Source organism: Erwinia persicina, assembly GCF_019844095.1.
GTDB lineage: Bacteria > Pseudomonadota > Gammaproteobacteria > Enterobacterales > Enterobacteriaceae > Erwinia > Erwinia persicina.
In genome coordinates, this window is sequence record NZ_CP082141.1 from 3,791,821 (window position 1) to 3,907,163 (window position 115,343).

General features: G+C 55.6%; 99 protein-coding genes, 1 riboswitch and 1 other annotated feature (2 of these 101 only partly in view). Of the genes, 47 read left to right on the forward strand and 52 right to left on the reverse strand.

Annotated features, from left to right (window positions below; genetic code table 11):
• The 5 genes from K6L24_RS17590 to hofC all read left to right on the forward strand — a co-directional run.
• Positions 1-169: the 3' portion of a DUF4865 family protein gene (locus tag K6L24_RS17590; RefSeq protein WP_062747253.1), read on the forward strand. It extends 377 nt beyond the left edge of the window; 169 of the gene's 546 nt are visible here — the last part of the coding sequence; its start codon lies beyond the left edge, outside the window; it ends in the stop codon at positions 167-169.
• Between the two features lie 80 nt (positions 170-249).
• Positions 250-1,140, forward strand: coding sequence for a carboxylating nicotinate-nucleotide diphosphorylase (gene nadC / locus K6L24_RS17595; RefSeq protein ID WP_222681687.1), 891 nt, complete (start codon positions 250-252; stop codon positions 1,138-1,140).
• Positions 1,141-1,382: 242 nt separating this feature from the next.
• On the forward strand, positions 1,383-1,829 hold the full coding sequence (ppdD, locus tag K6L24_RS17600) for a prepilin peptidase-dependent pilin (protein WP_062747258.1): 447 nt from the start codon (positions 1,383-1,385) through the stop codon (positions 1,827-1,829).
• A complete protein-coding gene (gene gspE, locus K6L24_RS17605) occupies positions 1,826-3,226 on the forward strand; it encodes a type II secretion system protein GspE (protein WP_062747261.1) in 1,401 nt (466 codons plus the stop codon). Before ppdD ends, gspE begins: the two co-directional genes overlap by 4 nt.
• Entirely contained in the window at positions 3,219-4,418 is a 1,200-nt protein-coding gene (gene hofC / locus K6L24_RS17610) for a protein transport protein HofC (RefSeq protein ID WP_118664629.1), read from the forward strand. The genes gspE and hofC overlap by 8 nt, the downstream gene beginning before the upstream one ends.
• A gap of 34 nt (positions 4,419-4,452) precedes the next feature.
• Here the strand turns inward: hofC and K6L24_RS17615 are convergent, their stop codons facing one another.
• The gene (locus K6L24_RS17615) at positions 4,453-5,493 is read right to left on the reverse strand and encodes a GMP reductase (protein ID WP_222681688.1); all 1,041 of its coding nucleotides are present in this window, start codon (positions 5,491-5,493) and stop codon (positions 4,453-4,455) included.
• A 248-nt stretch (positions 5,494-5,741) separates the two neighbouring features.
• On the opposite strand from K6L24_RS17615, the gene coaE reads away from it, so the two are divergent.
• From coaE to yacG, 3 genes are read left to right on the forward strand one after another with little or no spacing between them, the layout of a single operon-like run.
• Positions 5,742-6,353: a dephospho-CoA kinase gene (gene coaE / locus K6L24_RS17620; RefSeq protein WP_062747268.1), complete on the forward strand. Its 612-nt coding sequence runs from the start codon at positions 5,742-5,744 to the stop codon at positions 6,351-6,353.
• A 4-nt stretch (positions 6,354-6,357) separates the two neighbouring features.
• Positions 6,358-7,101: a cell division protein ZapD gene (zapD, locus tag K6L24_RS17625; RefSeq protein WP_062747271.1), complete on the forward strand. Its 744-nt coding sequence runs from the start codon at positions 6,358-6,360 to the stop codon at positions 7,099-7,101.
• Positions 7,102-7,111: 10 nt separating this feature from the next.
• The gene (yacG, locus tag K6L24_RS17630) at positions 7,112-7,315 is read left to right on the forward strand and encodes a DNA gyrase inhibitor YacG (RefSeq protein WP_062747273.1); all 204 of its coding nucleotides are present in this window, start codon (positions 7,112-7,114) and stop codon (positions 7,313-7,315) included.
• Between the two features lie 12 nt (positions 7,316-7,327).
• On the opposite strand, the gene mutT is transcribed toward yacG, so the two are convergent.
• Positions 7,328-7,717 (reverse strand): 8-oxo-dGTP diphosphatase MutT, encoded by a 390-nt coding sequence (gene mutT, locus K6L24_RS17635; RefSeq protein WP_137269060.1) that lies wholly within the window; start codon positions 7,715-7,717, stop codon positions 7,328-7,330.
• A 204-nt stretch (positions 7,718-7,921) separates the two neighbouring features.
• On the opposite strand from mutT, the gene K6L24_RS17640 reads away from it, so the two are divergent.
• Positions 7,922-8,704, forward strand: a complete 783-nt coding sequence (locus K6L24_RS17640) for a prepilin peptidase (RefSeq protein WP_137269059.1) — start codon at positions 7,922-7,924, stop codon at positions 8,702-8,704.
• 48 nt (positions 8,705-8,752) lie between these two features.
• Here K6L24_RS17640 and secA read toward each other — a convergent pair whose 3' ends face one another.
• Together secA and secM are read right to left on the reverse strand one after the other, a co-directional pair.
• Positions 8,753-11,458: a preprotein translocase subunit SecA gene (secA, locus tag K6L24_RS17645; RefSeq protein ID WP_062747277.1), complete on the reverse strand. Its 2,706-nt coding sequence runs from the start codon at positions 11,456-11,458 to the stop codon at positions 8,753-8,755.
• 72 nt (positions 11,459-11,530) lie between these two features.
• Positions 11,531-12,037, reverse strand: a complete 507-nt coding sequence (gene secM, locus K6L24_RS17650) for a secA translation cis-regulator SecM (RefSeq protein ID WP_062747280.1) — start codon at positions 12,035-12,037, stop codon at positions 11,531-11,533.
• Positions 12,038-12,058: 21 nt separating this feature from the next.
• Between secM and K6L24_RS17655 the strand changes: the two genes are divergently transcribed.
• A complete protein-coding gene (locus tag K6L24_RS17655) occupies positions 12,059-12,574 on the forward strand; it encodes a DUF721 domain-containing protein (RefSeq protein ID WP_062747282.1) in 516 nt (171 codons plus the stop codon).
• Positions 12,575-12,582: 8 nt separating this feature from the next.
• Here the strand turns inward: K6L24_RS17655 and lpxC are convergent, their stop codons facing one another.
• From lpxC to ilvI, 19 genes are all read right to left on the reverse strand, one after another.
• A complete protein-coding gene (lpxC, locus tag K6L24_RS17660; RefSeq protein ID WP_062747283.1) occupies positions 12,583-13,500 on the reverse strand; it encodes a UDP-3-O-acyl-N-acetylglucosamine deacetylase in 918 nt (305 codons plus the stop codon).
• Between the two features lie 103 nt (positions 13,501-13,603).
• Entirely contained in the window at positions 13,604-14,758 is a 1,155-nt protein-coding gene (ftsZ, locus tag K6L24_RS17665) for a cell division protein FtsZ (RefSeq protein WP_062747285.1), read from the reverse strand.
• A 99-nt stretch (positions 14,759-14,857) separates the two neighbouring features.
• Positions 14,858-16,114, reverse strand: coding sequence for a cell division protein FtsA (ftsA, locus tag K6L24_RS17670; RefSeq protein WP_048914885.1), 1,257 nt, complete (start codon positions 16,112-16,114; stop codon positions 14,858-14,860).
• Entirely contained in the window at positions 16,111-16,956 is an 846-nt protein-coding gene (gene ftsQ / locus K6L24_RS17675; RefSeq protein WP_062747287.1) for a cell division protein FtsQ, read from the reverse strand. The genes ftsA and ftsQ overlap by 4 nt, the downstream gene beginning before the upstream one ends.
• Position 16,957: 1 nt before the next feature.
• The gene (locus K6L24_RS17680; protein WP_062747289.1) at positions 16,958-17,878 is read right to left on the reverse strand and encodes a D-alanine--D-alanine ligase; all 921 of its coding nucleotides are present in this window, start codon (positions 17,876-17,878) and stop codon (positions 16,958-16,960) included.
• Positions 17,871-19,346: a UDP-N-acetylmuramate--L-alanine ligase gene (gene murC / locus K6L24_RS17685; protein WP_118664632.1), complete on the reverse strand. Its 1,476-nt coding sequence runs from the start codon at positions 19,344-19,346 to the stop codon at positions 17,871-17,873. The genes K6L24_RS17680 and murC overlap by 8 nt, the downstream gene beginning before the upstream one ends.
• Positions 19,347-19,423: 77 nt before the next feature.
• The gene (murG, locus tag K6L24_RS17690) at positions 19,424-20,488 is read right to left on the reverse strand and encodes an undecaprenyldiphospho-muramoylpentapeptide beta-N-acetylglucosaminyltransferase (protein ID WP_222681689.1); all 1,065 of its coding nucleotides are present in this window, start codon (positions 20,486-20,488) and stop codon (positions 19,424-19,426) included.
• Positions 20,489-20,491: 3 nt separating this feature from the next.
• The gene (gene ftsW, locus K6L24_RS17695) at positions 20,492-21,700 is read right to left on the reverse strand and encodes a cell division protein FtsW (protein ID WP_062747293.1); all 1,209 of its coding nucleotides are present in this window, start codon (positions 21,698-21,700) and stop codon (positions 20,492-20,494) included.
• Positions 21,700-23,016, reverse strand: a complete 1,317-nt coding sequence (gene murD, locus K6L24_RS17700; RefSeq protein ID WP_062747295.1) for a UDP-N-acetylmuramoyl-L-alanine--D-glutamate ligase — start codon at positions 23,014-23,016, stop codon at positions 21,700-21,702. Before murD ends, ftsW begins: the two co-directional genes overlap by 1 nt.
• A 2-nt stretch (positions 23,017-23,018) precedes the next feature.
• Complete coding sequence (mraY, locus tag K6L24_RS17705) at positions 23,019-24,101, reverse strand: phospho-N-acetylmuramoyl-pentapeptide-transferase (protein WP_062747297.1); 1,083 nt, start codon at positions 24,099-24,101, stop codon at positions 23,019-23,021.
• The gene (gene murF / locus K6L24_RS17710) at positions 24,095-25,456 is read right to left on the reverse strand and encodes a UDP-N-acetylmuramoyl-tripeptide--D-alanyl-D-alanine ligase (RefSeq protein ID WP_187509297.1); all 1,362 of its coding nucleotides are present in this window, start codon (positions 25,454-25,456) and stop codon (positions 24,095-24,097) included. Before murF ends, mraY begins: the two co-directional genes overlap by 7 nt.
• Positions 25,453-26,940, reverse strand: a complete 1,488-nt coding sequence (gene murE, locus K6L24_RS17715) for a UDP-N-acetylmuramoyl-L-alanyl-D-glutamate--2,6-diaminopimelate ligase (protein WP_137269056.1) — start codon at positions 26,938-26,940, stop codon at positions 25,453-25,455. The genes murF and murE overlap by 4 nt, the downstream gene beginning before the upstream one ends.
• Positions 26,927-28,699 (reverse strand): peptidoglycan glycosyltransferase FtsI, encoded by a 1,773-nt coding sequence (locus K6L24_RS17720; protein ID WP_118664636.1) that lies wholly within the window; start codon positions 28,697-28,699, stop codon positions 26,927-26,929. Before K6L24_RS17720 ends, murE begins: the two co-directional genes overlap by 14 nt.
• A gap of 15 nt (positions 28,700-28,714) precedes the next feature.
• Positions 28,715-29,035 (reverse strand): cell division protein FtsL, encoded by a 321-nt coding sequence (gene ftsL / locus K6L24_RS17725; protein ID WP_062747519.1) that lies wholly within the window; start codon positions 29,033-29,035, stop codon positions 28,715-28,717.
• Entirely contained in the window at positions 29,032-29,973 is a 942-nt protein-coding gene (gene rsmH / locus K6L24_RS17730; protein WP_062747517.1) for a 16S rRNA (cytosine(1402)-N(4))-methyltransferase RsmH, read from the reverse strand. Before rsmH ends, ftsL begins: the two co-directional genes overlap by 4 nt.
• A 2-nt stretch (positions 29,974-29,975) precedes the next feature.
• A complete protein-coding gene (gene mraZ / locus K6L24_RS17735) occupies positions 29,976-30,434 on the reverse strand; it encodes a division/cell wall cluster transcriptional repressor MraZ (RefSeq protein ID WP_062747515.1) in 459 nt (152 codons plus the stop codon).
• Positions 30,435-30,949: 515 nt separating this feature from the next.
• Positions 30,950-31,960 (reverse strand): catabolite repressor/activator, encoded by a 1,011-nt coding sequence (cra, locus tag K6L24_RS17740; protein WP_062747513.1) that lies wholly within the window; start codon positions 31,958-31,960, stop codon positions 30,950-30,952.
• Between the two features lie 162 nt (positions 31,961-32,122).
• Positions 32,123-32,614: an acetolactate synthase small subunit gene (ilvN, locus tag K6L24_RS17745; RefSeq protein WP_062747511.1), complete on the reverse strand. Its 492-nt coding sequence runs from the start codon at positions 32,612-32,614 to the stop codon at positions 32,123-32,125.
• Positions 32,615-32,616: 2 nt separating this feature from the next.
• Positions 32,617-34,341, reverse strand: coding sequence for an acetolactate synthase 3 large subunit (gene ilvI, locus K6L24_RS17750; RefSeq protein WP_118664637.1), 1,725 nt, complete (start codon positions 34,339-34,341; stop codon positions 32,617-32,619).
• Between the two features lie 478 nt (positions 34,342-34,819).
• Between ilvI and leuL the strand changes: the two genes are divergently transcribed.
• The 5 genes from leuL to leuD all read left to right on the forward strand — a co-directional run bounded on the left by leuL (position 34,820) and on the right by leuD (position 39,672).
• Positions 34,820-34,903: a leu operon leader peptide gene (gene leuL / locus K6L24_RS22500; protein WP_118665871.1), complete on the forward strand. Its 84-nt coding sequence runs from the start codon at positions 34,820-34,822 to the stop codon at positions 34,901-34,903.
• 94 nt (positions 34,904-34,997) lie between these two features.
• Positions 34,998-36,566: a 2-isopropylmalate synthase gene (leuA, locus tag K6L24_RS17760; protein WP_118664639.1), complete on the forward strand. Its 1,569-nt coding sequence runs from the start codon at positions 34,998-35,000 to the stop codon at positions 36,564-36,566.
• Entirely contained in the window at positions 36,567-37,655 is a 1,089-nt protein-coding gene (leuB, locus tag K6L24_RS17765) for a 3-isopropylmalate dehydrogenase (protein WP_062747504.1), read from the forward strand. It begins immediately after the preceding gene.
• 4 nt (positions 37,656-37,659) lie between these two features.
• Positions 37,660-39,057 (forward strand): 3-isopropylmalate dehydratase large subunit, encoded by a 1,398-nt coding sequence (leuC, locus tag K6L24_RS17770; RefSeq protein ID WP_062747502.1) that lies wholly within the window; start codon positions 37,660-37,662, stop codon positions 39,055-39,057.
• Between the two features lie 9 nt (positions 39,058-39,066).
• Positions 39,067-39,672, forward strand: coding sequence for a 3-isopropylmalate dehydratase small subunit (leuD, locus tag K6L24_RS17775; RefSeq protein WP_118664640.1), 606 nt, complete (start codon positions 39,067-39,069; stop codon positions 39,670-39,672).
• An 85-nt stretch (positions 39,673-39,757) separates the two neighbouring features.
• On the opposite strand, the gene K6L24_RS17780 is transcribed toward leuD, so the two are convergent.
• Positions 39,758-40,939 (reverse strand): MFS transporter, encoded by a 1,182-nt coding sequence (locus K6L24_RS17780; protein WP_062747498.1) that lies wholly within the window; start codon positions 40,937-40,939, stop codon positions 39,758-39,760.
• Between the two features lie 258 nt (positions 40,940-41,197).
• Here K6L24_RS17780 and sgrR point away from each other — a divergent pair, with 258 nt between their 5' ends.
• The 4 genes from sgrR (at position 41,198) to thiQ (ending at position 46,346) form a co-directional block, all read left to right on the forward strand.
• Entirely contained in the window at positions 41,198-42,859 is a 1,662-nt protein-coding gene (gene sgrR / locus K6L24_RS17785; protein WP_062747496.1) for an HTH-type transcriptional regulator SgrR, read from the forward strand.
• Between the two features lie 35 nt (positions 42,860-42,894).
• Positions 42,895-43,035: riboswitch (TPP riboswitch) on the forward strand.
• A gap of 38 nt (positions 43,036-43,073) precedes the next feature.
• Positions 43,074-44,060, forward strand: a complete 987-nt coding sequence (gene thiB, locus K6L24_RS17790) for a thiamine ABC transporter substrate binding subunit (protein ID WP_187509305.1) — start codon at positions 43,074-43,076, stop codon at positions 44,058-44,060.
• On the forward strand, positions 44,036-45,646 hold the full coding sequence (gene thiP, locus K6L24_RS17795) for a thiamine/thiamine pyrophosphate ABC transporter permease ThiP (protein ID WP_222681690.1): 1,611 nt from the start codon (positions 44,036-44,038) through the stop codon (positions 45,644-45,646). Before thiB ends, thiP begins: the two co-directional genes overlap by 25 nt.
• On the forward strand, positions 45,630-46,346 hold the full coding sequence (thiQ, locus tag K6L24_RS17800) for a thiamine ABC transporter ATP-binding protein ThiQ (protein WP_118664644.1): 717 nt from the start codon (positions 45,630-45,632) through the stop codon (positions 46,344-46,346). The genes thiP and thiQ overlap by 17 nt, the downstream gene beginning before the upstream one ends.
• On the opposite strand, the gene K6L24_RS17805 is transcribed toward thiQ, so the two are convergent.
• Positions 46,323-47,084, reverse strand: a complete 762-nt coding sequence (locus K6L24_RS17805; RefSeq protein WP_222681691.1) for a DedA family protein — start codon at positions 47,082-47,084, stop codon at positions 46,323-46,325. The two genes, thiQ and K6L24_RS17805, sit on opposite strands and share 24 nt — an antisense overlap.
• A gap of 274 nt (positions 47,085-47,358) precedes the next feature.
• On the opposite strand from K6L24_RS17805, the gene polB reads away from it, so the two are divergent.
• From polB to rluA, 3 genes are all read left to right on the forward strand, one after another.
• Positions 47,359-49,722 (forward strand): DNA polymerase II, encoded by a 2,364-nt coding sequence (gene polB, locus K6L24_RS17810; protein WP_191927758.1) that lies wholly within the window; start codon positions 47,359-47,361, stop codon positions 49,720-49,722.
• Between the two features lie 168 nt (positions 49,723-49,890).
• Positions 49,891-52,797, forward strand: coding sequence for an RNA polymerase-associated protein RapA (gene rapA, locus K6L24_RS17815; RefSeq protein ID WP_118664647.1), 2,907 nt, complete (start codon positions 49,891-49,893; stop codon positions 52,795-52,797).
• Positions 52,798-53,457, forward strand: a complete 660-nt coding sequence (gene rluA / locus K6L24_RS17820) for a bifunctional tRNA pseudouridine(32) synthase/23S rRNA pseudouridine(746) synthase RluA (RefSeq protein ID WP_118664648.1) — start codon at positions 52,798-52,800, stop codon at positions 53,455-53,457.
• Positions 53,458-53,502: 45 nt separating this feature from the next.
• Here the strand turns inward: rluA and djlA are convergent, their stop codons facing one another.
• On the reverse strand, positions 53,503-54,324 hold the full coding sequence (gene djlA / locus K6L24_RS17825) for a co-chaperone DjlA (protein ID WP_062747480.1): 822 nt from the start codon (positions 54,322-54,324) through the stop codon (positions 53,503-53,505).
• A 268-nt stretch (positions 54,325-54,592) separates the two neighbouring features.
• Between djlA and lptD the strand changes: the two genes are divergently transcribed.
• The 6 genes from lptD to apaH are packed head-to-tail and all read left to right on the forward strand — an operon-like array spanning position 54,593 to position 61,330.
• Positions 54,593-56,971 (forward strand): LPS assembly protein LptD, encoded by a 2,379-nt coding sequence (gene lptD, locus K6L24_RS17830; protein WP_118664650.1) that lies wholly within the window; start codon positions 54,593-54,595, stop codon positions 56,969-56,971.
• Positions 56,972-57,025: 54 nt separating this feature from the next.
• Positions 57,026-58,321, forward strand: a complete 1,296-nt coding sequence (gene surA, locus K6L24_RS17835) for a peptidylprolyl isomerase SurA (RefSeq protein WP_062747475.1) — start codon at positions 57,026-57,028, stop codon at positions 58,319-58,321.
• A complete protein-coding gene (pdxA, locus tag K6L24_RS17840) occupies positions 58,311-59,303 on the forward strand; it encodes a 4-hydroxythreonine-4-phosphate dehydrogenase PdxA (protein WP_062747473.1) in 993 nt (330 codons plus the stop codon). Before surA ends, pdxA begins: the two co-directional genes overlap by 11 nt.
• Positions 59,296-60,117, forward strand: coding sequence for a 16S rRNA (adenine(1518)-N(6)/adenine(1519)-N(6))-dimethyltransferase RsmA (rsmA, locus tag K6L24_RS17845; protein WP_062747471.1), 822 nt, complete (start codon positions 59,296-59,298; stop codon positions 60,115-60,117). The genes pdxA and rsmA overlap by 8 nt, the downstream gene beginning before the upstream one ends.
• A gap of 2 nt (positions 60,118-60,119) precedes the next feature.
• Positions 60,120-60,497 carry a Co2+/Mg2+ efflux protein ApaG gene (gene apaG / locus K6L24_RS17850; protein WP_062747469.1) on the forward strand — a complete coding sequence of 126 codons (378 nt, stop codon included), beginning with the start codon at positions 60,120-60,122 and terminating at the stop codon, positions 60,495-60,497.
• A gap of 14 nt (positions 60,498-60,511) precedes the next feature.
• Positions 60,512-61,330, forward strand: a complete 819-nt coding sequence (gene apaH / locus K6L24_RS17855) for a bis(5'-nucleosyl)-tetraphosphatase (symmetrical) ApaH (protein ID WP_062747467.1) — start codon at positions 60,512-60,514, stop codon at positions 61,328-61,330.
• A 47-nt stretch (positions 61,331-61,377) separates the two neighbouring features.
• On the opposite strand, the gene folA is transcribed toward apaH, so the two are convergent.
• On the reverse strand, positions 61,378-61,860 hold the full coding sequence (folA, locus tag K6L24_RS17860; protein ID WP_191927756.1) for a type 3 dihydrofolate reductase: 483 nt from the start codon (positions 61,858-61,860) through the stop codon (positions 61,378-61,380).
• A gap of 189 nt (positions 61,861-62,049) precedes the next feature.
• On the opposite strand from folA, the gene K6L24_RS17865 reads away from it, so the two are divergent.
• Entirely contained in the window at positions 62,050-62,664 is a 615-nt protein-coding gene (locus K6L24_RS17865) for a LysE family translocator (RefSeq protein WP_062747465.1), read from the forward strand.
• Positions 62,665-62,743: 79 nt separating this feature from the next.
• On the opposite strand, the gene K6L24_RS17870 is transcribed toward K6L24_RS17865, so the two are convergent.
• From K6L24_RS17870 to ribF, 9 genes are all read right to left on the reverse strand, one after another.
• A complete protein-coding gene (locus K6L24_RS17870; RefSeq protein ID WP_222681692.1) occupies positions 62,744-63,487 on the reverse strand; it encodes an acid phosphatase in 744 nt (247 codons plus the stop codon).
• A 224-nt stretch (positions 63,488-63,711) separates the two neighbouring features.
• Complete coding sequence (carB, locus tag K6L24_RS17875; protein WP_118664654.1) at positions 63,712-66,936, reverse strand: carbamoyl-phosphate synthase large subunit; 3,225 nt, start codon at positions 66,934-66,936, stop codon at positions 63,712-63,714.
• Positions 66,937-66,954: 18 nt separating this feature from the next.
• Positions 66,955-68,091 carry a glutamine-hydrolyzing carbamoyl-phosphate synthase small subunit gene (gene carA / locus K6L24_RS17880; RefSeq protein WP_062747459.1) on the reverse strand — a complete coding sequence of 379 codons (1,137 nt, stop codon included), beginning with the start codon at positions 68,089-68,091 and terminating at the stop codon, positions 66,955-66,957.
• A 470-nt stretch (positions 68,092-68,561) separates the two neighbouring features.
• Complete coding sequence (gene dapB, locus K6L24_RS17885) at positions 68,562-69,383, reverse strand: 4-hydroxy-tetrahydrodipicolinate reductase (RefSeq protein WP_062747455.1); 822 nt, start codon at positions 69,381-69,383, stop codon at positions 68,562-68,564.
• Positions 69,384-69,684: 301 nt separating this feature from the next.
• Entirely contained in the window at positions 69,685-70,638 is a 954-nt protein-coding gene (ispH, locus tag K6L24_RS17890; RefSeq protein ID WP_062747453.1) for a 4-hydroxy-3-methylbut-2-enyl diphosphate reductase, read from the reverse strand.
• Positions 70,619-71,089 carry an FKBP-type peptidyl-prolyl cis-trans isomerase gene (fkpB, locus tag K6L24_RS17895; RefSeq protein WP_062747451.1) on the reverse strand — a complete coding sequence of 157 codons (471 nt, stop codon included), beginning with the start codon at positions 71,087-71,089 and terminating at the stop codon, positions 70,619-70,621. The genes ispH and fkpB overlap by 20 nt, the downstream gene beginning before the upstream one ends.
• 3 nt (positions 71,090-71,092) lie before the next feature.
• Positions 71,093-71,602 carry a signal peptidase II gene (lspA, locus tag K6L24_RS17900; RefSeq protein WP_062747449.1) on the reverse strand — a complete coding sequence of 170 codons (510 nt, stop codon included), beginning with the start codon at positions 71,600-71,602 and terminating at the stop codon, positions 71,093-71,095.
• Entirely contained in the window at positions 71,599-74,415 is a 2,817-nt protein-coding gene (ileS, locus tag K6L24_RS17905) for an isoleucine--tRNA ligase (protein ID WP_062747447.1), read from the reverse strand. Before ileS ends, lspA begins: the two co-directional genes overlap by 4 nt.
• 36 nt (positions 74,416-74,451) lie before the next feature.
• The gene (ribF, locus tag K6L24_RS17910) at positions 74,452-75,390 is read right to left on the reverse strand and encodes a bifunctional riboflavin kinase/FAD synthetase (protein ID WP_062747445.1); all 939 of its coding nucleotides are present in this window, start codon (positions 75,388-75,390) and stop codon (positions 74,452-74,454) included.
• Positions 75,391-75,706: 316 nt separating this feature from the next.
• Between ribF and rpsT the strand changes: the two genes are divergently transcribed.
• Positions 75,707-75,970 carry a 30S ribosomal protein S20 gene (gene rpsT, locus K6L24_RS17915; protein ID WP_048914793.1) on the forward strand — a complete coding sequence of 88 codons (264 nt, stop codon included), beginning with the start codon at positions 75,707-75,709 and terminating at the stop codon, positions 75,968-75,970.
• A 155-nt stretch (positions 75,971-76,125) separates the two neighbouring features.
• On the opposite strand, the gene nhaR is transcribed toward rpsT, so the two are convergent.
• From nhaR to mog, 6 genes are all read right to left on the reverse strand, one after another.
• Positions 76,126-77,019: a transcriptional activator NhaR gene (gene nhaR / locus K6L24_RS17920; RefSeq protein ID WP_118664662.1), complete on the reverse strand. Its 894-nt coding sequence runs from the start codon at positions 77,017-77,019 to the stop codon at positions 76,126-76,128.
• A gap of 16 nt (positions 77,020-77,035) precedes the next feature.
• Entirely contained in the window at positions 77,036-78,211 is a 1,176-nt protein-coding gene (nhaA, locus tag K6L24_RS17925) for a Na+/H+ antiporter NhaA (protein ID WP_062747441.1), read from the reverse strand.
• A 169-nt stretch (positions 78,212-78,380) separates the two neighbouring features.
• Positions 78,381-79,520 (reverse strand): molecular chaperone DnaJ, encoded by a 1,140-nt coding sequence (dnaJ, locus tag K6L24_RS17930; RefSeq protein WP_062747439.1) that lies wholly within the window; start codon positions 79,518-79,520, stop codon positions 78,381-78,383.
• Between the two features lie 107 nt (positions 79,521-79,627).
• Positions 79,628-81,541 (reverse strand): molecular chaperone DnaK, encoded by a 1,914-nt coding sequence (gene dnaK, locus K6L24_RS17935; protein ID WP_062747437.1) that lies wholly within the window; start codon positions 81,539-81,541, stop codon positions 79,628-79,630.
• A 240-nt stretch (positions 81,542-81,781) separates the two neighbouring features.
• A complete protein-coding gene (locus K6L24_RS17940; protein ID WP_062747525.1) occupies positions 81,782-83,086 on the reverse strand; it encodes an MFS transporter in 1,305 nt (434 codons plus the stop codon).
• Between the two features lie 128 nt (positions 83,087-83,214).
• Complete coding sequence (gene mog, locus K6L24_RS17945; protein ID WP_118664664.1) at positions 83,215-83,802, reverse strand: molybdopterin adenylyltransferase; 588 nt, start codon at positions 83,800-83,802, stop codon at positions 83,215-83,217.
• A 414-nt stretch (positions 83,803-84,216) separates the two neighbouring features.
• On the opposite strand from mog, the gene K6L24_RS17950 reads away from it, so the two are divergent.
• Genes K6L24_RS17950 through K6L24_RS17965 form a run of 4 tightly spaced genes read left to right on the forward strand, consistent with a single transcriptional unit; the run spans position 84,217 to position 89,100 of the window.
• A complete protein-coding gene (locus tag K6L24_RS17950; RefSeq protein ID WP_062747433.1) occupies positions 84,217-84,816 on the forward strand; it encodes a fimbrial protein in 600 nt (199 codons plus the stop codon).
• A gap of 33 nt (positions 84,817-84,849) precedes the next feature.
• Entirely contained in the window at positions 84,850-85,539 is a 690-nt protein-coding gene (locus tag K6L24_RS17955; protein ID WP_222681693.1) for a fimbrial biogenesis chaperone, read from the forward strand.
• A 2-nt stretch (positions 85,540-85,541) separates the two neighbouring features.
• A complete protein-coding gene (locus tag K6L24_RS17960) occupies positions 85,542-87,989 on the forward strand; it encodes a fimbria/pilus outer membrane usher protein (RefSeq protein WP_062747431.1) in 2,448 nt (815 codons plus the stop codon).
• Positions 87,990-88,005: 16 nt separating this feature from the next.
• Positions 88,006-89,100 (forward strand): fimbrial protein, encoded by a 1,095-nt coding sequence (locus K6L24_RS17965; RefSeq protein ID WP_222681694.1) that lies wholly within the window; start codon positions 88,006-88,008, stop codon positions 89,098-89,100.
• A gap of 64 nt (positions 89,101-89,164) precedes the next feature.
• On the opposite strand, the gene tal is transcribed toward K6L24_RS17965, so the two are convergent.
• Positions 89,165-90,118, reverse strand: a complete 954-nt coding sequence (tal, locus tag K6L24_RS17970; protein WP_062747427.1) for a transaldolase — start codon at positions 90,116-90,118, stop codon at positions 89,165-89,167.
• A gap of 260 nt (positions 90,119-90,378) precedes the next feature.
• Here tal and yaaA point away from each other — a divergent pair, with 260 nt between their 5' ends.
• From yaaA to K6L24_RS17985, 3 genes are all read left to right on the forward strand, one after another.
• Positions 90,379-91,155 carry a peroxide stress protein YaaA gene (yaaA, locus tag K6L24_RS17975; RefSeq protein ID WP_062747424.1) on the forward strand — a complete coding sequence of 259 codons (777 nt, stop codon included), beginning with the start codon at positions 90,379-90,381 and terminating at the stop codon, positions 91,153-91,155.
• A 370-nt stretch (positions 91,156-91,525) separates the two neighbouring features.
• Positions 91,526-92,485: a fimbrial protein gene (locus K6L24_RS17980; RefSeq protein ID WP_084344214.1), complete on the forward strand. Its 960-nt coding sequence runs from the start codon at positions 91,526-91,528 to the stop codon at positions 92,483-92,485.
• A gap of 13 nt (positions 92,486-92,498) precedes the next feature.
• Positions 92,499-92,981 (forward strand): fimbrial protein, encoded by a 483-nt coding sequence (locus K6L24_RS17985; protein WP_062747422.1) that lies wholly within the window; start codon positions 92,499-92,501, stop codon positions 92,979-92,981.
• Between the two features lie 56 nt (positions 92,982-93,037).
• On the opposite strand, the gene thrC is transcribed toward K6L24_RS17985, so the two are convergent.
• From thrC to thrL, 4 genes are all read right to left on the reverse strand, one after another.
• Positions 93,038-94,324 (reverse strand): threonine synthase, encoded by a 1,287-nt coding sequence (gene thrC / locus K6L24_RS17990; RefSeq protein ID WP_062747420.1) that lies wholly within the window; start codon positions 94,322-94,324, stop codon positions 93,038-93,040.
• Positions 94,325-94,327: 3 nt separating this feature from the next.
• Entirely contained in the window at positions 94,328-95,257 is a 930-nt protein-coding gene (gene thrB / locus K6L24_RS17995; RefSeq protein ID WP_137269050.1) for a homoserine kinase, read from the reverse strand.
• Positions 95,258-95,259: 2 nt separating this feature from the next.
• The gene (gene thrA, locus K6L24_RS18000) at positions 95,260-97,722 is read right to left on the reverse strand and encodes a bifunctional aspartate kinase/homoserine dehydrogenase I (RefSeq protein WP_137269049.1); all 2,463 of its coding nucleotides are present in this window, start codon (positions 97,720-97,722) and stop codon (positions 95,260-95,262) included.
• Between the two features lie 25 nt (positions 97,723-97,747).
• Positions 97,748-97,869: a sequence feature (Thr leader region), on the reverse strand.
• Entirely contained in the window at positions 97,805-97,876 is a 72-nt protein-coding gene (gene thrL / locus K6L24_RS18005) for a thr operon leader peptide (RefSeq protein ID WP_072277474.1), read from the reverse strand. It overlaps the preceding feature by 65 nt.
• On the opposite strand from thrL, the gene K6L24_RS18010 reads away from it, so the two are divergent.
• Positions 97,845-98,048, forward strand: a complete 204-nt coding sequence (locus K6L24_RS18010) for a hypothetical protein (protein WP_062747414.1) — start codon at positions 97,845-97,847, stop codon at positions 98,046-98,048. The genes thrL and K6L24_RS18010 overlap by 32 nt on opposite strands.
• A 22-nt stretch (positions 98,049-98,070) precedes the next feature.
• Here K6L24_RS18010 and K6L24_RS18015 read toward each other — a convergent pair whose 3' ends face one another.
• A complete protein-coding gene (locus K6L24_RS18015; protein WP_118664680.1) occupies positions 98,071-98,766 on the reverse strand; it encodes a tRNA/rRNA methyltransferase in 696 nt (231 codons plus the stop codon).
• Positions 98,767-99,378: 612 nt separating this feature from the next.
• Between K6L24_RS18015 and arcA the strand changes: the two genes are divergently transcribed.
• Positions 99,379-100,095 carry a two-component system response regulator ArcA gene (gene arcA / locus K6L24_RS18020; RefSeq protein WP_062747410.1) on the forward strand — a complete coding sequence of 239 codons (717 nt, stop codon included), beginning with the start codon at positions 99,379-99,381 and terminating at the stop codon, positions 100,093-100,095.
• A gap of 46 nt (positions 100,096-100,141) precedes the next feature.
• On the opposite strand, the gene creA is transcribed toward arcA, so the two are convergent.
• Positions 100,142-100,618 carry a protein CreA gene (gene creA / locus K6L24_RS18025; protein ID WP_118664682.1) on the reverse strand — a complete coding sequence of 159 codons (477 nt, stop codon included), beginning with the start codon at positions 100,616-100,618 and terminating at the stop codon, positions 100,142-100,144.
• A 208-nt stretch (positions 100,619-100,826) separates the two neighbouring features.
• Here creA and robA point away from each other — a divergent pair, with 208 nt between their 5' ends.
• Complete coding sequence (gene robA, locus K6L24_RS18030) at positions 100,827-101,708, forward strand: MDR efflux pump AcrAB transcriptional activator RobA (protein WP_118664684.1); 882 nt, start codon at positions 100,827-100,829, stop codon at positions 101,706-101,708.
• 38 nt (positions 101,709-101,746) lie between these two features.
• Here robA and gpmB read toward each other — a convergent pair whose 3' ends face one another.
• Complete coding sequence (gene gpmB / locus K6L24_RS18035; RefSeq protein WP_062747404.1) at positions 101,747-102,394, reverse strand: 2,3-diphosphoglycerate-dependent phosphoglycerate mutase GpmB; 648 nt, start codon at positions 102,392-102,394, stop codon at positions 101,747-101,749.
• A gap of 50 nt (positions 102,395-102,444) precedes the next feature.
• Here gpmB and yjjX point away from each other — a divergent pair, with 50 nt between their 5' ends.
• Positions 102,445-102,987: an inosine/xanthosine triphosphatase gene (gene yjjX / locus K6L24_RS18040; protein ID WP_062747402.1), complete on the forward strand. Its 543-nt coding sequence runs from the start codon at positions 102,445-102,447 to the stop codon at positions 102,985-102,987.
• Here yjjX and trpR read toward each other — a convergent pair.
• Both trpR and sltY read right to left on the reverse strand, forming a co-directional pair.
• The gene (trpR, locus tag K6L24_RS18045; RefSeq protein ID WP_062747399.1) at positions 102,973-103,305 is read right to left on the reverse strand and encodes a trp operon repressor; all 333 of its coding nucleotides are present in this window, start codon (positions 103,303-103,305) and stop codon (positions 102,973-102,975) included. The two genes, yjjX and trpR, sit on opposite strands and share 15 nt — an antisense overlap.
• A gap of 157 nt (positions 103,306-103,462) precedes the next feature.
• Positions 103,463-105,385 (reverse strand): murein transglycosylase, encoded by a 1,923-nt coding sequence (gene sltY / locus K6L24_RS18050; protein ID WP_062747397.1) that lies wholly within the window; start codon positions 105,383-105,385, stop codon positions 103,463-103,465.
• Between the two features lie 316 nt (positions 105,386-105,701).
• On the opposite strand from sltY, the gene atzF reads away from it, so the two are divergent.
• The 6 genes from atzF to urtC all read left to right on the forward strand — a co-directional run.
• A complete protein-coding gene (gene atzF, locus K6L24_RS18055) occupies positions 105,702-107,501 on the forward strand; it encodes an allophanate hydrolase (protein ID WP_062747395.1) in 1,800 nt (599 codons plus the stop codon).
• On the forward strand, positions 107,494-111,111 hold the full coding sequence (gene uca / locus K6L24_RS18060; protein WP_222681695.1) for an urea carboxylase: 3,618 nt from the start codon (positions 107,494-107,496) through the stop codon (positions 111,109-111,111). Before atzF ends, uca begins: the two co-directional genes overlap by 8 nt.
• A gap of 2 nt (positions 111,112-111,113) precedes the next feature.
• Entirely contained in the window at positions 111,114-111,833 is a 720-nt protein-coding gene (locus tag K6L24_RS18065; protein WP_062747391.1) for a GntR family transcriptional regulator, read from the forward strand.
• Positions 111,833-113,101 carry an urea ABC transporter substrate-binding protein gene (gene urtA, locus K6L24_RS18070; protein ID WP_062747389.1) on the forward strand — a complete coding sequence of 423 codons (1,269 nt, stop codon included), beginning with the start codon at positions 111,833-111,835 and terminating at the stop codon, positions 113,099-113,101. Before K6L24_RS18065 ends, urtA begins: the two co-directional genes overlap by 1 nt.
• A 62-nt stretch (positions 113,102-113,163) precedes the next feature.
• Positions 113,164-114,723, forward strand: a complete 1,560-nt coding sequence (gene urtB / locus K6L24_RS18075) for an urea ABC transporter permease subunit UrtB (RefSeq protein WP_392389196.1) — start codon at positions 113,164-113,166, stop codon at positions 114,721-114,723.
• Positions 114,723-115,343: the 5' portion of an urea ABC transporter permease subunit UrtC gene (gene urtC, locus K6L24_RS18080; RefSeq protein ID WP_191927748.1), read on the forward strand. It continues 456 nt past the right edge of the window; only the first 621 of its 1,077 coding nucleotides appear in the window; it begins with the start codon at positions 114,723-114,725; the stop codon falls past the right edge of the window. The genes urtB and urtC overlap by 1 nt, the downstream gene beginning before the upstream one ends.

Consider the following 115,343-nt stretch of genomic DNA (forward strand, 5'->3'; position numbering starts at 1 on the left):
CACGCCAGCGATCGTAGAACACGCTGCTCCTGTCAGTCAGATCCTTGCATGGGATGTACAAACCTGGCGGCATTTAACCTTTCAGATAAGCCCACTGCCGTTTAGTGATGTGAATAGCGCCGAATGCTACCGGGTCGGGCACATCTCGCTGCCGCTACACATCGCGTAATCCGGCGGCGGCCGCTGGCATGGGCGGTATAAACACGCTAGCATGTCAGCCTCTGTTATCCGACCTTTCGGAGTTTGATCATGACATCCCGCCGTTACGATCCGGACAGCCGTCGCGCTGAATTAATGGGCCGTATTGAAGACGATATTCCGCCTGGCGTCGCCCAGGCACTGCGTGAAGACCTGGGGGGTGAAATTGACCTCTGCCAGGACATCACCGCCAGTCTGCTGTCTGCCGATACTGTCTCTCACGCCGTGGTGATTACGCGTGAACCGGGTATTTTCTGCGGTAAGCGCTGGGTGGAGGAAGTGTTTATTCAACTGGGGGACAAAGTGCAGATTGTCTGGCACGTTGATGACGGTGATACGATCGCCGCCGATCAGACGCTGTTTGAGGTTAACGGCCCTGCCCCGGTGATCCTCACCGCTGAACGTACCGCACTGAACTTTGTCCAGACGCTCTCTGGCGTGGCAACGGAAGTCAGCCGCTATGTCGCCCTGCTGGAAGGCACCCGCACGCAGCTGCTGGATACGCGTAAAACCCTGCCAGGGCTGCGTACGGCGCTGAAATATGCGGTGCTGTGCGGCGGCGGGGCTAACCACCGCCTGGGCCTTTCGGATGCGTTTCTGATCAAAGAAAACCATATCATCGCCTGCGGTTCTATCGCCAAAGCCGTCGAAAAGGCCTTCTGGCTCCGTCCTGACGTGCCGGTAGAGGTGGAAGTCGAGTCGCTGGATGAACTGGAGCAGGCGCTGCAGGCCGGAGCAGACATCGTGATGCTGGATAACTTCACTGTCGGGCAGATGCGTGAAGCGGTGAAAATCAGCAACGGCCGGGCGTTGCTGGAAGTCTCGGGAAATGTCACCGATCAAACGCTGCGAACCTTTGCCGAAACCGGCGTGGACTACATTTCTGTGGGAGCCCTGACCAAACATGTGCATGCCCTCGATCTGTCGATGCGCTTTCGCTAAAGGTAACGGCGCCTGACAGGCACCGTACCCGCCAACCCCACCGTTTTACCCCAGGCCAGCCAACCGCGCTGGCCTTTTTTCTGCCCGTAATAGGATTTTGCGACGTCGCTTCCAGCGCCTGTCAGCCCAGGTGCAACTTACCAAAACACTTTACGGCGCACCTCTGAACTCCGCTGTTTGCCGCTGGTCACCTATTTCCCGTTGAATTAGGGTGCCAGCCTCATCACACAAGGAGGTTTGTCATGATTCACCAGCGGGGCTTTACCCTGATCGAACTGATGATTGTTATCGCTATTATCGCCATTCTCAGCGCCATTGGGCTGCCTGCTTATCAGGGCTATCTGCAAAAAGCGGCACTCACCGATATGCTCCAGACGGCCATGCCGTTTAAAACCGCGGTGGAACTGTGCGCGATAGAACGTGGGGGCAGTGGAAATTGCAGTGCCGGGAGTAACGGGGTGCCTGCTGAACGTACTTCACGTTATGTTTCCGCGCTGACGACCAATGCAGGGGTGATAACGCTTACCGGCCAGGAAAGCCTGCAGGGTTTGAGCGTCAAACTCACACCGCAGTGGGATAACAACGATGGGCAGATAAGCTGGCAACGCAGTTGTACCAGTGGAAACGAAAGTCTGAAGAAAGCCTGTCAGGACGTATTCCGTTTTGATGAGGAGGAACAGATACCATGACCGCAGAGACTCAGCGTGCGCTAGAGGCCATCTGCCAGCAGCACGGCGCCATTATCATCGACTACAGCACACAGCGGCTGCGTATTGCCACGGCGGAGACGCCCCCCCATGAGATGATGGCAGCTCTGCGCTTTGCCACCCACAGCGCCATTGATGTTGAATGCTGGCCACAGGCACGCATAGAGCAGTTTACCCGAAGCAAGGACCACTCTGCGCAGGGATCAACGGAAAGCCAGCAAGAACCCGCGGGATCGGCGGTAGACAAAATTGATATGCTGCTCGCCCAGGCGCTGCAGAAACGCGCCTCGGATATTCATATTGAACCTCAGGAATATGGTCTGCGCGTTCGCCTGCGCGTTGACGGCGTTCTGCAGAGCCTGCCTGCGGCAGGCCAGGACAATAGCGCTCCGCTGATCGCCCGGTTAAAGATCCTCGCGGGGCTGGATATTGCTGAGCGCAGGGTGCCACAGGATGGGCAGTTCTCACTGTTGCTCAACGGTACCAGCGAATCCTTTCGACTGTCGACGCTGCCGACACGTTTTGGTGAGAAAGCGGTTATACGGCTACTGCAGAGTGATACCCGGGCTATTGCACTGGAAAACCTCGGAATGCCAGCCCATCATTTGAAACGTTATCGGGAGGCATTATCCAGACCACAGGGCATGGTCCTGGTAACCGGGCCCACCGGGAGCGGTAAGACATTCACACTCTACAGTGGCCTGAGCTGGCTGAATGCCGCCACACGTAATTTATGCAGCGTCGAGGATCCAATCGAGATCCCGCTGGCAGGGATCAATCAGACTCAGATTCATCCCCGGGCAGGCCTGGATTTTCACCGCGTCCTGCGCGCGCTGCTGCGCCAGGACCCGGATGTCATCATGATCGGAGAAATCCGTGACGGAGAAACCGCTGAGATTGCGGTTAAGGCAGCCCAGACCGGACATCTGGTGCTCTCCACCCTGCATACTAACTCCACGACCGAAACGCTGATCCGCCTGGCACAGATGGGCGTTCCGGGCTACCTGCTGGCCTCGGCGTTGAAACTGGTTATTGCTCAACGACTGGTGCGACGGCTGTGCCCCCACTGTCGTCAGCCCGCCGAGGCGACGGCCCATTTTCCCCCGGCGGTCTGGCCCGGAACCGTGCAAAACTGGCGCGCGGTGGGCTGTGAACACTGTTTTTCTGGTTTTTATGGGCGTCTGCCTTTATTTGAATTGCTGCCGATCGGTGCACGACTACAGAATGCCCTGGCGAGATCGGCTCATCCGGAAGAACTGGCAGACATTGCCCGACAACAGGGACTCAATTCCCTGTTTGTTGAAGGGCTACACTGCGTCAATCGTGGTGATACTACCCTGGAAGAGCTGACCCGGGTGGCAGGAGGCAGCAATGAATGAGCGCTCTCTTTATCGCTGGCAGGCGGTCGACGATGAAGGGGGACTTCATCAGGGTCATAGTTTTGCCACCAGCCCGCGGCAAATTTCCAGTGAGCTGGCGATCGCCGGTCAGCTACCGCTGAAGATCTCTCGCGCCCGCCGCTATGCTCCCCGACACTGGAAATGGGCGCAAAAAACAGCCTTTGTGCGTCAGTTATCCACTTTACTGAAGGCGGGAATAGCCCTGTCAGGATGCTTACAGTTACTGGCAGAGGATCATCCTGAACCTGGCTGGCAGGCGCTGCTTTCAGGCCTCCAGCAGAGCATTTCTGCTGGAGAGCCTTTTTCGGCAGCGTTAGGAAAATGGCCTGACGTCTTTCCGCCGCTTTATCCGGCGCTAATTCATATTGGTGAACTGACCGGTGAACTGGATGAATGCTGCCTGCAGCTGGCAAATCAGCAGGAACGACAGCAACAGTTACAGATGAAAGTGAAAAAAGCCCTGCGCTATCCCCTGTTTATTCTCGCGGTGGCAGTGCTGGTCAGCCTCGGGATGCTGGTCTTTGTGCTGCCAGAGTTTGTCGCTATCTACGATACGTTCAACGCCCCCCTGCCCGCCTTTACCACTGCTGTTATCGCTTTTTCACAATTTCTGCAGCAGCAGGCACTGGTGATGATCGTCAGTGTTGCCGTTGCCGCACTCATCTGGAGGCACCGTCGCAGGACGTCTCTGCGCTGGCAGCGCGTTGAGCAGCGTTTACTGCTTCGTTTGCCCCTGGTCTCGACGCTTTGTCAGGGCAGCCTGTTAAGCCAGATTTTTACCACTCTGTCTCTGACCCAGCGGGCGGGTCTGACGCTACTTCAGAGCCTGCAGGCTGTGGAAAAGACGCTGTCACCCCTGATCTGGCGCGAGGCTATAGGTGAATTACAGCGCCACATTGAGGCCGGAAATCCCCTGCATCAGGCACTGAAATCGCATGCGTTGTTTACGCCTCTCTGTTACCAGTTAGTGAAGGTCGGTGAAGAGTCAGGTTCGCTGGATACGCTGCTATTCAGGCTGGCAAACTGGCATGAACAACGCACCCACCAACTGGCAGACACGCTCGCGGCGGCGCTGGAACCGTTGATGATGGTAGTGATTGGGGGGATTGTCGGTACGCTGGTGGTGGCAATGTATCTGCCCGTATTTCGCCTGGGTGATGCGCTGGGGTAAACCTACCCCGCCCGAGAGGGCGAGGTAGGCCAGTTTAGCGGTTAAAAACGCGGTTTTCCTGCTCGTTAACGCGGATAAACGTCGTGCGCTTGGTCAGCTCTTTCAGCCTTTCGGCACCAACATAGGTACAGGCTGAACGCAGGCCACCCAAAATATCCAGGGCGGTGATTTCGACCGGCCCGCGCACCGGCAGCTTAACGGTTTTTCCTTCCGCAGCACGGTACTGTGCCACGCCACCAACATGACGCTTCATCGCTGACTCTGAGCTCATGCCATAGAACAGCATAAACTTTTCGCCCTCTTCTTCGACGACCGTCCCCTCACATTCATCGTGAGCGGCCAGCATCCCGCCGAGCATGACAAAATCAGCGCCGCCGCCGAAGGCCTTCGCAACATCGCCGGGTACCGAGCAGCCGCCGTCGCTGACGATCTGGCCGCCAAGGCCGTGTGCCGCATCGGCACATTCAATTACGGCAGAGAGCTGCGGGTAGCCCACACCGGTTTTCACCCGGGTAGTGCAGACCGAACCCGGCCCGATGCCCACTTTGACAATATCGGCCCCGGAGAGGATCAGTTCCTCAACCATTTCCCCGGTCACCACGTTACCGGCACAAATAGTTTTACCCGGGCAGGCTTCGCGGGCACGCCGCAGGAAGGCGACAAAGTGCTCGGAGTAACCGTTCGCTACGTCGATGCAGATAAAATGCAGCGCCGGGGACAGTGCCAGAATCTGCTGCAGCTTGAGGAAGTCTGCCTCAGAGGTTCCGGTAGATACCATCACATGCTGAAGCACCTCCGGTGTGGAGCGCTCAACGAACGCCCGCCACTGCTCAACGCTGTAATGTTTATGTACTGCAGTGAGAATATCGAACGAGGCCAGCGCCTGCGCCATGCTGAAGGTACCGACGGTATCCATATTGGCTGCAATAATGGGTACACCAGACCAGGCGATGCCTGAATGTTTGAAGGTAAACTGACGCTCCAGCTCAACCTGAGAACGGCTTTGCAGCGTGGAACGCTTTGGCCGGATTAGAACATCTTTGAAGCCCAACTTAATATCTTCTTCGATACGCATAACAAATTTCCTGGTTGATGGCGTTGATGCAGTGACGCACCTGACGAGCTACGCTTGTTGTCACAAGCTGAGTGCCAGCTCCAGTGACGCTATCATACGCGCTAAAAACGCGCCGACAAGACTGCGAAATTGACTTTAATTACGTTACAATCTGATAAATTTATCTGTGAATTTGTCTTGTGACCTGTATCGCAAAACGGTGTATACGGCGTAAAAACATTTCATCAAGGCACTGAGAGTTGAGTCCTATGCGCTATATCGTGGCGCTGACCGGTGGTATCGGCAGCGGGAAAAGCACCATTGCAAATGCCTTTGCCGGGCTGGGTGTGGATGTTGTCGATGCCGATGTCATCGCTCGCCAGGTCGTTGAAAAGGGACAACCTGTTCTGGATGTCATCCATGCCCGCTACGGCGATGAGGTTCTGCATCCGGATGGCGCGTTAAACCGGGCCGTCTTACGCCAGAAAATCTTCAGTTCACCGCAGGAAAAGCGCTGGATTGATAATTTGTTACACCCGCTTATCCACGCTGCAACCCAACAACAGTTAGCATTAAGTCGTTCAGCGTGGTGTTTGTGGGTCGTTCCCCTGCTGGTAGAAAATAACTTACAGCATCTTGCAGACCGGGTTCTGGTCGTGGATGTTGACCGGGAAACGCAGCTGAACCGCACCATGCGTCGTGACAATATCAGTCGCGAACAGGCGGAAAATATTCTTGCGGCGCAGGCGACGCGCGAAGCGCGCCTGGCAGTAGCAGATGACATTATTGATAACGGCGGATCGCCTGAAACGGTGATCGCGCACGTTGCCGCACTCCATCAGCGTTATCTGGCGCTGGCGGCGGCAGCCTATCGGGATTAACTGTATGAGCACAACCGTTCTCTTTGAGCACCCTCTGAATGAAAAAATGCGCACCTGGCTGCGTATTGAATTTTTACTTAAACAGCTGACGGCCAGTCAGAAAATTGTCGACCACCTTGGTGCCCTGACCTTTTTTCGCAATGCCGCTGAACTGCTGGATGTCTTTGAACGTGGTGAGCTGCGCACGGAGATATTAAAAGAGCTGGAACGCCAGCAGCAAAAACTGCTGGGATGGGCAGACGTTCCCGGCGTTGATATGTCACGCATTAATATGCTGCGAGGCGAACTCAAGCAGTGTGGCGCTGCGTTAATGGCCGCCCCCAGGACCGGCCAGGCTCTGCGGGAAGAGCGTCTGATCGGGCTGGTCCGCCAGCGTCTGAGCATCCCGGGGGGATGCTGCAGTTTCGATCTGCCGACGCTGCATATCTGGTTGCATATTGACCAGTCGCTGCGTGATCAGCAGGTCACCACATGGATAAATTCGTTAGCCCCGATACAGGATGCACTGACGATGATTCTCGATCTGATTCGGCAGTCAGGGATCTTCCGCAACCACACCAGCCTGAATGGCTTCTTCCAGGATAATGCGGAAGGTGCAGATCTGTTGCGGATGCAGCTCCGACTGGATGATGCGCTCTACCCACAAATTTCCGGCCATAAGAGCCGTTATGCCATCCGTTTTCTGCCGCTCGACAGCGAGCGCGGTGAGGTACCTGCCCGCTTCGACTTCGAGCTGGCCTGTTGTTAAGGGAAGAGTTATGAATGATGTCACCGTAGTGAACTGCCCGACCTGCCGCAAGCAGGTTATCTGGGATGAACTGAGCGCCTGGAGGCCCTTCTGCAGCAAGCGCTGCCAGCTAATCGACCTTGGTGAGTGGGCCGCTGAGGAGAAACGCATCCCCAGCAGCGGCGACCAGACCGACAGCGATGAATGGAGCGAGCAGCCTTTCGATCGCGAGTAAGCGGGCTAACGCTTAAGCGCTGGCTTTCAGACGGGCAACGATATCGACGTTGGCAGGGGGAAACTCTTCAGCCTGCAACTCCTGCTGAGGAACCCAGCGCTGAGGTTGCCCTTCACGCCCGTACGGTTCTCCCTTCCAGTCGTCGACGATAAAAAAATGCAGCGTGACGCGCAGATCGTCATAGGTGTGATCCACCGTATCATAGGGGGTCGCGCTGACGACTTCGATGCCAGTTTCCTCCAGCAACTCACGCTTCAACGCCTGCACGGGTGTTTCGTCTGCTTCTATCTTGCCCCCCGGGAACTCCCAGCGGTTCGCCATGTACGAACTTGCTGAACGCTGCGCTAAAAAAATGTCGCCATCCCTGCGAATAATACCCACTGCGACTTGCAGATGTTTCATCATATCCTCACTTCACTGATGTATTTTTCCGCCACTATTCCAGCCTTGTCCCTGGATGACAAGGTGTTATCAACGCAAGTTCGGAAAGATCGAGCCTCACCGCATCGCTGAAATGTAACGTGATGCAAATGCCATCTCCCCAGCGCCTCTTTCTGCCTGCCGCGCTATAGTCGCCGAATTAGGGATAACGGAAGGTGACAGAGAATGGATGCTGTATCGGAATGGATTTACCGGGCATTGCTGGGACTCGTCGGGGTCTGCGTGGGAAGTCTGCTCAACGTCATTATTTACCGCGTGCCACTGATTTTACAGGGAAATGCCCCGCGCCGCGTCAGCCTGTGGTTTCCCGGTTCGTTCTGTCCCCGGTGTGAAAAAGCACTGATGCCGGGCGACAACATTCCGCTGGTGAGCTGGATAATATTGCGGGGGCGCTGCCGCTGGTGCCGGGAGCCCATATCGCGGCAATATCCTGCCACGGAAGCCATGACGATGCTGCTGACGCTGCTGACAGCTTCTCTCCTGCCTGCAGGACCGTTGCTGGTGGCGGCAGTACTGCTGGGCTGGTGGCTGCTGGCTCTGGCGCTTATCGACGGTATGCACTTCCTGCTGCCAGACTGTCTCACGCTCTCGCTGCTGTGGCTGGGTCTGCTCTGTCATCTCGGCGGAATAGTGCCTTCGGTGACCCTGGCGCAGGGCGTGGCCGGTGCCGCAACAGGCTACAGCGTCTTCAGGGGGCTGGCGTGGATCTACAAATCACTGTCCGGCGAAGAGGGGCTGGGCAGAGGCGATGCGAAGCTGCTGGCGGCGGGTGGAGTATGGCTGGGCTGGCAGGCACTCCCCGCTGTGCTGTTGCTGGCGTCACTGGGAGGATTGATGACGTTTACAGTGGCGCGGCTGTGGCTCAGGCGACCGCTCTCAGCTCCGGTCCCTTTTGGTCCGGCATTGAGCATCGCCATCTGGTTATTGTTTATCTGGCAAAACCGATAAAAAAAGGGCCGGAGGATTTCCGGCCCTGATGCAGATGTCGGTGGCTGATTACGCCAGGCGACCGTGGCACTGCTTGTATTTTTTACCTGAACCACATGGGCAGAGATCGTTGCGGCCCACTTTACGCTCGCCGGTTTGCGAGGAAAGAGACGCTGCGGCTTCCGTTTCTGCATCGACGTGGCTCAGCTGCTGCTGCTGTGCCAGGTGTTCTGCTTCCAGACGACGCTGTTCTTCCATCTGTTCAATTTCTTCCGGCATCCGCACCTGCACCTTGCTCAGGGTGCTGATCACTTCATACTTCAGTGACTCCAGCATGGCGGCAAACATGGCAAAGGACTCGCGTTTGTACTCCTGCTTAGGATCCTTCTGTGCATAGCCGCGCAGATGAATGCCCTGACGCAGATAATCCATTGCGGCCAGGTGCTCTTTCCACAGAGAGTCCAGCGTCTGCAGCATGACGCCTTTCTCGAAGTTGCGCATCATTTCCACACCAACAACTTCTTCTTTGCGCTGATACTGCTGTTTGGCCTCATCCATGATGCGGTCACGCAGCGTCTCTTCATGCAGATCGGGCTCTTTATCCAGCCACTCTTTAATCGGCAGGTTGAGGTCGAAATCGTTGCTCAGGCGTTCCTGCAGCCCTTCAACATCCCACATTTCTTCCAGTGACTGCGGTGGAATGTAACTGTCGATAGTCGTTTTGAAAACGTCATCGCGAATACTGGAGATGGTTTCTGACACATCAGACACGTCCAGCAATTCATTACGCTGTGAATAAATCGCGCGGCGCTGATCGCTGGCTACGTCATCATACTCCAGCAACTGCTTACGAATATCGAAATTACGGCTTTCTACTTTACGCTGCGCGTTGGCAATGGCTTTAGTCACCCACGGGTGCTCTATCGCTTCGCCCGGCTTCATACCCAGCTTACGCATCATATTAGTGACACGATCCGAGGCAAAAATACGCATCAGCGCATCTTCCATCGACAGGTAGAAACGGGATGAACCGTTATCACCCTGACGACCCGAACGGCCGCGCAGCTGATTATCGATACGACGAGATTCATGACGCTCAGTACCGATGATATGCAAACCACCGGAAGCCAGTACGGCATCGTGGCGGATCTTCCACGCGCTTTTGATCGCTTCGATCTGTTCAGCGGTCGGATTTTCAATCGCAGCAATCTCTGACTGCCAGCTGCCGCCCAGCACGATATCCGTACCACGACCAGCCATGTTGGTGGCGATAGTCACGGCAGAAGGCTGGCCCGCCTGCGAGACGATATCAGCCTCGCGGGCATGGAACTTGGCGTTCAGAACTTCGTGCCTGATGCCTGCCTTAGTCAGCTCTTCGGATACCACTTCTGATTTTTCAATCGAAATGGTACCGACCAGAACGGGCTGGCCGTTAGCGGTACGCTCACGGATGTCTTCGATGATCGCACCGATCTTCTCCATTTCCGTCATATAGACCAGATCGGGCAGATCCTTACGCACCATCGGACGGTTGGTCGGAACTACGATAGTGTCCAGCTTGTAGATTGAGCTGAACTCGAATGCCTCGGTATCGGCGGTACCGGTCATCCCGGCCAGTTTGTTATACAGACGGAAATAGTTCTGGAAAGTGATCGAGGCCAGCGTCTGGTTCTCGTTCTGGATTTCCACGCCCTCTTTCGCTTCTACGGCCTGGTGCAGACCATCAGACCAGCGGCGGCCCTGCATGGTACGCCCGGTATGTTCGTCAACGATAATCACTTCACCGTCTTTCACAATGTAGTCCACATCACGCGTAAACAGCACATGCGCGCGCAGCGCCGCCGTCACGTGGTGCATCATCATAATGTTGCCCGGCGAGTAGAGGGACTCACCTTCCGCCATAATGCCTTCGCTGACCATCAGTTCTTCAACGGCAACCAGGCCGCGTTCGGTCAGGTGAACCTGGCGCGATTTCTCATCCACCGAGAAGTGGCCTTCGCCCTGGAAGCTGTCGGAATCTTCTTTTTCCTGACGGATCAGGTTCGGGATGATTTTGTTGACCTGGATATACAGCTCAGAGCTGTCTTCTGCCGGGCCAGAGATGATCAGTGGCGTACGGGCTTCATCGATCAAAATGGAGTCAACTTCATCCACCAGCGCATAGTTCAGTTTGCGCTGTACACGATCTTCCGGGCTGAACGCCATGTTGTCGCGCAGGTAGTCAAAGCCGTATTCATTATTGGTGCCGTAGGTGATATCAGCAGCATACGCGGCGCGCTTTGCCGGTGCTGGCATGCCCGGCAGGTTGATACCGATGCTCAGACCAAGGAACTCAAACAGCGCGCGGTTATTTTCCGCATCACGCTGGGCCAGATAGTCGTTGACGGTCACCACGTGTACGCCCTGGCCACTCAACGCATTGAGGTAAGCCGGCAGGGTTGCCGTCAGGGTTTTACCTTCACCGGTACGCATTTCCGCGATGCAGCGATCGTTCAGCACCATACCACCAAGCAGCTGCACGTCGAAGTGACGCATGCCGAATACGCGTTTGCTGGCCTCACGCACCGTGGCAAATGCCTCCGGGATCAGGCTTTCCAGCTCTTCGCCTTTCTCCAGGCGTGCGCGGAACTCAACGGTTTTCGCTTTCAGCTCATCGTCAGACAGCTTCTCGAAATCCGGCTCCATCTTGTTGATCGTTTCAACAGTCTTACGCATGCGGCGCAGTGTGCGGTCGTTACTACTACCAAAAACTTTGGTTAATATTTTAGTTAACATAATAAATAATTTCTCTCTGCCACCGCCTTGAACGATGGACGCTTAATGTTCGATTTTAAACAGACGCTATTGTTATGAATTAAGAGATGAGAACGGTCCGGCACGAATACCCTGAACCTGAGCCAGCCACAGGCCGGTTTGATGATGGGGAGCAGCTTCAACCTGACGTTGCGCCGTATAGCGAATAATGACCGGCGGTTTCGCCTCGTGAGTCAGCAGGGCATTCAGCGTGTCCAGTAAGGCCAGCTTGTGCGCCTGAAGCGGCTGTTCAGCAACAGCGGCAGGTGAAGCAGAGGGCGTCAGCGTGAAGGACAGGTGACGGATGACCGTACGGATGGCATGCTGGTGCCAGTAATCTACGCTAAATGATGGACGCCGGGCGGTATCAATAAGGGCCAGGCTGTCGAAGCGCGCGGCGGTGCCAATATCCAGGCTTCGTGAAGAGGTTTCTGCTAAGGTAGTGCGATCGTGCGCTGACGCATGAGGCAGGCCAAGGCTCGCCGCGACCATCCCCAACAGGAGATGCGGCCAGAAATAGCGTCTGCCAAATTGTCGCCAACGATTAAGAATACCGATCACTGTGTTCCGCCGGAGCTTGTTATGCGAGATAGTCGCCCACAATCACTTGAAAGTTTTTTCGATATGGCTCAGGAGCAGAGCGTACTGCAAAACGTGCAGCAGCGTGCTATTGCCCTGAATAAACTGAATCGTGCAGTACAGGGCATTATTCCTGCTCAACTGCATCCCTGGTGCCGTGTGGCAAACTTCCGTCAGGGGATTCTGGTCATCGAAACGGCTAATGCCAGCTGGTTGATGCGCTTACGCTATGAACAATCCAGCCTGCTGTCAGCTTTACGTGCGCAAATATTACCATCATTGACGTCAATCGACATCAGGATAAATCCTTCGCTGGCTGCAAAAGGGCAGGAATCTGTGCAAGAAAACAGCACTCGAGCAAAAGACGCAGAGAAACCGCCGTTAAGACAGATCAGTGAGCAAAGTGCAGAGATTTTGCGGAGTGTCGCGAGCCAGAGCCCGGAAAAACTGAAGAAGATATTAGAACGACTGGCCTCACTGGCCGGAGAGAGTACCAGCTCAACCAGTCGTAATAAGTAGATCCAGGCTTACGCCAGAACCAGATTGGGTGCCTTGAATTTCACCGGGAGTGCAGCTTCGTCTTCAAACGTTGCCCATTCCCAGGCTTCCTGCTTCGCAAGAACAGCCTGCAACAGCTTATTGTTCAATGCATGACCCGATTTGAATGCGGTAAACGCACCAATAATGTTGTGGCCACACATATACAGGTCACCGATAGCATCCAGCATTTTGTGACGAACGAATTCATCTTCAAAGCGCAGACCATCTTCGTTCAGCACGCGGTAGTCGTCCACCACGATTGCACAATCGAAGCTGCCACCCAGGCACAGGCCACGGGACTGCAACGCTTCGATGTCGCGCATAAAGCCAAACGTACGGGCACGACTGATCTGTCGAGCAAAGGCTTCGGCAGAGAAGTCCATGCTATAACGCTGAGAGCTTGAGTCGATTGCCGGATGGTTAAAATCAATGGTGAAGTCCAAAGTAAAACCATTATGCGGCGAAAGCTCTGCCCATTTGTCACCATCTTCAACCCGGACAGGCTGTTTGATACGCACAAATTTCTTGGCGCTGTTCAGCTCTTCAATGCCGGCATCCATCAGCAGATAGATAAAGGGTGCGGCGCTGCCATCCATAATCGGAATTTCAGGCGCGTTCACTTCCACCACAATATTATCGATGCCAAGACCCGCAAGGGCAGCATTCAGGTGTTCAACTGTCGAAATACGTACGTCATGCTCATTAACCAGGCAAGTACAGAGCATGGTATCACGCACGGATTTGGCATCAGCCGGGAAATCAACCGGTGGATTCAAGTCAGTGCGACGATAGATGACCCCGGTATTAGCCGGCGCAGGGCGTAACGTCAGCGTGACTTTTTTGCCGGTGTGTAAACCGACGCCAGTCGTCTGAACAATACGTTTTAAAGTCCGTTGTTTGATCATCGCATTATCTCGCAAAAATTAGCCATCCGACCATCAGTTTACTCCACTGAAGGGCGAACAGTTTAACACAAAGAGCGCAGAATCCCAATTTCTCGGGTTATTCTTAGTCTGCCTGCTTACGCAGGAAGGCTGGAATATCCAGATAGTCAGGCTCTTTGTTCGTTTGTGCACCCGGATCATTCACCACTTTCGCAGCAGGTTTTTGCTCCTGCGGCAGCGGTGCCATACCGTGCTGCTGATAACGATTATCCATCAACGGCTGTGTTGTTTGCTTACTGGTCACCAGGGTGATCTCAGGACGCTTATCCATACCGATACCGGTTGCCACGACGGTGACGCGCAGTTCGTCATTCATTTCCGGATCCAGCGACGTACCGATAACCACGGTGGCGTTATCCGAAGCGAAAGCACGGATAGTGTTACCCACGGTTTCAAACTCATCCAGACGCAGATCGAAGCCAGCAGTGATGTTAACCAGTACGCCACGCGCGCCAGACAGGTCAATATCTTCCAGCAGCGGGCTTGAGATGGCCATTTCAGCCGCTTCTTCGGCACGGTCTTCGCCACAAGCCACACCGGAGCCCATCATCGCATAACCCATTTCGGACATTACGGTGCGCACGTCAGCAAAGTCGACGTTCATCAGGCCCGGACGGGTGATCAGTTCAGCGATACCCTGTACTGCACCTTTCAACACATCGTTCGCTGCACCGAAGGCGTCCAGCAGTGAAATACCGCGACCCAGCACTTTCAGCAGCTTGTCATTTGGGATGGTGATCAGTGAATCAACGTGCTTAGACAGCTCGGCGATACCCTGCTCGGCAAATGCCATGCGCTTCTTGCCTTCAAAGTTGAAAGGCTTTGTCACCACGGCAACGGTCAGGATACCCAGTTCTTTGGCCACTTCAGCCACGACGGGTGCTGCACCCGTTCCGGTTCCACCGCCCATACCTGCGGCGATAAATACCATGTCTGCACCTTCCAGTGCCTGACGCAGGGCTTCACGATCTTCTTCAGCAGAGTTTCGGCCCACTTCCGGGTTCGCACCCGCGCCGAGGCCTTTAGTAATGCCATTACCGATCTGAATGGTCTGGCCCACTGCTGTTTTACGCAGTGCCTGAGCGTCAGTGTTTACCGCGAAGAACTCAACGCCTTCGATACGCTCACGCACCATGTGCTCAACGGCATTGCCACCGCCGCCACCGACGCCGATGACTTTAATCACCGCGTCATTGGTTAATTCCATAGGTTCAAACATAATTTCTCTCCGTTATGTGCCTGTTCGCCTGGAGATCACTAATAACGATACCCGCAACATAAACTTGCTCAGGTATAGCATGATCCCCTTTGGTAAAAATTAAAACTCTTTTCTCAGCCAGCTGTTGATTTTCTTGAACCAATTACCCACTGAGGCTCTTTTTTCTACTTCTGCCTCACCGTTAAGGTGAGATTCTTTTCCGTAGTGCAATAAACCTACCGCTGTGGAGTAGTAAGGTTCCTGCGCGTAATCCGTTAATCCAGTAATATTCAGCGGCTGTCCGATACGTACCTGCGTGTGAAATACACGCTGGGCGCAAGCCGCCAATCCTTCAATTTGTGCCGCGCCGCCGGTCAGTACGATACCCGCCGCGAGATGATGTTTAACGCCCTGCTGGCGAAGCTGTTCCTGCAACTGCAGAATTTCGTCATTCACCAGATTAAGCAGTTCGGTATAACGGGGCTCAATGACTTCAGCCAGCGTCTGACGTTGCAGGCTGCGAGGCGGACGACCGCCTACACTCGGTACTTCAACGTTTTCGTCTTTACCGACAATCGATCCCAGCGCACAGCCATGACGCACTTTAATCGCTTCAGCATCTGTCGGCGGTGTGCCGAAAGCATAGGCGATATCGCTAGTAACCACGTTGCCCGCATACGGAATCACTTTGGTATGGCGCAGCGCGCCGCCGGTGTAGACAGCGATATCCATCGTGCCGCCCCCGACGTCAACCACACACACGCCCAGCTCACGTTCATCTTCAGTCAGTACCGCAAAGCTGGATGCCAGCCCGGCGAAAATAAGCTGATCCACTTTCAGGCCACAACGCTCAACCGCTTTAACGATGTTTTTCGCCATATCGTTGTGACAGGTAATCAGGTGTACTTTCGCCTGCATACGTACACCGGATAAACCGACCGGATTTTTGATCCCTTCCTGATAGTCGATCGCATATTCTTGCGGAATAACATGGAGGATGCGGTGTTCATCACGAACACGGACGGATTTAGCGGTATGTACCACGTTCTCCACATCTTCCTGTGTCACTTCTTCTTCGGAAATAGGAACCATCCCTATTTCGTTCTGACAGCTGATATGTTTGCCCGATAATGCAAGGTAAACCGAGGAAATCTGACAGTCAGCCATCAGTTCGGCCTGATCGATAGCGCGCTGTACGCATTTCACTACCGATTCCAGGTCGTTAACACCGCCTTTATCCATCCCGCGGGACGGACAGCTGCCCACCCCGATAATATTAACCATGCCATCAGGCAGAACTTCCCCTACCAGGGCGGCGACCTTCGCGGTGCCTATCTCGAGTCCAACTACCAGTTTTCTGTCCGTCGACTTGATCATTGTTGTTTAGCCTGTGCCTGAGTCTGTTGCTGTTGCTGATTACTGTCAGCGGCCGCTATGGGGGCCGGTGCCCATCCTACCCCTGCGCCAGAGTCGTAGCGCAGATCGACGTAGGTGATGACCTTGTTGTCCGTCTGTGCCTGCTGTTGCAGGGTGGGGTATAATTCGATGAAGCGCTGCAGCCGCTTCATATCTTCGTTACGCCCCAGTTCAAGCCGGATGTCATTATCTAACACCAGTTGCCACGAACGCCGTGCGGTCATGGACGCCGCTTTCAGTTTCAATTTGCTGGCCGCCAGTACGTTACTCATCTGGTGAAAGCCGGTTAACACTTCGGACTCGCTGCCCTCCGGGCCATACAGCATCGGCATCACTTCTTTGCCGAGGTGACTGGCCGGGACGCTGAACGATTTCCCTTCAGCATCAACCATGTGCACATCATTCCAGCGTGCAACCGGGACATACTCCACCAGATGGATCTTTAATTCGTCTGGCCACTGCTTGCGTACACTTACCTGCTGGATCCACGGCAGGCGCTCAATCTGCTGCTGAATAATGTCGACGTCCTGCGACATAAAGGTACCGGGTTCGCCGAGCGATAAAATCGCCTGACGGATGTCATCGTTAGTGGTGTAGTGCGTCTGTCCCGTCACCACCAGCTTTGACAGCGGCAGACGGGAAGCATCGTTCATCCATTTCAGCACCACTAACCCTCCGGCCAGCATCACGCCGATCACCATCAGCAGGAAAACAATGCCTGCCAGACGCGAGCCGTTACTTCGACCGGTACGCGCTTTTTCCTGCGCTTCACGGTTACGGACATTCAAAGCAGCCTGAGACATATCAGTCGGCCAGTTCCAGAATGCGTGCCACCAGCTGAGAGAAGTTCATCCCTGCCTGCCTGGCCGCCATTGGCACCAGACTGTGGCTGGTCATCCCCGGAGACGTATTGACCTCCAGCAGATAAAAGCGCCCGTCCTCTCCCATCATCACATCCACACGACCCCAGCCGCTGCAACCCAGCGCACGCCATGCGGCGATCACCAGTTCGCTTAATTCTGCTTCCTGTCCGGCACTCAATCCTGATGGACAGAAGTACTGGGTATCATCAGAAATATATTTGGCTTCATAGTCATAAAACTCACTGGCGGTCTGAATGCGAATAGACGGCAGAATATCGTCGCCAATCACGCCAACGGTATACTCTGGCCCGCTAAGAAACGCTTCCACCAGCACTTCATCGTCGTGGCGAAACGCTTCGTCCAGCGCCGCCGGGAACTGATAAGCCTCATTCACCCGTGAGATGCCCACGCTGGAGCCTTCACGACTCGGCTTAACGAACAGCGGCAGGCCCAGCGCATCAATACTGGCCAGCACGTCAGGCGTCAGACCGTCATCCATCTGCTGGCGCGTCAGCGCCACAAAAGGTGACACCGGTAAGCCACAGCCCTGCCACAGATATTTGCTGCGCAGTTTGTCCATGGTGATCGCCGAAGCCATCACGCCGCTGCCGGTGTAAGGGATCGCCAGATAGTCCAGAACGCCCTGCAGCGTGCCATCTTCACCGCCACGGCCGTGAAGGGCGATAAAGGCTTTCGCAAAGCCCTCTTCTTTCAAACGCATCACCGGGAAATCACGCGTGTCGACCGGATGTGCATCAATGCCCGCTTCCTGCAGGCCTTTCAGTACCGCAGCACCCGACAACAGTGATACGTCACGTTCTGCGGAGGTTCCACCCAGCAATACCGCTACTTTCTCAGCCATGATGTTCCTCTTTATTCGTCTGCAGTTGTAACTTTTGGTCCGCCAGAGTACGGGCTATACGGCCGACGTTGCCCGCCCCCTGCACCAGAATCAGGTCGTTGCCAGAAAGTTTTGGCAACAGCATTTCCAGAACCGCATCATGGTCAGAGACCAGGATAGGGTCAACCTTGCCCCGGCCACGAATGGTCCGGCACAGAGAGCGGCTGTCTGCGCCCGGGATCGGTGACTCACCGGCGGCATACACGTCCAGCATCAGCAACACATCGACCTGTGACAGCACGTTAGCGAAATCGTCGTACAGATCGCGGGTGCGGGTGTAGCGATGCGGCTGGAAAATCATCACCAGATTTTTTTCCGGCCAGCCTGCCCGGGCAGCTTTAATGGTGACGTCAACTTCCGTCGGATGGTGGCCGTAATCATCCACCAGCATCGCAGTACCACCCTGACCATTCACCTCAGCCAGCGGGTACTCACCCAGGAAGTCGAAACGACGCCCGGTGCCCTGGAAACTCAAAAGCGCACTGAGAATATCTTCATCATCAATATTCTCTTCGGTCGCCACCGCCACCGCTGCCGCTGCATTCAGCGCATTATGACGGCCGGGTGCATTGAGCGTGACGTGCATTAGCGGTTTATCATGACGCACCAAAGTAAAGTGACCCTGTGCGCCACGCTGCTCATAGTTCTCTACGCGCACATCGGCATCTTCACTGAACCCGTACGTGGTGATCTGACGACCTACGCGCGGGATAAGATCGCGGATCACCGCATCATCCACACAAAGCACAGCGCGACCGTAAAACGGCAAATTGTGCAGGAAATTGATAAATGTCTGCTTCAGATTTTCGAAGTCGCCCTGGTAGGTATCCATATGATCGGCTTCGATATTCGTCACAATGGCAACCATGGGTTGCAGATGCAGGAACGACGCATCGCTCTCATCGGCTTCTGCAATCAGGTAGCGACTGCTGCCCAGGCGTGCATGGGTCCCCGCCGCCTTGACCAGACCGCCATTCACAAACGTCGGATCCAGACCGCCTTCAGCATAAATGCTCGATACCATCGCCGTGGTCGTCGTTTTACCGTGTGTACCGGCAACGGCAATGCCGTGACGGAAACGCATCAGTTCAGCCAGCATCTCTGCGCGGCGGATCACCGGAATACGTGCTTCACGCGCAGCAACCACTTCCGGGTTATCCTGGGAGACCGCGGTGGAAACCACCACCACACTGGCATTACTCACGTTTTCCGGGCGATGGTTAAAGTAAATGGTCGCCCCCAGCTGCGCGAGATGCTGTGTCACCGCGTTCGGTGCCAGATCAGAACCGCTGATTTCATACCCTTCATTCGCTAACACTTCGGCAATACCGCCCATGCCGGCACCACCGATGCCAACAAAGTGAATGTGCCGGACGCGACGCATCTCGGGCACGATAGAACGCAGTTTTGCCAGTTGCTGTGTATTCATCTCTTACCTGTGTTGCTGTGGTTCAGGCATCCCTGAACCCGACAGTTCTGGATCAGGCTCACCTGATCCCTGGAAAATCATTTTGCCGCTTTACTGACTTCGGCCGCGACACGCTCTGTTGCATCTGGGATCGCCACCGCGCGGGCTTTTTCTGCCATCTGCAATAGCGTTGTACGGTCCCAGCGGGTCAGCATCGCAGCGACACCTTCCGCGGTGAACTGCGGCTGCTCAAAAATTTTGGCCGCCCCGGCCTGTTCCAGTGGCAGGGCATTCCAGTACTGCTGGCGGTCTTTGTGCTGGAATGGCACGAAGATCGCGGGGAGTCCTGCTGCCGCCACCTCACTGACCGTCAGCGCACCGGAGCGGCAAACCACGACATCTGCCCAGGCATAGGCGCTGGCCATGTCATCGATAAATTCCGACACCCGATGCTGCGTCTGGTTCACACGGGCATAGTGCTGATTAACCGCTTCCAGCGCGCCCTTACCCACCTGGTGCCACAGGCTGACGCCCTCGCCCAGTAACTCTGCCACCTGCGGCATCGTCTGGTTCAGCACGCGAGCCCCCTGGCTGCCACCAATCACCAGAACCCGCGTGGGGCCGTCTCTTCCCGCTAACCGCACTGCCGGTAACGGCAGGGCCAGTACATCGGTACGTACCGGGTTACCCACGACGTCGGCGTTGGGAAATGCACCAGGAAACGCCTGCATCACTTTAGTGGCGATCTTCGCCAGCCATTTGTTCGTTAAGCCAGCAATACCGTTCTGTTCATGCAGCACCACCGGGATCCCGCAACTCCAGGCGGCCAGGCCGCCCGGGCCGGAAACATAGCCGCCCATTCCCAGTACGACGTCCGGCTTCCAGGCTTTCATAATGGCCCGTGCCTGGCGCCAGGCATTGAAAATACGCAGCGGTGAGGCCACCAGCGCTTTCATCCCTTTGCCACGCAGCCCGCTGATCTGGATAAAATCAATGTCGATGCCGTGTTTCGGGACTAAATCCGCTTCCATCCGGTCAGCGGTCCCCAGCCAACGAACCTGCCAGCCCTGCGCCATCAGATGGTGTGCGACCGCCAGGCCTGGGAAGACATGTCCCCCCGTTCCGCCGGCCATCACCATCAGTCGCTTACCCGTCATCGACATCAACTACCCTCTGCTAAACGCCTGCGCTTTCGCCAGACGCGTTTCATAATCTATACGTAACAAAAATACGATGGCGGTCGACATGATAATCAGGCTCGACCCCCCGTAACTGATCAGCGGCAGTGTCAGACCTTTGGTCGGTAACATGCCCGCTGCGGCGCCGACGTTCACCAGCGCCTGAAAGCTAAACCAGACACCGATTGAGCAGGCGAGAAAGCCCGAAAAGCGCTGATCGAGCTCTAATGCACGACGTCCGATGGACATCGCGCGAAAAGCGACGAAGAATACCATTAACAGCGCTAAAACCACACCGATATAACCCAGTTCTTCACCGATAATCGAGAAGATAAAATCGGTGTGTGCTTCCGGTAAATATTCCAGTTTTTGCACGGAATTTCCCAATCCCTGCCCCCAGAACTCGCCTCGGCCAAAGGCCATTAACGATTGGGTTAACTGGTAACCGCTGCCGAACGGATCTTCCCACGGATTCCAGAAAGAAGTGACACGTCGCATACGATAAGGTTCAGCGACAATCAGCAAACAGACGGCAAAAATACCGGAGCCGATAATCGCCAGAAACTGCCACAGCTTGGCCCCGGCAAGAAACAGCATGGCCAGCGTGGTGACAAACAGCACCACCACCGTACCCAGATCGGGCTGGGCTAGCAGTAATACCGCCAGAACCACCATCACCCCCATCGGCTTACAGAAGCCCCAGAAGTTATTACGCACTTCCTCGACCTTGCGCACCAGATAGCTGGCGAGATAGCAAAACAGCGACAGCTTGGATAACTCTGCTGGCTGAATACGCAGCGGCCCGAGGGCGATCCAGCGTGATGCCCCGTTAACCGAGCTGCCCACCACCAGCACGATAAGCAGCATCACTATCGTTCCCATCAGCATGATGTTGCTGTAGCGCTGCCAGAAATCCATAGGCACACGCAGGGTCACCAGCGCCATCCCCACCGCCAGCAGGATGTAAAACGCATCACGCTTGGCAAAATAGAACGGGTCATCATTCAGACGCTGCCCCACCGGCATCGAGGCCGAGGTCACCATCACAAACCCGAGAATGGCCAGACCGAAGGTCAGCCACAGCAGAGTGCGGTCATAGAGGACGATCGAGCTCGTATCACTCTCTCGCGACCCCATCACCCAGGATTTCAGCCGCTCGGACAGGCCGCCGGCAAGGCTCAGACCAGGGAAACGCATCAGTCAGCCTCCCGCGCCAGTTGAGCAAACAGATCGCCACGCTGCTCAAAGTTTTTGAACTGATCGAGGCTGGCGCAGGCAGGCGACAGCAGCACCAGGTCACCAGGCTGAACCTGGGCAGCTATCTGCTGCACGGCTTCTGCCATGGTTTCGGTCTGAACAGCAATCTCCGGACGTAATGCTGCCAGCGCCTCGCGGTCGCGGCCAAAACAGTAGGTACGGATACGCTCGCCCTGCAGATAGCGAGCCAGGGAGCTGAAATCAGCCGACTTACCGTCCCCGCCCAGCAACAGCCAGAGCGTACCCTTTACCTGTAAGCCATTAAGCGCGGCTTCCGTGCTGCCAACGTTGGTGGCTTTCGAATCATTAATCCAGCGCACGCCGTTATGCTCGTGAACCAGCTGGAAACGATGCGGCAAACCGCCAAATGTTGTCAGCGCTTTCAGGCTGCTTGCACGCGGCAGGCCAACGGCATCGGCCAGTGCCAGCGCCGCCAGCGCATTGGTATAGTTGTGCTGGCCAACGAGATTCATCTCAGCGGTGTTCAGGACTTTCTCACCCTTGACCCGCAGCCAGGTACTGCCCTGCTGGTGGTTAAGGTGATAGTCACCCACATCGGCCCCAAAGCTGACGCAGCGTTTATCGGCACCGCGCACCGGCATGGTCATCGCATCATCGGCGTTCACCACGCAGACCACCGCGTTTTCATACACGCGCAACTTGGCTGCCCGGTACTGCTGCATCCCCAGCGGATAGCGATCCATATGATCTTCGGTGACATTCAGGATGGTTGCCGCTGCGGCCTGCAGGCTGTGCGTGGTTTCCAGCTGAAAGCTGGAGAGTTCGAGTACGTAAAGCTGCGCGGGATTATCCAGCAACATCAACGCCGGCAGGCCAATATTGCCTCCCACGCCCACCTGCCAGCCGGCGGCCTTAGCCATTTCGCCCACCAGCGTGGTAACGGTGCTTTTACCATTGGAACCGGTGATGGCGACGATGGGTGCCTGGGCTTCACGGCAGAACAGTTCGATATCGCCCACGATCTCCACGCCCGCATCTGCCGCTGCCATCAGCGAAGGATGTGCCAGCGCCATGCCGGGGCTGGCAACAATCAGGTCGGCGTTCTGCAGCCAGTCGTCATTTAACGATCCCAGCCAGCGCTCAACATTTTCCGGCAGCTTCTCCAGCCCCGGCGGCACGACACGGGTATCCATCACGCGCGGCGTCACGCCACGGGTGACAAAGAAATCAACACAAGAGAGGCCGGTCAGCCCCAACCCGATAATGACCACTTTTTTACCCTGATAGTCAGCCATAGTTAACGCACCTTCAGTGTTGCCAGGCCAATCAGCACCAGCATCAGTGAAATAATCCAGAAGCGCACAATGACGCGCGGTTCTGGCCAGCCTTTAAGCTCATAGTGGTGGTGGATGGGCGCCATGCGGAAAATACGCTGGCCCCGCAATTTGAACGAACCTACCTGCAGGATCACCGACAGGGTTTCGACCACGAATACCCCACCCATGATCACCAGCAGAAACTCCTGACGCAGCAGCACGGCAATGGTACCCAGTGCGCCACCCAGCGCCAGTGAGCCGACATCGCCCATAAAGACCTGCGCCGGGTAGGTGTTAAACCACAGGAATCCCAGACCGGCCCCGACGATAGCCGTACAGACAATCACCAGCTCACCGGCATGGCGCAGATAGGGGATATGCAGATACTCAGCAAACTTAACGTTACCTGTCGCCCAGGCGACCAGGGCAAAGCCTGCAGCAACAAACACGGTCGGCATAATCGCCAGCCCGTCCAGGCCATCGGTCAGGTTAACGGCATTACTGGTGCCCACAATCACAAAGTACGCCAGCAGCAGATAAAGCAGACCCAGCTGCGGCATCACATCTTTAAAGAACGGTACCACCAGCTCGGTTGCCGGCGTGTCTTTGCCAATCATGTACATTGCAAAGGCTGCCGCCAGGGCAATCACGGACTGCCAGAAGTATTTCCAGCGGGCAATCAGTCCTTTGGTATCTTTACGCACCACTTTGCGGTAATCATCCACAAAGCCGACGGCACCATAGCCCAGCAGCACGAACAGCACGCACCAGACATAAGGATTAGAAGGATAGGCCCACAGCAGCACCGAAATAGTGATGGAGGTGAGGATCATAATCCCCCCCATCGTCGGCGTGCCGCGCTTGCTGAAATGCGATTCCGGGCCGTCGTTACGCACGACCTGGCCAAAGGACATTTCCTGCAGGCGGGCGATCATACGCGGCCCCATCCACAGGGAGATAAACAGCGCGGTCAGCAGGCTGACAATGGCGCGAAACGTCAGATACGAAAAGACGTTAAAGCCGGAATAAAATGCGACCAGATGTTCGGCCAGCCAGACTAACATGCGCCTTTCTCCTGTAAGGTGTGCACTACCTGCTCCATCGCGGCACTGCGCGAACCTTTAACCAAAACGGTAATCTGTGGATGTTCTGACAGCAATGCCAGCGCGCGGGCGCTGAGTGCCGCCTTGTCGTGGAAATGCTCACCGACGCCGCTGGCATCAGAGATGCTCTGGCTGAGTGAGCCCACGCTTAATACCTTGTCAACGCCAGCGGCGTGGATAGCCGCGCCCACCTGACGGTGGCACTCGACAGCTTCATCGCCTAACTCGCCCATATCACCGACGATCATCACGCGGTAACCCGGCATTTCGGCCAGCACCTGCGCGGCCGCCGTCATCGAGCCGACGTTGGCGTTGTAACTGTCGTCCAGCAGTAACTTCTCTGCGCCGAGCGCGACCGGGAACAGACGCCCCGGTACGGCTTTAAGCTGGCTCAAGCCTTCCTGTATCGCACTTAATGGTGCACCGACGGACAGTGCCAGCGCGCTGGCGGCAAGGGCATTAGCGATGTTATGCCGCCCCGGTAGCGGCAGCGTGATGGCCACATTCCCCTGTGGTGAATGCAGCATAAAATGCGTCCCCTGGGGGGAGAATGTGACGTCTGAGGCGTAAAAATCACTGTCTGACTGCTGCTCTGGTGAAAAGCGCCAGACGGTTTTCCCGTGCAGCACAGGCTGCCAGTGCGGCCAGTCATTGCTGTCGCTGTTAATAATGGCGGTACCGTGCAGCGGCAGACCGTTAAAAATTTCCCCTTTGGCTTTCGCCACGCCAGCCAGCGAGCCAAAGCCTTCCAGATGGGCCGCCGCGAGGTTATTCACCAGCGCCGTTTCTGGTCGGGTCAGTTCGGTGGTGTAAGCGATTTCGCCCTGATGATTAGCCCCGAGTTCGATCACCGCATACCGGTGCTCTTTCGTCAGGCGCAACAGCGTTAAAGGCACACCGATATCGTTATTGAGGTTACCGGCGGTATACAAGGTCTCGCCACATTGACGCAGGATAGCGGCGGTCATCTCTTTGACTGAGGTCTTGCCCGAAGAACCAGTCAGGGCGACCACGCGTGCGCCAGACTGCTGACGCACCCAGCCTGCCAGTTGTCCCAGTGCAATACGGGTGTCGGCCACCACCACCTGCGGCACGGCCACGGGTAAGTGCTTACTTACTAACAGCGCAAGCGAGCCGGCCGTCAGCGCATCAGCCACAAAGTCATGCGCATCGAAACGCTCACCTTTCAGGGCAATAAACAGGCAGCCGGCGGTGACTTTGCGGGTGTCGGTGGTCACAGCGTCTATCGCTCGATCACCGCCGTACAGCGTACCGCCGGTGATGTCTGCCAGCTGGCTAAGGGTGAATGTGATCATGCCAGCACCCCCAACAGACGTGCGACGGTGACCCGGTCGGAGTAGTCGAAGCGCTGATTGCCGATGATCTGGTAATCTTCATGGCCTTTGCCTGCTACCAGCACGATGTCGCCTTCCTGTGCCTGCATAACGGCGTTAGTGACCGCTTGCGCACGTCCCATCACTACGCGGGCACGGCCTGCATCAAGAAATCCGCTGAGGATATCGGCCACAATCGCGGCCGGATCTTCACTTCGCGGGTTGTCGTCGGTGATCACCACAACGTCAGCAAACTGTTCAGCAATCGCCCCCATCAGCGGGCGTTTACCTTTGTCACGGTCTCCGCCGCAGCCAAACACACACCACAGCTGACCTTTACAGTGCAGGCGTGCGGCCGCCAGCGCTTTTTCCAGCGCATCCGGCGTATGTGCATAATCGACCACCACGGTGGGCTTACCCGGGGCAGTAAAGACCTCCATGCGTCCGGTGACCGGCAGCAGCTGGCTGGCCGTAGCCGTTACGGCAGCCAGCGGATAGTCCAGAGAAAGCAGGGTTGCCAGCGCGACCAGCAGGTTACTGACGTTGAAGGCCCCCATCAGACGACTGTCGATCTCACCTGGCCCCCAGCTGGAGTCAAAGCGAACCGAAGCCCCCCCATCGTGATACTGCACTTCAGTGGCTTTCAGCCAGCGCCCGTGGCAGGCGGGGTTAATGTTGTTTTCCATGCTGACGGCCACGGCGTCTGGCAGATTTTCCAGCCAGCGGCGTCCCACTTCGTCATCAGCATTAATAATGGCCTGACCCACCTGATGCTCTGAGAACAGCAGCCATTTCGCGGCTTCATAACGCGCCATATCACCGTGGTAATCAAGGTGATCGCGGCTGAGGTTGGTAAAGGCAGCCGCGGCAAATGGCAGGGCTGCCACACGGTGCTGTACCAGACCGTGAGAGGAGACTTCCATGGCTGTCAGCGTCGCGCCCTTGCTGACCAGCGAGGCCAGCAGGTGCTGTACATCGACCGCAGAACCGGTGGTATTTTCTGCGGGAGCCAGATGGCCGTACACGCCGTTACCGACCGTGCCCATGACTGCACCGGTTTCACCCAGCAACTGGGCCCACTGCGCCAGCAGTTGGGTGATGGTGGTTTTTCCGTTGGTTCCGGTCACGCCAATCAGCTTAAGTTTTTCGCCCGGCTGCTGATAAAAACGTCCGGCCAGCGCAGATAAGCGCTGAGAAAGCTGGGCAAGGTAAATCACCGGTACACCGTGCATCTGCACAATCTGCCCGTCTTCCGCCTCACCTTCCGCTTCGGCAATCACTGCCGCCACGCCCTGAGCAATCGCCTGGGGAATAAAACGGCGCCCGTCGGCCGCATGGCCTTTAATGGCCACAAACAGGTCGCCCGACGCCGCAAGGCGGCTGTCCAGGGTCATGTCACGCAGCGGAAGCTCCGGTGCGCCAGGCACCCACGGTGCCAACAGGTCGCGCAGATTACGATCGGTCACTCGGTCCCTCATTCTTGTTAGTTACCATCTCGTTCTTGTCACTGACGGGAGTCGGTAACGCATCCGGTTCAACGTTCATGGTGCGCAGTACGCCGCCCATGATGGCGCCAAATACCGGCGCGGAAACCGCACCACCATAATATTTGCCTGCCTGAGGATCGTTAATGACCACCACCAGTGCAAAACGAGGGTTGCTTGCCGGTGCGACGCCCGCCGTGTAAGCAATGTATTTATTGACGTATTTACCATCCGGTCCGACTTTCTTGGCCGTACCCGTTTTAATAGCAATGCGGTATCCCTTGATCGCGGCTTTCACGCCACCGCCGCCCGGGAGCGCTACGCTTTCCATCATGTGCAGAACGGTGCGCACCTGCGCCTCAGGGAAAATGCGCTGACCCGCCACTGGCGGGTCAACTTTGGTAATCGACAGCGGACGGTAAATGCCGTAGCTGCCCATCGTTGCGTAGACTCGCGCTAGCTGTAACGGCGTTACCATTAGCCCGTAGCCGAAAGAGAAGGTGGCCCTCTCTATGTCAGACCACCGTTGTTTTTGAGGATATAAGCCACTGCTTTCTCCGACCAACCCCAAATTGGTCGCTTTGCCTAACCCAAAACGAGAGTAAGTATCTACTAACGCGCTGGACGGCATCGCTAACGCCAGTCTGGAAACACCGACGTTTGACGACTTCTGAAGCACCCCGGTCAGGGTCAATTCGCTGTAGCGGGCCACATCTTTAATTTCATGGCCGTTAATCCGGTAAGGCACGGTGTTCAGTACGCTGCCTTCGCGCACCACGCCACGCTGCAGGGCAGCCATCACCACCATCGGTTTGACGGTAGATCCTGGTTCAAAAATATCGGTGATTGCGCGGTTACGCATTACGTCTTTCGTGGTACCCGCCAGGTTATTCGGGTTATAGGCCGGGCTGTTCGCCATCGCCAGCACCTCACCGGTGTTCACATCCACCAGCACCGCCGTGCCCGATTCCGCCTTGTTGAAAGCAACGGCATTATTCAGCTCGCGGTAGACCTGCGCCTGCAGACGCTCGTCGATGCTCAACGCCAGGTTGTGTGCCGCCTGGCTGTCTACCGAGGAGATATCCTCAATCACCCGTCCAAAGCGGTCTTTACGCACCGTCCGTTCGCCCGGCTGGCCGGTCAGCCATTTATCGAAGCTTTTTTCTACACCTTCGATACCCTGGCCGTCGATATTGGTGAAACCAATCAGATGTGATGTGACCTGCCCGGCAGGATAGTAGCGACGTGATTCTTCCCGCAGAAAAATACCCGGCAGTTTAAGTTTTTTGATGTAATCGCCAATGGCAGGATTCACCTGCCGGGCCAAATAAACGAAGCGGCCTTTCGGATTGGCATTTACGCGTGCTGCCAGCTGGTCGAGGGGAATAGAGAGCGCGTCGGAAAGGGCCTTCCAGCGGCTGTCGAGGGTGATCCCCCCTTTATCGTGCAGCTCTTTGGGATCGGCCCAGATCGCATTCACTGGCACGCTGACGGCCAGAGGACGGCCTGCACGATCGCTAATCATCCCACGCGAAGTGGGGATCGCCTGAACGCGCAGTGAACGCATATCGCCCTCACGCACCAGCCGATCGGGGTTGATCACCTGCAGATAGGCCACCCGCATCAGCAGCCCGACCAGCGCCAGAAAGATACAGCCGCACAGCAACGCAAAACGCCAGCTAACAAAGCTGGCCTGATCTTCCTGGCGTTTCGACTTCTGCGTCTTACTTGCGGCTCTCATTGAGTCCGTGTGTCCTTATCGCTGTACCACAATATTTTCCTGCGAAGGATCAACATGCTGCATCTGTAGTTTCTCCGTTGCTATCCGTTCCACCCGGCTATGATCGCCCAGTGCATTTTCTTCCAGAATCAGGTTGCGCCACTCAATATCCAGCGCGTCACGCTCCAGCACCAACTGCTCGCGCTGCGCAGTGAGCAAACGTGTTTTGTGCGCGGTGGTCACAACCAGCACCGCTGAAACCAGCGAGGCAATCAGCAGGATCAATGGGATCTTGCCGTGCCGCAGTATATCGCCACCGATCACACCTGGCAGGCTGTGACGCTCATTACCGATCATGCTTCGGTGCGCTCCGCAATACGCAGCACAGAGCTACGGGCGCGCGGGTTGTCCGCCACTTCACTCTCACCGGGCATCATTTTGCCCAGCGCTTTCAGGCGGCGACCACCCAGACTGTTAAGTTGCGCTTCGGTCATGGGTATACCATGGGGGATCTGCGGCCCACGGCTCTGTTCGCGCATAAAGCGTTTTACGATGCGGTCTTCCAGCGAGTGGAAACTGATCACCGAAAGACGCCCGCCGGCTGACAACGCGCTCAGTGAGCCCTTCAGCGCCTTTTCAATCTCGTCCAGCTCACTGTTCACCCAGATACGGATGGCCTGGAAACTGCGTGTCGCCGGGTGTTTAAATTTATCTTTCACCGGCGTGGCGACATAAATAACGTCGGCCAGTTCTTTCGTCCGCGTCATCGGCTGTTCACGGTTGCGCTCCACGATGGCGCGGGCGATACGTTTAGCAAACCGCTCCTCACCGAAGGTCTTCAGCACAAAAACAATGTCAGCCTCTTCCGCTTTCAGCAGCCACTCTGCCGCCGACTGACCGCGCGTGGGATCCATGCGCATATCCAGCGGTCCGTCGCGCATGAAGGAGAAGCCGCGCTCGGCGTCATCCAGCTGCGGAGAAGAGACGCCCAGATCCAGCAGGATCCCGTCAATCTTGCCACTCAGCCCACGCTCTTCTACGTATTCTGCCAGCGCAGAAAAGGGGCCATGGATAATGGTGAAGCGGGGATCGTCAATCTCAGCGGCTGCGGCAATCGCCTGCGGATCGCGGTCGATGGCGTACAAACGGCCCTTCTCGCCCAGTTGGGAAAGGATCAGGCGTGAGTGTCCACCGCGCCCAAAGGTGCCATCAATATAGATGCCGTCAGGGTGAATATTGAGGCCGTTTACCGCCTCGTCCAACAGCACTGTGGTGTGTTTAAAATTATCCTGCATAGCTATAACGACAAATCCTGCAACCGGTCAGATAGAGGTTCCTGAGAGGTGTGCTCTGCGTCAATATCTTCCTTGACTTGTTGATACCAGGTCTGTTCATCCCACAGCTCAAACTTGTTGAACTGCCCAACCAGCATCACTTCTTTGGTGAGGTTCGCATGCTGACGAAGCGTGTTCGCCAGCAGTAAGCGACCTGCATTATCCATCTGGCATTCACTGGCGTGCCCCAGCAGCAGGCGTTGTACACGGCGCTCTGCGGGGTTCATGCTGGATAAACGAGACAGCTTTTGTTCAATGATTTCCCATTCGGGTAAGGTGTAAAGCAGCAGGCATGTCTGGTGGAGGTCAATGGTACAAACCATTTGCCCTTGTGATTCCCCGATCAGCGTTTCGCGGTAGCGCGTTGGCACGGCAAGCCGGCCCTTGCTGTCGAGATTGACTAACGTTGCTCCACGGAACATGCCAGCCTCACCCCCCAGATCCCCAAAATCACCACTTAACTCCACAAATTCCCACCAAAAGAGTGTACGGAGCAGAGGAAATCATTGTCAAGCCGCATACATAGCCGATTGGCATTATTTCTTCGGGGGAGAAAACACGGGGAAGTTAAAAAAAACTATCTGGAGATAAATCTTAGAAATAAACTGATGAATAACGTCAGGAAATTCTTGCGCCCCTCTCAATCGCTCAAAAAAATACCACTTTATCTCCGCACAAAATAAGCTACCCGCTTTGCGACGTGGGCGGCATTTTAGGTTATTTCTTAAAACATTCCCAGCACAACCCTTTTGAGGCCCGGTCTGGCGCAAGGTTGGGCGTTTCAGAGTGTTTATAAACTTCAGTTTTTATAATCAGATGCTGACATTACGCGGCGGTTTTTACTTTTATTTACCTGAGGTAACACCAGAGTAACGCTTAAATTATGCCCTTAAGGTATAAAAGATATGAAAAAGGCAGCTTTCGCTGCCCTGGTAACTTAGTTAGTTTTACGATTTAATCGCCCGCGCCGATATAGATTTCGGCGGATGCGCGTCAGACCCGGTTTCGGTTTGCGCGGTTCGTCAAGGCTGGCGAGTACCAGTTCCAGCACCCGTTCTGCAACGTCGCGGTGCCTCTGGCCCACCGCCAGAACCGGACACTCTAGGAAATCGAGCAGCTCATGATCGCCAAAAGTGGCAATGGCCAGATCCTGCGGAAGCCGGCCCTCACGGCGGAGCGTTACGTCCATCACCCCCTGCAGCAGTCCGAATGAGGTGGTAAACAGCGCTTCTGGCATGTCATGGGTTTCGAGGTACTTTTCAAAAAGCGTGGCGGCGGCACTACGTTCAAAACTATTAGCATAAATAAAGTCTATTGGACGATCGTCCCCTTTCCAGGCATCACGGAAGCCCAGCTCACGCAGGAAACTCACGGACAGCTCCGGCAGTGCGCCCAGGAACAGCACGGATTTGGCAGGAAGCTTACGCAGTTCGGCCGCCAGCGCCTCAGCATCATCCTGGTCTGCCCCCACCACGCTGGTGAAATGTTCCCGATCCAGTGCGCGATCCAGCGCAATTATCGGTAACGGATCGTTGATCCAGCGCTGATAGAAAGGATGCTCCGGCGGCAATGAGGTCGAGACGATAATCGCATCAACCTGTCGTTGCAGCAGATGCTCCACGCAGCGCATTTCATTGTCCGGCTGGTCTTCCGAGCAGGCAATCAGCAGTTGATAACCGCGCTGGCGTGCCTGGCGTTCCAGATAGTTTGCAATCCTTGTGTAGCTGGTATTCTCCAGATCGGGAATAACCAGTCCTATCGAACGCGTACGCCCGGCGCGTAACCCTGCCGCGACCGCGTTCGGATGGTAATTATGCTCACGCACCACCGCCATGACTTTCTCGACGGTTTTATCGCTGACACGATACTGCTTGGCCTTGCCGTTAATGACATAGCTGGCCGTCGTGCGCGAAACACCCGCGAGGCGCGCAATTTCATCCAGTTTCACAATAACCCCACACTTCGCTATGGATTAGTATTTGTAACATCTAACCGCAGAATACCTACGCGAGCAACCGCTTTTCATCGGCGGCGGGGGCTTTATGACAAAAATAAAAAAACCCGGCATTACGCCGGGTTAACTGACAATCTTTATTATCACGCCGTGGCATCAGCGCATGATGCGTTCGCCGCGGGCAACGCCGACGATCCCGGATCGGGCGACCTCAACAATTTCCGCCACTTCGCGCACGGCACTGAGGAACGCATCCAGCTTATCGCTGGTGCCGGCCAGCTGAACCGTATAAAGCGACGGTGTGACATCCACAATCTGCCCGCGGAAGATCTCAGCGCAGCGCTTCACCTCTTCACGGCCGTAGCCGCTGGCCTGAATCTTCACCAGCATGATTTCGCGCTCAACAAATGCGCCCTGGCCCAGTTCGCTGACGCGCAGAACATCCACCAGCTTGTGCAGCTGCTTTTCGATCTGCTCAATCACCTTCTCGTCGCCCACTGTCTGAATGGTCATCCGCGACAGCGTAGGATCGTCCGTCGGGGCCACGGTGAGGCTCTCAATGTTATAGCCACGCTGGGAGAACAGGCCTACCACGCGGGACAATGCGCCGGATTCGTTTTCCAGCAGAACCGATAATACACGACGCATAATTAAGTCCTCTCCGTTTTGCTCAACCACATCTCGTCCATACCGCCACCGCGAATATGCATCGGGTAAACGTGCTCCGTGCCGTCAACGTTAACGTCGACAAAGACCAGGCGCTCTTTCGCCAGGTGCGCCAGTGCTTCCGTCAGCTTCGCTTCCAGCTCATCCGGGCGGCTTATCGAAATACCCACATGACCATAGGCTTCCGCCAGGCGCACAAAATCAGGCAGTGACTCCATATAGGACTGGGAGTGACGGCCGGAATAGATCATGTCCTGCCACTGCTTCACCATGCCCAGGAAACGGTTGTTCAGATTGAGCACCAGCACCGGAATGCCGTACTGCAACGCAGTGGACAGCTCCTGAATATTCATCTGAATACTGCCATCGCCCGTGACACACACCACGGTTTCCTGCGGTAAGGCCAGTTTAACGCCCAGCGCGGCCGGCAAACCGAAGCCCATCGTGCCCAGACCACCGGAGTTGATCCAGCGGCGGGGCTTATCAAACTGATAATAGAGTGCAGCAAACATCTGGTGCTGACCCACGTCAGAGGTCACATAGGCATCGCCATGGGTCAGACGACAGATGGTTTCAATCACCGCCTGAGGTTTGATCTTATCGCTGGTGCGATCGAATTCGAGGCACTGGCGTGAACGCCACTGATCGATATTCTGCCACCAGTCGCGCACGCTGTCGTAATCCTGCTTCACATCGCTCTGCGCCAGCAGTTCCAGCATCTGCTGCAATACCTGCTTCGCATCGCCGACGATCGGCACATCGGCTGAAACGGTTTTAGAGATCGACGTCGGGTCAATATCGATATGCAGTATGGTGGCGTTCGGGCAATATTTTGCCAGGTTGTTGGTGGTGCGGTCATCGAAGCGTACGCCAACGGCAAAGATGACGTCAGAATGGTGCATCGTCATATTGGCTTCATAGGTACCGTGCATCCCCAGCATGCCCACGCACTGACGATGGGTTCCCGGGAATGCGCCCAGGCCCATCAGTGAGGTGGTGACCGGAATATTCAGCGTTTCAGCCAGCTGGCGCAGCTCCTCATGGCAGGCAGCGTTAATCACCCCGCCCCCGGCGTAGATCACCGGCTTTTTCCCAGCCAGTAGCGTTTGCAATGCGCGTTTAATCTGCCCTTTATGGCCCTGTGTCGTCGGATTGTATGAGCGCATACTGACTTCATCTGGCCAGACGTACGGCAGTTTATTCGCCGGACTCATCATATCTTTTGGCAGGTCTACGACCACCGGCCCGGGACGTCCGCTGGCGGCCAGCCAGAAGGCTTTTTTCATAATGGTGGGGATATCTTCAACCCGCTTCACCATAAAGCTGTGCTTCACGACCGGGCGGGAAATCCCCACCATGTCACACTCCTGGAAAGCGTCATAACCGATCAGGGAAGACATCACCTGGCCGGACAGCACCACCATCGGAATAGAGTCCATATAGGCGGTAGCAATGCCGGTAATCGCATTGGTCGCACCGGGTCCGGACGTGACCAGCACGACGCCGACATCACCGGTTGCACGGGCATAGCCATCTGCCATATGAACCGCGCCCTGTTCGTGACGAACCAGGATATGATCCACGCCGCCAACCGTTTGCAGAGCGTCATAGATATCAAGGACCGCTCCGCCGGGATAGCCGAATACATGTTTTACGCCCTGATCGATTAACGATCGGACTACCATCTCGGCTCCTGACAACATCTCCATTTTTGCCTCCAGGCTTTAAGGTGCTGATTTATCGGCCATCACGCGGACAGTAAAGGACTGCGGGCGGCAGATAAGGTCAAAACCTGTTTTTATTATGCTCAGACAGTGGAAGTCATTTCCAACATCCAGGTACAGGGCGAAGCCCCAGTTTTTCGAGGTTATGGCAAATACCATAACCGTAGAAAAGTTGGCAGGCAAACGGCAAACCCTACGACACGTGCGGAAAGGGATAATTAAGGCTCTGCCGCCCTCCCCCTGCCATCGACGTTTACACTGTAATTCTGCGCTTCGTAAAGCGGAATATACTGTGGTGATGAAATATACATTGTGATCGTTTTGTTATTAAAACCCTGCGGCCTTTAAAGCCCGGCGGCACAAATAATGCCCACACTCCGGGGAGCGTTATTGAAGGTTGACAGCTCCGGTCTTAATCAGGTATCAATAAAGTCACTTGCAGAATTTAATGAGGTTTGAGTCCATGATTCGTTCCAACCGCCTACTCGGTCTACTACTAAACGCATCCCCTTTGCGCGGTAGACTTGTGGGCGGAATCAATCACTGATTCAGGCCTGTAAAACCTAAGAAACCCGCGCCGATGCGCGGGTTTTTTTATGCTCGCAGCACCCGGCGACGTAAACCCGATAAGGAACTATCCCATGAGCGACCACGTCATTATTTTCGATACCACACTGCGCGATGGCGAACAGGCATTACAGGCCAGCCTGAGTGTGAAGGAAAAACTGCAGATTGCCCTGGCGCTGGAGCGTATGGGCGTTGACGTGATGGAGGTCGGTTTTCCGGTTTCGTCCCCGGGGGATTTTGAATCGGTACAGACCATCGCCCGTCAGATCAAAAACAGCCGGGTATGTGGCCTGGCACGCTGTGTAGAAAAAGATATCGACGCCGCCTATGAAGCGCTGCGCGTGGCAGATGCCTACCGTATTCATACCTTCCTCGCCACGTCCCCAATGCATATCGCCACCAAACTGCGCAGCACCCTGCCAGAGGTGATCGAGCGCGCGGTTAAAATGGTGAAGCGCGCACGTAACTACACCGATGACGTCGAATTTTCCTGCGAAGACGGCGGCCGCACGCCGATTGACGATCTGTGCAGGGTGGTGGAAGCCGCAATTAATGCCGGTGCCACAACCATTAACATCCCTGACACCGTCGGCTACACCCTGCCTTATGAATATGCCAATATTTTCAGCGCACTGCGTGAGCGCGTACCGAATATTGATAAAGCCATCCTGTCCGTACATACCCATGATGATTTGGGGATGGCGGTCGGCAATGCGCTGGCAGCGGTGAATGCCGGTGCCCGTCAGATTGAAGGGGCGATGAACGGCCTGGGCGAGCGCGCGGGTAACTGCGCGCTGGAAGAGGTGATCATGGCAATTAAAACCCGCGGTCAGCTGATGAACGTTCAGACGAGGATTAATCATCAGGAGATCTACCGTACCTGCCAGACCGTCAGCAAAATCTGCAATATGCCTATCCCGGCGCACAAAGCGATTATCGGCTCCAACGCCTTCGCTCACTCTTCCGGTATCCATCAGGATGGCGTACTGAAAAATCGTGAAAACTACGAAATCCTGACGCCAGAATCCATTGGCCTGAAACAGGTTCAGCTGAATCTGACCTCCCGTTCGGGGCGCGCAGCCGTCAAGCACCGCATGGAGGAGATGGGCTACACCGACGCCGAGTACAACATGGATACGCTGTACGATGCATTCAAAGCGCTGGCCGATAAGAAAGGTCAGGTATTCGACTATGACCTGGAAGCCCTGGCGTTTATCAATAAACAGTCTGAAGAGCCGGAATACTTCACACTGGATACCTTCAACGTGCAGTCCGGTTCAACGGTGATTGCCACTGCCACGGTACAGCTGGGCTGCGGCGAACAACAGAAAACCGAAGCGGCCACCGGTAACGGTCCGGTGGATGCCGTTTACCAGGCCATCAACCGTATCACCGACTTTGATGCCGAGCTGATTAACTATCAACTGACCGCGAAAGGCCACGGCAAAGACGCGCTGGGTCAGGTGGATATTGTGGTGCAGTACAACGGCCGTAAATTCCACGGCGTTGGCCTGGCGACCGATATTGTCGAATCCTCCGCTAACGCAATGGTGAACGCGCTGAATACCATCTGGCGCGCACGTCAGGTGGAGCAGGAATTGCAGCGTAAGTCTCAGAATAAAGATCAGAAGGAAGCCGTATAAATGTCCCGTACTTACCATATTGCTGTATTACCCGGTGACGGCATCGGCCCGGAAGTGATGGCCCAGGCCAGTAAAGTGCTGGAAGCCATTCGCCAGCGTTTCAGTCTGCGCATCTCCACCAGCGAATACGATGTCGGTGGTATTGCCATCGACCGTCACGGCGTTCCGCTGCCTGATGCGACGGTAAAAGGCTGTGAGCAGGCTGACGCCATTCTGTTCGGTTCGGTCGGTGGCCCAAAATGGGAGCATCTGCCCCCGACAGAACAGCCGGAGCGCGGCGCTCTGCTGCCCCTGCGTAAACATTTTCAACTGTTCAGCAATCTGCGACCAGCCAGCCTGTATAAGGGGCTGGAAGATTTCTGCCCGCTGCGCCGCGATATTGCCGATCAGGGCTTTGATATTCTGGTGGTGCGCGAACTGACTGGCGGGATCTATTTCGGTCAGCCGAAAGGCCGCGAAGGCAGCGGCATGCACGAACGCGCCTTCGACACCGAGGTCTATCACCGCTTCGAGATCGAACGCATTGCCCGTATCGCCTTTGAATCGGCACGCAAGCGCCGCAGTAAAGTCACCTCCATTGATAAAGCCAACGTGCTGCAGTCCTCGATTCTCTGGCGCCAGATCGTCAATGAAGTGGCGCAGGATTACCCGGACGTTGAGCTGAGCCATATGTATATCGATAACGCCACCATGCAGCTAATCAAGGCCCCGTCGCAGTTCGACGTGATGCTCTGCTCGAATCTGTTCGGGGATATTCTGTCCGATGAATGTGCCATGATCACCGGCTCCATGGGAATGCTGCCCTCCGCCAGCCTGAACGAAAAAGGTTTTGGGCTGTTTGAACCGGCGGGCGGCTCTGCGCCGGATATCGCCGGGAAAAATATCGCCAATCCGGTGGCTCAGATCCTGTCGCTGGCCCTGCTGCTGCGCTACAGCCTGAATGAAACCGAGGCGGCAGAGGCTATTGAACATGCCATTAATCGTGCACTGGCTGAAGGTTACCGCACCGGTGACCTGGCGGGCAGCGGCACGTCAATCGGCACCGATGAAATGGGCAGCACCATTGCCCGGTTTATTCGCGAAGCATAAAAATATGAAAACACTGTACGAGAAGCTGTTTGATGCGCATGTCGTGCACGAAGCACCCGGTGAAACGCCGCTGATCTATATCGACAGGCACCTTGTTCATGAGGTGACGTCGGCGCAGGCCTTTGACGGCCTGCGTGCACACGGTCGCACGGTGCGTCAGCCGTCTAAGACCTTTGCCACCATGGATCACAACGTCTCGACCCAGTCGCGTGACATCAACGCCAGCGGTGAGATGGCGCGGATTCAGATGTCTGCGCTGATAAAAAACTGTGAGGCCTTTGGCGTACAGCTGTTTGACCTCAGCCATCAGTTCCAGGGCATTGTGCATGTGATGGGGCCGGAACAGGGCCTGTCACTGCCTGGCATGACCATTGTCTGCGGCGACTCGCATACCTCTACGCACGGCGCGTTGGGTGCGCTGGCCTTTGGTATCGGCACGTCAGAAGTGGAGCATGTGCTGGCGACGCAGACGCTAAAACAGGCCAGGGCGAAAACCATGAAGGTCGAAGTCCGCGGTCAGACTGCGCCGGGTATCACGGCAAAAGATATTGCCCTGGCGATTATCGGTAAAACCGGCAGTGGCGGGGGGAACGGCCACGTCGTGGAGTTCTGCGGGGAAGCCGTCGCCGCGTTGAGCATGGAAGGCCGCATGACGCTGTGTAATATGGCGATCGAACTGGGTGCCAAAGCCGGACTGATTGCTCCGGACGACACCACCTTCCACTACGTGAACGGCCGTCGTTTTGCCCCCAGAGGCGCGGCCTGGCAGCAGGCTGTCGACTACTGGCGCACGCTGAAAACCGACGACGGTGCGCATTTCGATAAAGTGGTGACGCTGGACGCGGCTGAGATCGCGCCGCAGGTGACCTGGGGAACCAATCCGGGGCAGGTCATTGCCGTCAGTGACCCGATCCCCGATCCCGCCTCCTTCAGCGATCCGGTAGAACGCGCCTCGGCGGAAAAAGCCCTGGCTTATATGGATCTGAAACCCGGGGTTCGCCTGACTGAGGTGCCGATAGATAAAGTGTTTATCGGCTCCTGTACCAACTCACGCATCGAGGATTTACGCGCAGCGGCGGCGGTGGTGAAAGGACATAAAATTGCACCGGGTGTGCAGGGCTACGTGGTGCCCGGCTCCGGCCCGGTAAAAGCGCAGGCCGAAGAAGAAGGTCTGGATAAAATCTTTATTGATGCCGGGTTTGAATGGCGTCTGCCTGGCTGCTCTATGTGTCTGGCCATGAATAACGATCGCCTCAGCCCGGGCGAACGCTGTGCGTCCACCAGCAACCGCAACTTTGAAGGCCGTCAGGGACGCGGCGGGCGAACGCATCTGGTCAGCCCGGCGATGGCCGCCGCTGCTGCGGTCGCCGGCCACTTTGCTGATATCCGTGAGCTGATTTAAGGAACTTTTATGGCGAAGAAATTTACTCAACACAGTGGTGTTGTGGTGCCGCTGGACGCCGCTAACGTTGATACCGACGCGATCATCCCTAAGCAGTTCCTGCAGATGGTGACGCGCACCGGTTTTGGCCGCAATCTGTTTTTTGACTGGCGCTACACCGATGCTGAAGGGCAGATCCCAGACCCGGCGTTTGTGCTGAATAAACCCGAGTTCAGCGGTGCCAGTATTATGCTTACCCGGGAAAACTTTGGTTGTGGATCGTCACGCGAGCATGCGCCCTGGGCGCTGACCGACTATGGTATTCAGGCGATTATTGGCTCCGGCTTCGCCGATATTTTTGCCAATAACGCATTCAACAACCAGCTTCTGCTGGTGACACTGAGTGAAGAGGAAATTGATGAGATGTTCCGGCGGGTCGCCGACCAGCCGGGGATCCGGTTTACTGTCGATCTGGAAAAACAGCAGGTGCGGGTCGGTGAGAAAGTGTATCCCTTTGAGATCGACAGTTTTCGCCGCCACTGCCTGATTAACGGGCTGGATGCCATCGGTATGACGCTACAGCACGACGCAGATATCACGGCCTACGAGCAAAAACAGCACGCGTTTCTGCGTTAATTTGGCGGGGGCGTAACAGCCGTTTAGCCCCTGACGCTGTTCAGGGGCTGATAGGGTGTTCCGTCGCCGCATGTCGAAGGCCCTGCTATATCACCCTTTTTTCCCGTACCCGCCATGATAATGCCAGCGCCATCAGTGCCAGCCCTAATGCGGCCCAGTAAACAGCGTGATGGCCGAAGGTTTCCGCCAGCGCCCCCTGAATAATCCCGGCCAGGATCACGCCGGTCGAAATACTGTTAGTAAACAGCGTGGTCGCCGCTCCCGGCCGTGAGGGCATTAAGTCCTGAAACCAGATCATACCTATTCCGGCAATAATGCCGATGTACACCGCGTTAAACAGCTGCAGCACCATCAGCGCCGTCCGGCTCTGAAACAGCACCAGGCCAAGGTAAAACAGTGCCCCACAGCCAATCGCCACCAGCATCATATTGCGTTTACCCAGCCGCTTAACATAATGGCCCGCCAGCAGCATCACCGGAATTTCCAGACCGGCCGCAGTGCCCATCAGCAACCCGGCCAGCGTATCCGGCATCCCCAGTACGCTGCTGATATACAACGGCATATCAATGATGTACATGGTGTTACAGGTCCACATCAGCACCGATCCGATAAACAGCATGCGCACATCGCGGCTCTTCCAGCCACTAATCGCCGTAATCGGCACGCCCGCGGATACCGCAGCGCGCGGCACCGAGGGCAGGGTAAACCAGACCAGCGCGACGCAGACCATAAACAGCAGCCCTGCCAGCAGAAACATGGCGGTAAAGCCGTAATTCAGCGCGATAGCAAAGGAGAGCGGCGGCCCAATTACCCAGGCAAGGGAAAGCTGGGCACGCATGACGGAGCTGAACATCACCGCTTCACGGGCAGAGCTGTCAGCGTATTCCCGCGCCAGCGCGAAAATCTGCGGCATCGCCACGCTGGCGATAGCAGAGAGAAAAACACCAGCGGTGACCAGCGTCAGATAATGACGGTTAAAGGCAAAAAGGAGTGCGTTGCCTGTCGCCATTACGCAGCAGAACAGGATCAGCATCCGCCGATCGCCCCGGGTGTCGGATCGCTTTGCCAGCAGCAGGCTGACCACAATCCCCGCGACCGCATTGACGGTGTAAAACAGCCCCACCCAGAACGGCCGGACTGCGACTTCGCGGCTGAGAAACAGACTCAGCGTCGGGGCCTGCAGCGCGCCGGCGATGCCGACCATAAAAGAAACCGCCATAAATGCCAGATACACCGGATGAATACGACGGCTAAAGAGCGATGACATGAATAAGGCCTCAGTGACGGGACAATGCGGATAGCTCCCCAGAGCTTAGAAGAAAACCCACGAAAAAAGCCAGCTATGCCGAAGCCAGCTGGCTGGTGAAAAGCACCATACTCAGAATACCCTTAATAGCAGGGAAATGAATAACGATGATCAAGTGCCATTCAGATATGAATGCCTCCCACTCTTTCATCTGCAGCCATTATCACCGTAATATAAGGCAGGAAAAACAGACAGCTTTTAACACAGGGTTCCTCTTTTATGTCCTCACCCCGTTTACAGCAGCAATTTATCCGGCTCTGGCAGTGCTGTGATGGTCAGCCTCAGGAGACCACCCTCAGCGACCTGGCGGTACAGCTCAGTTGCTCACGCCGCCATATGCGCAACCTGCTGAATGCCATGCAGGAACAGGGGTGGCTGGAGTGGCAGGCCGAGGCCGGGCGCGGCAAGCGATCGCGTCTGACCTTCCGCTATACCGGGCTGGCGCTGCAGCAGCAGCGGGCTGAGGATCTGCTGGAGCAGGATCGCATCGATCAGCTGGTGCAGCTAGTCGGCGATAAAAACCGCGTGCGCCAGATGCTGCTCTCCCATCTGGGCCGCAGTTTCCGTCAGGGAAAACACATTCTTCGCGTGCTCTACTATCGTCCCCTGCTCAATCTGCTGCCCGGAACGCCGCTGCGCCGCTCTGAAACGCACCTTGCCCGGCAGATTTTCAACGGGCTGGCGCGGATAAATGAGGAAAACGGGGAAATCGAGCCGGATATCGCCCATCACTGGCAGCAGATTGCCCCGGACCACTGGCGCTTCTTTTTGCGTCCGGCGATCCACTTTCATCACGGCCGTGAGCTGGACGTCGACGATGTTATCGCCAGCCTGGAACGCCTGAAAACGCAGCCACTTTACAGCCACCTAAACCGGATTGAGTGCCACACGCCCTGGACCCTGGATATTTATCTGCACCAGCCCGATAACTGGCTACCGTGGCTGCTGGGCAGCGTCAGCGCGATGATCCTGCCAAAAGAGTGGCCGCATATGCGCAACTTTGCCCGCCAGCCGGTCGGCACCGGGGCCTACGCGGTGGAACGCAATCAGCACAGCCAGCTGCGTATCTCCGCCTTTGATGACTACTTCGGCTACCGGGCGCTGATAGATGAGGTCAATATCTGGGTTCTGCCGGAGATAAGCGATGAGCTGGTCTACTCCGGGGTCAAACTGCAGAGTGAGAATACGGATGAGAAGTCGGAAGAGAGTCGTCTGGAAGAGGGCTGCTATTTTCTGATGTTCGACCAGCGCTCTGAGCAGGGGCGCAATGAACAGCTGCGCCGCTGGATCAGCACCATTTTTAACCCGATTGCCCTGCTTAACCACAGCGGCATCGCCTATCAGCGCTACTGGTTCCCGGCTTATGGCCTGCTGCCGCGCTGGCATCACCGACGCTCAATGGCGACCGCAGAAAAACCCGCAGGCCTGACGTCACTGACCATTACCTGGTACAGCGATCATATTGAGCATCAGGGGATCGCCAACGCGCTGGGGCCGATCCTTGCCGCGCACGGCGTCACGCTCATTACGCAGGAAATTGACTACGAAAGCTGGTATCGCGGTGAGGCGGAAAGTGACATCTGGCTGGGTAGCGCCAACTTCACGCTACCGCTGGAGTTTTCCCTGTTTTCGCTGCTGTATGAGATCCCACTGATGCACCACTGTGTGCCCACCGACTGGGAAAATGATGCGCGGCAGTGGCGTGAACAGACCCTGCCACTGGCAGACTGGAGCAAACAGCTGATAGACAGTAACTACCTGCATCCCCTGTTCCATCACTGGCTGCTGCTGCACGGCCAGCGAAGCATGCGCGGCGTACGCATGAATACCCTCGGCTGGTTTGACTTTAAATCAGCCTGGTTTGCGCCGCCCGAATCATGACGCTTTCGTAACAAAGACGAAACCACTAGAATAAGCCGTTCTCAACGGGGTGCGAACACCCTGCTGTGATATTGCCCGATGCCGGGTCAATGTCTGCGCAGCACGTTTTCGCTGAGAAAAACCCGTCGAACCTGATCCGGATCATACCGGCGTAGGGATTTGAGAGTGTCACTGACTCAGATCCTTTGCGCATTTTCCCTTAAAGGAACGCAAAGTGTTGAAAAAATTACTCCCTCTGCTGGCGCTGTTTTCCCTGCCTGCCCTCGCGGCGAAAGATACCCTGACGGTTTACACCTACGACTCCTTCTCTGCCGAATGGGGGCCTGGGCCGGCGATTAAAAAAGCCTTCGAAGCACAGTGCAACTGTGAGCTGAAATTCGTCGCGCTGGAAGACGGTGTCTCGCTGCTCAACCGCCTGCGTATGGAAGGGAAAAACAGCAAAGCCGACGTGGTGCTGGGGCTGGATAACAATCTGCTGGATGCGGCCGAAAAAACCGGCCTGTTTGCGCCGTCAAAGGTAGACACCCGAGATGCTACCGTGCCGGGCGGCTGGACGAACACAACTTTCGTCCCCTATGACTACGGCTGGTTTGCTTTCGTTTATGACAAGACCCGGCTGCAGAACCCGCCGAAAAGCCTGAAGGAACTGGTCGAGAGCGACCGTCCTCTGAAGGTGATTTATGAAGATCCGCGCACCAGCACCCCGGGGCTTGGCCTGCTGCTGTGGATGCAGAAAGTTTACGGCGATAAGAGCCCGGAAGCGTGGCAGCAGCTGGCGAAGAAGACCGTTACGGTGACAAAAGGATGGAGCGAGGCCTACGGTCTGTTCCTGAAAGGGGAAAGTGATATGGTGCTCAGCTACACGACCTCGCCCGCTTATCATCTGATTGAAGAGAAGAAAGATCAGTACGCCGCGGCAAACTTTAGTGAAGGCCACTATCTTCAGGTTGAGGTGGCCGGGCAGTTAAAAGCCAGTAAGCAACCTGAACTGGCACACACATTTATGCAATTCGTGATGACACAACCCTTCCAGAAAACCATTGCAACCGGCAACTGGATGTATCCGGCTACCCGAACCGCGCTGCCAGAAGGGTTCAATACCCTGACCGTGCCGGCCACCTCGTTGCAGTTCAGCCCGCAGGATGTTGCTACCCAACGCAGCCAATGGATTAGTGCATGGCAACGCGCCGTCAGCCGCTAATTCCTGGCTGGTTAGTCCCGGGCCTGCTGGCCGGGCTGCTGCTGGTCAGCGTGGCCCTGCTGGCGTTTTCCGCCCTGTGGCAAAACGCGCCCGCCACGGACTGGCGCGGACTGTGGCAGGACAGCTACCTGTGGCACGTGCTGCGCTTCTCCTTCTGGCAGGCGCTGCTATCGGCATTGCTGTCGGTTCTTCCGGCTATTCCCGTGGCGCGTGCACTTTACCGCCGTCGCTTTCCCGGGCGCGGCACGCTGCTGCGGCTGTGTGCTATGACGCTGGTGCTGCCGGTACTGGTCGCCGTGTTTGGTATTCTCAGTGTGTATGGCCGCAGCGGCTGGCTGGCACAGCTTTGCGCCCTGCTCGGCATTGGTTATTCATTCACCCCCTATGGCCTGCAGGGGATCCTGCTGGCCCATGTGTTCTTTAATCTGCCGCTGGCTACGCGCCTGCTGCTCCAGGCCTTACAGCAGATCCCCGGTGAACAGCGACAGATCGCCGCGCAACTGGGACTGAGTGGCTGGGCGCATTTTCGCCTTGTCGAATGGCCGTGGCTGCGGCGGCAGCTCCTGCCCGCCGGGGCGCTGATCTTTATGCTGTGTTTTGCCAGCTTTGCGACGGTACTGTCCCTCGGGGGCGGCCCGCGCGCGACCACCATTGAGCTGGCGATCTTCCAGGCACTGAGTTTTGATTACGATCCCGGGCGAGCCGCCCTGCTGGCGCTGATACAGATGGTGTGCTGCCTCGGTCTGGTGATGTTAAGCCAGCGGCTGAGTAAGGTGCTGCCCACGGGAAGTGACAGCCTCGGGGGCTGGCGCAACCCGCAGGACAGCGGCCCTGCCCGCCTGCTTGACGGGCTACTGATCGCCAGCATGGTGTTGCTGATCCTGCCACCGCTGCTGGCGGTGGTGGCCGACGGACTGAATCAGGGGTTAAGCGGCGTCCTGCACCAGCCTGCACTGTGGCAGGCGATGTTCACCTCGCTACGCATTGCGCTGGGCGCTGGGATCCTCAGCGTGGTGCTGACGCTGATGCTGCTGTGGAGCAGCCGTGAACTGCGCCTGCGCCAGCGGCCGCTGTGGGGCCAGACGCTGGAACTCAGCGGGATGCTCATCCTGGCGATGCCGGGAATTGTGCTGGCCACCGGTTTTTTCCTGTTACTCAACCAGACCATCGGGCTGCCGGATTCTGCAGAAGGGATTGTCATCGTCACGAATGCACTGATGGCAGTGCCGTATGCGATGAAAGTGCTGGAAAACCCACTGCGTGATGTCGCAGCACGTTATAACCCGCTGTGCCTGTCGCTGGATATTCGTGGCTGGAACCGCCTGCGGCTGATTGAGCTGCGCGCCCTGAAACGCCCGCTGGCCCAGGCGCTCGCCTTTGCCTGTGTGCTGTCGATTGGCGATTTTGGCGTAGTGGCACTGTTTGGCAATGAGCACTTCCGCACCCTGCCGTTTTATCTTTATCAGCAGATCGGCTCCTATCGCAGCAGCGACGGGGCGGTTACCGCCCTGTTACTTTTGCTGCTCTGCTTTCTGCTGTTCACCCTGATTGAAAAACTGCCGGGGAACCATGCTAAATCTGACTAATCTGACCTGGCTGTATCATCATCTGCCGATGCGCTTTACCTTCAGCGCGCAGGCGGGGGAGCGACTGGCCATCCTGGGCCCCAGCGGGGCAGGAAAAAGTACCCTGCTGAGCCTGATCGCCGGTTTTCTGCCGGTCAACGGCGGCGAATTGATACTGTATGGCAGCGATCACCGCAATAGCGCTCCCGCGCAGCGTCCGGTATCCATGCTGTTTCAGGAAAATAACCTCTTCCCCCATCTGACCGTGGCGCAGAATATCGGACTGGGGTTACATCCCGGGCTGAAACTGAACCACCAGCAAAAGCACGCGTTACAGAACATTGCGCAGCGCGTCGGGCTGACGGAACATTTACACCGTCTGCCGCACCAGCTTTCCGGCGGCCAGCGTCAGCGTGCCGCTCTCGCCCGCTGCCTGGTCCGTCAGCAGCCGATACTGCTGCTGGATGAACCCTTTTCTGCACTGGATCCGGCCCTGCGTAAAGAGATGCTCGGCCTGGTGGATGAGGTTTGTACCGAGCGGAATATTACCCTGCTGATGGTGTCGCACAGCATTGAAGACGCCGCCGCGATTGCCCCGCGTAGCCTGCTGATTGTCGACGGACGGGTTTACTGGGATGGCAGCACCGCGCAGTTGCAGCGCGGTGCCGTACCGGAAGCGACAGTGCTGGGGATAACCTTAGAAGAACACGTCCCACAGTAGGTGGCGGAAAACCGGCATCATTGGGTGGAACTGCAGGGCCGTGAAGCTGGCCACTGCCAGGATCATCACCAGCGGAGCCAGCCAGCGCAGACGCGTTCGCGGCAAATACTCTGTCGCCCAGTCGTTCTGTTTTTTGGCGCGCAGCCAGCGCCAGCAGAGCCAGCAGCCCAGCCAGACCAGGATCGCCACGCCCAGTAACAGCCACTTAAACATCGCACTGTTGGCGTCTTTCGGCACGTCGATTGCGACACCGGCAAGAATGCCCGGCAGTAAATAGAGCGGTGGCCAGAGAAGGCAGCCAATGATATTAGGAGGAATAAATTTCCGTATCGGCAGCTCCAGCATTCCCGCCACCAGCGGGATCAGCGGGCGGGTCGGCCCGACAAAACGGCCCACAATAATGGTGAACATGCTGTGTGCGTGCAGCGCATGTTCCGTTTTATCCATCAGCTTCTGGTGTTTTTTTATAAACGACCAGCGGTGCAGCGGCCCTTTAAACTGCCAGCCAATCAGGTAGGAAACCCAGTCTCCCAGCAGGCAGCCCAGCGTACCGACGGCCCAGACGGGATACAGGCCAATCTGCCCGCTGCCAATCAGGGCACCAAAGGATGCCATCAACACCGTACCCGGTAACAGCAATCCGACCAGCGCCAGTGATTCAAAGAAAGTGATCAGCCCGACGGCCAGCAGAGACCAGGCCAGCGACTGGGTGATTAAATGTTGTAGCCAGGCTTCCATAATGTTCCAAACTGATTAACAGAATCCCGGATTGTCCAGAGGCTTCAGTCAAGCGTCAAGGCCTGTTTTGTATGGGAACGTAGCATAAGAGAACCCCCGCATGAACACTGTATAAATAAACATGCTATTATTGAGCTTCTGGCAGCCTGTCACCACCATCATTCGAGTGGTATCAGGGCGGCAAATGAAGGTGCTCCCTCCACTGACTGAAGTCAGTAATGGGGGCCAGTCAGTGCCGCCAACGCAGAGCAGCCTGAAATCTTAAGGAGAAAAGGTGAACGACGCACGTGCAGGATTTCTGTTAACTCGCCACTGGCGGGACACCCCCGCAGGCAGTGAAATCACGCTATGGCTGGCAACCGATACGGGACCTCAGCAGGTGGTACTGCCTCCGCAGGAGTCGGTGGCATTTATCCCTGCCGAACAGCAGGCTGCCGCCGCCGCACTGCTGACCGGCGAGCGTCACTGGCGCTTTGCTCCCCTTGAGATGAAAGATTTTCGCCAGCGGCCGGTGGTAGGACTGTACTGCCGTCAGCAGCGCCAGCTCCAGCGGCTGGAAAAACTGCTGCGGGAAAAGGGCATCACCCTGTATGAAGCCGACGTGCGCCCGCCGGATCGTTTTCTGATGGAGCGCTTCATTACCGCACCGGTCTGGTTCAGCGGTCAGCCCGCCGGAGATCGTCTGGTCAATACCCGGCTGAAACCCCATCCGGACTATCGTCCCCCGCTGAAATGGGTCTCGCTGGATATTGAAACCACCCGTCACGGTGAGCTGTACTGCATCGGGCTGGAGGGCTGCGGCCAGCGAGATGTCTATATGCTCGGCCCGGAAAACGGCGATGCCAGCACGCTCGATTTTCATCTGGAGTACGTTGCCAGCCGGCCGCTGCTGCTGGAAAAACTCAATGCCTGGTTTGCACGCCACGATCCCGACGTGCTGATCGGCTGGAACGTCGTACAGTTTGATCTGCGTGTCCTGCAAAAACACGCCGACCGTTACGGCATTCCCCTGAATCTGGGACGCGGGCACAGCCCGGCACTCGAGTGGCGTGAACACGGTTTCAAGCCCGGGATCTTCTTTGCCCAGGCCAGCGGCCGGCTGATTATTGATGGTATCGATGCCCTGAAATCCGCGTTCTGGAACTTCGAGTCTTTCAGCCTGGAAGCGGTATCGCGCGAACTGCTGGGAGAGGGCAAAGCCATCAATAATCCCTGGCAGCGCATGGAAGAAATTAACCAGCGTTTTGCGGAAGATAAGCCTGCGCTGGCCCATTACAACCTGAAGGACTGTGAGCTGGTTACCCGAATTTTCCAGCACACCGAGCTGATGCCCTTCCTGCTGGAGCGCGCCTCAGTGAATGGTCTGGCGGTTGACCGGCACGGGGGTTCCGTTGCTGCATTTAGCCATCTTTATCTGCCGCGCATGCACCGTGCGGGATTTGTCGCGCCGAACCTGGGGGATGTGGCGCCGGAAGCCAGCCCGGGCGGATACGTGATGGACTCGCGCCCCGGCCTGTATGACTCGGTGCTGGTACTGGATTATAAAAGCCTGTACCCCTCGATCATCCGCACTTTCCTGATTGATCCGGTGGGACTGGTCGAAGGGATGGCACATCCGGATGAGTCCGACTCTGTCCCCGGCTACCGTGGGGCGCGGTTCTCCCGCACCACCCACTGTTTGCCCGCCATTGTGAACCAGATCTGGCAGGGCCGTGAAGAAGCTAAAAAACAGGGCAACAAGCCCCTTTCGCAGGCGCTGAAAATCATTATGAATGCCTTCTACGGCGTACTGGGTACCAGCGCCTGCCGGTTTTTCGATCCCCGCCTGGCGTCGTCAATAACGATGCGTGGCCACGATATTATGCGTCAGACCCGTGAACTGATTGAAGCCGAAGGCTATGACGTTATCTATGGCGATACGGACTCGACCTTTGTCTGGCTGAAGTCGGCCCACGATGAAACACAGGCCGCGGACATTGGCCACCGTCTGGTGAACCGGGTCAATCAGTGGTGGCAGGAGCATCTGCGCACAACGTTCAATCTGGACAGCGCGCTGGAACTGGAGTACGAAACCCACTTCTGCCGCTTTCTGATGCCCACCATACGCGGCGCTGAACAGGGCAGCAAAAAACGCTACGCGGGCCTGATCCGTAACGGGGATAATCAGCGTATGGTGTTTAAGGGGCTGGAAACCGTCCGTACTGACTGGACGCCACTGGCACAGAAATTTCAGCAGGAGCTCTATCTGCGCATCTTTACCGGACAGCCTTATCAGGATTATATCCTTGAAACCGTGCGCCAGCTGATGGAGGGCGAGCTGGACGATCAGCTGACTTACAGCAAGCGCCTGCGTCGCCCGCTGGGCGAGTATCAGCGCAACGTGCCTCCGCACGTGCGTGCCGCGCGTATTGCGGATGAACAGAATGAGAAGCTGGGCCGGCCGCTGCTGTATCAGAAAGGGGGGAAGATCCGCTATGTAATGGCGACGTCAGGCCCCGAGCCGCTGGAAGCCCGCCTCACGCCGCTGGACTACGATCACTACCTCACACGGCAGTTGGAGCCGGTAGCCGATGGCATCCTGCCCTTTATGCAGGATGACTTTGCTACACTGGTCACTGGACAGCTGGGGCTTTTTTGACAGGTGACGAACGGGCAGCCTTCCAGTACCATAGCGCCCTTCCTGAGTATCAACACCCTCATACTTGAAGCTGCTGTGCAGACTGTGTGCATTCATCGCCGGGCACTCTTTACCGGGCAGCAGTGCTATTGCCGAAAATAAACTAGACGAGAATCGAGCCGAATATTTATGCCTTTTACACTTGGTCAGCGCTGGATAAGCGATACGGAAAGCGAACTGGGATTGGGAACTGTGGTTGCCGTAGATACACGTATGGTTACCCTGCTCTTTCCTGCCACGGGCGAAAACCGTCTCTACGCCAGAAGTGATTCACCGATCACCCGCGTGGTGTTCAATCCCGGTGACACCATCACCAGCCACGAAGGCTGGCAGATGGAGGTTGACGAGGTAATTACCGACAATGGCGTGGTCAGTTATGTCGGCACCCGGCTTGATAGCGAAGAAGCAAACGTCGTTCTGCGTGAAGTGATGCTGGACAGCAAACTGGTGTTTGGCAAACCGCAGGATCGCCTGTTTGCCGGGCAGTTGGACCGTATGGACCGTTTTGCCCTGCGCTTTCGCGCGCGAAAGTACCAGAGTGAGCAGTATCGCCTGGCCACCAGCGGCCTGCGCGGAATGCGTACCAACCTGATCCCCCATCAGTTGCATATCGCTCACGATGTTGGCCGCCGCCACGCGCCGCGCGTACTGCTGGCCGATGAGGTGGGCTTAGGGAAAACCATCGAAGCCGGGATGATCATTCACCAGCAGCTGCTGGCAGGCCGTGCTGAACGTATTCTGATTGTGGTGCCGGAAACCCTGCAACACCAGTGGCTGGTTGAGATGCTGCGCCGCTTCAACCTGCGCTTCGCGCTGTTTGATGATGACCGCTATGCCGAAGCGCAGCACGACAGCGATAACCCGTTTGAAACGGAACAGATGATTATCTGTTCGCTGGACTTTGTCCGCCGCAACAAGCAGCGCCTGGAAAAACTGGCGGATGCCGAGTGGGACCTGATGGTGGTCGATGAAGCCCATCACCTGGTGTGGTCAGAAGAGGCACCAAGCCGCGAGTACCAGGTTATTGAACAGTTAGCCGAGCAGATCCCGGGGATCCTGCTGCTGACCGCCACGCCAGAGCAGCTGGGCATGGAGAGCCATTTCGCCCGTCTGCGTCTGCTTGACCCCAATCGTTTCCATGATTTCGCCCAGTTTGTTGAAGAGCAGAAGCACTTCCGTCCGATTGCCGATGCGGTAGCCATGCTGCTGGCGGACAAAACCATCAGCAACGATGAACTGAACCTGCTTAACGACCTGATGGGTGAACAGGATATTGAGCCGCTGCTGCAAACAGCAAACAGCGATCGTGAAGGCAAGCTGGAAGCCCGTCAGGAGCTGATCAGCATGCTGATGGACCGTCACGGCACCAGCCGCGTCCTGTTCCGTAACACCCGTAACGGGGTAAAAGGGTTCCCGAAACGCGAACTGCATCAGATTCGCCTGCCGTTACCTACACAGTATCAGACAGCGATCAAAGTTTCCGGCATCATGAGCGCCCGTAAATCTGCCGATGAACGCGCCCGCGATATGCTTTACCCGGAGCAGATTTATCAGGAATTTGAAGGCGACAGCGGTACCTGGTGGAACTTTGACCCGCGCGTTGAATGGCTGATGGGCTTCCTGACCAGTAACCGGGATAAGAAGGTGCTGGTGATCTGCGCCAAAGCCGCAACGGCACTGCAGCTTGAGCAGGTGCTGCGCGAGCGCGAAGGCATCCGTGCCGCCGTGTTCCATGAAGGCCTGTCAATCATCGAACGTGACCGGGCAGCCGCGTGGTTTGCCTCCGAAGAAGACGGCGCTCAGGTTCTGCTGTGCTCAGAAATCGGTTCAGAAGGCCGTAACTTCCAGTTTGCCAGCCAGATGGTAATGTTCGATCTGCCTTTCAACCCGGATCTGCTGGAACAGCGAATTGGCCGTCTTGACCGTATCGGCCAGGCGCACGATATCCAGATCCACGTTCCTTATCTGGAAAAGACCGCGCAGTCCGTGTTGGTGAAGTGGTATCACGAAGGGCTGGATGCGTTTGAGCACACCTGTCCGACCGGTCGTACCGTTTACGACAGCGTCTATGCGCCGCTGATCGAGTATCTGGCTGCTCCGGAAAATACCGAAGGACTGGATGACTTTATCCAGGCGTGCCGCAAGCAGCACGATGCGTTGAAAGTACAGTTGGAACAGGGACGCGACCGTCTGCTGGAACTGAACTCTAACGGCGGCGAAAAAGCGCAGGCGCTGGCAGATAAGATCGCCGAACAGGATAACGACATTGAGCTGGTCAATTTCGCCCTTAACCTGTTTGATATTGTCGGCATTAACCAGGAAGATCGCAGTGATAACCTGATTATCCTCACCCCTGGCGACCATATGCTGGTGCCCGACTTCCCGGGCCTGCCGGAAGATGGCTGTACCATTACCTTTGACCGTAACCAGGCACTGTCGCGTGAAGATGCGCAATACGTAAGCTGGGAACACCCCATCATCCGAAATGGTCTGGATCTGATCCTCTCCGGGGATACCGGCAGCTGCGCGATTTCGCTGCTGAAGAACAAGGCGCTGCCCGTCGGCACCCTGCTGGTTGAGCTGATCTACGTCGTGGAGGCTCAGGCACCGAAGCATCTGCAGCTGACCCGCTTCCTGCCGCCCACCCCGGTGCGCATGCTGGTTGACCGTAAGGGCACCAACCTTGCAGCCAAAGTCGAGTTTGAAAGTTTCAACCGTCAGCTGAACGCGGTAAACCGCCACACCGGCAGCAAACTGGTGAATGCGGTGCAGCAGGACGTACACGAGATCATCAAGCTGTCAGAAGAGCAGGCCGCCGTCGAAGCACGCAAGCTGATTGATGCGGCAAGGAGCGAGGCCAATGAGAAACTGAGTGCGGAACTGTCGCGTCTGCTGGCTCTGAGCGCCGTCAATCCCAATATCCGTCAGGATGAAATTGAGGCACTGGAAAGTAATCGTGAACAGGTGCTGGCCAACCTTGACGATGCAGGCTGGCGTCTTGATGCGCTGCGTCTGATTGTTGTGACGCACCAGTAAATGATGATGGCACCCTATCATCCGCCGCTGGAGCCGTGGCTGCATATCCTCTATCAGGATGAGCACATCATGGTGATCAATAAACCCAGCGGGCTGCTGTCCGTACCGGGTCGTCTGGATGAGCACAAGGACAGCGTCATGACGCGCGTCCAGCGTGACTTCCCGACGGCAGAATCGGTTCACCGGCTGGACATGGCCACCAGCGGCGTTATCGTGGTGGCGCTGACCAAAGCTGCCGAGCGGGAGCTGAAGCGTCAGTTCCGCGAGCGTGAACCACAGAAAACTTATGTGGCACGCGTCTGGGGACATCCGCAGCCGGAGAAAGGGGTGGTGGATTTACCGCTAATCTGTGACTGGCCGAACCGGCCTAAGCAGAAAGTCTGTTTTGACACCGGGAAATCGGCACAGACAGAGTATCAGGTGCTGGATTACGCCAGTGATAACAGCGCCCGCGTACAGCTGAAGCCGATTACCGGCCGTTCTCATCAGCTGCGCGTGCATATGCTGGCGCTGGGGCATCCGATACTGGGAGATAACTTCTATGCGCACGATGAAGCCAGAATGATGGCCCCCCGTCTGCAACTGCATGCAGAGAGTCTGAGCATTACTCATCCGCAGTACGGCACACCAATGACATTCCGTCAGCCAGCGGAATTTTAATCCGGCACGGGGCGAACCTTTTTTCGGTTCGCCCTCTTTCACCGATTATTTAAATCCTTTCTCGCGTTTGATCAGGTCGTATGCCCCCTGAATTTCCTGCGCTTTCTGCTTCGCCATCTCCATCATCTCCGGTGGTAAACCTTTCGCTACCAGTTTATCCGGATGATGTTCGCTCATCAGCTTACGATAGGCACGCTTAATGGTGGTGGCATCATCGCTACTCCTGACCCCCAGTACGCTGCAGGCATCGTCCAACGTAGGCCCGCGCTGGGCGCCGGCAAATCCACCCTGTGAAGATCCGCCCTGATACGCCCCGCCGCCAAATTGCTGGCCGCTTTCCATCATGCGCAGGAACTGGTCAAACTGCGCCCGGGAAATACCCAGCTCCTCAGCGATGACATACAACACCTGGCGTTCATTGGGATGCAGCGAACCGTCGGCAAAGGCGGCCTGAATCTGAATTTCCAGGAACATTCGGATCAGGTCAAAGCGGCCAAAGCAGGCGCTGCGCAGTTCACGCAGCTTATCGCGCAGGGGATAGTCGCCCTGCTTACCTTCACGAAAGGCCTGCTGTGCTGCCGCCCGTCCGGCCGCATCAAGCTGCATACGATCCATTAACAGCGACGCCATCTGAATATCGGCGTCCGTGACCCGGCCTTTCGATTTCGTCAGATGCCCCATCACCTGGAATGTGGTGCGGAAAAACAGCGCCTGGCGGGTCTGCTGATTCGCAAAATATCCCTGACGGGCAGGTGAGCGCGCTTTATCAATCAGATGTCCGGCCAGCAGGCCAAAAACCACGCCCCAGAAGCCCGCGCCGGACAATAAACCCAGCACAAGACCCAAAACTTTTCCCCAATAGCGCATATACTCCTCAATTCGCCATGCTGAAGGCTAAAAATTGCATTATCATACCTGTCATTTCTCTCACAGCCTATTGGTACGCGGCCAGACAATCAGAAGTATACCCGAATGATTTCAAGAAGCAGAAGGCAGTTCCGGGCTAAACCCGCACACCGACTAAAAACAGGTGACCCGGGAGAGGAGCGCTGTCAAACTCAACATATGCTTGAAAGATTAAGGGTATGACTAGCGCAATGCAGTTGAGTACGTTAGTCTCTGACCGTTTGTCGGCATGATGCCAGTGATTACGGAATTCTCGATACCGCGTATGAATAAAAGACTACCTACATTGCTGGCCACGTTAATTGGTACAGCTCTTTACAGCCAGCAAGGGTTGGCCGATGACCTCGCATCACAGTGTATGCTTGGGGTGCCCAGTTACGACCGTCCTCTGGTGCAGGGAAAGGCGACGAATCAGTTGCCCGTCACCATCGATGCCGATACCGCCAAAGGCAACTATCCTGATGACGCCGTCTTTACGGGTAATGTTGATATCCGTCAGGGTAACAGCCGCCTGCAGTCCGATGAAGTTCAGCTGCATCAAAAAATGCTTAACGGGCAAACGACGCCGACGCGAACCGTCGATGCCCTGGGTAATGTGCACTATGATGACAACCAGGTCATCCTGAAAGGTCCGAAAGCCTGGTCCAATCTGAATACCAAAGATACCAACGTCTGGAACGGTAACTATCAGATGGTGGGTCGCCAGGGGCGCGGTGTCGCGGACCAGATGAAGTTGCGTGATAATAACCGCTACACGATCCTGGAAAATGGCACGTTCACGTCCTGCCTGCCGGGACAAAACAGCTGGAGCGTGGTGGGTTCTGAAGTGATCCACGACCGCGATGAACAGCTGGCTGAAATCTGGAATGCCCGCTTTAAAATCGGTCCGGTGCCGGTATTTTACAGCCCTTACCTGCAGTTGCCGGTCGGCGACAAGCGCCGCTCCGGGTTCCTGATCCCGAATGCGAAATACGGCAGTAATACCGGCTTCGAATTTATGCTGCCGTATTACTGGAACATTGCGCCACAGGCCGATGCCACGCTGACACCACACTACATCAGCCGCCGTGGTATGCAGTGGCAGAATGAGTTCCGCTACCTGACCGTTGCCGGCCAGGGCCTGATGCAGTTCGACTACCTCGGTTCAGACAGTTTGTATAACCGAGAGCATCCGGACGATAAAGATTCCAACCGCTGGCTGTTCTACTGGCGCCATACCGGCGTTTACGATCAGCACTGGCGCTTCAATGCTGACTACACCAAAGTCAGCGATCCGTACTATTTTAACGATCTCGACTCCACGTACGGTTCCACCACCGATGGTTACGTCACGCAGAAGTTCAGTATTGGCTACGCTGATACCAACTGGGATGCCACGCTGTCGACTAAACAGTTCCAGATTTTCTCGACCAATGCGACCCGTGACGTCTATCGCGCCGAACCTCAGCTCGATATTAATTATTACCAGAATGATGTCGGCCCGTTTGATACTCATCTGTATGCCCAGGCGGTAAAATTCACCAACGTCAATGAGAAGCTGCCGGACGCCACGCGTCTGCACCTTGAGCCGACGATTGATTTACCGATGTCAAACGGCTGGGGAAGCCTGAACACCGAAGCCAAACTGCTGGCCACGCATTATCAGCAGGACAATATTGAGTACTACAACTCTCTGTCGGGCAACAGTGACAATCAGTTAAAAGACTCGGTCAACCGCGTGATGCCGCAGTTCAAAGTTGATGGCAAGATGGTATTTGACCGCGACATGGACTGGGCAAAAGGGTACACCCAGACGCTGGAACCGCGCGTACAGTACCTCTACACGCCGTATCGCGACCAGAGTGATATCCGTGCCTATGACTCTACGCTGCTGCAAAGTGACTACACGGGCCTGTTCCGTGACCGCACTTACAGCGGTCTGGATCGCATCGCCTCCGCAAACCAGGTCAGCACCGGTGTCACCTCGCGAATTTTTGATGATCAACTGGTTGAACGTTTTAACGCTTCCATTGGTCAAATCTACTCGTTCACCCCGGCTCGTACCGGGTTAAACACCACGAGCGACGATGACAGGGGGAGCCTGGTATGGGCTGGCGACAGTTACTGGAAGATCAGTGACCGGTGGGCAGCGCGCGGCGGACTGCAATATGACACTAACCTGAATGATATTTCGCAGGGTAATGCCGTACTGGAATACCGCCGGGATGCAGACCGGATGATCCAGCTGAACTACCGCTACACCAGCAAGGAGTATGTGCAGCAAACGCTGACCAGCTTAAATAACCCGCTTTGGCAGCAGGAGATTTCGCAGATCGGTGCTACTGCCAGCTGGCCAATTGCTGATGCATGGTCTGTCGTTGGGGCCTGGTATTATGATACCAAAGCCAACCAGGCTGCCGATCAGCTGATTGGCGTGCAGTACAGCTCCTGTTGCTATGCGCTCCGCCTTGGCTACGAACGTAAGATCAACGGTTGGGAAAACGACAACAGTAAGTACGACAATAAAATCTCGTTCAACATTGAACTGCGTGGCCTCAGCCCAAGCTATGGGTTAGGTACCGGTCAGATGCTGCGTCAGGGCATCCTGCCCTATCAACGCGCTTTCTGATGTTGTGATGTTTGGTAGGCAAACCCGCAGTGCGGATAGAAGAATGGAAAAAGTATGAAGAACTGGAGAATGCTGATCCTCGGTGCAGCCCTGACAGCCAACACGGCGTTCGCAGCCCCGCAAGTTGTTGATAAAGTTGCTGCTGTAGTGAATAACGGCGTAGTGTTGGAAAGTGATGTGGATGGCATGATGCAGTCCGTAAAAGGCCAGTCGCAGCAGGCAGGTCAGCAGCTACCGGATGACAAAACCCTGCGTCACCAGATCCTTGAACGTCTGGTGATGGATAATATTTTGCTGCAAATGGCAAAACAGGCCGGTATTCAGGTGTCCGATGCCCAGTTGGACCAGGCGATCGGTAACATTGCCGCTCAGAATAAAATGAGTGTCGATCAGTTGCGCAGCCGTCTGGCGTACGATGGTATGAACTATGCCACCTACCGTGAGCAGATCCGTAAGGAGATGCTCACCTCAGAAGTGCGCAACAACGAAGTTCGCCGCCGCGTCACCATCCTGCCCCAGGAAGTGGATCAGCTCGCTACGCAGCTGGCGTCACAGAATGATGCCGGTACAGAGCTGAACCTGAGCCACATTCTGCTGCCACTGCCAGAGAACCCGACTCAGCAGCAGGTGGATGACCAGGAAAGCCTGGCCAGACAGCTGGCTGGCGAAGCGAAGTCCGGCGCTGATTTCGGCAAGCTGGCAATCACCTACTCTGCCGACCCACAGGCGCTGAAAGGCGGCAACATGGGCTGGGGCCGTATTCAGGAGCTGCCATCCCTGTTTGCTCAGGCGCTGGTGACGGCGAAGAAAGGTGACATCATTGGTCCGATCCGTTCGGGTGTGGGTTTCCATATCCTGAAAGTGAACGATATGCGCGGTGATAACCAGAGCATCTCGGTAACTGAAGTTCATGCACGCCATATCCTGCTCAAGCCCTCGCCGATCATGACTGACGATCAGGCACGCCAGAAGCTGCAGGAAGTGGCCGCAGAGATCAAAAGCGGCAAGCTGACCTTCGCTGATGCGGCGAAACAGCTGTCGCAGGATCCAGGTTCAGCGAACCAGGGCGGCGATCTCGGCTGGAGCTCACCGGAGGTGTTCGACCCGGCTTTCCGTGATGCCCTGCTGCGCCTGCAGAAAGGCCAGATGAGCGGTCCGGTGCACTCCTCCTTCGGCTGGCATCTGATACAGCTGATGGATACCCGTAAAGTCGATAAGACCGATGCAGCGAAGAAAGAGCGTGCTTACCGCCTGCTGTTCAACCGTAAGTTCTCCGAAGAAGCGCAGACCTGGATGCAGGAACAGCGCGCGGCTGCCTACGTGAAGATTCTGGATCCGAATGCGCAGTAGCCAACGCGTGGTGATTACTCCCGGCGAACCCGCCGGGATTGGTCCCGACTTAATCGTTCAACTGGCCCGGCAAGACTGGCCGGTTGAGCTGGTTGTCTGTGCCGACCCTGAGCTGCTGCGCACCCGCGCGGCAGCTTTGCATTTACCCCTGACTCTGCGCCTCTATCAGCCGGACCGTCCCGCAGTGCCACAGCAGGCCGGCACCCTTACCGTGCTGCCGGTACCGCTGGCGCAGCCTGCCGTACCGGGTGAGCTCTGCGTCGAGAATGGTCAATACGTGCTGGCCACGCTTGCCCGCGCCTGCGACGGCTGCCTGAGCGGCGAGTTTGCCGCACTGATCACCGGACCGGTCCACAAGGGCGTGATTAACGATGCGGGTATTCCTTTCAGCGGGCATACTGAATTCTTCGCTGAACGTGCCGGGTGTGAACGCGTGGTCATGATGCTGGCAACGGAGGAGCTGCGCGTGGCGCTGGCCACCACCCATCTGCCGCTGAAAGAGGTTGCGGACAGCATCACACGTGACAGCCTGCATGAGGTGATCACCATCCTGAATGCGGATCTGCAACGCCAGTTTGGTCTGCCTGCGCCGCATATTTTTGTCTGCGGTCTGAATCCGCATGCGGGTGAAGGCGGCCATATGGGTCGTGAAGAGATAGACGTCATTATCCCGGCGCTGGAAGAACTCCGGCAGCGCGGAATACGGCTGACCGGGCCGCTGCCTGCTGATACGTTGTTCCAGCCGAAATATCTGCAACATGCCGATGCGGTGCTGGCGATGTATCACGATCAGGGACTTCCGGTGCTAAAATATCAGGGCTTTGGTCGGGCGGTGAATATCACCCTCGGTCTGCCATTTATCCGCACGTCTGTTGACCATGGCACAGCTCTTGAGCTGGCCGGAAGCGGTCAGGCTGATGCGGGCAGCTTTAAGACGGCGCTTAACCTCGCCATTACCATGATTAAGAGCAGTAATGAATAGTCGCGTTCACCAGGGCCACTTTGCCCGCAAACGTTTTGGACAGAACTTCCTTAACGATCCGTACATTATCGAAAGTATTGTTAATGCCATCCACCCACAGAAGGGTGAAGTGGTGGTTGAGATCGGCCCCGGCCTTGCTGCGCTTACCGAGCCGGTAGGGGAACGTCTGGATGCCATGACGGTCATTGAAATTGACCGTGACCTGGCCGCGCGTTTGCAGACTCACCCTTTTCTTGGCCCTAAGCTGACCATTTTCCAGCAGGATGCCATGGCCTTTGACTTCGCCGCCTATGCGCAGGAAAAAGGGCAAAAGCTGCGCGTGTTTGGTAATCTGCCCTATAACATTTCCACCCCCCTGATGTTCCACCTGTTCAGCTATACCGGTGCCATCCAGGACATGCACTTTATGCTGCAAAAAGAGGTGGTGAATCGCCTGGTTGCCGGTCCTGGCAGCAAAGCCTATGGCCGTCTGACCGTCATGGCGCAATATTACTGCCAGGTGATCCCGGTGCTGGAAGTGCCACCAGAATCCTTTACCCCGGCACCGAAAGTCGATTCCGCCGTGGTGCGTCTGATGCCTTATGCGCAGATCCCTCACCCGGTTGACGATATTCGTGCCCTGAGTCGCATCACCACAGAAGCTTTCGGCAAACGTCGTAAGACGCTGCGTAACAGCCTGGGTCATCTGTTCTCTGCCGACGCGCTGGCAGAAATGGAGATTGATCCGACGCTACGTGCGGAGAATATCAGCGTTGCACAATATTGCCGTCTGGCGAACTGGTTGACTGCGCATCCTCAGCCGCAGGAGAACTGAGTATGAACAATACGCCCAAAGTCTGTGTTCAGGTGCAAAGTGCTTACGTCGCGTCACAGTCTGCACCTGATGAAGAACGTTACGTGTTTGCTTACACCATCACTGTTCGTAATCTGGGGCGTATCCCGGTTCAGCTCATCGGCCGTTACTGGTTAATAACCAACGGTAACGGCCGTGAAACCGAAGTTCAGGGTGAAGGCGTGGTGGGCGAACAGCCCCACATCGAACCCGGCGGCGAGTTTCAGTACACCAGCGGAGCGATACTCGAAACCCCAATGGGCACCATGCAGGGCCACTATCAGATGCTCGATGCCGATGGTGAGTCCTTCGTCGTTGATATCCCGGTCTTCCGTCTGGCCATTGCCACCCATATTCATTAAACCGGCCTTTTTGCATGAGCACTTATTTAATCGGTGATGTTCACGGTTGCTACGACGAGTTGCGTTCGCTGCTTGATCAGGCGCAGTTTGACCCGGCGTCCGATCAGCTCTGGCTGACCGGAGACCTGGTGGCTCGTGGGCCTGCGTCACTGGAAGTTCTGCGTTTTGTGCGTTATCTGGGCGACTGCGTCAGACTGGTGCTGGGCAACCATGACCTGCATCTGCTGGCGGTGTATGCCGGTATCAGCCGCAATAAACCCAAAGATCGTATCACGCCGCTACTGGAAGCCCCTGACGCTGATCTGCTGATCAACTGGCTTCGTCGTCAGCCGTTGCTTCAGGTTGATGAAGAAAAAAAGCTGGTCATGGCCCATGCCGGGATAACCCCGCAGTGGGACATTGAAACGGCACAAAGCTGCGCACGTGAAGTGGAAGCCGTACTGAGCAGTGATACTTATCCGCTGTTTCTCGATGCCATGTACGGAGATATGCCTAACAACTGGTCCCCCGAGCTGACGGGGCTGGCCCGCTTACGCTTCAGCACCAATGCCCTGACGCGGATGCGTTTTTGCTTCCCGAACGGCCAACTGGACATGATTGCGAAAGAGGCTCCGGACAGTGCTCCTCCGCCGTTAAAACCGTGGTTCAACATTCCCGGAGTCGTACCGCGCGATTATACCATCGTGTTTGGTCACTGGGCTTCGCTGGAAGGAAAAGGTACACCAGAAGGGATTATTGCCCTGGATACCGGCTGCTGCTGGGGAGGTACGCTGACCATGCTGCGCTGGGAAGATAAGCGTGTATTTACTCAGGTGTCGAACCGCGAACGATAACAGAGCCCAGGTCGGGCGGACCGGTACAGCGTGTCCGCCCCGGCCAGTTAACGGCGATCTAAAATCTCGAAGCAGAAGCTGTGGGAGTTCTTCTCATCCGCATCATGGAATTCGCTGAACACGGACTGCCATTCATCCGGTTCATAGTCCGGGAAATGGGTGTCCCCTTCCACTTCTGCATCAATATGCGTCAGATACAGGCGGTCTGCGCGCGGCAGTAATTGTTCATAAATACGCCCACCGCCGATCACCATCAGTTCCTCAACATCCCCTGCCGTTTTCAGCGCCTCCTCAATCGAGGTTACCCAGGTCACCCCGGCTGCATCGCCTTTCTGGCTGCTGATAACAATGTTCAGACGCCCTGGCAGCGGACGGCCAATTGATTCCCAGGTGCGACGGCCCATGACCACTGGCTTGTTGAGGGTGTGCTTCTTAAACCACGCCAGGTCGGCAGGCAAGTGCCAGGGCATGGCGTTTTCCATCCCAATAACGCGGTCAGCCGCAAGGGCTGCAATCAGGCTAATCATCATATCAAACTCAGCAGGGGGTAAAATTGGCGCCATGATACGTAAAGGCGAAACTTTCGTCGATAGGTAAGCGGAGGATATTCGGTAAAGGTTTTTCAGTGTATCGGTTACATCACCTTCCGCCTATTTTTCGCCGCACAAAACAAGGAGACATGGTAGAATCTGCCGCTCAATCCGCTAAAGACCGCCACTATGTTAGAAACCAGCTTATTCGTCGCCACGATTGTGGTGCTGGGCATGCTCTCCCCCGGCCCTGACTTTTTTCTGATTATCAAAAACGCCGCACGTTACCGTCGCAGCGCCGCGCTGATGAGCGCATTAGGCGTAAACTGTGCCGTTGCCACCCATATGGCTTACTGCGTGGCCGGGCTGGCCGTGGTCATCACCACAACGCCGTGGCTGTTTATGCTGCTGAAATATGCCGGTGCCGCCTATCTGATTTATATCGGCATACAGGCGCTGCTGTCGCGCGGTGGCAGCAAGATGGACCTCAGTAACGTGACGCCCGAGCAAACCTCACTGAAAAAGGCCTTTTTGCAGGGTTATTTGTGTAACCTGCTGAATCCTAAAGCGACGTTATTTTTCCTGTCGATCTTCACACAGGTTCTGAGTGTTGACTCGAGCCTTCACGAGAAGCTGCTGTATGCGGGCATCATCCTCGGCCTGTCCATGCTGTGGTGGCCGCTGCTGGTGATGTTGATCCAGAGTGGCCCGGTGCGTCGCGGGCTGGCAAAAGCCCAGCGTATCGTTGATAAGCTGCTCGGCGGCGTACTGATCGCCCTGGGGATTAAGGTGGCGTTGTCCTGATGGGGGGTGGAGGGCGCTGATAAAGGCGCCCCCGCCTGTCTTTCAGCGCGGGCGGAACAGACCGCCCGCAAAAGGTGTCTTAATGAGCACTGCCCTTCAGGCGTTTAAATTCATCTTTGGCTTTTTGCAGCTGAGTCACGAAGGTGGGTTCCGCGTGCAGACGCGCCACAATCGCCGATGCGACGACGCGGGCGGCGGTGACGTCACTCTGCCAGTGATATCCACAGATGACACGACTTTGCCCCATCTCATAGCCCCGCTGTAAAATCTGCCCCTGCCGTTCGGTATTAATTTCAGACAGCACCAGCGCCGTTGCCCAGCCGATAGTGGTATGCCCGGAAGGGTAAGAACCGTTGATAGAGAGCTTGCCTTCATCGTCGGAGCGACAGGTCGCTTCGTGATAGAACGCAAACGGACGGATGCGCATGTAATGCTCTTTGGCGCTGCGCGTCGCCAGATCGCCCGCATCTTCGCGCATTTTCTTCACCAGACGGTACTGCTCAGGGGTTTTCTCTGGCGAGATCGTCATGCCGTACGCTTCTGAGAACGCTTCGGCTACGCCATCGCCTTCGACATTAGCATCTTTCCACGCCTGCTTCCCTCGCGGCGTATTGCGCAGCATCTTACCTGCATCGTACTGGGTTTTATCGTTCAGGAACTCAATGCTGTCCATGGCGGGAGGGGGAGGCAACAGCGCCAGGCTGTCAATCGACTGCGACTCTTTCAGGAAGTAAACGTCAGGTTTGGTTGTCACATCTTTTGCCGCATACGCAAACTGCGACATCACTGCACCGATCAGCGTGGCCAGTACAATTTTTTTCATCATCATTTCCCTATAATTGTGGGTATTAAACGGGCTGTTCATTCAGCCCAGAATATAAAAAAATCGAGCCTGGACAATACTATAGGATGCAGGCGATGCTGCAATGGCGGAGATCACAAAACCCGTAATCCCTGTAACAAACCTGAGACAAAAAAAAGGCCAATCGTCAGATCGGCCTTACAGCAGCAGGACGGGCCAGAGTCAGCCCCATTTCACTGGCGAGATTATGCGTTAATCTGCGCGTGCATCTCCTGTACGGAAATGACCTGATCCGTCGCGCTGGAGTGCAGGGAAGTCGTGGTGGCGAATGCACCGTTCAGCGTGGTGTCGTAGTGCACTTTATACTGCAGCGCACTGCGGCGGATCAGCTTGGAGTCCTCAATCGCCTGACGCCCTGCGGTGGTGTTAACGATGTACACGTACTCCCCGTTTTTCACCCGATCCTGAATGTGCGGTCGGCCTTCGTGCACTTTGTTGACCTGACGCACCGCAATCCCGGCGGCCTTCAGCACGTCGGCAGTGCCGGCGGTAGCATCCAGTTCAAAGCCGAAGTCCTGCAGACGCTGCGCCAGTTCAACGATGCGTTTTTTATCACCTTCGCGCACTGACAGCAGCGCACGGCCACTTTTCTTCATGTTGCTCTGTGCGCCCAGCATCGCCTTGCAGAACGCTTCAGCAAAGGTCCGGCCTACACCCATCACTTCGCCCGTTGAACGCATCTCCGGGCCAAGGATCGGGTCAACGCCCTGGAACTTGTTAAACGGCAGCACCACTTCTTTCACCGAGTAGTACGGCGGGATGATCTCTCTGGTCACGCCCTGGGCAGCCAGCGTTTTACCGGCCATCACGCGTGCAGCCACCTTCGCCAGCGGCATGCCGGTCGCTTTGGAGACAAACGGTACGGTACGGGCGGCACGCGGGTTCACCTCAATCAGGTAAACTTCATTATCCTTCACCGCAAACTGCACGTTCATCAGGCCGCGTACGCCCAGCTCAAACGCCAGCTTTTTCACCTGCTCACGCATGACGTCCTGAATGTCCTGACTCAGCGTGTAGGCTGGCAGGGAACACGCCGAGTCACCGGAGTGCACACCGGCCTGCTCAATGTGTTCCATGATACCGCCGATCAGCACCTGCTCACCGTCGCAGATCGCATCCACGTCGACTTCAACCGCGTCGTCAAGGAAGCGATCCAGCAGCACCGGGGCGTCGTTAGAAACCGAGACCGCGGTGTTGAAGTAGCGCTTCAGGTCAATTTCGTCGTACACGATTTCCATCGCCCGGCCACCCAGTACGTAAGACGGGCGCACCACCAGCGGATAGCCAATCAGCGCCGCTTTTTCTACGGCCATATCGATGGCGGTGACGGTGGCGTTGGCCGGCTGCTTCAGGCCCAGGCGCTCAACGGCCTGCTGGAAACGTTCGCGGTCTTCAGCACGGTCAATGGCGTCCGGGCTGGTACCGATAACCGGTACACCGGCGGCTTCCAGCGCGCGCGCCAGCTTCAGTGGGGTCTGGCCACCGTACTGCACGATAACGCCTTTTGGCTTTTCGATGCGCACAATTTCCAGCACGTCTTCCAGGGTCACGGGTTCGAAGTACAGACGATCAGAGGTGTCGTAGTCGGTCGATACGGTTTCCGGGTTACAGTTGACCATGATGGTCTCGAAGCCGTCTTCACGCAGCGCCAGCGAAGCATGAACGCAGCAGTAGTCAAACTCGATGCCCTGGCCGATACGGTTTGGACCGCCGCCCAGCACCATGATTTTATCACGGTCCTGATTCGGGTTCGCTTCACACTCTTCTTCATAGGTGGAGTACATGTAGGCGGTATTGGTCGAGAATTCCGCCGCACAGGTATCAACACGCTTATACACCGGATGCAGGTTATGCTGCTCGCGTAGCGCACGGATTTCCGCTTCAGACACGCCAGCCACATCCGCCAGGCGCGCATCGGCAAAGCCTTTGCGCTTCAGCGTGCGCAGGAAGTCATAGCTCAGGCCGTTAATACCCTGTTCTGCTACCTGACTTTCCAGCGTCACCAGCTCTTCAATCTGCACCAGGAACCAGCGGTCAACGTTGGTCAGCGCAAAAACATCGTCCACGCTCATCCCGGCGCGGAAGGCATCAGCGATATACCAGATACGGTCGCAACCGGCATCTTTCAGCTCGCGGCGAATAGTGGTCAGCGCTTCCGGGTCATTCAGGTCAACTTTCGGGTCGAAACCATGAGCACCGACTTCAAGGCCACGCAGCGCTTTCTGCATCGATTCCTGCAGGGTGCGGCCAATCGCCATCACTTCACCCACAGATTTCATCTGCGTGGTCAGACGATCATTAGCCCCGGCGAACTTTTCAAAGTTGAAGCGTGGAATTTTCGTCACAACGTAGTCGATAGACGGCTCAAACGAGGCCGGGGTCAGGCCACCGGTAATGTCGTTAGTCAGCTCATCCAGCGTAAAGCCCACCGCCAGCTTGGCGGCAATTTTGGCAATCGGGAAGCCGGTGGCTTTAGACGCCAGCGCAGAAGAACGCGACACGCGTGGGTTCATCTCGATAACGATCAGACGGCCATTCTCCGGGTTAACGGAGAACTGTACGTTAGACCCGCCGGTTTCCACGCCGATTTCACGCAGCACCGCAAGCGAAGCGTTACGCATGATCTGGTACTCTTTATCGGTCAGCGTCTGGGCTGGCGCAACGGTAATGGAATCACCCGTGTGGATGCCCATGGCATCAAAGTTTTCGATGGAGCAGACGATGATGCAGTTGTCGTTTTTATCACGCACCACTTCCATCTCATACTCTTTCCAGCCAATCAGCGACTCATCAATCAGCAGCTCATTAGTCGGTGACAGATCGAGGCCGCGCTCACAGATCTCTTCGAACTCCTCGCGATTGTAGGCAATACCGCCACCGGTGCCGCCCATTGTAAAGGAAGGTCGGATGATGCACGGGAAGCCGACGTCAGCAGCCACGGCCAGCGCTTCTTCCATGGTGTGGGCGATCCCTGAACGCGCCGTATCGAGGCCGATTTTTTTCATTGCCACGTCGAAACGACGGCGGTCTTCGGCTTTATCAATCGCGTCAGCGGTAGCACCAATCATGGTTACGCCAAACTCTTCCAGCACGCCCTGGCGCTCTAATTCTAACGCACAGTTCAGCGCCGTCTGGCCGCCCATGGTCGGCAATACTGCATCCGGGCGCTCTTTTTCGATGATCTTCCGCACCACTTCCCAGTGAATCGGCTCAATATAGGTTGCATCGGCCATGTCCGGGTCGGTCATGATGGTGGCCGGGTTAGAGTTCACCAGAATAACGCGGTAACCCTCTTCACGCAGCGCCTTACAGGCCTGGGCACCGGAGTAGTCGAATTCGCAGGCCTGGCCGATGACAATCGGGCCAGCGCCCAGGATCAGGATACTTTTTATGTCTGTACGTTTTGGCATTCTCTTTCTCTCCCGATCTTATTTCGCGGCTTTAATCAGTTCGATAAAGTGATCGAACAACGGGGCAGCATCGTGCGGACCCGGGCTGGCTTCCGGATGGCCCTGGAAGCTGAAGGCAGCTTTATCGGTGCGGTGAATACCCTGAACCGTATGATCAAAGAGCGAGGTATGGGTCACGCGCAGGTTTGCCGGCAGGTTGCTGTCATCCACCGCAAAACCATGGTTCTGGGCGGTGATCATCACGGTGTTGTTGTCGTGATCTTTCACCGGGTGGTTACCGCCGTGGTGGCCGAGCTTCATCTTCACCGTTTTTGCACCGCTGGCCAGAGCCAGTAGCTGATGGCCCAGACAGATACCAAACACCGGAATATCGGTTTCCAGCAGGCGTTTGATCGCAGTAATGGCATAATCGCATGGCTCCGGGTCGCCGGGACCATTCGAGAGGAAAACACCATCCGGGTTCAGCTTCAGAACGTCCTCAGCAGAGGTCTGCGCAGGAACGACCGTCAGGCGGCAGCCGCGATCCACCAGCATGCGCAGAATATTGCGCTTCACGCCGTAGTCGTAAGCCACCACGTGGAAGGGCAGATCGGCCGCCGCTGCAGGTGCCGGCAGTTCGCCTTCCAGCGTCCAGCTACCCTGCTGCCAGCTGTAAGGCTGGGCCACGGTCACTTCTTTCGCCAGGTCCATACCCTTCAGACCCGGGAACGCTTTTGCTTTGGCCAGCGCCTCTGCCGCATCCGGCGCGTCTCCGGCGATAATGCAGCCATTCTGAGCCCCTTTTTCACGCAGCAGACGAGTCAGCTTGCGTGTATCGATATCGGCAATAGCGACAATGTTGTGGCGCGTCAGATAGTCCGACAGGCCTTCTTCATTGCGGTAGTTGCTGGCAATCAACGGCAGGTCGCGGATAACTAAACCCTGTGCGTGTACCTGAGTGGATTCTGCGTCAGCGGCGTTGGTGCCGACATTGCCGATATGGGGATAAGTAAGAGTGACGATCTGGCGGGAATAGGAAGGATCAGTGAGGATTTCTTGATAACCGGTCATTGACGTGTTGAAAACAACTTCTCCCACTGCCGATCCGGTAGCCCCGATGGCCCGACCGTGGAATTGGGTTCCGTCTTCCAGAACCAATAGCGCTGACTTAATCAAAACATCCTCCAGGGGAATAAACAGTCACAATATCTGCATATTAATTCAGGAATGACCCCAAAATCAATGCAAAAACTGCCTGACTGCTCAGTTTTTGGCAAATTGCGCGCATTCTAATGATCGCCCCCGCTGTTGTCTACCCTGCGAGGCACTTTTTCTGTCATTTTTAACTAACTGAGGATAAAACAGGAACATTTACCCTAAAACCACCACATATCCTGGTGATAAAATCGGTTGCCTGCCTCGGTGTAAATTATTTCATGGCGGTTAATGGTAAAAACCAGACCAAGTGGTCAAAAACAGACAGGAAGAGAGGAAATAAATGCGAAAAAGAAGATATTAAATCAGTTAAGATGCACGGAAAACTTAAAAGCCGTATTTTTACAAAAAACAAAAAGGGCAATAAAATTATTGCCCTTCCAATCAAATAGTTATGATTGAAATAACCACATCACGATGGTACACAACACTTATAAATCATCAAGATTAAGCACATTTCGCATGTCATAAAGACCAACTTTATGCGCCTTCAACCATACTGCCGCACGAACCGCACCATTCGCAAAGGTCATACGGCTTGAAGCCTTATGGGTTATCTCTACTCGCTCACCCACATCTGCAAACATCGCCGTATGCTCACCGACGATGTCACCGGCACGCACAGTGGCAAAACCAATGGTCTGTGCCTCGCGTTCACCAGTGTGGCCTTCACGGGCATAGACCGCATGCTCATTCAGGTTCCAGTTCATGGCGTCTGCTATCGCCTCCCCCATCGCCAGCGCCGTGCCTGAGGGCGCATCCACTTTGTGACGATGGTGCGCTTCAATAATTTCGATATCCGCATAGTCACCCATCACTTTGGCTGCTTTCTCCAGCAGCTTCAGCACCAGGTTAACGCCAACGCTAAAGTTAGCGGCAAATACGATAGCGGTATCCGCTGAGGCGGCTTTGATGGCCGCCTTACCCGCCTCATCAAACCCCGTCGTTCCAATCACCATCGCTTTTTTATGCTGGCGGCAAAAGTCCAGATAATGCAGTGAAGCCTCAGGACGGGTAAAGTCGACCAGTACATCAAAGTCATTCACGACCGCATCAAGGTTATCGGTGATGTTCACGCCCAGCACGCCACAACCGGCCAGCTCGCCCGCATCAGCGCCTACGAGGGAAGATGCTGAACGCACCAGCGCGGCTCCCAGACACGCCCCTTCAGCCTGTACCGTCGCCTGGATTAACTGGCGTCCCATGCGCCCGGAGGCACCCACAATGGCGATACGGATTGCTGCATTACTCATATTTATTCATTCCTGACAGATTTCTATGCATGCACAACGCATCCAGATTAACCAGCGGTTAACTTCTGCGCCACAACTAAAAACGGATAATAAGAATTTTACGCCAGCGCGTGAGGATTATCAGTAAAACAGATTTCGTCAGGATTGGGGAAAGGAAATGATTAAGCATGGCAGGCGTAACGTGGCGTCATCGGCGCAGCGAGTTTGAACAAGGACAGCGCACAACACCCGGAGCGTACACGTAGTACGTGAGGAGTGTGAGCACTGCCCAGCTTCAAAATAGCAAGTAAGATAGCCGCCCTCAGGTGATCTGCTTTACCTCTACGCGCAGTTCTTTCGGCACTTCAAACACGATATTCTCTTCACGCCCAATCAGTTCGATGGCATCAACACCGCCGAGTTCATTGAGACGCTGGATGACCTGCTGCACCAGAATATCGGGTGCGGAGGCACCAGCGGTCACCCCGACACAGCCCACACCTCTGACCCACTCTTCCTGAATATCCTCAGCCGAGTCAATCAGGCGTGCCAGCTTACCGGCACGCTGTGCCAGCTCTGCCAGACGGTTTGAGTTCGAGGAGTTTTTCGAACCAACCACCAGCACCACATCAGCATCCCGGGCCAGCGTACGCACGGCCTCCTGGCGGTTGGTAGTGGCATAGCAGATATCATCTTTACGCGGACCGATAATCTTCGGGAAGCGGGCGCGAAGTGCGTCAATCACTTCACAGGTATCATCAACGGACAGTGTGGTTTGCGTCATAAAGCTCAGGTTGTTTTCGTCTTTTACCTGTAGCTTCCAGACATCTGCGGGCGCTTCAACCAGGTACATGCCCCCTTTCGGGTTATTGTACTGGCCCATCGTGCCCTCTACCTCCGGATGGCCGGCATGGCCAATCAGGATCGCTTCTGTCCCTTTGCGGCTGGCACGCGCGACTTCCATATGCACTTTGGTGACCAGCGGGCAGGTCGCATCAAAGAGCATTGTCAGGTCACGCGCTTTCGCTTCTGCACGCACGGCCTGAGAAACGCCGTGAGCCGAGAAGATCAGGATCGACCCGTCCGGCACTTCAGCAATTTCCTCAATGAAAATCGCCCCACGCTCACGCAGGCTGTTCACCACGTAGCGGTTATGCACCACTTCATGCCGCACGTAGATAGGGGCGCCATACATCTCCAGCGCACGCTCGACAATACTGATAGCGCGATCAACGCCCGCGCAGAAGCCGCGCGGGTTAGCCAGCAGGATCTGCATTGCTCGTCTCCCGTACCGGATCAATCTCCAGCACTTCTACGTCAAAGTGAATAGTCTGTCCGGCCAGTGGATGATTGAAATCCACGGTGATCGAATCCCCGGAAATCTCCCGGATCACGCCCGGCATTTCGTTACCATCCATGCCGCTGAACAGCATGATGGCACCTATTTCCGGCTCCCCGGCCTCGACAAAGTCGCGGCGCGAGAAGTACTGAACCAGATCGGGACTGATGCCGCCAAAGGCATCGGCTGCTTCCAGCGCAAAGGCACATTTATCGCCTGTTTTCAGCCCAATCAAATGGCTTTCCAGCCCCTCTGACAGGCTGCCATCGCCCAGACAAAACAGCGCGGGTTTCCCGTTGCTGCGCGTCGATTCCGCCGTGGAACCGTCCGCCAGCTTTAAGGTGAAATGTACCAGCACTTCGCTGTTACGCTGTACAGAATCGGTCATGCCCTACCCTTTATTCTTAGCCTGTTTACCGGCCGGGCTCAGGAACCCTTCCAGCACGATCAGCGCGGCACCAATACAGATACCACAGTCGGCAATATTAAACGTGGCGAAGTGCCAGTCACCGACATAGAAGTCGATGAAATCCACCACAAAGCCATGATATGACCGGTCAAACAGGTTACCTACTGCGCCACCCACAATCAGCGCATAGGCAATGTTATTCAGTTTACTGGTGGCTGGAGTACGGTACATCATCACCAGCAGCACCACGACGATAGCAATGGCAATGCCGGCAAAGAACCAGCGCTGCCAGCCCCCTTTATCGGCGAGGAAGCTGAACGCCGCGCCGTAGTTGTGAGCATAGAAGAAGTTAAAGTATGGCATCACCGGCATCGATTCGTGCAGCATCAGATTATCCATAATCCACTGCTTACTGGCGAAATCGATGCCAATGACCAACACCACCAGCCACAGCCAGCGTAATCCGGTTGAGAGAACAGGTTTAGTCATCATGCAAACTTACGCTGTTCGCCGCTGCCCGCGACGTTAGTGACACAACGGCCGCACACGTCAGCGTGTTCAGCATTCTGGCCGATATCGTTAGTGTAATGCCAGCAGCGCGGGCACTTCTCGCCTTCCGCTTTGCTCAGGGCAATTTTCAGACCTTTTACCCCTTCGCTTTGCTGTGCATCAGCGGTGGCCTGCGCATAATCCGCAACCTGCGCCCCGGAAGTCAGCAACACAAAGCGCAGCTCCTCACCCAGGCTGGTCAGCTTCGCGGCCAGGTCTGCGTCAGCATACAGCGTCACGCTGGCTTCCAGAGACCCGCCAATCCGCTTATCAGCGCGGGCCTGCTCGATCACCTTGTTGACTTCACCGCGTACTTTCAGCAGTTCTGCCCAGTAACTGTCGTTCATCGGCTGGTTGTCTTCCAGGCTGAACAGCCCGTCAAACCACTCTTCGGTAAAGACATACTGGCTGCGTTTACCCGGCAGGTAACCCCAGATTTCATCGGCAGTGAAGGACATAATCGGTGCCATCCAGCGCACCAGCGCTTCCACGATATACCACAGCGCCGTCTGACAGCTGCGACGCGCCAGGCCATCGGCCTTCGCGGTGTACTGACGATCCTTGATGATATCCAGGTAGAAGGAGCCCATCTCAACCGAACAGAACTGCATCAGACGCTGCACGACTTCATGGAAGTCATAAGCTTCATACGAGGCTACGATATCATTCTGTGCCGCCAGCGCACGGCCAACGGCCCAGCGATCCACCACCACCATCTCTTCCGGTTTCACCCTATCGGTTTCCGGATTAAAACCGGCAAGGTTTGCCAGCAGGAAACGTGCGGTGTTACGGATGCGGCGATAGCTGTCGGCAGAGCGTTTAAGGATTTCGTCGGATACGGCGATCTCACCGGAGTAGTCCGTAGAGGCGACCCACAGGCGCAGAATATCGGCGCCCAGTTTGTTCATCACATCCTGCGGGCTGACAGTATTGCCCAGTGACTTGGACATCTTACGGCCCTGACCATCGACGGTGAAGCCGTGCGTCAGTACCTGACGGTAAGGCGCTTTGCCTTTCATCGCGGTCGAGATCATCAGTGAGGACATAAACCAGCCGCGGTGCTGATCCGATCCTTCCAGATACAGGTCAGGGGCATTGCCGTCAAATTCAGGGCGGGCATCGACGACCGAGTAGCTGGTTGAACCGGAGTCAAACCAGACGTCCAGGGTATCCGGGACTTTAACGTAGTTGTCAGCATCGGCGCCCATCAGGTCGCGGGCATCAAGATCCCACCATGCCTGAATGCCGTCCTGCTCAACCCGCTTCGCCACTTTCTCCATCAGCTCCAGCGAATCCGGGTGCAGCTGTTCGGTGTCTTTATGGACGAACAGCGCCATCGGCACGCCCCAGGTACGCTGACGGGAAATACACCAGTCAGGACGGTTCGCGACCATCGATTCAATACGTGCCTGACCCCAGTCCGGGATCCACTGCACGCCCTTGATCTCTTTCAGCGACTGCGCACGCAGGCCCTTCTGATCCATGCTGATAAACCACTGTGGCGTAGCGCGGAAGATGATGGGCGTTTTATGACGCCAGCAGTGTGGATAGCTGTGGAACAGTTTCTCAACGTGCAGCAGAGCACCCTTTTCACGCAGCAGTTCAACGATCATATCGTTGGCTTTAAAGACGTTCACACCATCCAGCGTCGGGTAGGTTCCCGGCAGGTAGCAGCCATCCGGGCCGACCGGGTTAGCCACTTCGATACCGTATTTCTGACCGATAACATAGTCGTCCGGGCCATGGCCTGGTGCGGTATGGACCGCACCGGTACCGGCTTCCAGCGTGACATGCTCACCCAGCACAACCGGAGAGGTATGGTCGAGGAACGGATGCTGGAAGCCCATCAGCTCCAGGTCTGCCCCTTTCGCTTCGCCCAGCACGGTCCAGGCGGCAACACCAACGCGCTGCATCACGCTCTCAACCATCTCTTTGGCGAGGATCAGAGCACGGCCTTCAATCTGTACCAGCTGGTAGTCGAATTCAGGATGCAGTGAGATAGCGCGGTTAGCCGGCATGGTCCACGGCGTGGTAGTCCAGATCACCAGCGAGATCGGGCCGTCAACATTCGTTGCCGCAAATTTGGCCTGTACCCCCTCTTTATCAGTCGCATTGAACATGACATCGATAGACGGAGAGGTTTTATCGTAGTACTCCACTTCCGCCTCAGCCAGGGCAGAACGGCAGTCCAGGCACCAGTGTACCGGCTTGGCCCCTTTGTGCAGGTGCCCGTTACCGATGATTTTACCCAGCGCACGGATAATATTGGCTTCGGTCTGGAAGTTCATTGTCAGATACGGACGATCCCAGTCACCCAACACACCCAGACGGATAAAGTCGGCTTTCTGCCCTTCCACCTGCTCGGCTGCGTATTTGCGGCAGGCAGCACGGAACTCAGCGGCGCTGACTTTCTCTCCCGGCTTACCGATCATCTGCTCAACTTTATGCTCGATAGGCAGACCGTGGCAGTCCCAACCCGGTACATAAGGCGAGTCATAGCCCGCCATGCCTTTCGACTTAACGATAATGTCTTTCAGAATCTTGTTAACGGAGTGACCAATATGAATGCTGCCGTTGGCGTAAGGAGGGCCATCGTGCAGGATAAAGGTTTTTTTCCCTTTCTTGGCTTCGCGAATGATGCCGTACAGCTTGTCATCATACCAACGTTGCAGCATACCCGGTTCGCGTTTGGCCAGATCGCCACGCATCGGGAACCCCGTTTCCGGCAAATTCAGGGTAGATTTATAGTCACTCATCAGATTCTCGGTTCCGTATGTCGGTTCTGTTTACACTTAAACCGATGCGTTCAGCCCAAAAAAGCGTCGGGCAGTCACCACATCGTTAGCAATTTGTTCTTTCAGCGCATCGAGCGAAGCAAAACGCTGCTCGTTACGTATTTTGTCTCGCAACACCACTTCAATATGGCGGCCGTACAGATTCATCGTCACGTCCAGCAGGTGCACTTCCAGTTGCTGACGTACCCCAGAAACAGTCGGTCGTGTCCCGATATTGGCAACAGCAGGAAGCGGATGCTCAACTAATCCCAGCACCTCAACGGCGTAGACCCCTTTTACCGGGGAAACCGTACGCTTAAGCGGCAGGTTAGCGGTAGGAAAACCAATAGTGCGGCCCAGCGCATCACCATGCACTACGCGGCCGGAAATACTGAAGGGACGACCCAGCAACGCATTGGCCAGCGGCAGGTCATCCTCTGCCAGCGCCTGGCGCACTGCCGTACTGCTTATGCGTTTACCATCATCACAAAAAGTCTGGGTGCTGATGACATCAAAACCATATTCGACGCCAGCATTCTGTAATAACAGGAAATCTCCCTGGCGACCAGCGCCAAAGCGGAAATCATCACCTACCGCCAGGAACTGCACGCCAAGTTTATCCACCAACAGGTCAGCGACAAAACTTTGTGCGGTATAGGCAGCGAATCGGCGATCGAAACGCACACAGAGGACGGCATCAACACCGGCCTGTGCAAGGTAGCGCACCTTTTCCCGCAGACGTGTCAGCCGTGCAGGGGCTTTATCTGCTGCAAACAGCTCCAGCGGCTGGGGCTCAAACAGCATGACCATCACCGGCAAACCACGCTGGCGCCCTTCTTTGCACAGTTGTGCCAGCAGCGCCTGGTGGCCACGATGTACACCATCGAAGTTGCCAATGGTCAGTACGCAGCCTCGATGCTGCTCTCTCAGGTTATGTATGCCGCGGATAAACTTCATGGCTGGCTCAAATTGGTGGAAACCGACGGATTATACCTTGTACAGCCCTGAAGGTTAACCCACGAATACGGGCTTTCATGCTTTCTTCTTACCATTTCGTTCTGTATGGTGCTGATCCGGCGGGGGATGTTATTTTTCTTGTGAATAAGCTGTATTCGCCAGGCCGAAGCTGATAGAATCTTGCGCCATCGAAACGTAATCAAGTGCCACTGTTTGACCGGCGCTTATTTGCACAAATCCATTGACAACCGAAGGCGAAAAGGGCATATTCCTCGGCCTTTGAATTGTCCTCATAGAACTATTTGGGAGTTGGACCTTGGCTAATATCAAATCAGCTAAGAAACGCGCCGTAACGTCTGAGAAGCGTCGTAAGCACAACGCTAGCCGTCGTTCAATGTTGCGTACTTTTATCAAGAAAGTTTACGCGGCTATCGCTACTGGCGATAAAGCGGCTGCGCAGAATGCATTTAATGATATGCAACCAATTGTGGACCGTCAGGCAGCTAAAGGCCTGATCCACAAGAACAAAGCTGCACGTCATAAAGCAAATCTGGCTGCACAGATCAGCAAACTGGCTTAATGTCAGTCTGTTAATCGAGCTTTGATAAAGAAACCGCCTTCTGGCGGTTTTTTTATTGGTGTGTTTTGTACCGCTTGTGGTGCGTACGTCACGCTGGGTTAAAAAAAGCCCTTGCCTGACCCTGGCTCACGGCTGACGATGCGGGAGTAAACAGGCTACACGCCTGAAAATAAATCGCTAAAATCGCTATTACAAATACGCTGTACCGCCGGGTGCTGGATCATTCTTTCGGCAAAAATCACGTGATACTCTTCCATCACCGCATCAATTCTTCCCAGTTCAACAATCCCTTCACGATAAAAATGCTCCCGACCGTAGAGGGTTGGCGCGACAAAAATTGCCTGGTTGGCGGCTCCGAATGCCTTCATCAGCGCCGCATCATCGAATTCACCTAAAATATCCACCGTCAGATCCTGAGATTGCAGCCAGTTCAGTACTTTCCTCCCCAGCATGGAACGGCGGCCGGGGATCAGTAATTTATGCTGGCTCAGGCACGCAGGGAACGGCGCGACCGGCTGCGGCGCATAGCACCAGAAACTGACCGCGCACTCCCCCAGCTTCACTGAAAACAGCCCCTCCTGCAGCGAGGAGCCGACGGAACAGTCAGAGAGGATCATATCCAGCTTATGCTGACTTAACTGTTCCAGCAGCATTTCATGGGTAGATTCAAAGCAGCGCAGATGGATAGGTTCTCCGGCCACCACCGCCGTTTCCAGCACCCTGCTGACCAGCAGCTTGGAGAGCGCATCTGCCACCCCCACATCGAACAGCAGGCTCGCCTCCTTGCGATAGTTAACAATATCCAGCATCTCCTGGCTGAGCGTAAACATGCGGTCGGCATAACGAAAGACCAGTTGACCGAGTTCGGAGGGAACCAGACCACGTCCATGACGTTTGAAGAGTTTTCCCTGCAAACGCTCCTCCAGGTTTTTCAACTGGCCGGTAATAGTTTGCGGCATGAGATTTAATACCTCGGCCGCCCCCACCACCGAACCAGATTTACACACCTGCCAGAAATAATAGAGGTGGTTATAGTTCATCTGCGCCATCGCGGGTCCAGTGCCGTTAGTGCTGCGGCTGCGGACGCAGCTTAAGACGCAGTAGGGTATAACCCAGTACCGCAGACAATACGGAGCCGCTCAAAATACCCAGCTTGGCGAGCGTCACCATCTCTTCGTGTGCGGCATCAAAGGCCAGGGAGGCAATAAAGATCGACATGGTAAAGCCAATGCCACACAGAACGCCCACCGCAGCAATATCAACCATCTTGGTATTTTCAGGCAGCACGGCGATTTTCAACTTCACAGACAACCAGCAAATCAGTGTGATGCCTAAAGGTTTCCCCACCAGCAGCCCGAGAATAATCCCCAGTGGCACCATGGAGAACAGTCCTTCGACCGACACGCCGGTCAGGGAGACCCCGGCGTTGGCAAAAGCAAACAGCGGCAGGATCAGCCAGCTCACCCATGAATGCAGACCGTTGGCCAGTTCAATCGCCGGAGAGTGCCCCTCCTGTTTTTTCAGGGGAATAAACAGCCCGACAATGACCCCGGCCAGCGTGGCGTGAACGCCAGACTTCAGCACCGCCACCCACAACACCATCCCGACCAGCAGATAGACCGACGTTTTACGCACGCCGCACAGGTTAAGTATCGCCAGCACCACGATAGAGGCCGCAGCCACAGCGAGCGACGTCAGAGACAGATCGTTGGTATAGAAGAAGGCGATAATCACAATCGCCCCCAGGTCATCAATCACGGCCAGCGCCATTAAAAACATTTTTAGCGCCGGGGGCACGCGGCTGCCCAGCAGCGCCAGAATACCCAGCGCGAAGGCGATATCGGTCGCCGCCGGGATTGCCCAGCCGTGGATCGCCAGCGGGTCGCTGTGGTTTAACGCAGCGTAGATTAATCCCGGTGCGACCATACCGCCGAGGGCGGCAATCAGCGGGAACATCGCACGCTCCCGCCCTTTCAGCGAGCCCATCATCAGCTCGCGTTTTACTTCCAGACCGATCATCAGGAAGAACAGCGCCATCAGCGCATCATTAATCCACAGCAGCAGATCTTTATTGATCTCCAGTGCGCCGAAGCGGAACTGCACCGGCATCGCCAGAATGGCCTGGTAGTCCTGTTGTGTACTGGCATTATTGGCGAGAAACATGGCAACGGCAGCGGCAACAATCAGTACCACACCGCCCGTGGCGTCGTTTTTTAACAGTTTTTTGAGGAAAAGGTTCATACAGGCTCCGCTGAATATCCCAAAGATAAGAGGATCTATAACTTAGCGGATAGCATACGCGGTTAAACCGCTCGAAAAAAACAGTTTATACAGGCAAAAAGGATCGATATTTACGAGGTATCAATAAGAAGGGCCGATCGGTTCATCGATCGGCCCTCAGGCTGGATAATTAGCGGGTTAAATCATCAAAGAATTTTTTTACGCCATCAAAGAAGCTTTTAGAACGCGGGCTGTTTTTCTCACCGGATGGACCGCCAAAGCTTTCCTCCAGTTCACGTAGCAGCGATTTCTGCTTCTCATTCAGGCTGACCGGGGTTTCGACCACTACGCGGCACAGCAGGTCACCCTGTGCACCACCGCGTACGGATTTCACACCCTTGCCCCGCATGCGGAACAGCTTACCGGTCTGCGTTTCCGCCGGAACCTTCAGCTTCACGCGGCCATCCAGCGTAGGGACTTCGATTTCTCCCCCCAGTGCCGCCATCACAAAGTTAATAGGCACTTCGCAGTACAGGTTATTCTCTTCACGTTCAAAGATATTGTGCTTACGCACCTGCACCTGGACATACAGATCGCCCGCTGGCGCGCCCTGCTCACCCGCTTCCCCTTCGCCAGTCAGACGAATGCGGTCACCGGTATCCACGCCCGCCGGAATTTTCACCGATAGCGTCTTCGAACGTTCTACCCGGCCATGACCATGACAGGCATTGCACGGATCTTTAATGACCGAGCCGCGACCATGACAGGTCGGACACGCCTGCTGCACAGTAAAGAAGCCCTGACGCATCTGAACCTGGCCCGCACCATGGCAGGTTGAACAGGTTTGCGGCTTGGTACCCGCTTTCGCGCCACTGCCGTGGCAGACATCACACTCTTCCAGCGTTGGAATGCGGATCTCTTTGGTCACGCCGCGTACCGCTTCTTCCAGCGACAGCTCCATGTTGTAGCGTAAATCAGCGCCACGAGCGGCACGCTGCTGACGGCGGCCTCCGCCAAAGATATCGCCGAATACGTCGCCAAAGATATCACTGAAGTCAGCACCGCCACCGCCACCGAAGCCACCGTGACCGCCGCCCATACCACCCTGCTCAAAAGCAGCATGGCCATACTGATCGTAGGCCGCACGTTTCTGCGCATCGGTCAGAATTTCGTAGGCCTCTTTGACCTCTTTAAACTGCTCTTCGGCACCTTCACCCTGGTTACGATCGGGGTGAAACTTCATTGCCAGGCGTTTATAGGCCTTTTTGATCTCACGCTCATCCGCAGATTTGGATACGCCTAAAACCTCGTAATAGTCTCTTTTCGCCATTGTTGTTGATCCTGCCCTTAACATGCGTGCACGGGCGTAGGATTTCTCCGACGCCCGTGCTGGTGATCAATGGCGCATCACACGCCACCTTGCCCGCTCAAGGGCGATTATTTTTTGTTGTCTTTCACTTCTTCAAATTCAGCGTCGACAACATCATCATCTTTCTTCGCACCGTCAGTAGCCTCTGCTGCACCGCCAGCGGCCTGCTGCTGCTGTGCGAACTCCATCAGCTTACCAGACACTTCCATCAGAGCCTGGATCTTGGCTTCGATTTCCGCTTTGTCTTCGCCTTTCAGCGCCGTGTTCAGATCGGTCAGTGCGGCTTCGATAGGCGCTTTGTCATCGGCTGGCAGTTTATCGCCCGCTTCATCCAGCTGCTTACGCGTGCTGTGTGACAGCTGATCGCCCTGGTTACGTGTCTGCACCAGCTCTTCGAACTTACGGTCAGACTCAGCGTTAGCTTCTGCATCACGCACCATTTTTTCGATCTCTTCGTCGTTCAGACCGGAAGATGCTTTGATGGTGATCTTCTGCTCTTTACCGCTGTTTTTGTCTTTCGCAGACACGTGCAGAATACCGTCAGCATCGATGTCGAAGGTCACTTCGATCTGAGGTAAACCGCGTGGTGCATTCTGGATACCGTCCAGGTTGAACTGACCCAGTGATTTGTTATCCGCAGCACGTTTACGCTCACCCTGCACAACATGGATGGTCACCGCAGACTGGTTGTCTTCTGCAGTTGAGAACACTTGGCTGTGTTTGGTCGGGATCGTGGTGTTCTTGGCAATCAGCGGAGTCATCACGCCGCCCATGGTTTCGATACCCAGTGACAGCGGGGTAACGTCCAGCAGCAGAACGTCTTTAACTTCACCGGCCAGCACGCCCCCCTGAACCGCAGCACCTACCGCTACCGCTTCATCCGGGTTCACGTCTTTACGTGGCTCTTTACCGAAGAACTCAGCTACTTTCGCCTGCACCATTGGCATACGAGTCTGACCGCCGACCAGGATCACGTCGTTAATGTCTGAAACAGACAGACCCGCATCCTGCAATGCGACTTTCAGTGGGTCGATAGAGCGAGCCACCAGGTCTTCAACCAGTGATTCCAGTTTCGCACGGGTCACTTTAATGTTCAGGTGCTTAGGCCCGGTTGCATCTGCAGTGATGTACGGCAGGTTAACGTCGGTCTGCTGCGCAGAAGACAGCTCGATCTTCGCTTTTTCTGCCGCTTCTTTCAGACGCTGCATGGCCAGCGGATCGTTGTGCAGATCGATGCCCTGATCTTTCTTAAACTCAGCCACCAGATAGTTAATCATGCGGCTATCGAAGTCTTCACCACCCAGGTGGGTATCACCGTTGGTAGCCAGAACTTCAAAGGTTTTTTCGCCATCTACTTCATCGATTTCGATGATAGAGATATCGAAAGTACCACCACCCAGGTCATAAACCGCGATAGTACGGTTACCCTGACCTTTATCCAGACCGTATGCCAGTGCGGCTGCGGTTGGTTCGTTGATGATACGTTTTACTTCCAGACCGGCGATACGACCGGCATCTTTCGTTGCCTGACGCTGCGCATCGTTGAAGTAAGCCGGTACAGTGATAACCGCTTCAGTAACGGGTTCACCCAGATAATCTTCTGCTGTTTTCTTCATTTTTTTCAGCACTTCGGCTGAAATCTGTGGCGGAGCCACGCGCTGGCCTTTCACGTCCAGCCATGCGTCACCGTTGTCAGCGCCAACGATTTTGAACGGCATGATTTTCAGGTCACGCTGAACTTCTTCATCCTGGAAGCGACGGCCAATCAGGCGCTTAATCGCAAACAGGGTATTCTGCGGGTTGGTTACGGCCTGACGTTTAGCAGGCTGACCTACCAGCGTTTCACCGTCCTGGGTGTAAGCAATAATGGAAGGTGTGGTACGATCCCCTTCCGCATTTTCCAGTACACGCGCTTTGCCGCCATCCATGATAGCTACACAAGAGTTAGTTGTACCCAGGTCAATACCAATAATTTTACCCATCTAAACATCTCCCACTTAAATTCAATTCAAATCAGCCTATGAACCATTAATGTGGGCATTTTTTACAGTTTCAACTGCTCGCCCTACGCTTTTTTTCCAGGTCCGTAGCCTCGGATGCCAACTAAGATGGGGCCGGGCAACGCGGCATCAAGGGGCAGAGGAAAAAAAATTTTCACTTTGCCTTTCTAACGAGAACGGGCCAGCCTGAGCTGACCCGTTATAACGACAGGTAAAAGCACACTAATGCAGGCTCACCTGCTTCAACAGCGCCTGCTGCCCTGCACGCCCGCGCAGCCAGAGTCCTACCAGCACCCCTATCCCCGCCAGCGCCAGAACATAATAAGCTGGCGCCATCGGCGTCAGCTTCAGCATCAACGTCAGGGCAATCGGCGTTAACCCGCCGAAAATGGCATAGGCAATATTATAAGAGAAGGAGATGCCGGTGAAACGCACTTCCGCCGGGAACGCACTGACCATAACAAACGGCACCACCCCCACAACACCAACGCAAAGCCCTGCCAGCGCATAGGCGGCAAACAGATATTGTGGTTCCTGTGCAGCAATATGAAAGAAGGCCCAGCTGGAAAACGCCATCAGCAGACTACCCACAATCAGAGTCGTTGACGCGCCGATGCGGTCGACTAATGCACCAGCAATGATGCAGCCAAAAATCAGCATCACCGTCGCCAGGCTGTTGGCCTGCAGCGTCACGGCAGCGGGCAGACCATGCAATTTTTGTAACAGCGCAGGGGCCATTAACAGCACCACCACAATGCAGGCCGACAGCAACCAGGTCAGTAGCATGGAAACGACCACAGCATGCGTGTGCCGTAACAGGACGGTTTTTAACGGCAACTCTACCGACAGCGCCTTGCGCTGCTTCATCTCGATAAATACCGGCGTTTCATGCAGCCAGCGGCGCAGGTACATAGCCAGCAGGCCAAAACCGCCCCCTAGCAGGAAAGGAATGCGCCAGCCTGTTTCGGCGATACTTTGCGTACTCATGGTGGTGGTAATCAGCGTGGCAACCAGCGATCCCAGCAGGATGCCAAAGGTCAGTCCGGCCGTCAGCGTTCCACAGGCAAAACCAATCCGCTTTTCCGGAACATGCTCGGCAACAAAGACCCAGGCACCGGGCACTTCACCACCAATGGCTGCTCCCTGCAGCACACGCAGCAGTAAAAGCAGCAGCGGTGCCGCCAGTCCGATGGAGGCAAAAGTCGGGAGCAGCCCCATGGCCAGGGTTGGTAACGCCATCAGTAAGATGCTCAGACTGAACATTTTTTTGCGGCCGAGGCTGTCACCAAAGTGCGCCATAATAAGGCCGCCTAAGGGACGGGCAAGATAACCGGCAGCAAATATCCCAAATGTCTGAAGCTGACGCAGCCATTCGGGAATGTCCGCAGGAAAAAACAGTTCGCCGATCACGCTGGCAAAAAAGATGAAAATAATAAAGTCGTAAAACTCCAGCGCGCCACCCAGCGCGGCCAGAGTTAACGTCCTGTAGTCCTGTCGGTTGAGATGACGAGCATGATTGAGAGGCATCATTTTTTACGAAAGTCCAGAGCCAGAGAAAAAACGTATAATCAGAATATGTAAAGCAGGAATGACTATACCGTCAATTATCCGCAACAGCAGCGTGCGCTGGATCATATGCGTGAAAAAATCATTTTTTAGCTGTTTGTTTCGCGACGGGCGCTTTTGGGGCGAAATGCTGCTACCACCTGCGGATCAGTCTCGATATACGGCCCTTCCAGCAGTTGAATGCAGTAAGGGACACTGGCGAAAATCCCCGGTACCTGCGTGAGGCCTTCACTGTCCTTCAGGCCCTCCAGCGTTTCCTGAATCGACTTCGGCTGACCGGGCAGATTGATCACCAGGGACTGCTTACGGATCACCGCCATCTGGCGCGATAAAATCGCCGTCGGCACAAAGTTCAGGCTGATCTGACGCATCTGTTCACCAAAGCCAGGCATCTCACGATCGGCAATCGCCAAAGTGGCATCGGGGGTCACATCCCGCCGCGCCGGGCCCGTTCCGCCCGTGGTGAGGACAAGGTGACAGAACAGTTCATCGACCAGCTCACAAATCGCCTGCTCAATCATCGGCTGCTCATCAGGGACCAGCCGTTTTTCGATCCCGAAGGGCGAAGTCAGCGCCCGGGATAGCCAGCTCTCCAGAGCAGGCAGCCCCTGGTCCTGGTAAAGACCATTGGCAGCCCGATCGGAGACAGAAATCAAGCCTATACGTAATGTATTCATTTAGTTATCGCCATTCATACCCGGCATAACAATACAGCCGGTGGGGGTAAGAGTGTCTTCACAAGAATACACTGAAGTAGGGAAACCTGGCAAAGTAGCAGGCAGCGATTTTGCAAAAAAAGGCATCGGAAATAAAAAGAAAAGGAAAACTCAACATGCACACAATTAAAAAAAGATCGCCTGTGTTTTTCTAATTCAAAAAATTCAGCCCTGCGAGTTATCGCTTTTTTTGCCCCTATAAGAATAGTAAAAAGCACTAAAATCCGCGCCACTCTATCAGATACAAGGATGTGCCATTATTAAATAACTGACCGGTGAAAACGTAAAACTTAATACATCCTCAACCTCGACCCAGAAATCGAGGCGGGAAACCCTGTAAAAAATCATCATGTCATTTAAGAAACAGAGGTAAAAATGAAAAAGATCATTTTGAGTACGATATTACCCGTAGCGTTATTCAGCTCGATGAGTCACGCAACAACCAATGTTTCAGGGGGAACCATTAATTTCTCAGGTGCGGTAACGGATGCAACCTGTACTATTAATGGCAATAGCTCGGCCAATCTTTCCGTCGCGCTGAATCCGATCAGTGCCGAACAGGCAGGAACGGCAGAAGGTTTAATTGACGTAGGTAAAAAGGCCTTCTCGCTGGATTTTTCCAATTGCTCATCGGCTAAAATTGGTAAAGTGGCTGACGTAGGTACACCGACAGCCACCCCTGGCCTCCAGATGCAGTTCTCCTCTCCGAATACCATTTCCAATGACGGGAAATACCTGATCAACCAGGAGACTGACCCTGAGGGTAATCCACGCAATGTCGGTATCGCTATTGTTTTACAGAATACCGAAACACGGCCCATTATTCTTAACCAGATGCTGGATACCAAACTGGCCGGGACATCAGCAACCCCGGACACCATTAACTTCTATGCTAAATATTATAAAGTGGGTACACAACCGGCCGAAGCTGGTGTGGTCAGAACGATGGTGACCTATAACATCACCTACCTGTAATTTTTAATAAAAAGATTATTGAGTGATTGTTCTATGAGTCGTATTTTACTGTTACTTTTTTTGTTCCCTTTTTTATGCCACGCCAATGTGATTATCAGCGCGACGCGTGAGATTTATCCTTCCGACAGCAAAGAAGTCTCTGTTCAATTGCTCAATAATGGTTCTGATCCGTCACTGGTTCAGGCGTGGATTGATGATGGTGACCCTGACTCAACCCCGGAAACAGCGAGAGTACCGTTTCTGTTGATGCCGCCTGTGGCAAAAGTCGCTGCACACAGTGGGCAGCAACTTAAGATACGCTATATGGGTAGCACGCTACCTACCGATCGTGAATCTGTTTTCTATCTTAATGTGCTGGATATCCCTCCTGTACCCGAAAACCTTAAGGGAAAAAGCGTGATGCAACTGGCGATTCGATCCCGTATTAAACTCTTTTTCCGTCCGGCCGGGTTAAAAATATCGCCAAAAAAAATGATCGATAACGTCACGCTCACACAGCAGAATGACAGCATTATATTGCATAACGCGACGCCTTATTTTTTAACGCTATCGGGTATATCGCTTAATAAGACAGGGAATATTTTGAAAAGTGGTCTGATGGTTACCCCCTTTTCTCAACAGTCATTGAAAACCAGCAAGACAATCATCAGCGGAACACCTGTTACTCTTGTCTATATCAATGATTATGGTGCCAGTGTTGAATTGCAGAAAAAAATCCAGTAACGATGCCTAATTTTAAAATAAATCGCATAACACTGCATCTGGCGTTAATATTCTCTTTACTCCTGAAACAGCAGACCACTTATGCCGTCACATTTAATACTGACTTCCTGGTGGGAAAATCCAGCCATGCCGATTTATCTCGCTTCTATCAAAACAGCGATCTGGCTGCCGGTAATTATGATATCGATGTTTATATTAATGGTGACTGGAAAGGGAAATATAATGCGAATATCGTTAGCAGCACGACCGACATCCGAATAAAATCACAAGAATTTACACGAATGGGATTAAGAAAAGTCCTTGAAGATCCCAAGAATGGAAAAAGTGAATTCCTTAATGTCTACTCCCTTGATAAAGGAATCAAGAGCAGCTTCGACAGCGGTCAGCTGAGACTGGATTTAAGTGTGCCGCAGCAGGAGATGGACACAAAGTGGCAGGGTTATATTGACCCTAAGTTTTGGAGCCAGGGTATACCCGGCCTGACACTCTCCTATCAGGCAAACTATTATCACTCTACTTCTAACAATCACCAACATGAGGATAATGGTTATATCTCATTAAACAGTGGATTAAATCTGTTTAACTGGCAACTTCGTGACAACAGTTCATATAATTACTCCCGAACGGGAATATCAAAATGGCAAAACAATACCCGTTATGTACAGCGAAACATCAGCAATATAAATTCTCAGCTACGTGTTGGTGACAGCTACACCACGTCAGATCTCTTTGATTCCTACCGTTTTCGCGGTATCAGCATGGGGACAGATACCCGCATGTTTCCTGACTCCATGCAGGGGTTTGCGCCCATCGTTCATGGGGTGGCACAAACCAATGCGCTGGTGAAAATCATTCAGAATGGCGTGGTGATCTATCAGCAAAATGTCTCGCCAGGCCCCTTCGCGATTAACGACATTTTGCCCACGGGATCAGGGGGCGACCTGAACGTTGAAGTCGACGAGGCCGACGGCCACATTCAGCGGTTTACCGTTCCCTACTCGTCGGTTCCCGGTATGTTGAAACCCGGCGTTAACGTCTATAACCTGGCGATGGGTAAAGTGCAGATCCCAGGCGTCACTGTCCATCCTGATTTCATTCAGGGTACCTGGCGAAGGGGGATGTCGAACCTGTTTACCGCCTATGCTGGCGGGATCTGGAGTAGCCATTACAGTTCAATTTTGCTCGGTACAGGACTTAACCTGCCCCTGGGAGCCCTGTCCTTTGACATCACGCAGGCACGACAGACGTCATACCGCCAGGTAGAGAGCAGCAGCGGGCAGAGTTTCCGTCTCGCCTACAGCAAGTTCATCACCGATACGGGGACCAACTTTGCGCTGGCCGCCTACCGCTATTCAACCAGTGGCTTCCTGACGATGGAGGATTCGGTGCAGAGAGAAAGTGACGGCACCAGTCAAAACAACAACGTCACGCTTAACCAAAAAAACAGCTTTAACTTTAACGTGAATCAAAACCTGGGAGGGGCAGCGGGATCACTGTTCCTATCCGGTACAATAAGAAACTACTGGGGAGGAAAGCAGAGCAGCAAAGAGTACCAGGTAGGTTATTCAAATACGCTGTGTAATGTGGCCTTTAATACTTCCGTCAGCCGTACCCGGGATAACAATAACCATGAAGAGATGCGTTACTACGTGGGCTTATCCATCCCCTTCACCGTCTTCGACTCACCCATGTATTTGTCGACCAACTCATCCTTCACGCAAAACCACTATGACAACAGTGATGTCGGGTTAAGCGGCAGTGCCGGTAAAGCTAATCAGTGGAATTACAACATTGATATGGCGAACAGCCAGGGTGGCAAGACCACCACCAATGCCAATGTCGGTTATCGCGCTACGGCCACGACCATGAACGCCTCATGGAGTGAATCTTCGTCCTTTAATCAGGAAGGGGTGGGCCTGACAGGAAGCCTGGTGGCCTATCAGGGTGGCGTACTGTTTGCCAATCAGGTTGGCAGCACCTTTGCCATTATTGATGCTCCTGGCGTGGTCAACGCCGCGGTCAATAGTGATGCAACTATTGTCACCAATAGTAGCGGGAAAGCCCTGGTGCCTTATATGTCGCCTTACCGCAAAAATGCGATGACACTGGATACGACTAACCTTGACGACAATGTACAGCTGCTGGGCAACCGTAAAGATGTCGTCCCGTATGCCGGTTCAATCAGCTATGTGAAATTTGAAACCGACCAGCGGAAGAGTTTTATTTTTTATGCAGTTGATCAGGCAAACGCGCCGTTACCGTTTGGCGCTATGGTCACAAACAGTCAGGGTAATGAGCTGGGCTATGTCGGGCAGGGCAGCGTGATCTTTGTGCATAGCGAGCAGCTGCCGGATAAGGTCATCGTTCATTTCTCCAGTGAAGATGCACGCATTTGTACCATTACCCATCCGAAAACCAGTCTGTCAAACGATGTCAATCACTGCCAGTAAACAGGGAAGCGTTAATATGAAACGGCCTATCCATCCCCCCTTTCTCAATCCGCCAGGAAGCGTGCTAATCGCCTTTATTTTCCTGTTTTTTCTCCCCTCCCCGGCAAGGGCGAACTGTTTACAGAACTCCGCGTTTGACGCGCCAACGCTCTATTACGATGCCACTACATCATTGAACCTGACAGGCTATGCATCGGTATCCGGGCGAACAGATTATCCGGGAACCTTCAAATGTAGTAGTCCTGCCTGGGGAATTATTGGGGGGAAGAACAGCGTAGATAATTCCAGTCCGTATGCCAAAAATACACTGTATCTGAAGTTTCCGGGAAACGCGTATGTCAGCGTGTCGGTTACCGATCTCGCCCCGGAGGAGACCCATCCCAAAGTGGGTACCAACAATGCGACAACCATCGATGCCAGCTTTACGGTTAATCTGAAACTGCTTAAAACCACCCCTACACAAAATGTGATGACGGTGAATGGCGACACGGCCTTCATTAACCCTATTGTGTTAGCACAGGACAGTACTGGCCTGACGATTATTCAAAACATTGCCAGACTGGTGGGTGACTTCGCCTATTTCATTTTTCACTGGAGCTGGCCAAAGCATGATTATGATATTTACTACAAGCCTATGCAGATAAAATTTATCAAGCGCGTTACCACCTGCAGCTTTGATGATGACAATAAAATCGTCAGGCTAAATAATATCAGTCTGCCAATGCTGGCTAACGGAAACCTTTACGGGAAAGCATTTGAACTGAACTTTACCTGTACCGATCTGCAAAACGGTGTCACCAGCCGCAGCGTGCTGGCCTATCTCAGTAGCAATAATGTGTCGACAACGGATAACACCACGCTGATTTCCCCCGACGGAGGGAGTGCAGGAGGGGTAGGTATCCGTGTATATAAAAATAATACCCCCATCATATTCAGCCCGTCCGCCACCGATCAGGGTGATGCGACAGCGTTATTTTCTTTTTCTGCCAGTCAACCCTTAGCACCAAAACTGTCGATTCCATTAACTGCCTGGTATCACGTTTATGATGCGAAAGCACTGTCCAGCGGACCGGTCAGAACAACGGCCGTGGTCAATTTTGTCTATGACTGAAGCAGGCAGAACAGGAAGGGCAATGAGAGAACGGTGGCCCGGGCGGGCCACCGGTGACAGACAATTACAGCAGGTCGGCAATCATCTTATCCAGTTTGCCCTGGTCAATGGCAAAGTTACGGATGCCTTCAGCCAGTTTCTGTACGGCCATCGGATCCTGGTTGTGCTGCCACAGGAACTCAGACTCGGTCATTTTCGCCGGACGCGCTTTCACTTCACCGCTGTAGGACAGTTTGCGCTCAACGCTACCTTCGGTTTCTGCCAGTTCTTTCAGCAGGCCCGGGGAAATGGTCAGACGGTCGCAGCCCGCCAGCTCGATGATTTCACCAACGTTACGGAAGCTGGCGCCCATCACCACGGTTTCGTAACCGTGCTGCTTGTAGTATTCATAGATTTCAGTGACGGACACCACGCCTGGATCTTCGTTCGGTGCGTACTCTTTCTTATCGGTATTGGCTTTATACCAGTCGAGGATACGGCCAACAAACGGAGAGATCAGGAATACGCCGGCTTCCGCACAGGCACGCGCCTGGGCAAAGGAGAACAGCAGCGTCAGGTTACAGTTGATGCCTTCTTTTTCCAGCTGTTCCGCCGCGCGAATACCCTGCCAGGTAGAAGCCAGCTTGATCAGGATGCGGTCGTTGCTGATGCCGGCATCGTTATACAGTTTGATCAGGCTGCGGGCTTTAGCAATGCTGCCTTCAGTATCGTAAGACAGGCGTGCATCGACTTCGGTAGAAATACGGCCAGGCACCAGTTGCAGAATTTCCAGACCAATGTTCACGGCCAGCTTGTCGGCAGCGTAAGCGACCTGCTCTTCTTTATTGCTGCTCTGCTTGCGCGCCCATACCACGGCTTCATCAATCAGCTTACGGTATTCGGGGATCTGTGCGGCGCTAAGGATCAGGGAAGGGTTGGTGGTGGCATCTTGTGGTTTGTAGAGTTTCATCGCTGCGATGTCGCCAGTATCAGCAACAACGGTAGTGAGTTGACGCAGGGAAGATAATTTGTCCGTCATAGTTGTCATTCTCATCAAAGTTGATTTGTCAGGGTGTTGAAAATGTCTGCCCCGGATGATAGCACGCGTACCCCACCATGCAAGAGGCGGAGACTATCGTGCCTCATCGGGTTAAAACCAGCGCACAAAAGCCCCATTCTCCCGGCGATTTCGGGGGTTTTCGTCAGTGACCAATGGCAGCGATTAGCCACCCGTGGCCACTTTTTTGTTACAGTAGGCACTGATACTTTTCTGCCCCCTCTGCAATGAAGGACGCGTTCATGTTAATGGTAATTTCCCCGGCCAAAACGCTGGACTTTGAAAGCCCGCTGGCGACGCAACGCTACACTCAGCCGGCCCTGCTGGAAGAGTCACAGAAGCTGATTGCCCTGGCGCGTAAGCTCTCACCGGCCGATATCGGCTCACTGATGCATATCAGCGACAAACTGGCCGTGCTGAACGCCCAGCGCTTTAACGACTGGCAGCCGGATTTCACCCCCGACAATGCCCGTCAGGCGATCCTCGCGTTTAAAGGGGATGTATATACCGGCCTGCAGGCCGAAACCTTCAGTGAAAAAGAGTTCGATTTCGCCCAGCAGCATCTGCGCATGCTGTCAGGGCTGTACGGACTGCTGCGCCCGCTGGATCTGATGCAGGCCTATCGCCTGGAAATGGGCATTAAACTGGCCAATCCGGCAGGCAAAGATCTCTACAGCTTCTGGGGTGAAAAACTGACTCTCGCGCTGAATGATGCGCTGGCAGACCAGGGCGATGACGTGCTGATCAATCTCGCGTCCGATGAGTATTTCAAAGCGGTTAAACCTAAACTGCTTAAGGGCGAGATCGTCAAACCGGTATTTTTAGACGAGAAAAACGGCACGTTTAAGGTCATCAGCTTCTATGCAAAAAAAGCACGTGGCCTGATGAGTCGCTATATCATTGAGCATCGCCTGAGCAAACCTGCACAACTCAAGAAATTTGATGTGGACGGTTATGTGTTTGATGCGGAAGCCAGCAAAGGGAACGAGCTGGTGTTTAAACGCCCGGAGATATCTTGACCTGATATCGAGTAGCCAGGGGGCCGTATGGCCTCCTTCTTGACACATCCTCTGATAGTAAAAATAATTACTGCTTATAACCACAGTAAAATAATAATGCTAATTATTTTTATTGAACCAGTGAAAAAACCTGATAAATGAACAATAAACGGATAATAAGAATAACAAGACCCAGAATGAAATTGATAAAAAAACGAAAAAATGAAAATTAAAAACCCAGTAAAAACAATGATATAATGAAAAATTAATTCATAGGAAAATAAAAAAACCATTAAGAGATTAAAAATTACAACGAAAAATACATTGATGGCTTTTACAGTAACCGGTATATTAAAATAATCTCTTTAAAATTAAGCAAAAGGATTTTGCCGTGAAGAGAATTATATTTATAACAATACAATCAATTATCTTTCTGATAGCGTCAGGAAATGCGCTGGCATTTACATGTGAATCGGTTGATGGCGTTATTCCCCCCGGAGGTTCTAGTGTCCCTATTGATGTTAGGGTCAATCTTGAATCATCCCTCACTTCCGGGCTTAATCAGATATATTCCCTTACGCAAATCTCCTGCCGTAATGATGTAGAATCCTGGAATGACGTATTAAAAACTGACAAGATGAGTAGCATCTTAAATCAGACGCTGTTCCCCGACTTCACTGCTTTAGTCGTTATTAATGGAATACGCTATAGCCTGCCACTATTGCAAGAAATAGAGGTTATGTCTTTGACGCAACTTAAAACTAAAGCCGTGGACATACAATTATTAATGGAGCTGAACCCAAACCCAACAAAAGATATTGCTATACATAAAGGGGATGTGATTGGGGAATTTTATTTCCAGCAATATAATGATCAAGAAGGCTGCCCAAAATGTGGGCCCTATCGCTGGCGTTTAATCGCTGGCAATGATATATACCTTTTAACCAACACATGCACCATTAATAATTCTCAATCAATTTATGTCCAGTTTAACAACATTCGTCAGGATCTTCTGACAAAATCAGCCCAGGGTTCATTATATAAAGAAAATAAACCCCTGGTCTTTAACTGTGCAAACTCTAATGCAACGCAGGACGTGCTGATACGTCTGGTTAGCGATGCTGCATCTTTTTCATCCGATTTGACCAAAACAAGCAACAGTAATATCGGTATCGCTCTGATACATAATGGCATCGTTGTTAAACCCGGTGAAAATTTCAGGTCTCACATCGTCAATGGTAGCGGCAGCGATATGATTAGTTTTGTGCCGGTCAAAAATGATGTAGAGAGCAGTGCAATCGCTACAGGACCGTTATCGGCTTCTGCTATATTGATTTTCAGCGCGCCATGACAGGGAAGATATAATGCAACTGAGTCAATATATTTTTCACAGTATGCTGGCATTGACCCTCTTAGCTGCCGCAGAAACCTATGCCGAAGTAGATACTGGTGGAACAAAGGTCACTATCTCAGCGATGGTAGTAGCGCCACCTCCGTGCACAGTACCCGCGAATATGAATATCAGTTTTGAAAACGTGAACGTAGAAAATATTACAACATACAAGAAAAAAATAGATTACTTCATAATGTGTGAGGGCAGTTCCAAGATAAAAATGAAAATAACAGGAGAGGGTGCAACCTTTGACGGGAACGTACTAAAAACCAGCAACGGCAATCTGGGAATTCGTCTGTATGCTGATGGCACTCCGTGGCATATTAACACCCCACTGCCAATAAACTACCCGGTAATACCACAGATTGACGCCATGCTGGTCAAACAGCGTAACGCAACCTTAGCGACAGGAATCTTCACCAGTGAAGCAATAATGATTGTGGAAACGAACTAGCCTGGCAGGGATGACTACAACAGCAGGACGAGGCACTTGCCTCGCCCTGTTTATCGTTATTTTTTCAGCAGAAACTCACGCAGTTCGGCAAAGTCACCTTTCATCTTATGCGACAGCAGCGGCAGATCGGCCCGTTCGGCCAGCGCCTCCGGCAACGGCAGCGTTTGATCCAGAATCGCTTCCACACTCTCTTTAAACTTCGCCGGGTGCGCGGTGCCGAGGAACAGACCAAACTCGCCTTCCTGCAGCTGATCGCGCAGCAGACGGTAGGCGATAGCGGCGTGCGGCTCTGAAAGGTAGCCCAGATCGGCCAGCTCACGCATGGTGGCTTTGGTGGTTTCATCATCCACGGCCCCGTAACCCAGATCCTGCAGACGCCAGATTTTGCGACGGAAGATCTCTTCCACGCGCGGCCAGTTGTTGGGCTGTGACACATCCATCGCGTTAGACAGGGTGGCGACCGTCACGTTAGGTGCCCACTCACCGTTCACCAGGAAGCGCGGCACAGTATCATTCGCGTTGGTGGCGGCAATAAAGCGCTTCACCGGCAGACCGAGCGTCTTCGCCAGCAGACCAGCCGTCAGGTCACCGAAGTTACCGCTTGGCACGGAGATCACCAGCTGGTTGCGTTTTTCCTGTGGCAGCTGCGCCACCGCTTCAAAGTAATAGCAGATTTGCGCCAGCAGACGGCTGATGTTGATCGAGTTCGCCGAGTTCAGGCCGATGGCCTTCTTCAGCTCTTCATCATCAAAGGCCTGTTTCACCAGCGACTGGCAGGCATCGAAATCACCGTCGATAGCGATGGTCTGAATATTCCCACCCAGCGTACAGAACAGCTTCTCCTGCAGCGGACTGATTTTGCCCTGCGGATAGAGGATCACCACACGCACGTTTTCCATACCGTAGAAGGCATGAGCGACGGCAGCACCGGTATCACCCGACGTGGCGGTCAGGATGGTGATCTTCTCGTCGGCTCCGCTGACACAGGCAAGCATCTGCGCCATAAAGCGGCCACCGAAGTCTTTGAACGCCAGCGTCGGCCCGTGGAACAGCTCCAGTGCAGCGATATCTTCCGTGACATCCACGACCGGCGCCGGGAAAGTGAAGGCCGTTTTCAGACGCTCATTCAGCTGATGCGCTTCAATTTCGTCACCGATAAAGGCCGACAGGATCTTGCTACTGCGGGTGACGAAATCCATTTCCAGCATGGCATCGATGTCGGTCAGTTCGAACTCAGGTAATTCCAGCGGAAAGAACAGGCCCTGCTGTTTACCCAGACCCTGCTTCACCGCCTGGGCGAAGCTGACCTGCTCATTGTGATCCTTAAGATTATACAGTTTCATGCGTTATCCCAGTTTACGTGCGCCTGCCGTGTCTAAACGGCAGATATGGACGAAGCCTTCATCATTTTGCAGATAATGCTGGCGGAGCCAGTCTGCCATACGTTGTGCGGTATCCTGCTGGTTACACACGGCAAAAAGCGTGGGGCCGGAGCCAGAGATACCACAGGCCAGTGCACCGATATCGGCAGCGGCCTGACGGGCTTCACTGAAGCCCGGTAACAATTGGGTGCGGTACGGTTCCGCAATCACGTCCTGCATCAGCTTTGCCGCCAGCAGCGGCTGCTGCGTATGACAGGCGTGAATAAAGCCGCCGAGGTAGCGGCCGTGGCGGATAATATCCTCTTTGCGATAGTGCGCAGGCAGGATCGCCCGGGCTTCCGCCGTTGACACCTTAATGCCCGGATACGCCATCACCCACAGCCAGTCATCAAAGCCTGGCACTTCCTGACTGATAATGCCGTTCTCTTCCAGCATCAGCTGCATGCCGCCCAGGAAACAGGGGGCCACATTGTCATAGTGTACGCTGCCGGAGATACGTCCTTCCAGTTCGCCCATCAGCGCCAGTAACGCCGTATCGTCCAGCGGCTTACCGCAGTGTTCATTCATTGCCATTAACCCGGCGACCACCGAGCAGGCGCTGGAGCCCAGGCCGGAGCCAATCGGCATATTTTTTTCCAGCGTCATCCTGACCGGCACGCGCTGCCCAATCGCTTCACAGAAGCGATCCCAGCATTGATAGACAATATTTTCTTTCGGGTTCGCCGGCAGCTTGCTGACGAAGCGGCCTTCATTGTGCAGACTGAATTCGTCGGCCGATTCCACGGTTACGCAATCACCCAGCAGCGTGCCATCCACCGGCGACACGGCCGCCCCGAGAACGTCAAAGCCAACGCTGACGTTGCCAATTGAGGCAGGGGCATGAATTTTAACCATGATTAAACTCCCAACTTCCACGACAGAGTGCGTAACAGATCGGCAAACACGCCCGCCGCCGTCACATCATTACCGGCACCATAACCACGCAGCACCAGCGGGATCGGCTGATAGTAGCGGCTGTAAAACGCCAGCGCATTCTCGCCATTTTTGACTTTATACAGCGGGTCGTTACCGTCGACCGCATCGATTTTCACTTTACACACCCCGCCCTCTTCAATGGCACCGACAAAGCGTAATACCTTACCTGCCTCACCTGCGCTGGCCACTCTCGCCGCAAAACCGGCATCCAGCTCCGGCAGTCGTGCCATAAAGGTTTCCACATCGGTGATGGCGGTCAGTTCGGGCGGTAAGACGGCCTCAATCTCAATATCGCTCAGTTCAAGCTGATAGCCCGCCTCACGGGCCAGGATCAGCAGCTTACGTGCGACATCCAGCCCGGACAGGTCTTCCCGTGGGTCCGGCTCGGTAAAGCCCATCTCACGGGCCATTTTCGTGGCATCCGACAGCGACACGCCTTCATCCAGTTTACCGAAGATAAACGACAGGGAACCAGAGAGAATACCGGAGAAGCTGATCAAATCATCCCCGGCGTTCAGCAGATTTTGCAGGTTCTCAATCACCGGCAGCCCGGCCCCGACGTTAGTGTCATAGAGGAATTTACGGCGGGACTTTGCCGCCGCCGTACGCATCTGCTGGTAATAGTGATACGAGGAGGTATTGGCCTTTTTATTCGGCGTCACCACATGGAAACCGTCACTCAGGAAGTCAGCGTACTGGTCAGCGACCTGCTGGCTGGAGGTACAGTCAACGATCACCGGGTTCAACAGATGATACTCTTTCACCAGACGACTCAGGCGGCCCAGATCAAACGGCTCTTTCGCCGCCTTTAGCTGTTCCTGCCAGTTCTCCAGAGGGATACCGTGCACATTGGTCAGCAGCGCACGCGAATTGGCGATGCCGCACACCCGCAGGTCAATATGCTTGTTTTTCAGCCAGGTCTGCTGACGATGGAGCTGCTCAATCAGTGCGGCTCCGACGCCACCAACGCCGATCACGAAGACTTCGATGACCTGGTCGGTGGCAAACAGCATCTGATGTACCACACGTACGCCGGTGGTCGCTTCATCATTGCTGACCACCACGGAAATGGAGCGTTCAGACGAGCCCTGGGCAATGGCGACGATATTAATATTCGCCCGGGCCAGCGCGGAGAAGAACTTGGCGGAGATACCCCGGAGGGTGCGCATGCCGTCACCCACCACGGAGATCACGGCAAGGTGCTCCATCACGTCCAGCGGCTCCAGCAGGCCATCCTTCAGCTCAAGGTAGAACTCATCTTCCAGCACACGGCGCGCGCGCGCCAGGTCGCTCTGGGAGACGCAGAAACTGATACTGTATTCAGACGATGACTGGGTGATCAGCACGACGGAAATTCCGCTGCGTGACATGGCCGCAAACACGCGTGCCGCCATGCCCACCATGCCTTTCATGCCCGGGCCGGAGACATTGAACATCGCCATGTTGTTCAGGTTGGTAATGCCCTTAACCGGATTATCTTCATCGCTGCCATCGCCGCCAATCAGCGTGCCGGGTGCCTGCGGATTCGCAGTGTTTTTGATCAGGCAGGGGATCTGGAACTGGGCAATCGGCGCAATCGTGCGGGGGTGAAGGACTTTAGCGCCAAAATAGGAGAGCTCCATCGCTTCCTGATAGGACATCGACTTCAGCAGGCGGGCGTCCGGCACCTGGCGTGGATCGCAGGTATAGACCCCGTCCACATCAGTCCAGATTTCACAGCAGTCGGCGCGCAGGCAGGCCGCCAGCACTGCTGCAGAATAATCAGACCCGTTACGGCCCAGTACCACCAGCTCACCGCGTTCATTACCGGCAGTGAAGCCCGCCATCAGCACCATGTTGCTGGCCGGGATCTGACTGGCAGCGATACGACGGGTGGATTCCGCAATATCTACGGTAGATTCCAGATAGTGACCAACGGCCAACAGTTGCTCTACCGGGTTGATGACGCTGACACCATAACCGCGAGCCTGGAGCAGACCTTCCATAATAGCGATAGAGAGCTTTTCCCCCCGGCAGATGATCGCGGCATTCACGCTGTCCGGGCACTGCCCCAGCAGGGCAATGCCGTGCAGCACCTGCTTAAGCTGCACGAACTCCTGATCCACTACCCCTTTGAGCCTGTCGAAGGCGAAACCCGGTTGCGCCTCAGCCAGCCCCTGCAGCAACTCAGCGAAGATACGCTCCGCGTCGCTGATATTGGGTGAGGCATCCTGACCGCTAATGGTTTTCTCAATCATCGCCACCAGATGGTTGGTAATCTTCGCTGGCGCGGACAATACGGTAGCAACCTGTCCCTGCTTTACGTTACTTTCCAGAATATCAGCCACGCGCAGAAAACGTTCCGCATTGGCTACTGAGGTTCCACCGAATTTCAGCACTCGCATGTTCAAACTCTCCTGAATTTTTGCCGAAAAAAAAGCCCGCACTGGTTAGGTGCGGGCTTATTTTTGATTTTTCCTGTATGCGTCAGCCCGCACCGTTACCTGTGGTAATGGTGGTGGTAATAATGATTGTTGTCATCAGGCTGTTTTTGCGCATTGAGATTTATCTTTTATCTGTCTGTAAAATCTGTCGGCTTTCAGAAGTAAAGCAAACGGTCGGCCAAGTCAATTTTTTTATCGAAAGCGACTTTTTTGCGCCGCGAGGTAGCCGGGCACTTTTCGCCGCCCGGGCCAATCTGTTGTGTTACACAGAGAAAAAATGGCAGTAAATAGCACTACTTTTCAGACTTTCTACAGTTTTTTTAGCTGGAGGTTTTTTTCGATGTCATGCAGTAAACGGTGGAGCATGGCGATATCCCGCTGCTGTAACAGGCCCATACGCTGCTGCAGCCAGTCAGCCAGTTTTTCATCACCCGCGACCTCCAACCGCTGTAACAAATTCCGGGCTCGCTGGCGCAGAGCGGCAAGCTGGTCAGCCTCAGCACCCACTTCCGTCTGTGCACTGACCTGACGCAGCGCCGAGAGCTGATAGCAGTAGACCATCACCGCCTGACCGAGATTGAGCGACGGATAGTCAGCCGCCATCGGGATACCTGTCAGCAGATCAACCTGCGCCAGCTCTTCATTAGTCAGACCACTGTCCTCACGGCCAAATACCATTGCCGCACTGCCAATCCACGATTGTTTCTCTTCCAGCACGCCCTGTACCTGCTGGGGGGTGGCGTAATAGCGAAATTTTGCCCGCGAACGTGCCGTCGTGGCGATGCTAAAATCAATATCCGCCAGCGCCGCGTCGAGTGAGGTCCAGTGGGTCGCCTGGCTCAGGATCTCCGCCGAACCATGGGCCACGCGCTGCGCAACAGGATCAAGATGCACCTGACTGTTAACAATGCGCAACTCATCAAACCCCATGGTTTTCATCGCACGGGCTGCCGCGCCGACATTTTCAGCCCGGGCAGGAGAAACAAGGATCAGGGGAAAACGCATAGCCACCTACAAGAAAGAGAAAATTACCGCCATGACTCTGCCACGTCAGCATTCAAAATGAAACTGACATGCTTCAACATGATATCAACCCACTAAAAAAAAACCTTTGTAACGATAAAATGTATTTTATCAGCTGATTAACATGGAGCGAAAAGCATTTAAGCCTCTTGTCACGTCTGCGTACGAATGCGTAAACACAGGGTCATAATTGTGAGCTAACCAGGCATTCCGGTAAGAGTTTTTCACAAAAGTGTTAACGTGCTACAATTGGTTTGATATAAGTCAACTAAGCGTTGTTTTATTGCGTAATGGTTGTTGCCTGTGCTGTTATGTTGCTGTTAATACAGTTAGGATATACGCCGTTTAGCACTACCGGGGCATGCAGGATACAGCCTGATGGCTGAGCAAAACCCAGTAAAACGGACGCTTCAGGAACGCTGAATCATCACGTATAACGGGTTAGCCGCGTTGTTGACGGTACATGGAACCTGTATCAAGAACATCATTCTGTACTGCTGTTGTTTTGCTTCTGGCTCTGAACACCGGGTTTAGCCAGCGCCAACAGCCGTATGTCCTGTTTTCGATTTTGTTGGCAATTTAGGTAGCGAACACATGCAGACCCCGCACATACTTATCGTTGAAGACGAATTAGTCACTCGTAATACGCTCAAAAGTATTTTTGAAGCCGAAGGCTACATGGTTTTTGAAGCTACGGATGGCGCTGAAATGCACCAGATACTGACAGATAATGATATTAATCTGGTGATTATGGACATCAACCTGCCGGGCAAAAATGGCCTGTTGCTGGCACGTGAGCTGCGTGAGCAGGCAAACGTAGCCCTGATGTTCCTGACGGGTCGTGATAATGAAGTTGATAAGATCCTTGGCCTGGAAATCGGCGCTGATGACTATATCACCAAGCCTTTCAACCCACGTGAACTGACTATCCGCGCCCGCAATCTTCTGTCACGGACGATGAATCTGGCCGCCGTTAGCGAAGAGCGCAAGCTGGTTGAATCCTACCGTTTCAACGGCTGGGAACTGGATATCAACAGTCGTTCGCTGGTCAGCCCGCAGGGCGAACAATATAAGCTGCCACGCAGCGAGTTCCGTGCGATGCTGCACTTCTGCGAAAACCCGGGCAAGATCCAGACCCGTGCTGACCTGCTGAAGAAAATGACGGGCCGCGAACTGAAGCCTCACGATCGTACCGTCGACGTGACAATCCGCCGCATCCGTAAGCATTTTGAATCCACACCTGACACCCCGGAAATCATCGCCACGATTCATGGCGAAGGGTACCGTTTCTGTGGTGATCTGCAGGATTAATGCTCGTGGGGGTCGACCCTCAGTTCCGGTCGACCCGCGCATTCTTCTACTGATGACCCCATGGAATAATTGGCACGGCACTGAGCGCGTTCTTCGGTGAACCGTCGACCACCTTATCCGAATAGCTCAGGTAAATGAGTGCATTACGTTTTTTGTCAAAGAAACGCACGACCTGGAGCTTTTTGAACACCAGCGAAGTCCGTTTTCTGAAAACCACTTCACCCTCTGATTTCCCCTGCGCAATCTTGTCACTCAGTTCCACTGGCCCTACCTGCTGACAGGAAATTGCCGCATCTGACGTATCTTCAGCCAGTCCCAGTCCGCCTTTGATGCCACCGGTTTTTGCACGGCTCAGATAACAGGTGACGTTTTTCACCTCAGGGTCATCGAATGCTTCAACCACAATTTTATGGTCGGGGCCAAACATTTTAAAGACGGTATCCACTGACCCCACCTGCTCCGCATGTAATAAACCTGGAAACAAGAATACTGAAGTGACTATTAACACTTTTTTAATTGTCATGACGTTACCATTTCAAAGAAAATAGATGACATTGTAAGGTAGACACGAAACTACCGTACGCTTACGTTTATAACGCTATTTGTCGCTAATATGACCGTATTTAGCACTTTTTTACAGCTAATGCCCGGTACTTAGCTTTTGCAATTAATGCTATTATTCGTCGACTTTGCTTACCATGCACCAATTCTGAGTAACATGAGGACGATTTATGGACCAAGCCGGTATCATTCGAGATTTGCTTGTCTGGCTGGAGAGCCACCTCGACCAACCATTATCCCTGGATAATGTTGCGGCAAAGGCAGGTTATTCAAAATGGCATTTGCAAAGAATGTTCAAGGACGTCACTGGTCACGCGATTGGCGCTTATATTCGCGCTCGTCGTTTGTCAAAAGCAGCCGTCGCCTTAAGGCTGACAAGCCGCCCTATTCTGGATATTGCTTTGCAGTATCGTTTCGATTCTCAACAAACTTTCACCAGAGCGTTTAAAAAGCAGTTTGCGCAGACGCCAGCCTGGTATCGCCGGTCATCGGACTGGAATGCCTACGGACTGCGTCCCCCGATCCGTCTCAATGACGTCAGATTACCTGATCCTACCTGGGTTAGTCTGCCGGAAATTGTACTGACAGGGCAAACGCAGTCTTACACCTGCACACTGGAGCAAATCTCTCGCTTTCGTGATGAAATGCGTATGCACTTCTGGCGTCAGTTCCTGACAGAGACAGATACCGTACCCCCGGTACTGTATGGCCTCCATCAGTCGCGCCCCAGTGCAGAGAAAGATGATGAACAGGAAATCCTCTATACCACAGCCGTTCCTTCCGGGGAGATAGCTAACCAGCTACATTCAACCCAAACGGTGCTGTTGGAGGCGGGCGATTATGTCCAGTTCACCTATGAAGGGCCACGCACCGGGCTTCAGGAGTTCGTCTTACAGATTTACGGTACCTGTATGCCGACACTGAACCTGACACGTCGCCACGGACAGGATATTGAGCGTTTTTATACTCACGGTGGTAAGAAACGTCCCGAACCTCCCGTCGATATCCACTGTGAATATCTGATCCCCATCCGACGTCAGTCGTCTGTCTGATCATGAAAAAGGGCCGGATTACCGGCCCTTTTTGCAGGTTAACGCTGAAGTTCGTCGAGCGCGGTCTCCTCGAGATGCGCCACATCCCCGGCGGTTTCCACCACCCAGCCTGAAGCCAGCCAGGCGCTTTGCTGATGGTCCACGCGTGAAAGAGAGCAATTGCGCAGACGAAGGCGACGCTCCGCATTGGCCGGCAGCCCAAGAATAGTACTGAGCAACACCCCCAGCGCCATGCCGTGGCTGACAATCAGCGGACGACTTCCCTCTGGCAGCGCCAGACAGGCATCCAGCGCCTGATGCATACGCTGCGCCATTTCACCCATCGACTCCCCCTGAGGGATACGGCCATTTTCCGTACCATCCACCAGCGTTTTCCGCCAGCCCTCTTCTTCTGCGCTCAATGAATCCAGCAGGCGCTGTTCCAGCACCCCCATATTCAGCTCACGCAGGCGGGGATCCAGTACCACTGAACAGCCGCAGGCGTCGGCAATGATCTCGGCGGTACGTCGGGTACGGCCCAGATCGCTGGCAATCACATGGGTGATACCGAGTTTTTTTACCCGCTCCCCCACCTGATGAGCCTGCTGCTCTCCTTTCTCAGTCAGCGCGCTGTCTGACTGCCCCTGAATGCGACGTGCCGCATTCCATAGCGTTTCTCCGTGGCGAACAAGATAGACCTGTAACATGCGATTTTCCGTTATACTGCGACAAATTTGCGTAGAGGGTTCAAACAATTATGTACCATGTTGTCGCTGCTACCATCAATCCAGCCAAAATTAAGGCAATTTCTCAAGCGTTCAGCGATATCTTCGGGGAAGGATCCTGCCATATTGAGGGCGTCGAGGTCGACAGCGGCGTTGCCGCACAACCGATCACAAACACAGAAACGCGAACTGGCGCACGTCAGCGCGTGATGAATGCCCGTCAGGTCAGACCCGAAGCCGATTTCTGGGTGGCGATCGAGGCCGGCATTGAAGACAACACGGCCTTTGCGTGGATGGTGGTAGAAAATCATAAGCTACGTGGCGAGTCGCGCTCTGCCAGCTTCACCCTGCCCGCCATTGTGATGAAAGGCATTCATGAAGGGCGGGAACTGGGCGAAGAGATGGCACGCCTCACGGGCATTGACAATATCAAGCACAAGGGCGGCGCTATTGGTGCCTTTACAGCTGGCCACCTGTCCCGTACCAGCGTGTATCATCAGGCCCTGATCCTCGCTCTCTGCCCGTTCCATAACGATATCTACCAGCGCAAAGACGACGACTCAGACCTTATCTGACCCGTTCAACAGCTGTGCCTCCAGCCAGGCCTTTAACGCCGGGGGGGCACTTTTCAGGCTGTTTGAGCCTCGCGTAATGGTCGCAATCCCTGCTCCCAGCTCATTTTTCAGCTCACGCTGGCTCATTTCGCCACGCATCAGCTCTTCGACGATGCGCAATCGCGTACCCAGCGCTTCGCGCTCATCCGGAGTCAGCATCAGCTGCAACAGCGGAAGGTGCAGCTCACCCTGATAGGCCCGCTGTAGCAGCGTGACAAAACGCAGCCAGTCTTCACTGGCCGAATCTGTCGTCACGGGAACAGGAGTTTGGTTGGTCATGGTATTCCGCCATACTATTCAACTAGTACAGTAGCATATCATTATCCCCTTCATACTTGAAGCGACAGCGGTGTCAGCGGCACATATTCCCGTCCCCGACGGAAGGCACGAGCACGCTGTCTTGCTGTCGCCTCAGCGATTCTGGCGAGCTTTCCCCTCAGTAACGCTGCTGCCACTCGCTGTCAGAGAACAGGTTGTCAGACTGTTTCATGAAGTAACGATAATAGGCGTCATAGGCCAGCACGTTCTTCACATATCCCCGGGTCTCCGAGAACGGGATGGTTTCGATAAAGGCCACGGCGTCCAGCTTACCGGCGCTGTTACCCTGCCAGGTGCGAACCCGCGATGGTCCGGCGTTATACGCTGCCGAGGCAAAGATACGGTTCTGACCGAACTGCTGATACACCGACTCAAGATACTGCGTCCCAATCTGGATGTTGGTTTCAGCATCCAGCAGCTGGCTGCTGTTGCTGTATCCCGGAATGCTGAATTTGGTCACCGTATGCTGTGCCGTCGCAGGCATGACCTGCATCAGGCCCGATGCGCCCACCGGGGAGCGTGCTTTGGGATTCCAGGCACTCTCCTGACGGGCAATCGCCATGGCATAACTCATCGGGATGCTCTTACCGCTGATATTACGCTCAAACTGCGGCTGCCAGGCCAGCGGGAAACGCTCCTGCAGGCTGTTCCACAGTTTGCCCGTAATCGTGGCCTGCACGCTGAGATCCCACCAGTTTTGCTGGCGTGCGTAGCTGGCCAGCATCTGCTGCTGCGACGTGGTGCGGCTGGACACCAGATAACTCCACTCGCTGCGGGCAAGGTTATCCATTCCCCAGTACATCAGCTCCCGCACGCGGGCGATCTCCGGGCCTTCGGTCAGGCTGCTGTCCACCGCCGGGGCTTTGTCGACCTGCAACGGATACTCCACGCCCAGCTTCTGCGCAGCGACCATAGGATAGAACCCACGCTCCTGCATCAGCTTGCGCAGGATGCCCTCTGCTTCCTCTTTGCGCCCCTGCTCAAGCAACAGGTCAGCCTGCCAGTACTGCCACTCATCTTTCTCTTTTGCTTCTACCGGCAGGCGGGCAATCCAGGTATTCATTCCCCGGCGATCGTTGTTGCCCAGTGACATCCGCACCCGGCGTTCAATCAGAGAGGTGGCGTCACTGCGCATTACCACATCGTCGCGCCAGCGCGCCTGCTCGCTGGTGATATCGTTGCCCATCAGACGCCAGGCCACCGCTTCCTTCAGCGCCTGGGTCTGCTGTTCATCCAGCTTTTGCGACTGCACCAGAGAAGGGATCATCTGCCGCGCCCGTTCGGCATCCGTCCGGGCCAGGCTGCTGAAAGCAATTGCCGTCGCCTGGCGGGTAAAGTCCGTCGCGCCGACGCTGCGCGCAAAGTTCTCAACCGTACCCGGATTATTTTGCAGATCCATCACCGCATTGGCGATGGTCTGATAATCCTCAGGCAGCTGTTTCGCCAGGAAATTTACCAGATTGCTGTTCCCGGCTTTCATCGCCAGGCGGATGCGTTCCAGCGTGGTAATCGGGTTCTGCTGTCCGGCCGCCTGCCAGGCACTGAACAGCTTATCGCAGGTGCCGGGCAGCGAGCTGCCGGTCAGCCAGATGGCTTTCGCCCCGTCCCAGGCTACCTGCTGCTGGCCGGTGGCCCATTTGGCGTAATACCAGTTACAGCGTGCCGCCACAGGCTTGGGTGCCTGCGGGCTGAAGACCAGCAGACCGCGCCAGTCCTGACGTCGTGCCAGCTCATTCACAAAGCGTGAAGAAAGCGAGCGTACGGGCGGCAGCGTCGGATAGCGTTTAATAAAATCATTGACTGCCAGGCCGGTTTCCTGATCAAGATTCTGCGCCAGCTGGCGATATTCCAGATAAGGATAAAGGGGATAGTCGTGCAGCGTCGGCATCAGCCGATCGACGGTATCCATCTGTTTACTGTCCCAGGCCTGTTTAATTTGCAGGTAACGGGTACGTTGTTCATCCAGTGAATCCGCCCGGGCGCTGCCGGTGGCTGCTGTTAAGCACGCCGCTACTACCCATAACTGCCACTTGTCCACCATGACTTTCCCCACGTTACCGCCTTAATTATTCCTGAATCGCGAAATTTATCTGCTTCATGCTAACCAGTTGCAGCCCATCGTGCCATGAACTGAACAAATATTTACGGAATGCGCGCCCCCGGCAGGGGCACCGGCACCGTTGGGGCCGCGCTTTTTTTCCGACAGGCCGATGCTCTATGATAGTACAAACCCTGCGCACCGATCGTGCACCGGCCACTGCCTGCATCAATGAATCTATTCAAAATCAGTGAATTAAAAACTGGCACGCCCTTTGCTCTGTTGAATTCCATCTTGTATACCAGACGGAATTCAACTTATGGCTTTCACCACCGGGTTTACGATCCAGGACTGGCAGCATCACCATCAACAGCACCCGCAGGAGGTGCTCTCCACGCTGGAAGCCCTGCTGGCAGCGCTCTCCTCCGCAGACAATGCCTGGATCTACCTCGCCACGCCCGCGCAGCTGCGTGCGCAGGTAGAGCCACTGCTGGCGGCCTGGCAGCAGGATCCGGCCTCGCTGCCGCTGTTTGGCGTTCCGTTCGCGGTAAAAGACAATATTGATATTGCCGGCTGGCCCACCAGTGCCGCCTGCCCGGCGTTTACCTACACCGCGGAGAGCGACGCCGTCGCCGTGGCTAATCTGAAAGGCAAAGGGGCGGTGGTCATTGGCAAAACTAACCTCGACCAGTACGCCACCGGTCTGGTCGGGACACGTTCGCCGTTTGGCGCAGTTTGTAACACGTTTAATCCTGCGTATGTCAGCGGCGGTTCCAGCTCCGGCTCCGCCTCCGTTACCGCCCGGGGCCTGGTGTGCTTTGCACTGGGTACCGATACCGCCGGTTCCGGCCGCGTCCCTGCAGGATTTAATAATATTGTCGGCCTGAAGCCGACAAAAGGCTGGCTTTCGGCCACCGGGGTGGTGCCTGCCTGCCGCCTGAACGACACCATTTCCGTCTTCGCGCTGACCGTGGAAGATGCCTTCCTTGCCGCCAGCTGTGCCGGAGGCTATGACAGTCTGGATGCCTACGCCCGCCATAATCCGGGCCTCGCCCCGGCTGCCCTGCCGGACGCCCCGCGTTTTGCCATTCCGGCCAGCCCGGAATTCTTTGGCGACGCGAAAGCGCAGGCCGCGTGGGAGGCCGCCTGTGCCGACCTGATCGCCGCCGGTGCCAGCCTGCAGCCGGTGGACTTTACCCCCTTTACGCAGCTGGCGGAACAGCTCTACTCCGGCCCGTGGGTGGCCGAACGCACCGTGGCCGTGGGCGCGATGCTCTCGCGCCCGGAAGAGATGGATCCGGTGGTGTACGACATCGTCGCCAGTGGCAACCACTACAGCGCCGTGGACGCTTACAAAGCGGAATATCTGCGCGCCGAACTGACGCGCCAGATCCAGCAGACGCTCAGCCAGTTTGATGCGCTGGTGGTGCCGACCTCACCGACCATTCACACCCTGGAAGAGATGAAACAGGAGCCAGTGCGCTACAACTCGCAGTTCGGCACCTATACCAACTTTACCAACCTGGCCGATCTGGCGGCGCTGGCGCTGCCCGCGCCGTTCCGCGCCGACGGTCTGCCGGCGGGCATTACGCTGATCGCACTGGCCTGGCACGACCGCGCGCTGGCGACCTTCGGCCTGCGCTGGCAGCAACGGCAGGCTCTTAGCCTCGGTGCCACCGGCCGGCCGCAGCCTGCGCCCGCAACCCTGCCCGCCTCATCACTGCACGTGCGTGTGGCGGTGGTCGGTGCCCATTTGACCGGCATGCCGCTCAACCACCAGCTGACCCGACGAAATGCGGTTCGGGTGGAAGAGACCACCACCGCAGCCTGTTATCGCCTGTATGCGCTGGCCAATACCATCCCGGCCAAACCCGGGCTGGTCAAAGCCGCCACAGGGGCCGCCATCCTCGTTGAGCTGTGGGATATCCCGCTGGCGCGCTTTGGCGAGTTTGTAGCAGAAATCCCCGCCCCGCTGGGGATCGGCACGCTGGAACTGGCCGACGGCCGCAGCGTGAAAGGGTTCATCTGTGAGCCTGCCGCCCTGACGCAGGCCACTGACATCACTGAATTCGGCGGCTGGCGCCGCTGGCTGAGCCGCGAGGAGAAGTCTGATGTTTAACACTGTTCTGGTTGCCAACCGTGGCGAAATTGCCTGCCGCGCCATCCGTACCCTGAAGCGCCTCGGCATCACCAGCGTCGCGGTGTACTCCGATGCCGACAAAAACGCCCAGCACGTCAAAGATGCCGATATCGCCATTGCCCTCGGGGGTGCTAAGGCCAGCGACAGCTATCTGGTCATCGACAAAATTCTTGCCGCCGCCCGCGAGAGCGGCGCTGAAGCCATCTGGCCCGGCTACGGCTTCCTCTCTGAAAGCCTGCCGTTTGCCGCCGCCTGCGAAGCCGCAGACATTGCCTTTATCGGCCCGACCGCGCAGCAGATTGGCGAGTTTGGCCTGAAGCACCGGGCACGCGAGCTGGCGGCTGCGGCAGGCGTCCCCATGACGCCGGGCACGCCGCTGCTGGACTCGCTTGCAGAGGCGATTGCCGCCGCGACGCGTATTGGTTACCCGGTGATGCTGAAAAGTACGGCGGGGGGTGGCGGTATTGGCCTGACGCGCTGCGCCAGTGAAGCCGCGCTGGTCAGCGCCTGGGAGAGCGTACGCCGCCTGGGCGAACAGTTTTTCAGCGATGCCGGCGTGTTCCTTGAGCGCTGCATCGATCAGGCCCGTCACGTTGAGGTACAGATTTTTGGCGATGGCCAGGGCAAGGTCGTGGCCCTCGGTGAGCGCGACTGTTCACTGCAGCGCCGCAATCAGAAGGTCGTGGAAGAGACTCCGGCCCCGAACCTGCCCGCTGCGACCCGCGCCGCCCTGCTCGACTCCGCCGTCAAACTCGGCGAACTGGTGAACTACCGCAGCGCCGGAACGGTGGAATACATCTATGACGCCGTGCGCGATGAATTCTTCTTCCTGGAAGTGAACACCCGCCTGCAGGTGGAGCACCCGGTGACCGAGTGCGTTACCGGCCTGGACCTGGTGGAGTGCATGCTGCAGGTCGCCGCCGGGGAGTCGCCAGACTGGGATAAGATGGCGCAGGCTTCACGGGGAGCATCTATTGAAGTCCGAATTTATGCTGAAGATCCGCTGAAAAACTTCCAGCCCAGCCCCGGTATCCTGACCGAAGTCTGTTTCCCGGAGGGCGTTCGCATCGACAGCTGGGTCAGTACCGGCACGGAGGTTTCTGCCTTCTACGATCCGATGATCGCCAAACTGATCGTCCACGCGGACAACCGCGCGGCAGCACTGGAAAAAATGCAGGCGGCGCTGAATGAAACCCGTCTGCACGGCATCGCCACCAACCTCGATTATCTGCGTCAGGTGGTCGCCACCGAGGCCTTCCGCAGCGGCAACGTCTGGACGCGCCTGCTCGACGGCTTTACACCGGAAGCCGCAGTGATTGAAGTAATCCAGCCCGGCACCTGGAGCAGCATTCAGGACTACCCGGGCCGTCCTGGCTACTGGGATATCGGCGTGCCCCCCTCCGGGCCAATGGATGACTACGCCTTCCGCCTCGCCAACCGCATCGTCGGCAATGCTGAAGAAGCCGCCGGGCTGGAGTTTACCCTGCAGGGTCCCACGCTGCGGTTTCACAGCGACGCGCTGATCGCCCTGACCGGGGCGGCCTGTCCGGCATCACTGGATGGGGAAGAGGTGGCGTACTGGCAGCCGGTGGCGGTCAAAGCCGGACAGACGCTGACCCTGGGCCGGGCGCAGCAGGGCTGCCGCACCTGCCTGGCCGTACGTAACGGCTTTGACGTGCCGGAATACCTCGGCAGCCGCTCCACGTTTGCACTCGGTCAGTTTGGCGGCCACGCCGGGCGGACCCTGCGGGTGGCCGATATGCTGCCCATCTCTCAGCCGCATCTGGCGGCCTGTACCACCCCTGCGCCGGTCAGCGAACCGGCGGCCCTGCCCGCCGCCGATCGCCCGGTGTACGGGGATGAATGGCGCATCGGCGTACTGTATGGCCCGCACGGCGCACCGGACTTCTTCACTGCACAGTCGATTGACGAATTCTTTGCCGCCGAATGGCAGGTGCACTACAACTCTAACCGCCTCGGCGTGCGGCTGGTCGGGCCGAAGCCGGGCTGGGCACGCGCCAACGGCGGCGAAGCCGGACTGCATCCGTCTAACGTCCACGACTGCGAATATGCCATCGGGGCGGTTAACTTTACCGGAGACTTTCCGGTAATCCTCACCCGGGACGGGCCCAGCCTGGGCGGTTTTGTCTGCCCGGTGACCATTGCGAAAGCGGAACTGTGGAAAGTCGGCCAGGTCAAACCGGGCGACCGCATTCGTTTCCACCCCATCAGCGTTGAAGAAGCGCATGCGCTGGCGCTGGCGCAGGATCGCAGTATTCACGACCTGTGCGCCCTGCGTACCGCCCCCTTTGCCACGCCGCCACTGGCGGATACTGTCCACGGCTCAGCAACCATACTGGCAGCGATCAAGGCCACAGATACCACGCCCACGGCGATTTATCGTCAGGCGGGTGACAACTATATTCTGCTGGAGTACGGCGATAACGTGCTGGATCTCGCCCTGCGCCTGCGCGTGCATCTGCTGATGACCGCTCTCACCGGCGTCGGCCAGCCCGGTATTGAAGAGCTCTCTCCCGGCGTACGTTCCCTGCAGATCCGTTACGACAGTCAGATCCTCAGCCAGAAGCAGCTGATGAGCCTGTTGCTGACGCTGGAACAGAATCTGGGTGACGTGACGCAGATGAAAGTGCCCTCGCGCATTGTTCACCTGCCGATGGCCTTTGAGGACAGCGCGACCCTGGGGGCCGTCGCGCGCTATGCCGAAACCGTGCGGGCCAGCGCGCCCTGGCTGCCGAATAACGTCGACTTTATTCAGCGAATTAATGGCCTTGCCAGCCGCGAAGAGGTCAGTCGCACACTCTTTGACGCCAGCTACCTGATCCTCGGCCTGGGGGATGTCTATCTGGGTGCGCCCTGTGCCGTGCCGATCGATCCGCGTCACCGCCTGCTCAGTTCAAAATACAACCCGGCGCGTACCCACACCGCCGAAGGCACCGTCGGCATTGGCGGCATGTATATGTGCATCTACGGCATGGACTCCCCCGGCGGCTATCAGCTGGTGGGCCGCACGCTGCCGATCTGGAACAAATTCCTGAAGAATGACCAGTTCGCTGCCGGCGAACCCTGGCTGCTGCGCTTCTTCGACCAGGTGCGTTTCTACCCGGTCAGCGAGGCCGAACTCGACGTCCTGCGCGATGACTTCCGCGAGGGACGCGCCCGGGTGCGCATTGAACAGTCGGTCTTTGATTTTGCTGAACATACCCGGTTCCTCACCGACCATGCTGACGCCATCAGCGCCTTCCGCCAGAAGCAGGCCCGCGCCTTCGAGACTGAAGTCGCCCTGTGGGCGCAGGAAGAGGACGGTGCGCCACTGACCAGCGATGAGACGCTGCTGCCGCCGGAAGAGGATGAGGGTGCGTTTCAAGTCAGTGCCGATCTGAACGGCAATATCTGGAAAGTGCTGGTACAGCCGGGCGATGAGGTGGCCGCCGGTCAGCCGCTGATTATCGTCGAGGCGATGAAAATGGAGCTGGCGGTTAACGCCCCGCGGGCCGGGCGCGTCAAGCGCATCGGCTGCCAGCCTGGCCGCCCGGTCAGCCCCGGCGATGCCCTGCTGTGGCTGGAATAAACATGGACGACAAACGCAGCCCGCCCCGGCCGGAAGCGCTGGCCGATCGTGTCTACCAGCAGCTGAAAAATGACATCTTCGATTTTCGCCTGATGCCGGGGGATGCCTTCAGTGAAAATGAAGTGGCCGAACGCTTCGCGGTCAGCCGCACCCCGGTTCGTCAGGCGCTGTTCCGCCTGGAGCGCGAAGGTTACGTCGAGGTGTGGCACCGCCGGGGCTGGCAGGTGCGGCAGTTTGATTTCGCCTACTTTGAGGAGCTGTACGACCTGCGCATCGTGCTGGAGTGCGAGGCGGTGAAACGCCTGTGCCGGCTGCCCGCCGGCGAGACGGAACGTCTGCTGGCGCGGCCGATTGGCGTCTGGATCACGGAGCCCCCCCTGGCGGATGGCAACACGGTGTCACTGCACGATGAGGCCTTCCATATCGCCCTGGTGGCGGCGGTGGGCAACGGTGAAATGACGCGCATTCACGGCGAGCTGACGGAAAAAATCCGCATAATTCGCCGCCTTGACTTCACCCGTGAAGATCGTATCAGCGCCACCTATAACGAACACGCGAGCATCCTGCGCGCGATATTGCACCAGCACAGCGAGGAGGCCCGGCGCATTCTGACCGACCATATTGCCGTCAGCCGCGCCGAAGTCAGAAAAATCACCGTCCATATGCTCCAGCAGGCCAGACACCATATCGTTTCATCCAACTCAATGTTAGGGGATTACTGATGAAGAGACGTTCGTTGATCAAAGCATTTGCGCTGTCTGCCAGCGTAGTCGCCATGGGACTCTCCTGGAGCGTTCAGGCTGCCGACACCATCAAAGTGGGGATCATGCATTCCCTGTCCGGCACCATGGCCATTTCCGAAACGCCGCTGAAAGACGTGGCGCTGATGACCATCGAAGAGATCAACGCGAAAGGCGGGGTGCTGGGGAAAAAACTGGAGCCGGTGGTGGTCGACCCGGCCTCTAACTGGCCACTGTTTGCGGAAAAAGCCCGTCAGTTACTCACTCAGGATAAAGCCGCCGTCGTCTTTGGCTGCTGGACGTCGGTATCACGTAAATCGGTGCTGCCGGTATTCGAGGAACTGAATGGACTGCTGTTCTACCCGGTTCAGTATGAAGGCGAGGAGATGTCGCCAAACGTGTTTTATACCGGCGCCGCGCCAAATCAGCAGGCCATCCCGGCCGTGGAGTACCTGATGAGTGAAGACGGCGGCAGCGCGAAACGCTTCTTCCTGCTGGGTACTGACTACGTTTATCCGCGTACCACCAACAAGATCCTGCGCGCCTTCCTGCACGCCAAAGGCGTGAAGGACAGCGATATCGAAGAGGTCTACACGCCCTTTGGCTACAGTGACTATCAAACTATCGTAACCAATATTAAGAAGTTCTCTGCCGGCGGCAAAACTGCCGTGGTTTCCACCATCAACGGCGACTCCAACGTGCCGTTCTACAAAGAACTGGCCAACCAGGGCATTAAAGCCACGGATGTGCCGGTTGTCGCCTTCTCCGTTGGGGAAGAAGAGCTGCGCGGCATCGACACTAAACCGCTGGTAGGGAACCTGGCCGCATGGAACTACTTCGAATCCGTCGATAACCCGACCAACGCGCGATTCGTTGCGGCTTACCGCGCTTATGCCAAAGCCCACAAGCTGCCAAATGCGGATACCGTGGTGACGAATGATCCCATGGAAGCCACTTATGTCGGCATTCATATGTGGGCACAGGCGGTAGAAAAAGCCGGAACAACCGATGTGGACAAAGTCCGTGCGGCCATGGCCGGACAGACCTTTGCCGCGCCGGATGGCTTTACCCTGACCATGGACCAGACCAATCACCATCTGCACAAACCGGTGATGATTGGTGAGATTGAAGATAACGGTCAGTTCAACGTCGTCTGGCAGACTGACAAGCCGGTGCGCGCCCAGCCGTGGAGCCCCTATATCGCCGGTAACGACAAGAAGCCCGACCACCCGGTGAAAGCCAGCCACTGATCCCGTCACGGGGCGGGCCACTGACTCCCGCCCCTCCTCAGCACGCAAGAGAGCGAATGATGATGATGCGATTCCTGCTGTTACTGCTGTTCTGCCTGCCGCTGATGGCCCAGGCCGGGCCGGCCGTCGACTTCGCTGCTGCCAGCCGCAGCGATCAACTCCGCCTCTTACAGCAGTGGGCCGCCGCACCGGATGCCGCGCGCCTGCCCCTGCTACAGGCTCTGCACAGCGAAAATGTGGTGCTGGATGAGAAGAAACAGCCCTATACCCGTGTTAACGATCGTCTGATGGCATTGGAGGGCAGCGCAGCCCCCACCGGGAAGACCAAAAAGTTGTTTATGAATAACCGCCTGCGCGTGATGATCGCCTCCGCGCTGGCCGCTCATCAGTTGGTCAGTCCGGTCACCGCTGTCCGGCTGCAGGCCGCTCGCGCATTACAGAATGAAGCCACGGGCGATCAACTCCCGCTGCTGAAACAGCGCCTGGCGACCGAAGAGGACGCCACCGTTCATGAGGTGCTGGCTCAGGCGGTCGCCGGACTGCAACTGGCCGATGCCAACCCGCTGGTACGGCTGGAAGCGGTCAAACGGCTGGGTGAAACCAGCGATCCACAGACACAGGCCCGTCTGGAGCAGCTGCTGCAGCCGCAGAATGAGACCGATGCCCGCGTCCGCAGCGCCGCCGCCGACAGCCTGAAGCAGATCCGCTATCGTCTGCTGCCCGGCGATCTGCTGGGCCAGGCCTTTACCGGACTGTCGCTGGGATCGGTGCTGCTGCTGGCCGCGCTCGGTCTGGCGATCACCTACGGCCTGCTGGGGGTGATCAATATGGCCCACGGTGAAATGCTGATGATTGGCGCTTACGCTACCTGGATGGTACAGAACCTGTTCCAGCGTTTCGCCCCGGAATGGCTGGCCTTTTACCCGCTGCTGGCGCTGCCGGTGGCGTTCTTTATGACTGCGGCCATCGGCATGGCGCTGGAACGCACCATCATTCGCCACCTGTACGGCCGGCCGCTGGAAACCCTGCTGGCCACCTGGGGCATCAGCCTGATGCTGATCCAGCTGGTGCGCATTCTGTTTGGTGCGCAGAACCTGGAGGTGGCCAACCCACCCTGGCTGTCCGGCGGACTGCAGGTGCTGCCTAATCTGGTGTTGCCGTACAACCGACTGGCGGTGATCCTGTTTGTTACCGGGGTGCTGGCGCTGACCTGGCTGCTGCTGAACAAAACCCGCCTCGGGATGAACGTACGGGCGGTGACGCAAAACCGCGCCATGGCTGATTGCTGCGGCGTACCGACCGGGCGCGTGGACATGCTGGCATTTGGCCTCGGCTCCGGCATCGCCGGACTGGGCGGTGTCGCACTGTCGCAGTTAGGCAACGTCGGCCCGGAGCTCGGCCAGGGCTATATCATCGACTCTTTCCTGGTGGTGGTGACCGGGGGCGTCGGCCAGCTGGCCGGCACCGTGGTGGCTGCGCTCGGGCTGGGCATTCTTAACAAAGTGCTGGAGCCACAGATCGGTGCAGTGCTCGGTAAGATCCTGATTCTGGTGCTGATCGTGCTGTTTATTCAGAAACGGCCTCAGGGCCTGTTTGCCGTTAAAGGAAGGGTGACTGACTGATGACGCAACCCATGACGCTGACCCTGGTACAAAAATCCCCGCGGCTGGTGACCGCCGCAGGTACGGCGCTGTTGCTCGCGCTGCTGCTGCTGCCGTTTTTCGCGCTGCTTCCTGCGGATCATCCGCTGGCTATCTCAACCTATACGCTGACGCTGGTGGGTAAAATTCTCTGTTATGCCATTGTCGCAGTCGCACTGGACCTGGTGTGGGGTTACGCCGGGATGCTGTCGCTCGGCCACGGGCTGTTCTTCGCCCTCGGCGGTTACGCGATGGGCATGTACCTGATGCGCCAGGCGGCAGGAGACGGTCTGCCGGCGTTTATGTCCTTTCTGTCCTGGACAGAGATGCCGTGGTTCTGGGCAGGAACACAGCACTTTGCCTGGGCACTGTGCCTGATTGTGCTGGTCCCCGGCCTGCTGGCGCTGGTGTTTGGCTGGTTTGCTTTCCGATCGAAAATCAAAGGGGTCTATTTTTCCATCATGACCCAGGCACTGACCTATGCCGGGATGCTGCTGTTCTTCCGGAATGAAACCGGCTTTGGCGGTAACAATGGCTTTACCGGGTTTACCACCCTGCTGGGCTTTCCGGTGACGGCAACCGGCACGCGTATCGGGCTGTTT

Bases quoted from the DNA above. Each gene is read 5' to 3' on its own strand.
- K6L24_RS17655 (WP_062747282.1), top strand. From the start codon at position 12,059: ATGCGAGATAGTCGCCCACAATCACTTGAAAGTTTTTTCGATATGGCT.
- leuL (WP_118665871.1), top strand. From the start codon at position 34,820: ATGATTCGTTCCAACCGCCTACTCGGTCTACTACTAAACGCATCCCCT.
- apaH (WP_062747467.1), top strand. From the start codon at position 60,512: ATGAGCACTTATTTAATCGGTGATGTTCACGGTTGCTACGACGAGTTG.
- ppdD (WP_062747258.1), top strand. From the start codon at position 1,383: ATGATTCACCAGCGGGGCTTTACCCTGATCGAACTGATGATTGTTATC.
- urtA (WP_062747389.1), top strand. From the start codon at position 111,833: ATGAAGAGACGTTCGTTGATCAAAGCATTTGCGCTGTCTGCCAGCGTA.
- K6L24_RS17985 (WP_062747422.1), top strand. From the start codon at position 92,499: ATGCAACTGAGTCAATATATTTTTCACAGTATGCTGGCATTGACCCTC.
- nhaA (WP_062747441.1), bottom strand. From the start codon at position 78,211: ATGAACCTTTTCCTCAAAAAACTGTTAAAAAACGACGCCACGGGCGGT.
- ftsQ (WP_062747287.1), bottom strand. From the start codon at position 16,956: ATGTCTCAGGCTGCTTTGAATGTCCGTAACCGTGAAGCGCAGGAAAAA.
- uca (WP_222681695.1), top strand. From the start codon at position 107,494: ATGTTTAACACTGTTCTGGTTGCCAACCGTGGCGAAATTGCCTGCCGC.
- K6L24_RS17805 (WP_222681691.1), bottom strand. From the start codon at position 47,084: ATGGAAGCCTGGCTACAACATTTAATCACCCAGTCGCTGGCCTGGTCT.
- hofC (WP_118664629.1), top strand. From the start codon at position 3,219: ATGAATGAGCGCTCTCTTTATCGCTGGCAGGCGGTCGACGATGAAGGG.
- ftsL (WP_062747519.1), bottom strand. From the start codon at position 29,035: ATGATCGGTAATGAGCGTCACAGCCTGCCAGGTGTGATCGGTGGCGAT.
- rsmH (WP_062747517.1), bottom strand. From the start codon at position 29,973: ATGCAGGATAATTTTAAACACACCACAGTGCTGTTGGACGAGGCGGTA.
- ribF (WP_062747445.1), bottom strand. From the start codon at position 75,390: ATGAAGTTTATCCGCGGCATACATAACCTGAGAGAGCAGCATCGAGGC.
- K6L24_RS17780 (WP_062747498.1), bottom strand. From the start codon at position 40,939: ATGTCATCGCTCTTTAGCCGTCGTATTCATCCGGTGTATCTGGCATTT.
- K6L24_RS18015 (WP_118664680.1), bottom strand. From the start codon at position 98,766: ATGCGTTTTCCCCTGATCCTTGTTTCTCCTGCCCGGGCTGAAAATGTC.
- ilvN (WP_062747511.1), bottom strand. From the start codon at position 32,614: ATGCGTCGTGTATTATCGGTTCTGCTGGAAAACGAATCCGGCGCATTG.
- murG (WP_222681689.1), bottom strand. From the start codon at position 20,488: ATGTCGATGACGGGTAAGCGACTGATGGTGATGGCCGGCGGAACGGGG.
- ftsA (WP_048914885.1), bottom strand. From the start codon at position 16,114: ATGATCAAGTCGACGGACAGAAAACTGGTAGTTGGACTCGAGATAGGC.
- sltY (WP_062747397.1), bottom strand. From the start codon at position 105,385: ATGGTGGACAAGTGGCAGTTATGGGTAGTAGCGGCGTGCTTAACAGCA.
- surA (WP_062747475.1), top strand. From the start codon at position 57,026: ATGAAGAACTGGAGAATGCTGATCCTCGGTGCAGCCCTGACAGCCAAC.
- K6L24_RS17870 (WP_222681692.1), bottom strand. From the start codon at position 63,487: ATGAAAAAAATTGTACTGGCCACGCTGATCGGTGCAGTGATGTCGCAG.
- leuB (WP_062747504.1), top strand. From the start codon at position 36,567: ATGTCCCGTACTTACCATATTGCTGTATTACCCGGTGACGGCATCGGC.
- pdxA (WP_062747473.1), top strand. From the start codon at position 58,311: ATGCGCAGTAGCCAACGCGTGGTGATTACTCCCGGCGAACCCGCCGGG.
- mog (WP_118664664.1), bottom strand. From the start codon at position 83,802: ATGAATACATTACGTATAGGCTTGATTTCTGTCTCCGATCGGGCTGCC.
- atzF (WP_062747395.1), top strand. From the start codon at position 105,702: ATGGCTTTCACCACCGGGTTTACGATCCAGGACTGGCAGCATCACCAT.
- carB (WP_118664654.1), bottom strand. From the start codon at position 66,936: ATGCCAAAACGTACAGACATAAAAAGTATCCTGATCCTGGGCGCTGGC.
- gpmB (WP_062747404.1), bottom strand. From the start codon at position 102,394: ATGTTACAGGTCTATCTTGTTCGCCACGGAGAAACGCTATGGAATGCG.
- K6L24_RS18065 (WP_062747391.1), top strand. From the start codon at position 111,114: ATGGACGACAAACGCAGCCCGCCCCGGCCGGAAGCGCTGGCCGATCGT.
- ftsW (WP_062747293.1), bottom strand. From the start codon at position 21,700: ATGCGTTTCCCTGGTCTGAGCCTTGCCGGCGGCCTGTCCGAGCGGCTG.
- yjjX (WP_062747402.1), top strand. From the start codon at position 102,445: ATGTACCATGTTGTCGCTGCTACCATCAATCCAGCCAAAATTAAGGCA.
- yacG (WP_062747273.1), top strand. From the start codon at position 7,112: ATGAATGATGTCACCGTAGTGAACTGCCCGACCTGCCGCAAGCAGGTT.
- ilvI (WP_118664637.1), bottom strand. From the start codon at position 34,341: ATGGAGATGTTGTCAGGAGCCGAGATGGTAGTCCGATCGTTAATCGAT.
- rluA (WP_118664648.1), top strand. From the start codon at position 52,798: ATGATGATGGCACCCTATCATCCGCCGCTGGAGCCGTGGCTGCATATC.
- K6L24_RS17960 (WP_062747431.1), top strand. From the start codon at position 85,542: ATGCCTAATTTTAAAATAAATCGCATAACACTGCATCTGGCGTTAATA.
- arcA (WP_062747410.1), top strand. From the start codon at position 99,379: ATGCAGACCCCGCACATACTTATCGTTGAAGACGAATTAGTCACTCGT.
- tal (WP_062747427.1), bottom strand. From the start codon at position 90,118: ATGACGGACAAATTATCTTCCCTGCGTCAACTCACTACCGTTGTTGCT.
- sgrR (WP_062747496.1), top strand. From the start codon at position 41,198: ATGTCCTCACCCCGTTTACAGCAGCAATTTATCCGGCTCTGGCAGTGC.
- zapD (WP_062747271.1), top strand. From the start codon at position 6,358: ATGAGCACAACCGTTCTCTTTGAGCACCCTCTGAATGAAAAAATGCGC.
- secA (WP_062747277.1), bottom strand. From the start codon at position 11,458: ATGTTAACTAAAATATTAACCAAAGTTTTTGGTAGTAGTAACGACCGC.
- nhaR (WP_118664662.1), bottom strand. From the start codon at position 77,019: ATGGCGCAGATGAACTATAACCACCTCTATTATTTCTGGCAGGTGTGT.
- folA (WP_191927756.1), bottom strand. From the start codon at position 61,860: ATGATGATTAGCCTGATTGCAGCCCTTGCGGCTGACCGCGTTATTGGG.
- ftsZ (WP_062747285.1), bottom strand. From the start codon at position 14,758: ATGTTTGAACCTATGGAATTAACCAATGACGCGGTGATTAAAGTCATC.
- robA (WP_118664684.1), top strand. From the start codon at position 100,827: ATGGACCAAGCCGGTATCATTCGAGATTTGCTTGTCTGGCTGGAGAGC.
- thiP (WP_222681690.1), top strand. From the start codon at position 44,036: ATGGCAACGCGCCGTCAGCCGCTAATTCCTGGCTGGTTAGTCCCGGGC.
- K6L24_RS17965 (WP_222681694.1), top strand. From the start codon at position 88,006: ATGAAACGGCCTATCCATCCCCCCTTTCTCAATCCGCCAGGAAGCGTG.
- K6L24_RS17720 (WP_118664636.1), bottom strand. From the start codon at position 28,699: ATGAGAGCCGCAAGTAAGACGCAGAAGTCGAAACGCCAGGAAGATCAG.
- dapB (WP_062747455.1), bottom strand. From the start codon at position 69,383: ATGAGTAATGCAGCAATCCGTATCGCCATTGTGGGTGCCTCCGGGCGC.
- fkpB (WP_062747451.1), bottom strand. From the start codon at position 71,089: ATGACCGATTCTGTACAGCGTAACAGCGAAGTGCTGGTACATTTCACC.
- K6L24_RS17865 (WP_062747465.1), top strand. From the start codon at position 62,050: ATGTTAGAAACCAGCTTATTCGTCGCCACGATTGTGGTGCTGGGCATG.
- rapA (WP_118664647.1), top strand. From the start codon at position 49,891: ATGCCTTTTACACTTGGTCAGCGCTGGATAAGCGATACGGAAAGCGAA.
- thrC (WP_062747420.1), bottom strand. From the start codon at position 94,324: ATGAAACTGTATAATCTTAAGGATCACAATGAGCAGGTCAGCTTCGCC.
- urtB (WP_392389196.1), top strand. From the start codon at position 113,164: ATGATGCGATTCCTGCTGTTACTGCTGTTCTGCCTGCCGCTGATGGCC.
- leuD (WP_118664640.1), top strand. From the start codon at position 39,067: ATGGCGAAGAAATTTACTCAACACAGTGGTGTTGTGGTGCCGCTGGAC.
- murC (WP_118664632.1), bottom strand. From the start codon at position 19,346: ATGAATACACAGCAACTGGCAAAACTGCGTTCTATCGTGCCCGAGATG.
- dnaK (WP_062747437.1), bottom strand. From the start codon at position 81,541: ATGGGTAAAATTATTGGTATTGACCTGGGTACAACTAACTCTTGTGTA.
- leuC (WP_062747502.1), top strand. From the start codon at position 37,660: ATGAAAACACTGTACGAGAAGCTGTTTGATGCGCATGTCGTGCACGAA.
- lspA (WP_062747449.1), bottom strand. From the start codon at position 71,602: ATGATGACTAAACCTGTTCTCTCAACCGGATTACGCTGGCTGTGGCTG.
- apaG (WP_062747469.1), top strand. From the start codon at position 60,120: ATGAACAATACGCCCAAAGTCTGTGTTCAGGTGCAAAGTGCTTACGTC.
- K6L24_RS17680 (WP_062747289.1), bottom strand. From the start codon at position 17,878: ATGGCTGAGAAAGTAGCGGTATTGCTGGGTGGAACCTCCGCAGAACGT.
- lptD (WP_118664650.1), top strand. From the start codon at position 54,593: ATGATGCCAGTGATTACGGAATTCTCGATACCGCGTATGAATAAAAGA.
- murF (WP_187509297.1), bottom strand. From the start codon at position 25,456: ATGATCACATTCACCCTTAGCCAGCTGGCAGACATCACCGGCGGTACG.
- thiQ (WP_118664644.1), top strand. From the start codon at position 45,630: ATGCTAAATCTGACTAATCTGACCTGGCTGTATCATCATCTGCCGATG.
- K6L24_RS17940 (WP_062747525.1), bottom strand. From the start codon at position 83,086: ATGCCTCTCAATCATGCTCGTCATCTCAACCGACAGGACTACAGGACG.
- thrA (WP_137269049.1), bottom strand. From the start codon at position 97,722: ATGCGAGTGCTGAAATTCGGTGGAACCTCAGTAGCCAATGCGGAACGT.
- gspE (WP_062747261.1), top strand. From the start codon at position 1,826: ATGACCGCAGAGACTCAGCGTGCGCTAGAGGCCATCTGCCAGCAGCAC.
- ispH (WP_062747453.1), bottom strand. From the start codon at position 70,638: ATGCAGATCCTGCTGGCTAACCCGCGCGGCTTCTGCGCGGGCGTTGAT.
- K6L24_RS17950 (WP_062747433.1), top strand. From the start codon at position 84,217: ATGAAAAAGATCATTTTGAGTACGATATTACCCGTAGCGTTATTCAGC.
- K6L24_RS18010 (WP_062747414.1), top strand. From the start codon at position 97,845: ATGATTGTTGTCATCAGGCTGTTTTTGCGCATTGAGATTTATCTTTTA.
- rsmA (WP_062747471.1), top strand. From the start codon at position 59,296: ATGAATAGTCGCGTTCACCAGGGCCACTTTGCCCGCAAACGTTTTGGA.
- trpR (WP_062747399.1), bottom strand. From the start codon at position 103,305: ATGACCAACCAAACTCCTGTTCCCGTGACGACAGATTCGGCCAGTGAA.
- mraY (WP_062747297.1), bottom strand. From the start codon at position 24,101: ATGTTAGTCTGGCTGGCCGAACATCTGGTCGCATTTTATTCCGGCTTT.
- mutT (WP_137269060.1), bottom strand. From the start codon at position 7,717: ATGAAACATCTGCAAGTCGCAGTGGGTATTATTCGCAGGGATGGCGAC.
- djlA (WP_062747480.1), bottom strand. From the start codon at position 54,324: ATGCGCTATTGGGGAAAAGTTTTGGGTCTTGTGCTGGGTTTATTGTCC.
- K6L24_RS17955 (WP_222681693.1), top strand. From the start codon at position 84,850: ATGAGTCGTATTTTACTGTTACTTTTTTTGTTCCCTTTTTTATGCCAC.
- K6L24_RS17615 (WP_222681688.1), bottom strand. From the start codon at position 5,493: ATGCGTATCGAAGAAGATATTAAGTTGGGCTTCAAAGATGTTCTAATC.
- creA (WP_118664682.1), bottom strand. From the start codon at position 100,618: ATGACAATTAAAAAAGTGTTAATAGTCACTTCAGTATTCTTGTTTCCA.
- leuA (WP_118664639.1), top strand. From the start codon at position 34,998: ATGAGCGACCACGTCATTATTTTCGATACCACACTGCGCGATGGCGAA.
- dnaJ (WP_062747439.1), bottom strand. From the start codon at position 79,520: ATGGCGAAAAGAGACTATTACGAGGTTTTAGGCGTATCCAAATCTGCG.
- K6L24_RS17640 (WP_137269059.1), top strand. From the start codon at position 7,922: ATGGATGCTGTATCGGAATGGATTTACCGGGCATTGCTGGGACTCGTC.
- lpxC (WP_062747283.1), bottom strand. From the start codon at position 13,500: ATGATCAAACAACGGACTTTAAAACGTATTGTTCAGACGACTGGCGTC.
- mraZ (WP_062747515.1), bottom strand. From the start codon at position 30,434: ATGTTCCGTGGAGCAACGTTAGTCAATCTCGACAGCAAGGGCCGGCTT.
- murD (WP_062747295.1), bottom strand. From the start codon at position 23,016: ATGGCTGACTATCAGGGTAAAAAAGTGGTCATTATCGGGTTGGGGCTG.
- yaaA (WP_062747424.1), top strand. From the start codon at position 90,379: ATGTTAATGGTAATTTCCCCGGCCAAAACGCTGGACTTTGAAAGCCCG.
- coaE (WP_062747268.1), top strand. From the start codon at position 5,742: ATGCGCTATATCGTGGCGCTGACCGGTGGTATCGGCAGCGGGAAAAGC.
- thrB (WP_137269050.1), bottom strand. From the start codon at position 95,257: ATGGTTAAAATTCATGCCCCTGCCTCAATTGGCAACGTCAGCGTTGGC.
- nadC (WP_222681687.1), top strand. From the start codon at position 250: ATGACATCCCGCCGTTACGATCCGGACAGCCGTCGCGCTGAATTAATG.
- ileS (WP_062747447.1), bottom strand. From the start codon at position 74,415: ATGAGTGACTATAAATCTACCCTGAATTTGCCGGAAACGGGGTTCCCG.